Here is a 112,627-nt window from a genome sequence, read left to right on the forward strand (position 1 = left end):
GGACGCCACGCCCGACGTTCACCGCGAAATGCAGGCGGTGGTGGACGAAGCCGAGGGGCGGGCGGTGACCATCGATCGCGTCGAACGGTTCGCCTTCTACGAGGCCGCCAAGCAGGCCTATGCCGTGGTTCGCACCAGCGAGGCGCGGCCTCACGGCTGCTTCATCTTCAAGAAGGGCGTGATCTTCGACTGAGGATGCGAAGGGGAAATTTGACGACCGGTGTCATGTTTCCTACAGCACGATCACGGGGCGCATCGGGCCCCCGACATCGAGCCCGAAGCGAGCGGTGCAGCGCCTGTCGCCGCGCCGCCGCCCGGTCCATGAGGCAGACATGCTCGCGCGATTCTTCTCCTACTACGCCCCCTGGCGCGGGCTCTTCGTGCTCGACTTTTCCTGCGCCGTGCTGGCGGGCCTGCTGGAGCTCGGCTTCCCGATCGCGGTGAAGGTTTTCGTAGACGACCTCCTGCCGAGCGGGAACTGGGGCCTGATCGTCCTGGCGTCGGCGGGGCTTCTGGCCATCTACGTTCTGAACACGGGCCTGATGGCCGTGGTCACCTACTGGGGCCACATGCTCGGCATCAACATCGAGACCGAGATGCGCCGCAAGGCGTTCGAGCATCTCCAGACCCTTTCCTTCGGCTTCTTCGACAACCAGAAGACGGGCCATCTCGTGGGTCGGCTGACCAAGGATCTCGAGGAAATCGGCGAGGTCGCCCACCATGGGCCGGAGGATCTCTTCATCGCGGTGATGACGTTCCTCGGGGCCTTCCTGCTGATGCTCACCGTCCATGTGGAACTCGCGCTGATCACCGCCGTGGTCGTGCCGGTCGGCTCCTGGGTGACGACGCGCTACGGCAGCCGCATGACCGCGACCTGGCAGGCGATCTACGGCTCGATCGGCGACTTCAACGCCCGCATCGAGGAGAACGTCGGCGGCATCCGCGTGGTGAAGAGCTTCGCCAACGAGGAGCACGAGCGCGCGCTCTTCGCCCGCAACAACGTCGGCTATCGCGCCCGCAAGCTCGACGCCTACCGCATCATGGCCGTCAGCCAGTCGCTGAACTACCTGACCATGCGCTTGACGCAGGTCATCGTGATGCTGGCCGGCACCTGGTACGTGATGGCCGGCGAGCTCACCTATGGCGGCTTCGTCGGCTTCCTGCTCCTGGTCGGCGTGTTCTTCCGCCCGGTGGAGAAGATCGCGGCCGTGCTGGAAACCTATCCCAAGGGCATCGCGGGCTTCCGTCGCTACACCGAGTTCCTCGACACGGCGCCCGAGATCGCCGATGCGGCGGGTGCCGTCGAGCTCGACGGCGCCCGGGGCGCCATCGCGTTCCGCGACGTGCGCTTCGCCTACAAGGACTCGCGTCCGGTCCTCAAGGGAATCGATCTCGACATCCGTCCGGGCGAGACCGTGGCCTTCGTCGGGCCCTCGGGGGCCGGCAAGACCACGATCTGCTCGCTCGTGCCGCGCTTCTACGATGTCGACGGCGGCGCGATCCTGATCGATGCGCGCGACATCCGCACGCTGACGCTCGCTTCGCTGCGTCGCCACATCGGCATCGTGCAGCAGGACGTGTTCCTGTTCGGCGGCACCGTCCGCGAGAACGTCGCCTATGGCCGGCTCGACGCCACGGAGGCGGAGATCGTGGAGGCCGTGGAGCGCGCGCATCTCACCGAAACCGTGGCCGCGCTGCCCGAGGGGCTCGATACGGTGGTGGGCGAGCGTGGCGTAAAACTCTCGGGCGGGCAGAAGCAGCGCCTGTCGATCGCCCGTATGTTCCTGAAGAACCCCGAGATCTTGATCCTCGATGAGGCCACCTCGGCGCTGGACACGGAGACGGAGCGCGCGATCCAGGCCTCGCTCGCCGAACTCGCCAAGGGGCGCACCACGCTGGTGATCGCCCATCGCCTGTCCACGATCCGCCACGCGGACCGGATCGCCGTGGTGGTGGACGGGCGCATCGCCGAGATCGGGTCGCATGCCGAACTGATGGCGACGAGCGGCGCGTACCGCCGGCTCACGGAGGCGCAGGAGCGCCTGCATCACGGCGGCGAGGCCGGAGAGCGGCCGGCGGCGGAATAGCGCCGCCGGTCCGGGGCGTTCAGGCGGCGGGCATCGCCCGCCAGCCCCAGCGTTCCGCGAGCGCCAGGCAGTTGGCCGCGGTCTCGACGCTGCCCGTGGTGCCGACGCTGCGCAGCGAGGCGGCTGCGCTCGCATGCGCGAGCTTGAGGCAGTCGTCCACCGGCCGGCCCTCGTGGTGGCCGTAGAGGAAGCCCGCGGCGAAGGCGTCGCCCGCCCCGTTGGCGCCGCGCACCTCGGACTGCGGGACGTTCACCGACGGGTGCCGATGAAGCGCGCCGTCGCGCGCGAAGGCGATGGCCGCGCGCGGGAAGTGGATCGCCAGGACCTTGATCGCGCTGGCCTCCATGATCTGCTGCCCGGCCGCCTCGCAGGCGGCCATGTCGGTCTCGCCGTCGCGGGTCGTGCGCATGCCCGTGATGGCGCCGATCTCGTAGTCGTTGATCACCAGCGTATCGAGATGCGGCAGGCAGGGCTCCGTCAGCTCGCGCAGACGTTCGGGAGCGATCTGGAGAAGCTCGAAGTTCGTCTCAAGCCCCGCCGCGCGCGCCGCCTTCAAGGTGGCGACCCAGCCGTTCACCTCGCCCTGCCAGGCGTTGTCCATGATGTCGTGAATGCCCGGAAGACCGAGGTGGAAGATGCGCGCCGCGGTGCTCGCAAAATCGAAATGCTCGGGCGAGAGCAGGGCGCTGGTGCCCTGATGGAAGATGTGCGTGCGCTTGCCGGTGTCGCGCGCGCTGTAGGCGTCGGTGTAGTTGGTGCGCCCGCCTGCGATCACGCGCATGCCGCCGCGCTCGATGCCGTTGTCGTCGGCGTAGCGCAGGAGCACGCGGCCGTCCTCGTCGTCGCCGACGCAGCCGATGGTCGCCACCGGCATGGTCGGGTCCAGGCGGCGGATGTCGATGCCGAAGTTGCAGGCCGAGCCGCCGCCCTCGACGGTCTCCTCCAGGATCCGCGTCACCGTTTCCTCGACCGGCCAGCGGTCGAGGAGCTTGTTGTGGTCGGCGCACCAGGTGCCGCCGGTCAGAAAACCGCGCCGCTGAACCGCCGGCATGGCGTCAGGCTCCGAGCTTCAGCGACGGATCGGTGATCTCCAGGTCTTCGGCGAGCGGCTTCTTGGCTCGGATGCCGTTCTTCTGCAGATGGTCGTGATAGGCCTTGGTCGCCTCCTCGGAGGAGATCCCGTCTTCGATCACCGAGCGCATGGCGCGCACGATGGCGCGCGAATCCTCGGCGAAGAAGATCTTGCGGCCGAACAGGGCGACCCGCGCGCCGTATTTCTCGGCCTGCTTCACCATTTCCAGCGTGTCGCGGTTGGTAGACGAGGCGCCCCCGAGAATGCCGACGATGAGGTTGCCGGGATCGAACGAGGCGAGGTCCTCCGTCGCCTTCGGTCCATTGTAGACGACCTTGAGGAACTCCGGCCGGTCGTGGCGCGACACGCCGGCGAGCACCTTGGCAATGGCGTCGTTGTTGTAGGTGAAGAAGTCCGATCCCGGTGCCTTCACTTCGAACTGCGGGTTGAACACCTCGAGGAAGTGCCGCATGCCGGCCGCCGAGGCCTCGTCGCGGAACTTCGCGTAGGCTTCGATGGTGCGCAGGTCCTGGTCGAGATCGTTGAAGAAGGTGATCGCGTAGAGGCCGAGGTCGGCCACCGCCTTGACCCGGTCGAGGCGCGCGGTGCGGAAGGGCACGGTGGGCAGGTGCTTGTAGTTCGCGCCGCGCCAGTGCCAGATGTCGCTGCCGTCGTTGAGACGCACGGCGGCCGTCACGTCGGTATCGCCGTAGACGCCGCGCGCTTGCAGATGCTCCGCCGACGACAGGGACGTCAGCATGACGTCCACGAGCCCGGACCGGACCATGTCCTCCATCGCGTCGCGATAGACCTTCAGGGGGCGCGTGCGCCCCGTCGGCTTGCCGTCGGCATCGAGCTCGGGACCGGCCGTGCCGACGCCGAGGGCCATGTCGCCGTCCTTGGCGTCGGCGATGATGAAGTCCTTGGGCGTGTACTCGCCGCGCCGGATGCGGGCGAGCTTGAGATCCATGGTCTTGGCGGTGGTCATGGGTATGCGCTCCGAAACAAGGCGAAGGACGAAAGGTGAAAGGTCAGGACGAGACCTTGCGGATCCACTGGTCGAGGCCGACCGCCACGATGATCAGGATGCCCACGGCGAATTCCTGCCACAGAGCGTCGAGGCCGGAGAGGGCGAGACCGTTGCGGAACACGCCGACGATCAGCGCGCCGATCAGCGTTCCCACGATCGAGCCGCGACCGCCGAAGAGCGAGGTTCCGCCGATCACCACGGCGGTGATCGAGTCGAGGTTCGCCGTGCCCCCCGAGGTCGGGCTGATGGCGCCCACGCGGCCGATCAGCACCCAGGCGCCGAGCGCGCAGATGACGCCGGACAGCGAATAGACCGCCAAGAGGACGCGCCGCGTGTCGATGCCCGACAGGCGTGCGGCCTCGGGGTCGTCGCCCGTGGCATAGACGTGGCGGCCGAAGGCGGTGCGGTTGAGGATGTACCAGGCGACCGCCGCGACGATCAGGGTGAACACCGTGCCGAAGGTCAGCCGTGCTCCGCCGCCCTGGATGGCGGTCGCGGTGAGCTGCAGGAACGGCGCCTCGGCGGCGACCTCCTGCGCACGGATCGTCTGCGATCCGCTGTACCAGAGGAATACGGCGCCGAAGATGCTCCAGCTCCCCAGTGTCACGATGAAGGGCGGCAGCTTCACGTAGGTGATGAGCAGGCCGTTGATGAAGCCGCAGGCGAAGCCGACGCCCAGCCCGATGCAGAAGGCGAGCTCCGCCGGAACGCCCATCATCACGGCCAGCCGGCCCATGACCACGGTGGCGAGGATCATGATCGCGCCGACCGACAGGTCGATGCCCGCGGTGAGGATCACCAGCGTCTGCGCGATGCCGATCACGGCGATGATCGTCACCTGTTGCATGATGAGCGACAGGTTGAACGGGTGGAAGAAGCGCGGGCCCACGATCAGGCTGAACACGGCAAGGCCGGCGATCAGCACCACGAAGGGCACCACGGTCGGATACTGATGCAGGAGGTGCTGCAGCCGGCGCATCGGCGAACGGCGCTGCTCGGCGAAATGGGCGACTGCGTCCGCGTTGTTCGCGGCCGGTTCGACGCTGGACATGGTTCCGACCCTTTCCGTGCGGCTGTCGAGGCGACCGACGCGGGAGGGCAGCCCGCGTCGGTCGGTGCGGCGCCACGAGCGGCGCCGACGTCGTCAGGGGAGGGCGATCAGCCCCAGCACTTCTTGAGGGCTTCCTCGGACGTGATGGATTCCACTCCGTCCACCGGCTTGTCGGTCACCAGCGTCACGCCCGTGTCGAAGAAGTCGAGCCCCTGCGTCGCCGCCGGCTTCTCGCCCGTCTTCTTGAAGTTCACGACCGCCTCGACGCCCTTGGACGCCATGAGCAGCGGATACTGCATGGAGGTGGCGCCGATCACGCCGGCCTTGACGTTCTCCACGCCCGGGCAGCCGCCGTCCACCGAGGTCAGCACGACCGAGCTTTCCTTGCCGGCGGCCTTCATCGCCTCGTAGGCGCCCGCCGCGGTGGGCTCGTTGATCGTGTAGAGAACGTTGAGGTCCGGGTCCTTCTGGAGCAGGAGCTCGGCCCCGGTGCGCCCGCCTTCTTCCGAGCCGGCGCCCCACTGGTGGCCGACGATGCGCGGATCGTCCTCGTCGAGATAACGGCTCATGTCCTTCGGATCGATGCCGAAGCCCTTCATGAAGCCCTGGTCGCGCTGCACGTCGACCGTCGGCTGCGTCTCGATGGCGTCGAGGAAGCCGACCTTTGCGGTCTTCGGATCGGACACGGTCTTGGCGGCCCACTGGCCGATCAGCTCGCCTGCCTTGACGTTGTCGGTGGCGAAGGTCTGGTCGGCGGCGTCGGCCGGATCGAGCGGGGTGTCGAGCGCGATCACGAGGATGCCGGCCTGCCGCGCCTGCTCCAGCACGGGGGCGATCGCCTTCGGGTCGCTCGCGGCGATCAGAATGCCGCTCGCGCCGGCCGAGATCAGATTCTCGACCGCCGTCACCTGGCTGTCGTGGTCGCCGTCGTACTTGCCTGCGAAGCTCTGGAACTTGACGCCGAGCTCGGCGGCCTTCTGGCTGGCGCCCTCGCGCATCTTGGCGAAGAACGGGTTGGCCTCGGTCTTCACCACGAGGCCGACCAGGACGTCTTCCTGGGCCCGGGCGGGCGCGGACGCCAGCAGGCACGCGGCGATGGCCGTTCCCGCGACTAAACCGGCGAGGCGGTGGATGGTGCTGCGCGAAGTCATGCTTCCTCCCTTTTGGTTCGCGAGGCGCCGCGCTCGGCGCGCCCGTTCCGTCGCCGTGCGATTCGCTCCCGGCGTTTCCCGAAGGCGCCGGCCGTCAGCCGGTGCCGCGTTTCCTCTGCCGATGGCTGTTCGCCCCCGGCCCGGGCGCCCTTCCGTGCCGGGGCGCCTTCTGTTTCCGGAGTAAAGTCGCGATCGGCGGAAAACACAATCGCCTTGTGGACGACATCAGAGCTTTTTGCGCGTTATTGGAAGGAATGCGGGTTCAATCGATGCGGTCCTCATGCGAACCGATCCAAATCACGGCCGTCCCATCTCGCAAGTGCGCAAAACCGATCGAAAGCCGTCAACTTTCGTGACATCGGTGTTCCCTGAGGGTGCGCGGGCGCCCGACCCGGCGCCGAACATCGGTTTGCCGTGAACTTCGTCGTGGATTGCTGCGCCAAGTCGCGCTAGGGCAGGGCCGCACGCCCCGACCGACAGGTACGAAAGGTTCACCCATGACGCAGCCCAAACGCATCGCCGTCACCGGCGCGGCCGGTCAGATCTGCTACTCCCTCCTGTTCCGCATCGCCAACGGCGACGTCTACGGCAAGGACACCCCGGTCGCGCTCCAGCTCCTCGATCTGCCCCAGGCCCAGAAGGCCGTGAAGGGCGTGGTGATGGAGCTCGAGGATTGCGCCTTCCCGCTCCTGCAGGACGTCGTCATCACCGACGACCCCAAGGCGGCCTTCCGCGACATCGACGCCGGCTTCTTCGTCGGCTCGCGCCCGCGCACGCAGGGCATGGAGCGCCGAGACCTTCTCAACGCCAACGCCGAGATCTTCCGCGTCCAGGGCGAAGCCCTGAACGAGGGGGCCAAGCGCGACGCCAAGGTGATTGTGGTCGGCAACCCAGCCAACACCAACGCCATGATCCTGGCCGCCAACGCCAAGGACTTCCCGACCGAGAACATCACCGCGATGCTCCGTCTCGACCACAACCGCGCGCTCACGCAGTTCGCCCAGAAGGCCGGCGTGTCGGTCGATGCGATCGCGAAGTTCGTGGTCTGGGGCAACCACTCGCCGACCATGTTCGCCGACTGGACCAACGCCACGGCCGACGGCAAGCCGCTGGCCGAGGTGATCGGCGACGAGGCCTGGTACAAGGAGACGCTGATCCCGACCGTCGCCAAGCGCGGCACGGCGATCATCGAGGCGCGCGGCGCTTCGTCGGCGGCCTCGGCGGCCAACGCCGCGATCGATCACATGCGCGACTGGATCAAGGGCTCGGACGGCGACTGGGTCTCCATGGGCGTGTCGTCGGACGGCTCCTACGGCATCCCGGAGGGCCTGATGGCCGGCGTGCCGGTGGTGTGCGAGGGCGGCGCCTACAAGCGCGTCACCGGTCTCGAGATCGGCCCCTTCCAGCGGCAGATGCTGGACCGCACGGTGGCCGAGCTGTCCGAGGAGCGCGAGGCCGTTTCGGCGCTCCTCTGATCGTCCGGCCCATAGGGTCGGCTTCCCATGGCTGCCGCGCCGTCCGGCGCGGCAGCCCTTTCGCGTCCGAAAGGATCAACGGCTCCTTAAGCTTCCGGCGCGAAATTCGCCCGACGTTGCAAGCGGGCCGCAGGATGTCACCGAGCCGAAGCCTCACCCTGATCTTCGCCGTCGCGGCGCTGGGCCTGGCCGGCGGCTGCGCCCGCATGACGCCGCGCATGAGCGCCGAGGAGTGCCTTGCGCGGGCCATGTATTTCGAGTCCAACCGCTCGTCCGAGGCGGGCATGCTGGCGGTCGGCACGGTGGTGATGAACCGGCTGGAGTCGGGCAAGTATCCGAAATCCGTCTGCGGCGTGGTCGGGCAGAAGAACCAGTTCGCCCCCGGCGTGCTCAGCAAGCCCATGGGCAAGGGGCGCGACCTCGCGACCAAGACCGCCAAGCGCGTGCTGCGCGGTGCGCGGCATTCGGACGTGCAGAAGGCCATGTTCTTCCACACGGCCGGCTATTCCTACCCCTATTCCAACATGCACTACGTCACGATCCAGGGCGGCAACTCGTTCTACGAGAAACGCAGGAACGCGACCTCGACCCAGTCCATGGTTGCCGAGCGCATGGAAGCGGAAAAGCAGGGGCGGCTGCCGTTCACACCGCCCGAGCGCGCGCTCGCGGCCGCCGTGGCGGCCCGCGAGCCGGCACCCGCCGTGATGCGGACCCCTGTGCGCGAAAGCCGCATCGCGCGCCGGATGGCCGACCCGGCTCCCGCCGCGTCGGCCGCCCCCAAGACCATGAGCATCGAGGACCTCATCCGCGCGAACGGCGGCTGACCGGCCTCACGCGTCGGGAAAGTCGGCCGAGAGGCTTTCGTCGCGCAAGCCCTCGATCTCGGCGAGCCGCTGCCGGAGCTTGCCGGTCACACCCTCGTAGGCGACCTTGCCGAGGACGAGATGGCGCGGGGCCTCGGGCATCTGCGTCGCGCGGATCATGGCCTCGCCGGCGCGCACCGGATCGCCGGCCTGATGGCCGCTGATGTCGGAGGTCGATTTCAGCCGGGCGCCCGCCGTGTCGGCGTATTCCGCGATCCGGTTCGGCGTCTGGCGCAGCGAGCGGCCGGCCCAGTCGGTGCGGAACGGGCCGGGCGCGACGCAGGTGACCTGCACGCCGAAGGGCGCCACCTCCGCAGCGAGCGAGTCGGAGAAGCCCTCCACCGCGTGCTTCGTGGCGGCGTAGTAGCCCGACCCCGGAAAGCCGATGAAGCCCGCCTGCGAGGTGAGGTTGAGGATGTGGCCCGAGCCCTGGCGGCGCATGATCGGCAGCACGGCGCGCGTCATGGCGAAGAGGCCGAAGACGTTGGCGTCGAACTGCTCGCGGATCTCCGCGTCCTCGCCCTCCTCGATCGAGGACTGGTAGCCGTAGCCCGCGTTGTTGACGAGCACGTCGATGCGGCCGAACCGCTCCTCCGCCGCCTTGATCGCCGCGTCGATCTGCACCCGGTCGGTGACGTCGAGCGAGAGCGCGGCCACCCGGTCGGAGCCGAGATCGACGAGGCTCGACAGGCGCTCGCGGTCGCGCGCCGTCGCCACGACGCGCCAGCCGCGCTCGATCACCAGCTTGGCGAGTTCGTGGCCGAAGCCGGTGGAGCAGCCGGTGATGAACCAGACGGGCGTATCGGTGGAGGACATGGATCGGCTTCCGCTCAAGAAGGAAAGGGTCTGTCGCGAAGCCGGTATCTGGGAGCCGTCGCCGCCGTGACCAGCAGGACGCGGGCGGGGCGAACGATTCGGAAAGCCTACTGAAACGTTTGCCGTGCTACTCGATCCTTCGAGATTGGATTCAGCCGGATTTCAGCCCTTGTCGTCGCACTCCATCGGCCGCCCGTCCTCCGTCCGGCGCCTGCGCACCGTCGCGGCGGTTCTCCTGTCGCTCGCGCTGGCGTCGTGCCAGTCGATGGACCTTTCGCGCAGCGACGTGCGCGCCGGGCTCATCCCGCCCAGCAAGGCTCCCGCGCTGTCCGTGGGCGCCGAGGTCGTGGCGGAGCGAACGCCCGCCGCCATCGTGGTCGACATGGACACGGGGCGCGTGCTCTACGCGGACGACGCCGATGGCCTGCGGCATCCGGCCTCGCTCACCAAGCTGATGACGCTGTATCTCCTGTTCGAGGCGATCGAGGCCCGGCGCATCGGCCTCGACGACGCGATGCCCGTGACGGCCTTCGCCGCCGCGCGCGCGCCTTCCAAGCTCGGTCTGCGGCCCGGGGAGACGATCCGCGTGCGCGAGGCGATGTTCGGCCTGGCGGTGAAGTCGGCCAACGACGTCGCCTCCGTGGTGGCCGAGGCGCTGGGCGGTACGGACGACGCCTTCGCCCTGGCGATGACCCGCAAGGCGCGCCAGCTCGGCATGACGCGCACCAACTTCGCCAACCCGAGCGGGCTGCCGGACGAGGCGCAGATCTCCACGGCGCGCGACATGGCGATCCTCGGCCAGCAGATCCGCAAGCGGTTTCCGCAATACGCCCCGCTGTTCGCCACGGAAGGGTTCGACTACGGGGGCCGGCACTACACCGCCACCAACAAGCTGCTCGGCCGCGTGGCGGGCGTCGACGGCATGAAGACCGGCTTCGTCAACGCTTCCGGCTTCAACCTCGTCGCCAGCGCGCGCCGCAACGGGCGCGGCGTCATCGTCGTGGTGCTCGGCGGCAAGACGGGGCGCGAGCGCGACGCCAGCGTGGAGAAGCTGATCGACGCCTATCTCGGCCCCGCGTCCTGAGGGTCTCCGCTTACAAGCCCTTCTGCATGCCGCCATCGACGAAGTAGGTCGAGCCGACCGAGTAGCTCGCCTTGTCGGAGCACAGGAACACGAAGAAGTTCGCCAGCTCCTCCGGCGTGCCGAACCGCTTGATCGGCGCATGCTCGTCGGCCACGCCCTGGAGATAGCCTTCCCAGTCGCCGCCCGTGTTGGCGGTGAGCTGGCGTGCCGTCTTCTTCCAGTCGGGTGTCAGGATTAGGCCCGGATTGACGCAGTTGACGCGGATGTTGTCGCCGACGAGCTCCGTCGCGAGGCACTTGGAGAACATCATCAGCGCGGACTTGGTGACGTTGTAGATCGGCTCGTACCAGAGCGGCTGCACGGCGCAGATCGAGGCGTTGTGCAGGATCACTCCGCCGCCGCGACGGCGCATCTGCGGCACGACGCCGCGTGCCAGGCGCACTGCCGCCATCACATGCAGATCCCAGTAGGACTGCCACTTGTCGTCGGGCGCGGCCATCACCGTCTCGTTCGAGCCGGTGCCCGCGTTGTTGACCAGGATGTCGGTGCCACCGAACCGATCCTCGGCAGCGCGCACCAGTCCGTCGACGCCCTCGGCCGTCGATACGTCGGCCGCGACGCCGAGGGCCTCGACGCCGTGCGCCTTCGCGATGCGGTCCGCCTCGACCTGGGCGCGCTCGCCGCCTCGCGCCGCCAGGACGACGTTGGCGCCCTCCGCCGCCATCCCTTCGGCCACCGCCAGCCCGATGCCGACCGAGCCGCCGGTGACGATGGCGACCTTGCCCCTGAGACCCATGTCCATGCGCTTCTCCTCCCGGCCCTCCCGGCCGATTCGTGATCAGGATTGTGCGCCGGCGCGAGGGGCGGGCGCCAGCGCCGCCCGCGGTCAGTCGGCGTAGCGCTGCTCCGTCCACGGATCTCCGCGCTCGTGGTACCCGCGCACTTCCCAGTAGCCGGGCTGATCCGCCGTGCGGAACTCGATGGAGCGCAGCCACTTCGCGCTTTTCCACAGATAGAGATGCGGCACCAGGAGCCGCACGGGGCCGCCGTGTTCCTTCGTGAGCGGCCGTCCCTCCCAGGAATGCACCAGCATCGCGTCGAATGCGGTGAAATCGGCGAGGGGCAGGTTGGTGGAATAGCCGTCGTAGGAGCCGAGAACCACGAAGGCGGCGTCGGCGCGCGGGCGCACGACGGCCACGAAGTCGCGCGTGCGCACGCCTGCCCAGCGGTTGTCGTAGCGCGACCACGTGGTCACGCAGTGCATGTCGGTGGTCGCCTCGCTTTGGACCGATCCCTGGAACCGCGCCCAGTCCCATATCTGCGGCTCCTCCACAGCGCCGTTGATCTGGAGGCGCCACCGTTCGGTGGACACATCGGGATGGAGGCCGAGGTCGAGGACCGGCCAGTTCTTCATCAGGTGCTGGCCGGGCGGCAGACGCTCGCTGTCCGGCCGCTCGCGCTCGCCGGTCAGGAAGCGACCGTCGCGAGCCCATTCCTGCTTGGTGCGGGTGAGCTTGGATTCGGGCGGGGTGTCGTCCGGCGCATCGGCCATGGCAGGGCCCTTCGTTGAGGCATTCTGCAGAACATGGTGCGCCCACGCCCGAAGATCACCGACCGGTGCCGGCGATTCCGCCGACGGGACGCCTCGTCCCTCTTGAAACCGCGGCCTGCGGCGGCACCTTGCCCCTCATGATACGGCGCAGGACGATGGACGGGATCACGGGGGGCGGCCGATGGCTGCTGGCGCTCGTGATCTGCGCCTTCGCCTTCTCCGCTCCCGAAGGCCACGCGATGCCGGCGGTACCCCATCCCATCGTGATGGGCACCGGCTGCGCGCACGGCGACGACGCTTCGGCCGCCCGCGCTCCCGAACGACACGCGGCCGGGATGGCGGCCTGCTGCGTCGCCCATTGCCTCCTGGCCGTGCCGCTTTCCCCGCCGGCCATCGCTGTGGTCCCTGAGGCGCGAGGCACGGACGACGTGTCGCCGGACGAGCGCGCGGAAGGCCGCTCGGTCCCGGTGCCGCTTCCGCCCCCGCGCGGCGCCCGTCGCACCTGATTTCTCGTGGCCGATCGCCATCGGACCCGGTGCCTGGAGCGCCGCGATCCCGGTCGTGCCGACACAACCCAATTGGATCCGATCATGACCCATTCCACGAACGACATGCAGGCCTGCATCGACGCCTGCCTCGCCTGCTACCGAACCTGCCTGTCCACGGCGATGCACCATTGCCTGGAGGCGGGCGGTCCGCACACGGAGCCTGCGCATCTCCGCCTGATGGCGGCCTGCGCCGAGATTTGCCGGGCCTCGGCCCACATCATGCTGACCGGAAGCGATGCGCATCGCCATTCCTGTGCGGCCTGCGCGGAGATCTGCGCCGCCTGCTCCCGCGACTGCGAGCGCGTCGGCGGCATGGATGCATGCGTGGCCGCCTGCCGGGACTGCGAGCGCCTCTGCCGCGAGATGGGGGCCGGCCGATGAGGGCGCGCGGCGTTGCCGCCGTCCTCGCCGCGGCGTGGCTCGCCGCGGCGGGCGCCGCCCCGGCGCAGGAGATGGACCACGCGGCCCACGGGCAGGCGGCCGGCGAGGCGGCCAGTCAACGCATGATGGAGGCCATGGACGCGATGAACGCCGCCATGGCCCAGACGCCGATGACTGGGCGTCCAGGCCTCGACTTCGCCCAGATGATGATCCCGCACCACCAGAGCGCGATCGACATGGCGCAGGCCTATCTCGACAGCGGAGAGAACGACCCGGTGCTCGCCCGCATCTCGCGTGACGTGATCGCCTCGCAGCAGGCGGAGATCGCGGAACTGCGGGCCTGGATCGAGGCGAACCGCGACCGCTAGGACGGCGCATGGGGGCGGGCGGGCCGTGTTGCCCCGCCCGCCTCGCCGACGGAGCGCCGCGCCTTATGTTGCCGGCGATGGACCCGATCGATCGCACCGCCAGCCTCTCCCCGTCGCGCTTCGACATCGACCGCGTGCCGGTCCTGCGCAAGATCGAGGTGCGTGGGCTGGTCATCCTCGGCCTCGTGTCGGCGTCGCTGTTCGGCTTCCTGACGATTGCCGGCGAGGTGCGGGAAGGGGATACGCACGCCTTCGACGACGCGATCCTGCGCGCCCTGCGCAGCCCGACCGACCCGGCCGATCCGATCGGCCCGTTCTGGGTCGAGGCGATCATGCGCGACCTCACCGCCCTGGGCGGGTACACCGTGCTCGCCCTGCTGACCGTGCTCGCGGTCACCTACCTCCTGATGAAGGGCAAGCGCGCCTCGGCCCTCCTCATGGGCGTGGCCATGATGGGCGGCGTGATGCTCTCCAACGTCCTGAAGATCGGGTTCGACCGGCAAAGACCCGACGTCGTGGCCCATCTCGTGGACGTGCATAGCCTCAGCTTTCCGAGCGGCCACGCGATGCTTTCGGCCACCGCCTACCTGACGCTGGGCGCGCTCCTCGCGCGGGGCGAGCGTGGCTTCGTGATGCGCAGCTACTTCATGGGCGTCGCGATCGCTCTGACGCTGCTGATCGGGGCGAGCCGGGTCTATCTCGGCGTGCACTACCCGACCGACGTGTTGGCGGGCTGGTGCGCCGGTTCCGCCTGGGCGCTTCTGTGCTGGTGGGTCGCGCGCTGGCTCCAGCGGCGCGGCAGCGTCGAGCCGAGCACCTGATGCGCGCACGGCGCCGCTCCTTCGGAGAGCGGCGCCGTGCGCTTTTGCGGGGCGAGCTTCAGAAATCGAAGTCGTTGATGTCCACCTTGGTGAACACCTTCGGCGCGCCGAGCAGGATCTGGCTCTGGTTGACGATCTGCAGGTCGCCGAGGCGCCCGGCCTTGAAGGTCGTGTCGCCCGGCTTCAGCGTGCCGTCGGCCACCGCGCGCATGGCCATGCCGGCGGCATAGCCGAGGTCCACGGTCGACCACAGGATGGTCGACTTCACGCAGTCGTTGTTGACGTAGGGCTTCATCGCGTTGGGCAGCGCGAGGCCGACCACGGCGACCTTGCCGCACAGGTTGTTCTGCTGCACGGCCTCGGAGGCGGCGGGCGTCGCCACCGAGGTCATGCCGAGGATGCCCTTCAGCTCGTCGCCGTACTTGTTGATGAGCGTCTGCGCCTGGTTGAAGGAGAGGATATTGTCCTCCTGCGCCTCCACCGTCTCGAGGAACTTGAGCTTGGGATGGCACTTCTCGGCGTAGGCCGCCATCTCGGTGATCCAGCGCGCCTGGTTGGGCGTGGTGAAGGTCGAGGTGACGATGGCGAAGGACCCTTCCTCGCCGATCTCGGAGGCGAGCTGGTCGATCATCGACTTGGCGACGCCGTTCGGCTCGGCCTGGTTCACGAACCACTGGCGCGCGTCCGGCTCGGCGTCCGCGTCGTAGCCGACGACGTTGATGCCAGCTTCCAGCGCGCGCTTGAGCACCGGCGCGATGGCCACCGGGTCGTTGGCCGCGAACAGGATGCCGTCGACGCCGGACGTGATGTAGTTGTCGATGAAGGTGATCTGCTCGTCGATGTTCGCCCGGGTCGGCCCGTCGGTGGTGACCGTCATCGAGCCCAGCTCCTTCGCCGCCTCCTGGATGCCGGAGGCGGTGGAGTTGAAGTAGCCGACGCCCACGAGCTTGGGGATGTCCACCACGCGCAGCGGCTTGCCGTTGCGGTCGGGCGCGTCGGTCGGCTCGCCGCCGTTGTAGTCGCCCGGCGGCACGGCCGTGACCGTCGCGTCGCAGGCCAGCGGGCTGGCCGGCTGGTCGTCGCCGCCGGTCCAGGTGCTCTGCGCCAAGGCTGGCGCGGCGAGAAGGCTCGAGCCGATGAGGAATGCCAGTAGGGTACGCATGCCGTTGTCTCCTCCACGATGACGTTTGGCGGTGTCGCAGTCCCGGCCGATGGCGGCCGATGGGGATCAGTCGCCCGAATAGCGGCCGAGGAAGTTCGAGATGAGCACGGCCGCGATCAGCACGGCGCCGATGATGACGATGGTGCCGTCGCCGCGCACGCCCGACAGCGCGAGGCCGTTCTTGAGCACCTGGACGAGGCAGAGGCCGAGCAGCGTGCCCACCACGAGGCCCCGCCCGCCGAAGATCGAGGTGCCGCCGAGCACCACGGCCGTGATGACGTCGAGCTCGATGCCCGAGCCCATGTCGGAGCGCGTGGTGGAGACGCGGCTGACGAAGACCACGGCGGCCAGCGACGACACGAAGCCGGACGCGGAATAGATCCACAGCTTGGTCCGCGCGACGTCGATGCCGGAAAAGGCCGCGCCCTGTTCGTTGTTGCCGATGGCGTAGGTCGCGCGGCCGAAGGCGGTGTAGCGGAGGACGAAGAACCCGGCGAAGGCGACGGCGGCCAGCAGCCAGAGCTGCGTGGGAATGCCCAGGAAGTCACCCTGGCCGAGCACGAAGAACCATTTCGGATAGCCGCGGATCGACTGGGCCTGGCTGATGCCCTCGGCCAGCCCGCGATACAGGGCGAGGGTGGCGAGCGTCGCGATCAAGGGCGGCACGCGAAAGCGCGTGATGATGAGCCCGTTGACGAAGCCCGCCAGCGTCCCCACCGCCATGGACAGGCCGATGGCCGCCGGAAGCGGCAGGCCGAGCGTCTTCCAGAACACGCCGATCAGGATGGCGCAGAGGCCGAGGATCGAGCCGACGGACAGGTCGATGCCGCCGGTGACGATGACGAAGGTCATCGCCACCGCGATCAGCCCGACCTCGGTCATCAGCCGGCCCTGGTTGAGGAGGTTGGCGGCGGTGAAGAAGCGCTCGTTGTCGATCGCGAGCACCGCGAGGGCGAGCGCCAGGATCAGCGCCAGGATGGCTTCGTGGCGAAGGAGGGAGCGGAGGGTCATGGCGTCTCTCCCGCGTCAGCCGGTGCGGCCGCGTCGCGCCATGTCGGCGAGAACGGTCGCGAGGATGAGGATGCCCTGCACGGCGCGCAGCCAGTAGGCCGACACGTTCAGGAAGATCAGCGAGGAGCCGATGGCGGCGAACAGGATCGCGGCGAGCGTCGAGCCGACCACGGTGCCGACGCCGCCGAGGATCGACACGCCGCCGACCACCGCGGCGGTGATCACGATCAGCTCCAACCCGTTCGGTACGGTGGATTGGATGACCTGGAGCTGCGTCGCGAACAGGGTGGCCGAGACGCCCGCGATTAGGCCGTGCAGCGCGAACACCTTCACGATCGTCGCCTTGTAGGGAATGCCGGACGCCTCGGCCGCTTCCGGGTTGCCGCCCACCGCGTAGATCGCGCGGCCGAAGGCGGTGGAGCGCAGGACGAAGGCGAAGCCGACCGTCATGACGATCATGAACCAGACCGGAGAGGGCACGTCGAACAGACGGAACTGGGCAAGCTGGAAGCTCGGCGGCAGGCCGGAGATCCAGGCGCCGCCCGTCACGGTGATGAGCCCGCCGCGCAGGATCGAGAGCATGGCGAGCGTCGCGATGATCGACGGCACCTTGAGATAGGCGATCAGCACGCCGAGCCCGGCGTTCACCACGCCGCCGAGCAGCACCGGCAGCAGCCACGACAGCCACACCGGATAGCCGCCGGTCACCAGCAGGCCGGACACGGTGGCGAGCACGCCGATCAGCGCGCCCACCGACACGTCGATATGGCCGGAGATGATCACCATCGACATGCCGATCGCGGCCACCGCGATATAGGCGTTGCCGACGAAGATGGAGGTGAGGTTGTTCTGCGAGACGAAGCGCGGATTGATCCAGCCGACCACCAGGAACAGCGCTACCAGCGCCGCCAGCAGGAGGATCTCCTGCCCCGACGCCGAGAGGCGCCGCGAGAGCGTCGGGCCCCTCATGCCGCGTGCCCCGTCATCATGGCCGTGCCCACGGTGTCGGGCGTCGCCTCGGACCGGTCGAGAATGGCGGTCATGCGGCCGCCGTTCATCACCAGGATGCGGTCGCTCATGCCGAGCACCTCGGGCAGTTCGCTGGAGATCATGATGATGGCGAGCCCCTGGCGGGCGAGCTGGTTCATGAGCTTGTGGATCTCGGTCTTGGCGCCGACGTCGACACCGCGCGTCGGCTCGTCGAGGATCAGGATGCGCGGGTCGGTCGCCAGCCACTTGGCGATCACGACCTTCTGTTGGTTGCCCCCGGACAGTTGCGCGACCACCTGGCCGGGGCCCCGCGCGCGAATGGCGAAGCGCCGGATCGCGTCCTCGGCCAGCGCCGTCTCGCGGGACGTGTCGACCACCGAGCGGCGGGTGAGCCGGTCGAGGATCGCCATGGAGACGTTCTCGCGGATCGTCTGCGGGCGGACGAGACCGTGCTGGGCGCGGTCCTCCGGCACGTAGGCGATGCGCCTGTCGATCGCCTCCCGCACGCTGCCCACCGTCACCGGCCGCCCGTCGATCAGGATCTCGCCCTCCGTCGCGGGCGTGACGCCGAAGATCGTCTGGGCGAGCTCGGTGCGGCCCGAGCCGACGAGCCCCGCGATGCCGAGGATCTCGCCGGCGCGCACGGCGAAGGAGACGTCGCGCACCTTGCCGGCGTGTGCGAGGCCGCGCACCTCCAGGACCGTCTCGCCGATCGGGATGTCCTCCTTGGGGAACAGCTCGTCGATGTCGCGGCCGACCATCATCGACACGAGGGCCGCTTCCGTCACCTCGCCGACCGGGCGGGTGGCGATGGTGCCGCCGTCGCGCAGCACCGTGACGCGGTCGGCGATCTCGAAGATCTCGTTCATCCGGTGGCTGACGTAGACGATGCCGACGCCCTCGGCCCGCAGCGAGCGCACCACGTCGAGCAGGCGGCGCACGTCCGCCTCCGCGAGGGCCGCCGTCGGCTCGTCCATGACGAGGACGCGCGCGTTGCGCGAGAGGGCGCGGGCGATCTCGACGCGCTGGCGGTTGGCGACGGACAGTTTCGACACGGTCTCGTCCACGTCGAGGTCCGGGCAGTCGAGCCGGTCGAGGATCGCGCGCGCGTCGCGTCGCATTGCGCCCCAGTCCAGCGTGCCGCGCGGCGTGCGCGGCGCGTGGCCGGTGAAGATGTTCTCGGCCACCGTCAGGGCGGGAAACAGCAGGAGCTCCTGATGCACCACCGCGATGCCCCGGTCCTGCGCGTCGCGCGGGCCGTCGAGCCGGCGGGCCCGGCCGTCGATCTCCACCGTTCCCGCATTAGGTTGGTGCGCGCCCGACATGATGCGGATCAGGGTGGACTTGCCGGCGCCGTTCTCGCCCATCAGGGCGTGGACCTCGCCGGGGCGAAGGTCGAAGTCGACGCCCTTCAGCACCGACACCGGCCCGAACGACTTCTCGATCGCCCGCAACGCGACGATGGGCTCCGCCTCAGTTCGCAAGGAAGCCCCCTTCCACCGGAAGGGCGTGGCCGTGGACCATGGCCGCGGCATCCGACAGGAGAAACAGGATCGCCTCCGCCACGTCCCGCGTCTCGGCGAAGCGGCCGACGGGGGTGCGGGCGAGCATCGGGCCGCCCTTCTCCGGCGCACTCCAAGCGACGCGCGCGAGCTCGGTCATGGTCACGCCGGGGTTCACGGCGTTGACGCGGATGCGGTGGGGTCCGAGCTCGTTGGCCATGACGCGCGTCAGCCCGTCCAGCGCGCCCTTGGAGGCGCAGTAGGCGGCATGGTCGCGGAAGCCGAGGAAAGACGAGATCGACGAGACGTTGACGATCGCGCCCGGCGCGTCGCGGCGGATCAGGTCGCGGGCGAAGACCTGCGAGACGATCGCCGCCGCGCGAACGTTGATCGCCTGCACGGTGTCGAAGGACTCGTCTTTCATCTCGAGGAACGGCTCCAGGATGTTGATCCCGGCGCAGTTCACGAGAAGGTCGGCGGGCAGGGCCTCGGCGGCGGCCCTCCGCGCGGCCGCCGCGTCGGCGAGATCCACCGCGATCGCGCGGCATCCGGTCTCGACCGCCAGCGCGTCGAGGTCGTTGCGGGTCCGACCCAGCGCCACCACCCGCGCCCCGCGCTCTCCCAGAAGTGTCGCCACATGGCGGCCGATGCCCTTTCCGGCGCCGGTCACGATGGCGGTCCTGCCTTTGAAATCCATCCTCGTTCCTCCCAAAACGTGGTGGACGAGATGGAGCCTAGTCCTCCAGTCCCATCTCGATCTGCATCTTCACCTCGCCCTTGGGCGCCTTGGCCGCGAGTTCGAAGGCCTCGACGCTCTGGTCGAAGGTGAACCGGCGCGTGATGAGCGGCGACACGTCCACGGCGCCCGACGCCAGCATGGCGACGCAGCGCGGGAAGACGTGGGCGTAGCGGAAGACGTGCTCGACGCGCGCTTCCTTCAGCATGGCCCGCGACACGTCGTAGGACGGTTTGGACAGGGGAATGCCGACGAACACCACCACACCGCCTGGGCACAGCGGCTCGAAGATGGTGGCGATCGCCCGTTCCGATCCGGCGCATTCGTAGATCACGTCGGCGCCCCAGCCGTCCGTTCGCGCCTTCACCGCTTCGGCGAGGTCCTCGCGCGCCACGTTGACCGTGGAGACCGATCCGAGCTTGCGGGCGATCTCCAGCTTGGTGTCGTCGACGTCGCTGACGATCACGTGGGCGCAGCCGCCGGCCAGCGCGGCAAGCACCGTGACGAGGCCGATCGGCCCCGCACCGATCACCACCGCGACGTTGCCGGGCGCGGCCTTGGCCTTGGTCACGGCGTGGACGCCCACGGCGAGCGGCTCCACCATGGCGGCAGCGGCGAAGGAGACGTTGTCCGGCAGCTTGAACGTGAAGGCTTCCGGGTGGACGACGCTCGGGCGCAGCACGCCGTGGATCGGCGGCGTCGCCCAGAAGCGGACGGCCGGATCGAGGTTGTAGAGGCCGAGGCGCGTGGCGCGTCCGTTGGGGTCAGGGATGCCCGGCTCCATGCACACGCGGTCGCCGGGCTGGAGCGTCGTCACGGCCGAGCCGATCTCGGTGACGATGCCGGACGCCTCGTGGCCGAGGATCATCGGCTCGCGCACCACGAAGGGGCCGATGGCGCCGTGCGTGTAGTAGTGGACGTCGGAGCCGCAGATGCCGACCGTGTGGATGGCGATCCGAACGTCGTGGGCGCCGAGCGTCTCGTCCACGGGGCAGTCGCGCAGCGCCAGACTGTCCTTGCCTTCCAACACCAGCGCGCGCCGGTCGCCCTGCGTCTTCGCCTTCAGCGCTTCGATGTCCCGCATGGTCCGATCTTCTCCCGTGGTCCTCGTTCGTGCCCGCCCGACGCTAGGGGGCGGCGCGGTTCGGGGCGACGCGTCTATGGGCGCCTTTGCAAACTTTCTTGGCTTCCACGTCAGGCCGCGCGCGTCTGGTCGAGGCGGTGCGCGCGGATGCGACGCGACTCGTCGCGATAGGCGGACGGGGTCTGCTGGCATACGGCGTGGAACTGCCGATTGAAGTTGGCCGTGTTGTTGTATCCGACCTCGTAGCAGATCCTCGTGACCGGCATCTCGCTGCCCGCCAGCAGGGCACAGGCCTGCTGGACGCGCAGCCGGTTCACGTAGGACGTGAAGTTATGGCCCGTCTGGTGCTTGAAGAAACGAGAAAACGCCGTCACCTCCATGTTGCAGACGGTCGCCGCGTCGCTGAGCGAGATGTCGCTGGCGTAGCGCTCCGTGATGAACGCGATCACCCGGTCGAGGCGGCGCGAGGCGGAGGTATGCAGCCCGAGCGAGGGCGCGCATCGCGCCAGGACCCGGCGCTCCTCCGGCCGGGCAGCCAGATCCGCGAGGAGCGACAGGAAGGACACCAGTCGCCCAGCGCCGCGCTCGTGCTCCATCGCGCAAAGTTTCATGCGCGCGCGCTCGGCGGTCGCGCCGGTGAATTCCACGCCGAACGCCGCATCGCGCAGGAGGCATCGCAGGTCGGCGAACTCGGCGAAGCCGCCGACCAGCGTGTCGGTGACCGCCGCGTCGAACTGCACGAGCATGTCGCGGTTCGGAAGGCTCGCGCCGGGTTCGAGGTCGCTGATCCAGTTGTGCGGCAGGTTCGGGCCCGCCAGCACGAGGCAGCCTTCCTGGAACGGGCCGACATAGTCCCCGATCATCATGCGGCCGCGACCGGAGGTGACGAGATGGAGCTCGTATTCCGGGTGTCTATGCCACTTCGCCAGATGATGGGGATAGTCGTGCTTCGCCCAGCGGAAGGATTCGCCCGGCCCCCGCAGGATGATCTCGAGCGCGGGGTCGCTGCCGGCGGCGGGCGTGGCGGTGTCCGGGCGGCCGATCGTCATGCCGTTTCCTCCACCTTTCGGACCTCGGCCGCCGCGAGCCACATCTCGCGATAGCGGCCGAGGTCGGGCAGCGGCGTGTCGGGGATAACCCGTTCCGCGGCGGGTTCGATCGCCGCATTTGGGCCAAGCGCCAGGAGCGCCGCACCGGCGCTGGTGCCGGTTCCCTCCAGGGGAGCGGCGACGGGGCGCCCGGTCAGTTGCCGAAGGGCGCGCAGGAACGCGTCGTTGCGCGCGAACGGCCCTTCCACCACCGTCGGGCCGTCCGCGCCGATCACGCGCAGCACCTCGTTCGTGGCGAGCGCGGCGTAGAGACTGGCGGCGGCCGTGCGTTCGGCGCGAGACAGCGCGCCCGGCTCCACCGACCAGCCGCCGCGCGCCCGCGGAAACGGCCCGCTGCCGGCTGTCTGTCCCGGCAGCGCCATGATCCCGCGCTCGACCACCGAGGCGAGCACGGCCTCGTCCGGCGCTTCCGCTTCGCCGCCGGTCAGCGCATCGAACTCGCGCCCGCCCATGAAGATGCCGGACGGCACGGGCCGGCCGAACGCATCGACGTTGCTGAATGTGCCGAGGGCGGGGTCGAGCGTGTCGCGTCGGCCGCCGACGGCGAAGCACACGACCCACGTTCCCGTAGAGACCACGGCGAAGGGCGCCGGGCGGGAGAGGAGATGCGGCAGCAGCGACGCGTTGGAATCGTGGATGCCGCACAGGACGGGAATGGCGTTGCGGTCGGCCAGCCCGGCCTGCCGCGCGATCTCGGGAAGCAAGGGCCCGAGCGTGTCGAAGGCGGTGCGCAGCGGCGGCAGCAGCGCCCCCCAGCCCATTCGCGCGACGAGCGAGGAACAGGCGCCGGCGGGGGGCGACCAGAGGTCGGTGTGGCAGGCGATCGAGGTCGTCTCCACCGAGGCGACGCCGGTGAGGCGCCAGGCCCAGTACTGCGGATAGGTCAGGATGTGGCGCGTCCGCGCGAAGGCGTCGGGGAAGCGGCTCTGGAGCCAGAAGAGCTGGCGTCCGACATTGAGGCCCTGGGCCATGCGGGGGGACAGGGTCTCGGCGAAATCCGGCCGAAGGGGTTCGTAGGCGTCGCTCTCGGGCCCGGCGAGGTCGAACTCGTAGTCCAGCATCGGCAGCGACAGGCCGGTCTCGTCCACCAGCACGATCGAGGCGCCGTGGGTGGTGATGGCGATGGCGTCCGGCGCGTGCCCCGCCGCGACCTCGCCGAGCGAGGCCACGACGAAGGCGAAGAGGCGGTCGAGATCGAAATGCGGATAGGGCCCATCGCGCCGCACCTCGTTCGTGATGGAGCGGAAGGCGAGGTCGCGCCGCTCCGCCAGGTCGTGCAGCACGACCTTGGCGTTGGTCTTGCCGATATCGATCACGGCGACGTGGCGGGCGGGGCGATCCATGCGCTCAGTCCATCCTGAACATGGGTTCGAGTTGCGTGACGGCGGGCGATGCGTCCGGGTTCGTCTCCATGATGTCGGCCATCGACGCCCACCACCGTCGCATGACCTCGTGGGCGGGCAGGGCATCCATCCCGTGGTCGGACGGCCGCTTCAGCGTCGCGAACAGGTGGTGCGTCTCGGGGTCGAGGTGGATCGAATAGTCGCGGACGCCCGCTTCGCGCAGCAGGGCGACGAGCTCGGCGGGGATCGCATCGTGGCGACGCCGGTATTCCGCCGCGCCGCCGGGCCGCAGCACCATGCGGAAGGCCACGGTCTCCTCATGCGCCGTGGCCATTGACGCCTCCTCGCTCCACCGTGGCGACGATCAGACGGACGCCCGCCGCCTCCACCATCGCGGCGTCCTTGTCGGAAACGCCGTCGTCGGTGACGACGACCTGGGCACGCTCCAACGGGGCGAGAAGCAGGCTCGACCGGTTGGCGAACTTCGAACGGTCGGCGAGGATCACCAGCTCGTCGGCCTGACGCATCAGCCGCTGCTCGGATTGGATGATCAGCGGATCGGTCTCGGCCAGGCCGAGGGCCGAGACGCTCTGGACGCCCATGAACATGCGCCGCGCGCGGAAATGCGCCGTGCCGTCCGCCTCGAAGGGAGAAAGGATCAGTCCCTGGGCGCGGTATACGGCGCCCGCCGGAAGCAGCACCGAGCAGCGCGAGTGCTGGAGCAGGTGTTCGGCGATGGGAAACGAGTTGGTCATGATCTGGAGGCTGGCGTCGGTCAGGAAATGGACCATCTGGAACGTGGTCGAACCGCCGTTGACGATGGCCGCGTCGTCCTCTTCGCAGAGGCGCGCCGCCTCGCGGGCGATGGCACGCTTCTCGGCCACATGGACGGTTTGCGCCAGGGCGAAGTTCGAGCCGCCGGGCAGCACGGGTACGGCGGAGGCCAGCGCCTCGGCGCCCCCACGAACCTTGCGCAGGCGCCGGGCGAGCGACAGCGCCTGGATGTCGCGCCGGATCGTCGCCTCCGATGCTCCGGTGAGCGCGGCGAATTCCTGCACGGTGCCCACGGAGCGCCCCTTGAGGGCGCTCAGGATCATCCGCTGGCGTTCGCGCTCGTGCATCCGTCTCCTCCCGCCACGAAGGTTTGCGCGGCCCGTCGCGGCTTGTCAATCACGGGCGATCATATCCCGTCATTGTGCGCTGCATCATGATCGATCGTGAGCGTTTGTGTTGACACGGTGCCGCATCCGGCCGATGGTCCCCGCGCCGATCCCAGGCTGACGATCGATGCGCCGGGCGGCAATATCCACGAGGGGTTGGCGATGGGCGGGGCGACGAAACTGCTGGAGAACCGCTGGGACGACGCGCGTGCCGCCGCCATGAGCGAGCCGGAGCGCCTCCTCTACCGATCCAATCTCCTCGGTTCCGACAAGAGGATCACCAATTTCGGCGGGGGCAACACCTCGGCCAAGGTGCGGCAAGCCGATCCGCTCACCGGCGAGGACGTCACCGTCCTGTGGGTGAAGGGTTCGGGCGGCGACGTCGGCACGATGCGGCTCGACGGATTCGCCACCCTCTACATGGACAAGCTGGAGCGGCTGCGTTCGATCTATCGCGGCGTGGAGCAGGAGGACGAGATGGTCGGCCTCCTCAACCATTGCACGTTCGACCTCAATCCGCGCGCGGCGTCGATCGACACGTCGCTGCATGCCTATCTGCCCTATGCGCATGTCGATCACATGCATCCGGACGCGGTGATCGCCATCGCCGCGACGAGGCGCTCCCGCGAGCTGACGCGGGAGGTCTACGGCGACGAGATCGGCTGGCTCGGCTGGCGCCGTCCCGGCTTCGAACTCGGCCTCGAACTGTCGCGCTTCGCCGCCGAGCATCCGGACGCGAAGGGCGTCGTCCTCGAAAGCCACGGCCTGTTCACCTGGGGCGACACGGCGCAGGACTGCTACGAGACGACGCTGCGCATCATCAATCGCGCCATCGAATGGTTCGACGGCCGTCTCGCGGGCACCGCCGTCTTCGGCGGCGAGGCGAGGGCCGCGCTGCCGGCCGAAGAGCGCCGCCGCATCGCCGCGCGCCTGATGCCCGAGATCCGCGCCCGCATCGGCATGGACGAGCGCAAGATCGGCCATTTCGACGATACGGATGCGGTGCTCGAGTTCGTCGGATCGCGCGACCTCGAGCCTCTGGCCGCGCTCGGCACGTCCTGCCCGGACCATTTCCTGCGGACCAAGATCCGGCCGCTCGTCCTGTCGTTCGACGAGAATGTCGAGGCGACGGTGGCGGGCCTCGACGCGGCGATCGAGGCCTATCGCGACGGCTACCGCGCCTATTACGAACGGTGCCGCCACGCGGACAGCCCGGCGATCCGCGATCTTAACGCGGTGATCTACCTCGTGCCGGGCGTCGGCATGATCTCCTTCGCCAAGGACAAGGCGACCGCGCGCATCGCCGGCGAGTTCTATCGCAACGCCATCAACGTGATGCGCGGCGCATCGGGCGTCGACGTCTACCAGGGGCTCGACGAGCAGGAAGCCTTCGACATCGAGTACTGGCTTCTGGAGGAGGCCAAGCTCCAGCGCATGCGGCGGCCGAAGTCGCTGGCGGGCCGCGTCGCCTTCGTCACCGGCGGGGCGGGCGGCATCGGGCGGGCGAGCGCCGAGCGGCTTCTGCGCGAGGGCGCCTGCGTCGTGCTTGCCGACATCGACGCCGGCTCGTTAGACACCGCGAAGGCGGAACTCTCCAAGGCCTTCGGCGCCGATCAGGTGCGGGGCGTGCTGGTGAACGTTACGGAGGAGGCGGCGGTGGAGCGCGGCTTCATCGAGGCGGTCGCGGAATATGGCGGGCTCGACATTCTCGTGTCCAACGCCGGCATCGCCTCCGCCTCGCCGATCGAGGATACGACGCTGGAGGTCTGGAGCCGCAATATTGACATCCTCGCCACCGGATATTTCCTGGTGTCGCGCGAGGCCTTCCGCCTGTTCCGCCGCCAGAAGCTCGGGGGCGCGGTGGTGTTCATCGCGTCCAAGAACGGGCTGGCCGCCTCGGCCGGGGCCTCGGCCTACTGCACAGCCAAGGCCGCCGAGATCCACCTCGCGCGGTGCCTGGCGCTGGAAGGCGCGGAGGCCGGCATCCGGGTCAATACGGTGAACCCCGACGCGGTGCTGCGCGGCTCCAAGATCTGGAGCGGCGAGTGGCGCGAGCAGCGGGCCGCCTCGTCGCGGATCGGAGAGGACCAACTCGAGGAGCACTACCGCGCCCGCTCGCTTCTGAAGCGTTCGGTCTTCCCGGAGGACATCGCCGAAGCGGTCTTCTTCCTGGCGAGCGACCTGTCCGCCAAGTCGACCGGCAACATCCTCAACGTCGACGCCGGCAACCAGATCTCCTTCACGCGCTGAACGGGCTTCGTCCAGCGCCCATCCATCCGGCAGCCGGGGAGGGCACGCCATGAGAATCGGCCGCGACGTGATCGAGGCATCCAACGCGAAGCTGCGCGCGGACCATGAGGCCGACTACGCGGCGCTGGGCGAGCGGCTGGCGCGCCGCGGCGTTTCGATCGACGCCGTGACGAGGCAGGTCGCTGGCTTCTCGGTCGCCGTGCCGTCCTGGGGCGTCGGCACGGGCGGCACGCGCTTCGCGCGCTTTCCCGGGCCCGGCGAGCCGCGCGGCATCTTCGAGAAGCTGGACGACTGCGCGGCGATCCACGACCTCGGGCGCGCGACGCCTACCGTGTCGCTGCACTTTCCCTGGGACCGGGCGGACCCGGCCGACCTGCGGGCCAAGGCCGCCGAGCTCGGCCTCGGCTTCGACGCGATGAACTCCAACACGTTCCAGGACCACCCGGACGATCCGCGCCAGCCGCTGTCCTACAGGTTCGGCTCCCTGTCGCACGCCGACGCCGCGGTCCGGGCGCAGGCCGTGGCGCACAACATCGAAACGATGGAACTCGGCGAAGCCATCGGCTCCAAGGCGCTGACGGTCTGGATCGGCGACGGCTCGAACTTTCCCGGCCAGAGCGACCTCGGCCGCGCCTTCGACCGCTATCTCGGCGCGATGAAGGAAGTGGTCGCCGGACTGCCGGACGGTTGGCGCGTGTTCTGCGAACACAAGATGTACGAGCCGGCCTTCTACTCCACCGTGATGGCCGACTGGGGCACCAACTACATGACGGCCGTGGAGCTCGGAGACCGTGCGTTCTGTCTCGTGGATCTCGGTCACCATGCACCGAACGTCAACATCGAGCAGATCGTCTCGCGCCTGATCCATGCTCGCAAACTCGGCGGGTTCCACTTCAACGATTCGAAATACGGAGACGACGATCTCGACGCCGGCTCCATCGATCCGTTCCGGCTGTTTCTGGTTTTCAACGAACTGGTGGAGGCCGGCGGACGGCTCGACGCGCTCGGGCCGTCCTACATGATCGACCAGTCGCACAACGTGACCGACCCGATCGAGAGCCTGATCCGATCGGCCGACGAAATCCGTCGCGCCTATGCGCAGGCGCTGCTGGTGGATCGCGAGGCGCTTCGCGGCCATCAGGACGCGAACGACGCCCTGATGGCTTCCGAGACGCTCAAGGCCGGCTTCCGAAGCGACGTGGGACCGATCTTGGCGAGAGCTCGGCTCGATGCGGGCGGGGCTATCGACCCCGTCGCGGCCTACAGGGCCAGCGGCTACCGTGCCCGCGTCGCCGCCGAGCGTCCCGCCGCGCGGGCGACGGGCGGCGGCATCGTATGACAAGGGAGGAACCTGTCTTGACCAACCTCTACCGGACCGCGATCGAGGAACTCGCCACGGTCGCCAACGCGATCGACGACGTGGCAGTGGACGAGGCGTGCCGACGCGTCGCTTCGGCCCGCCATGTCTGCGTCTATGCCGGCGGGCGTGAGGGGCTGCAGGTCAAGGGCTTCGCCATGCGCTTGTTCCACCTCGGTCGCGCCGTCTCGGTGGTCGGCGACATGACCGTGCCGGCATTGGGGCCGGGCGATCTCTTCTTCGTGGTGTGCGGACCGGGCGAAATCTCCACCGCCGTGGCGCTGGTCGGCGTCGCCCGGACCGCCGGTGCGCAAGTGGTCGTGGTGACGGCGCAGCCCGAGGGCCGCGTGCCGCGGATGGCCGATTTCGTGCTCACCGTGCCCGCGCAGACCATGGCCGACGACCAGGGCGATGCCGCGACCTCGGTTCTGCCGATGGGCTCGCTCTTCGAGGGCGCGCTGTTCGTGCTGTTCGAGGTGATGGTGCTGAAGTTGAAGACGCTGCTCGACGTCAGCCCGGAGGCGATGCGCGCCAACCACACGAACATGGAGTAGCGGCCCGGAACTCGCGGGGCGGACGGCCGGTTTTTGCGTCGTATCCGTCTTGGGGAGGTTCCGATGCCGAGAGGCGACAAGTCGAAATATACCGACAAGCAGCAACGCAAGGCGAGCCATATCGCCGAAAGCTACGAGTCACGCGGCGTGCCGGAAGCCGAGGCGGAAAGCCGCGCTTGGGCAACGGTCAACAAGGACAGCGGCGGCGGCAACAAGAGCGGATCGGGGCGAGGGCATCCCGAGTCTCACGCCTCGGCGCGCAAGGGCGGGGAGAAGGGCGGCAAGGTGTCCGCTTCGCGCACGGCGGCCGAGCGATCCGCGTCGACCAGGAAGGCGGCTGCAACCCGCAAGCGCAACGCAGAGGCGAGGCAGCCTCAAGCGTGACCGTCGGTCGACCGGGCAAGACGAAGGCGCCGGCCCTACGGACCGGCGCCTCCATCAATTAGGTGAAATCAGTTGGTCTTGACGGTCGTGTCGTCGCCCGCGCTGGTTCCCGGAACCGGCACGGAGGTGTCGGCGGGAACCGGCGTCGCGTCGGTCGGCACCACCACGGTGCTCGCAGCCTCCGCCGGCATGGTGGACCCGATGCCGCTGTCGTTGCCCGGCACGGGAACCGTGCTGGTGTTGGCGGCGGTCGAGGCGGCGGGTGCGTCGCCGGGCACGATCACTGTGCTGGCGGCATCGGCCGGCATTGCGGATTCTTCGCCCGCGCTCGTGGCAGGCACCGGATTGGACGTCTCGGACGTTTGGGCGAGGGCGCCCGTGGACAGGAGGGCCGAAGCGGCGAGGGCGATCATCAGGCGGTTCATGGATACTCCCCAAAGTGACTGTTGAACCAACCGCAAGCAACGTTTCCGAAGTCGCAGATAACGGACTGAGGACGAAATGCGCTCGGCGCGGCTTTTGTTCCGCCGCCCGTGCCCTCTTCTCCTCGGCGCGAGCTTTCCAACGCGTCGTCGCCCTTGGCCCGGCCGCCCGCCGCGCGCTATCGTCCGGTGAGAATCGCCGAAGGCCGACGAAGATGCGACCGGGCGGGAGGAACGAATGAACGCTTTCGCGCTTGGCGCGGACCAGGAGGCCATCCGTGCGATGGCCCTCGAGTTCGCGGCGGACAGGATGGCTCCCTTCGCCGGGGAGTGGGACCGCGAGCGTCGCCTGCCGGTGGAGACGCTGCGCGAGGCCGCCGCGCTCGGCATGGGCGCGATCTATGTGGACGAGGCGGCTGGCGGCTCGGGTCTCGGTCGGCTCGACGCCGCGCTGATCTTCGAGGCGCTGGCCACCGGTTGTCCGAGCGTGGCGGCGTTCCTCTCGATCCACAACATGGCGACCGGGATGATCGCCCGCCACGGCGAGGTTGCCCTTCGCGAGCATTGGATCCCGAAGCTCGCCAGCATGGAGGCGATCGCCGCCTATGCGCTGACCGAACCCGACGCCGGTTCCGACGCCGCCGCTCTGCGAACCCGCGCGACGCTGGAGGGCGACACCTATCGGCTGGACGGAGCGAAGCAGTTCATCTCGGGCGGCGGGCTGGCCGATCTCTACGTCGTGATGGCGCGCACGGGCGGCGAGGGGCCCTCCGGCATCTCGGCGCTGGTGGTGCCGGGCGACACACCCGGCCTCAGCTTCGGCGCCGACGAGCGCAAGATGGGCTGGAACGCTCAGCCGACGCGCGCCCTGATCTTCGAGAACTGCCGCGTGCCCGTCGCCCATCGGCTCGGCGCGGAAGGGCAGGGCTTCGCCATCGCCATGGCCGGGCTGGACGGCGGCCGGCTCAACATCGCCGCCTGCTCGCTCGGCGGCGCCTGGGCCGCGCTGGACAGGGCCGTCGCCCACATGAACGAACGCCGGACTTTCGGAAAGCGGCTGGCGGAGCACCAGGCGCTGCGCTTCCGAATGGCGGATGCGGCCACCGACCTCGAGGTCGGGCGCAGCATTCTCTGGCGCGCCGCCGCGGCGCTCGACGCCAGCGACCCGGCCGCGACCACGCTCTGCGCCATGGCCAAGCGCGTGTGCACCGACAAGGGCTTCGCCGTCGCCAACGAGGCGCTGCAGATGCTGGGCGGCTACGGCTACCTGGCAGACTACGGACTGGAGAAGATCGTCAGGGATCTTCGGGTCCATCAGATCCTCGAAGGAACCAACGAGATCATGCGGGTGATCGTGGCGCGGCAGGTGATGGGCCGCTGAGGCCACTCGACCGTTCCGCTCGATCATCGGAGGAGGGCCTTGATGACAGCCAATCCCACCATCGCCTTCGTGGGCCTCGGCAACATGGGGAGGCCGATGGTGTCGCGTCTTCTCAGCGCCGGGACGCACGTGCGCGCCTTCGACGCCTCGCCGACGGCCGTCGAGGCCTCGCGGGCGGCCGGCATCGAGGTGTCGGCGACGCTCGTCGAGGCGGTAACCGACGCCGATGTGCTCGTCACCATGCTGCCTGCCGGGCGGCACGTCGCCGCCGTGTGCGAGGAGGCCTACCCGCTTCTTGCGACGGGTGCCCTGCACATCGACTGCTCGTCCATCGACATCGCGAGCGCGCAGGCGATCCACGCATCGGCGGCCGCGCGCGACCTCCAATCCGTCGACGCGCCCGTTTCGGGCGGCACGGGCGGCGCAACGGCCGGCACGCTGACCTTCATGCTGGGCGGCGACGCGGCGGCGGTGGAGCGGGCGCGGCCGATCCTGGAGCCGATGGCCGGCCGAATGGTCCATTGCGGCGCGGCCGCAGCCGGACAGGCGGCGAAGATCTGCAACAACATGATTCTCGGCATCTCCATGGTCGGTGTCTGCGAGGCGTTCGCCCTGGCCGAGAAGCTCGGCCTGTCGCATCAGGCGCTGTTCGACGTGGCGTCGAAGTCCTCCGGCCAGTGCTGGTCGCTCACGAGCTATTGCCCCGTGCCGGGGCCGGTGCCGGCCTCGCCCGCCAACAATGGCTACCGGCCGGGCTTCGCGGCGGCGCTGATGTCGAAGGACCTCGGCCTCTCGCAGGCCGCGGCGGGGGACGCGGGTCTGGAGACGCCGATGGGCGCCCTGGCCCGCTCGCTGTTCGACCGCTTCGTGGAAGAGGGCGGCGGCGAGCGCGACTTTTCCGCGATGATCGAATTCCTGCGCGGGCCGGCGCCCGCCGATGCGGAGGGCGGACGATGACCACGCTTCGAGAGGCCCGCGACTTCCTGCTCGCCCATCGCGACGACCTGTACGCCGCGCGGGCGGGCTTCCGCTGGCCCGAGCCCGCGACGTTCAATTGGGCGCTGGAGTGGTTCGACGCGGTGCTGGCTGCCGACCCCGCGACGCGGCACCGCCCTGCGCTGCGGATCGTGGATTGCGCCGAGGGGCGCGAGACAAGCTTGAGCTTCGTCGAACTGTCGCAGCGCTCGAACCGGCTCGCCAACCTCCTGCGCGCGCAAGGGCTGGCGCGCGGCGACCGTCTGCTGCTGCTCATGGGCAACGAGCCGCTGCTCTGGGAGGTGATGCTCGCGGCCTTCAAGCTCGGCATTGTGGTGATTCCCGCAACGCTCCTCCTGACGGCGAGCGAGCTGGAGGACCGGATCGAACGGGGCGGCGTCAAGGCGGTGGTCACCGACCTGGGCCAGTGCGCCAAGGTGGACGAGGCGGGCTTCCGTGGCCTGCGTCTCGTGGCCGGGGCGAGCGTTCCGCCCGGCTGGACCTCGCTCGACGCACGGATGGACGCGTCGGCCGACTTCCGACCGGAGGGAGAGACGCGTTCGGACGATCCGCTGCTCCTCTACTTCACGTCCGGCACGACGGCCAAGCCCAAGCTCGTGCTGCACACCCACCGGTCCTATCCGGTCGGCGCGTTGACGACCATGTACTGGCTCGGCCTGCGCCCGGGCGACGTGCATCTCAACGTGTCGTCTCCCGGCTGGGCTAAGCATGCCTGGAGCTCGTTCTTCGCCCCGTGGAACGCGGGAGCCTGCGTGCTCGTGGTGAACCAGACCCGCTTCGACGCCAAGGTCCTGCTGGACGCCATCGGGAAGGCAGGCGCGACGACGCTTTGCGCCCCGCCCACCGTATGGCGGCATCTGGTGCAGGAGAACCTGGCCGCCGTGCCGCACAGCCTGCGCGAGCTCTGCGCCGCGGGGGAGCCGCTGAACCCGGACGTGATCGAACGGGTCTCGGCCGCCTGGGGCCTGAGGATTCGCGACGGCTACGGACAGACCGAGACAACGGCGATGGTCGCCAACGCGCCCGGCCTCGCCGCGGCGCCCGGTTCCATGGGCCGCCCGCTGCCGGGCTACGAGATCGAGATCCTCGATGCCGACGACAACCCGGCCGACGAGGGCGAGGTGTGCCTTCGGCTCGGGTCGTCCCGGCCGGCCGGCCTGATGACGGGCTACCTGCGCGACGACGGCACGCTGACGGGCGCCGACGGCGCGCTCTACCGGACGGGCGACGTCGCCTTCCGCGACCAAGGCGGCGGGCTGACCTTCGTCGGCCGTTCCGACGACGTCTTCAAGTCGTCGGACTACCGCATCAGCCCGTTCGAGCTGGAAAGCGTCCTGATCGAGCACGCGAGCGTGCGGGAGGCGGCCGTCGTACCGTTGGCGGATTCGCTTCGGCTGGCCGTCCCCCGAGCCTTCGTGGCCCTCGCCGACGGGGCGCGGGCCGACCTCGAGACGGCGCGCTCGATCCACGCCCATGCGTCCCGACGGCTTGCGCCGTTCAAGCGGATCCGCGAGCTGGTGATCGTGTCGGAGCTGCCGAAGACGGTGTCGGGCAAGATTCGCCGCGTCGAGCTTCGGCGCCTCGACGGGGGCGAAATCCGCGACGACGCGGTTCTGGCGCAGTTCTCCGAGCGCGAGCTCGCGGGCTGATCGGCGCGGGCCGGACCGTTCAGGCGGTCTCGTCGCCGGCGATGACCCGGCCGAGGATCGAGACGAGTGCCGTTCCGTCGCAGGGCTTGTTGCAGACCTCGACGCCGGGATAGCGTTCGGCCAGCGTGCGCTTCTCGCCCTGACCGGTGTGGAACACGAACGGTATCTGGTTCTGCCGGAGGTAATCGGCCACCGGGTAGGACGTCTTGCCGTGGAGATTCACGTCGAGGATGGCGGCGTCGAACTGCTCGCGCTTGGCGCAGGCCTCGGCGATCGGCAGCGTGCCGGCACAGGTCACCCGCGCGCCGCGTTCGTGCAACTCCGCCTCGATGTCGATCGCGACCAGAAACTCGTCTTCGACCACGAGAACGTGCTTGCCCGCCAACGCGGCCTTCGTCGCTGCCACCGAACCCTCGTTTTCCAGTCCGCGCCGCCCCACCGGTCCATGGAAGGCGATCCTGCTCAAACCCTATACTCTGCAATGACGGTTAAGGCGGGGTTTGAGCCAAAAGTTCCTCGCGAAAGAAAAGACGGCGGGCGAACCGTTTCGGTCCGCCCGCCGTCCCTCGGAGGCGTTGCGCTCAACCGCGCCGGCGGCGGAGCTGATCGAAATAGACGATCACGATGATCAGGACGCCGGTGATGATCCGCTGCCAGAACGAATTGACGTTCAGGAGGTTGGCGCCGTTGTTGATCGTGGCGAGGATGAAGGCGCCGATCAGCGGTCCGTGCACCGAGCCCACCGCGCCGAAGAGGCTGGTGCCGCCGATCACGGAAGAGGCGATGGCCTGGAGCTCCCACCCCTCGGCCTGCGTCGCGTTGCCGACGCCGATGCGGGTCGCCAGGAGCACGCCCACGAATGCCGCGCAGAGCGCCGAGAGCGAATAGGCCATGTAGATGGTGCGCGAGACGCTGACGCCGGACAGACGCGCGGCCTCCGGGTTGGAGCCGACCGCGTAGAGATAGCGGCCGAAGCGCGAGCGGTGCAGGAAGACGAAGGCGGGCACCGCGACCAGGATCACCATCCAGAACAGGTTGGGGATGCCGAGGAAGCTGTTGCGCGAGAACTCGTTGAAGGACCGGTCGGCGATCGAGATGGTCGAGCCGTTGGTGATCACGAGGCCGATGCCGCGCAGCGCCGTCAGCGTCGCAAGCGTGATGATGAAGGGCGGCAGGCCCATCTTCACGATGCCGAACCCGTGGAACATGCCGATGGCAAGGCCCATCAGAAGGGTCAGGATCACGGCCAGCCAGACCGGCACGCCGGCCTGAAGCAGCCAGGCGATCACCGTGGTCGAGAAGCCGACCACCGCGCCCACCGAGAGGTCGATGCCGGCGGTGATGATGACGAAGGTCTGCCCGATCGCCAGGATCGCGATCATCGACCCCTGCCGCAGCAGGTTGGAGATGTTGTTCGTGGTGGCGAAGGTCGGCGTCGCGAAGGCCAGGAAGACCCAGAGGGCGACCAGGAGACCCAGAAGGGTCAGTGCGAACAGGAAGCCGAAGTTGCGGCGGGGCTTCTTCATGGAAGCCACGGCGTCGGCGTTGGAGCTTTGAATGGTCATGTTCGCCTCGTTCAGACGCCGATGGCCTGGGTGAGAATGTCCTCGTGCGTGGACTGGTGAAAGCCGGAAGTGCCGACCAGGCGCCCGCCGCGGAAGACGTGCAGCGTGTCGGCGAGCTCGTAGACCTCCGGCAGGTAGGACGAGATCAGGAGGATGCCTGCGCCGTTCCGAAGGAGCTGGCCGAACAGCCGGTAGATCTCGGCCTTGGTGCCGACGTCGACGCCGACGGTCGGCTCGTCGAAGATGAAGACCTCGGCGCCGTGGTTCAGCCACTTGCCGATGACGATCTTCTGCTGGTTGCCGCCCGACATGGAGGATGCGAGCGAGCGGCGGCTCGGCGTCTTGATCGCGAGGTTCTTGATCTGGCGCTCGGCGTGCTCGGCTTCCATGCGCGACGAGATGGTGATCCCGCGCGTCAGCCGGTCGTAGATCGGCAAATTGAGGTTGAAGCCGATGGGAAGGTTCAGCGCCAGCCCCTGGTCGCGCCGGCTCTCGGGCGCCAGCGCGATGCCGAGATCGATCGCCTTGCGCTCGTTGGAGATCTGGACCGGCTCGCCCTTCCACAGGATCTGACCGGCGGTCTTCGGGTTGCGACCGAACAGGCTGAGCGCGAACTCGCTGCGCCCGGCACCGATCAGCCCGTAGAGGCCGACGATCTCGCCCGCACGCACCGTCAGCGAGACGTCCGAGAAACCGGCGCCCGACAGCTCTCGCGCCTCGATCAGAGGGGCGCCGAGCGGTACCTCCTCCTTGTGATAGATCTGGTCGAGCGAGCGGTTGATCATCATCGCGACCAGCTCGGCGTCGTTGGTCTCGCCGATCAGCCGCGTGCCCACCATGGTGCCGTCGCGCAGCACCGACACGCGGTCGGCCAACTCGAAGATCTCCTCCATGCGATGGCTGATGTAGACGATGGTCACGCCTTCCGACTTGAGGCGGCGGATCAGCGTGAAGAGCTGCGCGGCTTCCTGCCGGGTGAGGTAGGCGGTCGGCTCGTCGAAGATCAGGAAGCGGGTGCCGCGCAGCGAGGCGCGAGCCGTGGCAACGAGCTGCTGCTGGCCGATCGTCAGCGTGCCCAGTTCGGCCTCGGCGGGCAGTTGGAAGCCGAGATCGTCGAGGATCGCCTGGGCGGCCTCGTTCATCTTCCGCTTCTGCAGCATGCCGTAGCGCACGCTCTCGTCGCCCAGGAAGATGTTGGCGGCCACCGACAGGTGGCGGCACAGCACGACCTCCTGGTGAACGGCGTTGATGCCGTGGTCGATCGCCTCCTGCGGGGTGGCGAGATCCACCGGCTCGCCCTGCCAGACGATCTCGCCGCCGGAGCGCCGGATGACGCCCGTCAGCAGCTTGATGAGGGTCGACTTGCCCGCGCCGTTCTCCCCGACGATGGCGTGGACCTCGCCGGCCCGGAAGGCGAGGGAGGCGGGCTTGAGCGCGAGCACGGGGCCGTAGCGCTTCTCCAGCTCCTTGAGCTCCAGAATGGTGGCGCCCGCGGCGGGGATGGGGTCGGACGTCGGATGGATGTCGACGGGCAGGGGATCGTTCGGCGTTGGGGACATGGAACCCTCGGGATCGCGGCGTCGAGGCGCCCCGGCCGCCGCGGCGGAGGGCGCGCCCGAGCGGGCGTCGGAAGCGTCGGCGGAACCCGGCGCGCCCCGCAGTCTCCGATCGCCGGGTCGCGAAGCCGCTGCGACCCATGCGGCGCATGGGGCAGGCGGCGACCGGCTCGGGATCGAAGCGGCTGCGGGGCCGGACCGGCGAGGTCTTGACCGACGCGAAGAGGCGGAGGGCGGCTGGCGCCGCCCTCCGGTCGATGATCGTCAGTTGACCTTGGGGTTCAGCAGTTCCTGCGACCGGGCGTCGTTCATGTTCTCGGTCGTGATGAGGTTCGCGCCCGTATCCACGGTCTTCTCGACGCTCTCCTTCTTGGAGGCGGCGAGCGCCGTCTTGATGCCGTCGTAGCCCATGCGATACGGATCCTGCACCACGAGGCCGGAGATCACGCCGTCCTGAAGGAAGCTGACCAGGCGCTCGTCGCTGTCGAAGCCGATCAGCGCCAGCTTGTCCTTCACGCCGTTCTCCGCAACCGCCTGCCCGGCGCCCTGCGCCATGATCAGGTTGGAAGCGAAGATGCCGACGAGGTTCGGGTTGGCGGTCAGAAGGTCGGTGGTGATGTTGAGACCCGTGGCGGCCTGGCCGTCGGCGTAGCGGTCGGCGACCAGCTTCAGGCCCGGATGCTTGGCGAGCTGCTCGATGAAGCCTTTCTTGCGCTCCTCCAGCGAGCCGGCGTTCGGCGTGTTGGTGATCAGCGCGACCTCGCCCTCTTCCTTGCCGGTCTTGGCCTTAATGGCCGCCGCAAGGCCGTCGGCGGCGATGCGGCCGCCCTGGACGTTGTCGGTGGTGAGGAACGAGGTGAAGGCGTCCGAATCGGCGCCCGAGTCGATGCCGATGATCGGAACGGACTGAGCCGCCTCGGTGATCGGGGGGCCGAGAGCGGTGCGCTCGGTCGGCGCGATCACGATCGCGGCGGGGCTACCCGCCACGGCGTTCTCCAGGATGGAGATCTGGCCGTTGATGTCGGTTTCGGCCTGCGCGCCGAGCTCGGGAACGTTGACGCCGAGATCCTTGCCGGCCTGACGCGCCCCGGCCAGCACGATCTGCCAGTAGAAGGAGGTCGTGTCCTTCACGATGATCGGGATGGTGGGCTGCTGGGCCATGGCGGCGCCGCCCGGCAGGGCGAGGGCCATCGTGGCCGCGGCGATTCCGGCGAGCGCGAGCCGGCGAGTGATGTTCAGTCTGGTCACAGAGATTTCCTCCACCAAATAGACCGTTCTTTACGGTTCTTATTGATAACAGTATAGTTGAACCGTATCCATGGTCCGGTTGATTGGCAAGTGCTTTTCAACCGGAAACATTAAGTATACGGCGGTTTACAGCACGCCTGTCTTCAGGATGAGGTTACCGTAATGGCGTGTCTCCCCGGTCGCGACGATCAGGCATGCGGTCTTGGCTCGCTCGTAGAACGCGAAGCGTTCCAGCGAGCGGATCGGGAAGTCGCCCGCACGGCGGCGCACGACCTCGGCGAACTCTTCGGCGATCGGCGGCACCGCGGCAGGGTCGCCGACGACCTCCATGCGGAATGCCGCGGCGTCCACGAACGTATCGAGCGGCAGATGGGTCAGGATCGCGTCCGCCGCCGCCACCGCGTCGACGCCGTCGAGGCGCACCACGCGCGGTCCCAACGAATGCGAGGGAAAGTTCGCGTCGGAGATCACCAGTTCGTCGCCGTGGCCGAGGGAGCGCAGGGCGTGCAGCAGGTCCGGGCCGAGCAGGGGATGGATGTCGCGGAGCATGCCGTCCTTCCTCAGATGTTGGTCCAGCCGCCGTCGATCGAGACGGCCTGGCCGGTGACGAAGCCGGACTCGGGCGCCGCCAGGTAGACGGCGAGCGCCGCGATCTCCTCCGGCCGGCCGAGACGGCCCATGGGCTGGCGCGCGGCGAAGGCGAGGCGGGCGGCGTCGAGATCGCCCGTGGCGCGCATCCGGTCTTCCAACGAGGGGCTTTCCACCGTGCCCGGGCAGATCGCGTTGGCGCGGATGCCCTGGCCCACGAAGTCGGCGGCGACGGACTTGGTGAGCCCGATCACCGCGGCCTTGGACGCGCCGTAGACGAAGCGGTTGGGCGCGGCGATCACGGAGGAGGCGACCGACGCGATGTTGACGATGGAGCCGCCGCCGCCGTCGATCATCGCCGGCAGGAATGCGCGAACCATGCGGTACATCGACTTCACGTTGAGCTCGAAGGCGAAGTCGAACTCCTCTTCCGTGCAGTCCATGATCGTGCCGGAATGCACGAAGCCGGCGCAGTTGAAGAGGATGTCCGCGCGCCCGGTCTCCTGCGCGAAGGCGGCGATCGCCGCGCCGTCGCGCACGTCGAGGCGACGGGTCGTGATGCCCGGTTCGGACTCGAGCTCGGCGAGGCGCTCGGCGTTGATGTCGGTGGCGATCACCTCGGCGCCCTCGCGGGCGAAGGCGAGGGCGGTGGCGCGGCCGATGCCCTGGGCGGCGGCGGTCACCACGGCACGCTGGCCTTTCAGACGTTCGGTCAAATGCGCTCTCCCCTGGGCATTGCGGCGCGCGGCGGCGCCGGATCGATGGTGTCCGACGGTGCCGCGATCGGCGCGGCCAGCGCGGCGCTGATGCGCCCTGCCGCGCGCGCGACCTCGTCGGCCAGTTCCTCCGGCTCCACCGGATTGTGCAGGATGCGCAGATGGGGGCAGGTCAGCGCGGCCACCGCGCCCGTGTCCTCAGGGTCGAAGATCGGTAGCGACACGTCCGTCACCCCGTCGGTGATGCCCGAGGCGCGCACGATGCGCCCGGCGCGGCGGAACCGGTCGAGCCGGGCGTCGAGATCGCCGAAGTCGAAGCCGGGCTCCTCCTCGGCGATCGCGGAGAGCGTGCGCTCGCGCCGCCGCTCGCTCATGAAGGCGAGAAGGCAGTGGCCCGAACCCGTGCGCACCAAGGGCTGGCGGTAGCCGATGCGAACCGAGAAGCCGATATGCGACACGCTTTCCGTCCGCGCGATCACCACCATCTGCGTGCCGCTGGGCACCGCGAGATGGCAGGAATAACCCGTCGTCTCGGCGAAGTCGCGCATGACGGGCAGGGCCGCCTCGGTCAACGAGCGGTGCAGCGGACGATTGAGCCCGAGCCGGAACAGCTTGTCGGCCACCACGAACCGGTCCGTCCCGGCGCGGTCGAGATAGCCCCGCGCCTCCAGCACCGCGACCATGCGGAAGATCTCGCTGCGCGTGCGTCCCAGCGCGTCGGCCAACTCGCCGAGATTGAGCGCCGCCCGCGTGCTCGACAGGTGCTCCAGGATGTCGAGACCCTTCTCCAGCGCCGGGGCGCTGTAGCGGGCTCCATCCTCGGAAAGCGTTTCCTGTCGGTCGATTGACATGCGGTTCCGCTGGTGATTTCAGTTTTCATATATGAACAGGAACCGAACGGCATGTCCACCACAATTATCAGCCACGAAACCTTCGACATCCGCTTCGCCACGTCCATGAAGCTGGACGGGTCGGACGCGATGAATCCCGACCCGGACTACTCCGCAGCCTATGTGGTGCTGCGCACCGAAGGGGCTCTGGAAGGGCATGGCCTCGCCTTCACCATCGGGCGGGGAAACGATCTCGTGACGCTGGCGATCCGCGCGGCGGCCGACCGCGTGGTGGGTATGTCGATCGAGGAGGTCGCCGCCGACATGGGGGCGTTCTGGCGGCGAATCACCGGCGACAGCCAGTTGCGCTGGCTGGGGCCCGACAAGGGCGTGATGCACATGGCGATCGGCGCCGTGGTGAACGCGGTCTGGGACCTCTGGGCGAAGAGCGTGGGCAAGCCGGTCTGGCAGCTCCTCGCCGACATGACGCCGGACGAGGTGCTCGGGCTCGTGGACTTCCGCTATCTCGGCAACGCGCTGACGCGCGAGGAGGCCCGCGCGATCCTCGAGCGCGCGGCCGAGGGCAAGGCGGAGCGGCTGCGGGTTCTGGCCGAGCGTGGCTATCCGACCTACACGACGTCGGCCGGCTGGCTCGGCTACGACGACGACAAGATGCGCCGGCTCTGCCGCGAGGGCATGACCGAGGGTTGGACCCACTTCAAGCTCAAGGTCGGGCGGGACTTAGAGGACGACATCCGGCGCTGCCGGATCGTGCGCGAGGAGATCGGGCCGGATCGGACGCTGATGATCGACGCCAACCAGGTCTGGGAGGTCGGCGAGGCCATCGACTGGGTCAACCGGCTGGCCGAGTTCCGCCCGTGGTTCATCGAGGAGCCGACCTCGCCCGACGACGTGCTCGGCCACGGCCAGATCAAGGCGGGCGTCGCGCCGATCAAGGTGGCGACCGGCGAGATGTGCCAGAACCGCATCATGTTCAAGCAGTTCCTCCAGGCGGACGCGATCGACGTGGTGCAGATCGACGCCGCGCGCGTCGGCGGGCTGAACGAGAACCTCGCGATCATGCTGATGGCCGCCAAGTTCGGAAAGCCGGTCTGCCCGCATGCCGGCGGCGTCGGCCTGTGCGAATACGTTCAGCATCTCTCGATGATCGACTACCTCGTGGTGTCGGGCACGATGGAGGGGCGTGTCGCGGAGTATGTCGACCACCTGCACGAGCACTTCGTGCATCCCTGCGACGTGCGCGGCGGCCGCTACATGCCGCCGCAGGCGCCCGGCTTCTCGATCGAGATGAAGCGCGCCTCGATCGAGGCGCACCTGTTCAGGGGCTGAGCTGGGCCGGCGCGGCGACGAGAAGGCCGCCGCGCTCGCGCTGGAGATAGCGCGCGGTCATCGACACCGCCGCCACCAGGAGGCCGGACGCGAGGCCCCACCACACGCCGACGCCGCCCCAGCCGACCGGGAAGGCCAGCGTGTAGGCCACCGGCATGCCGACGGCCCAGTAGCTCGCGACGGCGATCAGCATCGGCGTGCGCGTGTCCTTCAAGCCGCGCAACACGCCGTTCGCGGTGACCTGCGCGGCGTCGATGAGCTGGAAGGCGGCGGCCACGGCCAGAAGCGGCACCGCCGTCGCCAGCACGACGGCCGCTTCCGGCTGGCCGAGGTCGAGATACAGGCCGATCAGGCGCTCGGGCATCAGCCAGAACAGGAGGGCCGCGAAGAAGGCGATGCCGATCGCGACCATCATCGCCACGCGAGCGGCGCGCGCGACGTCGCCGGCGCTGCCCCGCCCGTAGGCGGAGCCGACGCGCACGGTCGCCGCGCTGGAAAGGCCGAGCGGGATCATGAACGAGGTGGAGGCGAGCTGCAGCGCGATACCATGGGCCGCGAGTTCCACCGTGCCGATCCAGCCCATCATCACCGACGCGGCGGTGAACAGGCCGACCTCGGCCACGATGGTCGCCCCGATCGGCCAGCCGAGGCGCGCCACCTCGCGAAGCGCCTCCCAGTCCGGCAGGTGGAAGCGGCGCCAGAGGTCGTAGGGCGCGAAGGCCGGAACGGCGCGCGTGTAGGCGATCAGGCTGAGAAGGACGAAGGCGGAGGTCGTGACCGAGGCGATGCCCGATCCGGTGAGTCCGAGCGCCGGCAGGCCGAAATGGCCGAAGATCAGCGCGTAGTTGGCGAAGGCGTTGACGATCGCCCCGGCCACCGTGGCCACCAGCACCGCGCGCGGACGCTCCAGCGCGCTCAGGTACGAACGCAGCACGAAGGTCGCCAGATAGGGCAGCATCGACCACTGCAGGATGCGCATGTATCGGCCGCCGAGTTCGGCGACGCGCGGGTCCTGGCCGAGGGCCAGGAAGATGTCGCGGGTGAACCACAGAGGCACCATCGCGATCGCGCTGAAGATGCCGACCGCCCACAGTCCCATACGCACCGACCGGCGCACGGCGCGCGTGTCGCCCCGCCCGTTCGCGGCCGCCGCCATGGGCATCACGGCGTAGGCGAGGCCGGAGCCGAACATCCAGAACACGTAGAAGGTCTGCGACGTAAGCACGGCGGCGGCGAGTTCCACCGGGCCGAGCCAGCCGATCAGCACCGTGTTCGTCACGTTGATCGACATCTGCGCGAGCTGCGCGCCGATCAGCGGGATGCCGAGCACGAGCATGGCGCGCAGGTGCGCCCGCCACGAGGCGGTCGCGGCCGCGATGGGTGTATCGTCCCGTTCGAGCGCGACCATGGTCCCGTCTCCTCCGCCGCCCAGCCGGCGGTAGCGGGTGGGTAGCTCCGGGTCGCCGCGCTGTCCAGCGCGCCGCCGAAGCGGCCCGACGAGCCGGATGCTGCGGCGCAGCGACGAATTCCTGCGGACATGCGCGCGCGCTCGGCCTACTTGATTGACAAGGCTGGAGCCGTTCGAAATAACGCAGACAATTGGCGTGCCGGTTGTCCGGCCCGATGGCGCGTCCCGATCCGTGGGGCGTTCCGATTGTTGACCTCAAGTTGCGTGGAACGGCGATGGCTCTGCGAATTCTCCAGGTGAAAGACGCGAACGGCGCGGTGCTCGTGGTCGCGGCCGGCGACGAGGGCGCGGGCCATGTCGTGCCGGGCTTCGCATCGTCCTACGACCTGGCGCAGGCTGCCGTGGCGAGCGGCTCCACGCTGGCGGAGGAGGTCGAGCGCGCCGGCCGGGGCGAGGCCGTGGACCTCGACGCGGCCCTGGCCGAAGGCCGCATGCTGATGCCGATCCACCATCCCGATCCGGCCCATTTCATCGTGGCCGGGACCGGCCTGACGCATCTCGGCTCGGCCGACGGTCGCGACAAGATGCACAAGGCGCAGGCCGGCGAGCAGCTCACCGATTCCATGCGTATGTTCCGCATGGGCCTCGAGGGCGGAAAGCCGGCGGCGGGCGGGATCGGCGTGCAGCCGGAATGGTTCTACAAGGGCGACGGCTCGTGCCTCGTGGGTCCCGGCGAGCCGCTGACCTCGCCGGTCTTCGCGCAGGACGGAGGCGAGGAGCCGGAACTGGCCGGCATCTACCTGATCGGCGCGGACGGAACGCCCTTCCGCCTCGGCTTCTGCCTGTCCAACGAGTTTTCCGACCACGTGGTCGAGCGTGGCAACTACCTCTGGCTCGCCCATTCCAAGCTGCGGCAGGCCTCGCTCGGCCCGGAGCTCCTGGTCGGCGCGCTGCCCGATCATGTGGAAGGCACCTCGCGCATCCGCCGCGACGGCGAGCTCGTGTTCGACAAGCCCTTCCTGTCGGGCGAGGCGAACATGTCGCACACGATCGCCAATCTCGAACACCACCATTTCAAGTACGACCTGTTCCGCCGGCCCGGCGATCTGCACGTCCACTTCTTCGGAACGGCAACGCTGTCGGTCACGCACGGCGTGAAGACGCAGGCCGGCGACCGGTTCGAGATCGAGGCGCGGCCGTTCCGCCTGCCGCTGGTCAACCCCCTGGCCGAGACTCCGGGGACGGAAGCCCCGGTCGCGGTTCGGGCGCTCTGAGTCGCGCCATGACCCTGCGCGTCGCCATCGTCGGTCTCGGCAAGATTGCCCGCGACCAGCACGTGCCCTCGATCGCCGCCGTGGACGGCGTCGAGCTGACCGCCGTCGCCAGCCGCAACGCCTCGCTCCCGGGTGTCGCCTGCTTCGCCACGCTGGACGAGATGCTGGAGCGCGCCGATCTGTTCGACGCCGTCGCCCTGTGCACGCCGCCCCAGGTGCGGCACGGGCAGGCGCTGGCGGCGCTTTCGGCCGGCAAGCACGTTCTTCTCGAGAAGCCGCCGGGCGCGACGGTGAGCGAGGTCGCACCGCTCGTTGCGCTGGCGCGGCGCAACGGCGTGGTGCTTTTCGCCACCTGGCATTCGCGCTTCGCCCCCGCGGTGGAGCCGGCCCGCACCTTTCTCGCATCCACCACCGTCCGCTCGGTGCGGATCGAGTGGAAGGAGGACGTGCGCAAGTGGCACCCCGGTCAGGAATGGATCTGGGAGCCGGGCGGTCTCGGCGTGTTCGACCCCGGCATCAACGCCCTGTCGATCATGACGGCGATCCTGCCGCGTCCCGTGTTCCTGACGCAGTCGGACCTGTTCTTTCCGGCCAACCGCGCGGCACCGATCGCCGCCTCGCTCGCCTTCGCCGACGGTCACGGCGTGCCCGTGGCGGCGGAGTTCGATTGGCGCGAGACCAGCGGCGAGATCTGGAACATCGTGGTGGAGACCGACGCCGGCACGTTGACCGTGGCGGACGGCGGCAAGCGGATGCGGGTGGACGGCGCGCTGCGCGTGGACGAGCCGGACCGTGAATACGCCGCGATCTATCGTCGCTTCGCCGGGCTTGCCGCCGACGGCGCGGTGGACGTCGACCTGTCGCCGCTCCAGCATGTGGCCGACGCGTTCCTTCTCGGCCGCCGCCGGGTCGTGGACGAATTCGTGGAGAGCTGAGGTGAGCGAGGCGTCCGGGATCGAACGGCAAGACTTCGGCCGCCTGCCCGACGGGCGAGCGGTGGAGATGGTGCGCCTGCGCGCCGCCGGCATCGAGGCCTGCATCCTGACATACGGCGCCACGCTCCAGACCCTCCGGGTGCCCGATCGCGACGGGCGGATGGACGACGTGGTGCTCGGCCACGACGCGCTCGACGGTTATGTCGCGACGCGCGACTTCTTCGGCGCCACGATCGGGCGCTTCGCCAACCGCATCGCGGACGGTCGCTTCGCGCTCGACGGCGAGCGGTTCCAGATCCCGCCCAACGACGGGCCGAACGCGCTGCACGGCGGCGGCCCCGAAGGCTTCGACCGCCACCTGTGGACGATCGAGGAGACGGGCGGCGGCGATGCACCTTTCGTCGGTCTCTCGCGCGTCAGCCCGGATGGCGAATGCGGCTTTCCGGGACGGCTGGAGGTTCGCGTCACCTATCGGCTGCGCGCGGGCGAGATGGAGATCGCCTTCGAGGCGAGCACCGATCGTCCGACGGTGGTGAACCTCACCAACCATGCCTTCTTCAATCTCGGCGGCACGGAGAGGGTGACCGGCGTTCTCGCCCACGAGATCGCGATCGAGGCGGACCGCTTCCTTCCGGTGGGCGAGGGGGCCATTCCGCGCGGCGAACCGGCACCGGTCGAAGGAACGGCCTTCGATTTCCGCGTCCCGCGTGCGATCGGCGAGCGCATCCGCGCGGAGGAAGAGCAGATCCGCCAGGGGCGAGGCTACGACCACAACTGGTGTCTGCGCGGCGCCTCGGGCACCGAGCCGAGGCTGGCTGCGACGCTGCGCGACCCCGCCAGCGGTCGGGTCATGGAGCTTCTGACCGACCAGCCGGGCGTCCAGTTCTATTCCGGCAACTTCCTGGACGGCACGGCGGTCGGCAAGCATGGCCTGTCGTATCGCATGGGCGATGCCGTGTGCCTGGAGCCGCAAGGCTTCCCCGACGCGCCCAACCGGCCGGACTTTCCCACCGCGCGGCTCGACCCGGGCGAGACCTACCGCCACCGGTCCATCTACCGCTTCACGCATGCCTGACGTTTCAGGCCTCGGCCCGAGGGCGCTGAGGCCGAAGGAGAAAGACCCATGTCGAACGACCTGACGACCAAGATCGAGGGAACCGACGAGTTGACCACGGCGGGCGGCAGCCGAGGTCACGGCCGTGCCGGCACGACGCTGCGCTCGCGCGCCTGGTTCGACAATCCCGACAACGCCGACATGACCGCGCTCTACCTCGAGCGGTACATGAACTTCGGCCTCAGCCAGGAGGAGCTCCAGTCGGGCCGCCCGATCATCGGCATCGCGCAGACCGGCTCCGACCTATCGCCCTGCAACCGCCATCACCTCGAACTCGCCAACCGCCTGCGCGAGGGCATCCGCGAAGCGGGCGGCATCGCCATCGAGTTTCCGGTCCATCCGATCCAGGAGACCGGCAAGCGGCCGACCGCCGGCCTCGACCGCAACCTCGCCTATCTCGGCCTCGTCGAGATCCTCTACGGCTATCCGCTGGACGGCGTGGTTCTGACGGTCGGCTGCGACAAGACGACGCCGGCCTGCCTCATGGCGGCGGCCACGGTGAACATCCCCGCGATCGCCCTGTCGGTCGGCCCGATGCTGAACGGCTGGTTCCGCGGACAGCGCACGGGCTCGGGCACCATCGTCTGGAAGGCCCGCGAGCTGATGGCCAAGGGCGAGATCGACTACGCCGGCTTCGTGAAGCTCGTGGCGTCGTCCGCTCCGTCCACCGGCTACTGCAACACGATGGGCACGGCCACCACGATGAACTCGCTGGCCGAGGCGCTGGGCATGCAGCTTCCCGGCTCGGCCGCCATCCCCGCGCCCTACCGCGATCGGCAGGAGGTGGCCTACCGCACCGGCCTTCGCATCGTGGATATGGTGCGCGAGGACCTGAAGCCCTCCGACATCCTGACCAAGGACGCCTTCGTCAACGCCATCCGCGTCAACTCCGCGATCGGCGGCTCCACCAACGCGCCGATTCACCTCAACGCGCTGGCCCGGCACATCGGCGTCGAGCTGACGGTGGACGACTGGCAGACCTACGGCGAGGAGATCCCGCTGCTCGTCAATCTCCAGCCGGCGGGCGAGTATCTGGGCGAGGACTACTACCATGCCGGGGGCGTCCCGGCCGTAGTGAACCAGCTCATGGGGCAGGGGCTGATCCGCGAGGACGCGCTGACCGTCAACGGCCGCACCATCGGCGACAACTGCCGGGACGCGGCGATCGAGGACGAGAACGTCATCAAGCCGTTCGACAAGCCGCTCAAGGCGAAGGCCGGCTTCCTGGTGCTGAAGGGGAACCTGTTCTCCTCGGCGATCATGAAGACCAGCGTCATCAGCCAGGAGTTCCGCGAGCGCTATCTCGACAATCCGGCCGATCCCAACGCCTTCGAGGGCAAGGCCGTGGTGTTCGACGGACCGGAGGACTACCACCACCGGATCGACGATCCCGCGCTCGGCATCGACGAGCACACGATCCTCTTCATGCGAGGAGCGGGCCCGGTCGGCTATCCCGGCGCGGCCGAGGTGGTGAACATGCGCGCACCCGACTACCTCATCAAGCAGGGCGTCACCTCGCTCGCCTGCATCGGCGACGGGCGGCAGTCGGGCACGTCGGGCAGCCCCTCCATCCTCAACGCCTCGCCCGAGGCGGCGGCCGGCGGCAACCTCGCCGTGCTGCGGACGGGCGACCGCGTGCGCATCGACCTCGGTCGGGGCACGGCCGACATCCTGATCGCGGACGACGAGCTGGCCGAGCGCCGCGCGGCCCTGAAGGCCGAGGGCGGCTACAAGTATCCCGATCACCAGACGCCGTGGCAAGAGATCCAGCGGACGCTGGTCGGCCAGATGGAGACGGGCGCGGTTCTCGAGAACGCCGTCCAGTACCAGCGCATCGCCCAGACCAGGGGCGTGCCCCGCGACAACCACTGATGTCGCCGATGCAGGACGAGGCGAACGGCACCAAGGGGGCGGGCGACGCCGCCCCCCTCCACATCCTGGAGGCTCCCGCCTGCCATCTCGGCGAGGGGCCGACCTACGATCCCGCGAGCGACACCGCCTGGTGGTTCGACATTCTCGGCAAGCGGCTCTTCGAGAAGCCGTCCGCGAGCCCGGAGGTGCGCGTCCACGACCTGCCGCTGATGGCGAGCCAGCTCTGCACGGTGGACGACCGCACGCAGCTCCTCGCCACGGAAAAGGGCCTCCATGTCCGCGACGTGGCCTCCGGCCGCCTGACGCCGCATACGGCGCTGGAAGCCGACGAGAGCGACACGCGCTCCAACGACGGCCGCGTCCATCCGTCGGGCGCGCTCTGGATCGGCACGATGGGTCGCAAGGCCGAGATGGGACGGGGCTCCATCTACTGGTTCCGTGGCGGCGAGCTGCGCCGCCTCTACGCCAGCGTCTCCATTCCCAACGCCATCTGCTTCTCGCCGGACGGGACGGTCGGATACTTCGCCGATACCGCTCGCGGCGATATTCACCGCGTGCCGCTCGACCCGGAGACCGGGCTGCCCAGCGGTGAGCCGGCCGTTTTCGTTCCGGCCGGCGCCTTCGGGGGCGGTCCGGACGGCGCGGTGACGGACGCGGAGGGCAATGTCTGGAACGCCCGTTGGGGCGCGGGGCGCATCGAGGTGTTCTCGCCGGACGGGCGTCACCTGCGCTCCCTCGCCGTGCCGGCGCGCCAGCCGAGCTGCCCCGCCTTCATTGGCCGTCACCTCGACCAGCTTCTGGTCACCACGGCCTACGAAGGCATGGACGATGCCGAGCGGGCGGCCGATCCCCATGCGGGCCGCACGCTGATCGTCCAGGCGGGTGCCAAGGGCGTCGCCGAGCCGCGCGTGCGTCTCGCCCTATGAGTGCCGCCGCCTTCGCCCTCGTGGATTGGGGCACCACGTCGTTCCGCGCCTGGGCCTGTGCGGCGGACGGCACGGTGCTCACCGAACGCCGGGCGCCCGACGGGTTGACCGCCGTCACGGACGGGGACTTTGCTGGCGTCCTCGAGCGGCATCTCGCGGCGATGGGCGTCGGCGCCGGCGTGCCCGCCGTGCTGTGCGGCATGGTCGGCTCGCGCACGGGCTGGACCGAGGCCGCCTATCTGCCCGTACCGACGGTGCTGGAAGGCCTGGCGAACCGTGCCACCGCCGTCTCCTGCGCCGGCCGTCCGGTCCACGTTCTTCCCGGCCTCGCCCAGCACGGCGAGGCGCCGGACGTCATGCGCGGCGAAGAGACGCAGCTTCTCGGCGTCGTCGCGGAGGGGTTCGACGACGGCCTCGTCTGCATGCCCGGAACCCATTCCAAATGGGTTCGGCTGGAAGGTGGCACCGTGTCGGGTTTTGCGACCTTCATGACCGGCGAGCTGTTCCAGCTCCTGCGCAGTCACTCGATCCTGAAGCAGGCGGTGGAAACCGACGCGCGCCTCCAGCCCGACGATCCGGGTTTCGCCGAAGGTCTCGCGCTCGGTCTCGGGCGACCCTCCGAGGTCACCAACGCACTGTTCGCCCTGCGCGCAGGCTGGCTGCTCGAAGGGATCCCGCCAGCCCGTCAGTCCGCCCGCCTGTCCGGGCTCCTGATCGGGCTGGAATTTGCCGGCGCGATGGCGCGGCTGGGCCGGCCGACCCGTGTCGCGCTTCTCGCGTCGGGCCCGATCGCCTCGCTCTACGAGGCGGCCTTCGAGGCGGCCGGGCTGCGGCTGGACCGGCGGCTCGACGCGGACCTCTGCGTGCGGCACGGCCTCCTGTCCGCCGCCCGAAGCCTCCACCCCGATCGGAGTTCCCCATGAGCCATGTCCCTTCCCGCGTGGCCTGGCCCTCGCTGCGGCGGTCGCTGGTCGCCATTCTGCGGGGCATCCGGCCCGACGAGGCCGAGCCCGTTGTCGCCACGCTGATCGAGGCCGGCTTCGAGGCGATCGAGATCCCGCTCAACTCGCCGGACGCCTTCCGCTCGATCGCCTCGGCCGTGCGTCTCGGCGGCGCCGGCCACTACATCGGCGCCGGTACGGTGCTGACGCCAGATGACGTGGACCGGCTCGCCGAGGTGGGCGGTCGCCTCCTGGTCTCGCCCAATGTCGATGCGTCGGTGCTCGGGCGGGCGGCGTCGCACGGCATGGTGACGATGCCCGGCGTGTTCACGCCGACCGAGGCGTTCCAGGCGATCGCGGCTGGCGCTTCGGCACTGAAGTTCTTCCCCGCCAGCGTGCTCGGGCCGTCCGGCGTTTCCGCGATCCGCGCCGTGTTGCCGAAGGATCGCGAGATAGGCGTGGTGGGAGGGGTGTCCGAAGCGGACTTCGAGGGCTACGCGGCCGTCGGCGTGCGCACCTTCGGCCTCGGCTCTTCGCTCTACAAACCGGGGATGACGGTTGGGGAGATCCGCGAGCGAGCCGACAAGGCCGTCTTGCTCTACGACCGCGTTTGCGGTTTACGATAAATCAGAGTGCAGAAAAAATTCATTGGCGAGCTGTTCGCCGATGCGTTAATTCATCAGACAATTGGTCGTTGCTGCCTCGACTGGGTGGTGGAGGCGGAGACACCGAGAAGCGCGGGCCCGGCCCGCGGCGGTTCGAAGAACTCGGCGCGAGGGGTTCGCGCTTTCGGACGCAGGCTGCGGCGGCGTCGCGATGGGAGGAAGAGCATGATTCGAATGAAGACCCTGCTGGCGGCGGTGGCCCTTGGCGCGATGACCCTTTCCGGTGCCGCGTTCGCACAGGAGAAGGGCACCGTCGGCGTGCTGATGCCGACCAAGGCCTCGGCCCGCTGGATCGCCGACGGCGACAACATGGTGAAGCAGCTGCAGGAGCGTGGCTACAAGACCGATCTGCAGTATGCCGAGGACGACATTCCGACGCAGATCAGCCAGCTCGAGAACATGGTCGCCGCCGGCGTCCAGTCGCTAGTGATCGCCTCGATCGACGGAACCACTCTGACCGATGCGCTCCAGCAGGCGCACGACAAGGGCATCAAGGTCATCGCCTACGATCGCCTGATCCGCAACTCGCCCAACGTCGACTACTACACGACCTTCGACAACTTCCAGGTCGGCGTGCTCCAGGCGCAGTCGATCGTGCAGGGTCTCAAGCTCGAAAGCGCGGAAGGGCCGTTCAACATCGAGCTGTTCGGCGGCTCGCCGGACGACAACAACGCCTTCTTCTTCTACAACGGCGCGATGAGCGTGCTGCAGCCCTATCTCGACAGCGGCAAGCTCGTGATCCCGTCGGGCGAGACCGGCATGGACCGCGTCGGCACGCTGCGCTGGGACCCGGCCGTGGCGCAGGCTCGCATGGACAACCTCCTGTCGTCCTACTACGGCGACAAGAGCGTCAACGCGGTGCTCTCGCCCTATGACGGCCTGTCCATCGGCATCATCTCGGCCCTCACCGCCGTGGGCTATGGCTCGGGCGACAAGGCGATGCCGATCGTCTCCGGCCAGGATGCGGAGGTGCCTTCGGTCAAGTCGATCGAGAACGGCCAGCAGTACTCGACCATCTTCAAGGACACCCGCGAACTGGCCAAGGTGACCGTCGACATGATCGACGCGATCGGCCAGGGCAAGGAGCCCGAGGTCAACGACACCAAGACCTACGAGAACGGCGTGAAGGTGGTTCCGGCCTACCTGCTGAAGCCGGTCCTGGTGACCAAGGAGAACATCAAGCCGGTGCTGGTCGACAGCGGCTATTACACCGCGGACCAGATCAAGCCCTGATCCGATCCGACGGGGTGGGGCGCCCGTAGCACCCCGCCTTCCGCATCGCGGGGGGCTTCGGCCCCCCGTTCCGTCGTTCCGAAACGCTGGGATCGAACGCTTTGGCACCGATACTCGAGATGCGCGGCATCACCAAGACGTTCCCGGGCGTGAAGGCGCTCGACAACGTCAACCTCGTCGTCCAGACGGGGGAGATCCATGCGATCTGCGGCGAGAACGGCGCCGGCAAGTCGACGCTGATGAAGGTGCTCTCCGGCGTCTATCCGCACGGCACCTACGAGGGCGACATCCTCTACGACGGGAAGGTCCGGTCCTTTCGCGGCATCCGTGATTCCGAGCATGTCGGCATCATCATCATCCACCAGGAGCTGGCTCTGGTGCCGCTCCTGTCGATCGCCGAGAACATCTTCCTCGGCAACGAGATCTCGCGCGGCGGCGTCATCGATTGGGACGAGGCGTTCCGCCGCTCGGACGAACTCCTGGCGCAGGTCGGGCTTTCCGAACCGCCCACCACGCTCATCAAGGACATGGGCGTCGGCAAGCAGCAGCTCGTGGAGATCGCCAAGGCGCTGTCCAAGAAGGTGCGCCTCCTAATCCTGGACGAGCCCACGGCGAGCCTCAACGAGCGCGACAGCCAGGCGCTTCTGGATCTTCTCCTGGAGTTCAAGAAGCAGGGGCTGACCTCGATCATGATCAGCCACAAGCTGAACGAGATCTCCCGCGTCGCCGACTCCATCACCGTGATCCGCGACGGCTCCACCGTCTCGACCCTCGATTGCAAGGCCGGGGTCAGCGAGGACCAGATCATCCGCGACATGGTGGGCCGCCAGCTCGACGACCGCTATCCGCCGCGCCATCCCAAGATCGGCGAGGTCCTGTTCGAGGTGAAGGGCTGGAACGCCTATCACCATCTCAACACCCAGCGGCACATCGTCCGCGACGTCTCCCTCAGCGTGCGCCGGGGCGAGATCGTCGGCATCGCGGGCCTGATGGGCGCCGGCCGCACCGAGCTCGCCATGAGCATCTTCGGGCGATCCTACGGTCGCAACGTCTCGGGCGAAGCCTTCATGCACGGCAAGGCGGTGGACGTGTCCACCATTCCGAAGGCGATCGGGGCCGGGCTCGCCTACGTCACCGAGGACCGCAAGCAGTACGGCCTGCTCCTCGAGGACGACATCCGCCAGAACATCTCGCTCGCCAACCTGCCCGGCATCGCCAAGAACGGCGTCGTCGACGAGGACCGCGAGCGCAAGGTGGCGGAGGACTACCGCTCCAGCCTGCGCATCCGCTCCTCCGACATCTTCCACAAGACGCTGAACCTGTCGGGCGGCAACCAGCAGAAGGTCGTCCTGTCGAAGTGGCTGTTCTCGAACCCAGAGCTCCTGATCCTCGACGAGCCGACGCGCGGCATCGACGTCGGCGCGAAGTTCGAGATCTATTCCATCATCGAGCGGCTCGCGGGCGAGGGTAAGGGCATTTTGATGATCTCGTCGGAGATGCCCGAGCTTCTCGGCATGTGCGACCGGATCTACGTCATGAACGAAGGACGCTTCGTGGCCGAGATGCCGCGCGGCGAGGCGACACAGGAAAGCATCATGCGCGCCATTATTCGGACCGCAGGGAGGAACGCGGCATGAGCATCAAAACCGTGGAGGCCCCCGGCGGACAGGGGAGCGGAGCGAGCCTCGACTACTTCAAGAGCCATCTTCGCGAATACGGCATGCTGGTCGCGCTTGTCGCGATCATCCTCTTCTTCGCCGCCTATTCCGCGGCGACTGGGCGCCCGACCTTCGTGTCGGCCTCCAACCTCACCAACCTGTTCCTCCAGAACAGCTACGTCATCATCATGGCGATCGGCATGCTGCTGATCATCATCACAGGCAACATCGACCTGTCGGTCGGCTCGCTGGTCGGCTTCGTCGGCGCGGTGGGCGCCGTCCTGATGGTGCTTTATAACGTGCCGGTGCCGCTGGCGGTGCTGATGTGCCTCGTCGTCGGCGCGGTGATCGGCGCGATCCAAGGGTATTTCGTCGCCTTCCTGCGCATCCCGTCCTTCATCGTGACGCTGGCCGGCATGCTGGTCTTCCGCGGCCTCACCTTCATGACGCTCGGATCCTCGTCCTCGATCTCGCCGATCCCGCCGTCGCTGCGCGCGATCTCGACCGGCACGATCCCGGACGTCCTGCCGGTGTTCGGGCTCGCAAACTCGACCACCCTGATCCTCGCCATCGTGCTGGCCGTCGGCTTCGCCCTGTTCGCGATCTCGAAGCGGTCCGCCAAGGGGCGCGTCGGCCCGGTGGCCGAACCCGTGTCCTTCTTCTACGGGCGCGTGGCGCTGGTCACCGTCGCGATCCTGTTCATGGGCTACCTGCTGGCCACCAATCGCGGCCTGCCGAACGTCCTGATCCTGATGGCGGTGCTGATCGCGATCTACGCCTTCGTCACCTCCCGCACCACGATCGGCCGCCGCGTCTATGCGGTCGGCGGCAACGAGAAGGCCGCCAAGCTCTCGGGCGTGAAGACCGAGCGGATCGTGTTCCTGGCCTTCGTCAACATGGGCGTCATGGCCGCCATCGCGGGCCTCGTGTTCTTCGCGCGCGTCGGTTCGGCCACCGCCAAGAACGGCACGGGTCTCGAGCTCGACGTGATCGCGGCCTGCTTCATCGGCGGCGCTTCGGCCTATGGCGGCGTCGGCAAGGTGACCGGAGCTGTGATCGGCGCCTTCATCATGGGCGCGCTCAACATGGGCATGCAGACGTCCATGCAGCTCTCGATCGACTACCAGCAGCTCGTGAAGGGTCTGGTGCTGCTCGCGGCGGTCTGCTTCGACGTGTACAACCGCAACAAGGCCTGATCCGGCGGATCGGATCATGGGCGGGCGCCGGGAAGCCGGCGCCCGCCCATTTGCATTGCCGGCGGGGCCGCTGGCGGTTGCGGGCCGGCGTGTCGGCGGAGTAGGGGACATCGGTAGCCGTTTCGGAGATCGTCATGCCCAACAGCCGCGCCGACGTCACGACCCAGCACGCAAGTCGCTATCTCCAGCAGCTTTGCAAGCATTGGGCTCACAAGTTTTCCGTCGAGTTCGATCCCCATCGGGGCACGATCGAGATGCCCGCCGCGCGGATCGCGCTGGAGGCGCGGAACGACCGCTTGCTGGTGGACGTGAATGCCGAGGATGCCGCCGCGCTGGAGCGGATGGAGGGCGTCGTCGCCGAACACATCGTGCGCTTCGCCTTCCGCGAGGACCTCGTCTTCGACTGGACGCGCGAAGGCTGACACGGTCCTGATCGCGCCTGTGCGAGGGACTTTGGCTCCTCGTGCAGCACGCCGCTTCACGAAATATGCTGCAACGCCGACATCCGCGTTCGAGCATCCGGACCATGGATAGCACCGGAGCATCACGCATACGCGCCGAGATCGGGTAGACCTGCATCCAAACAGTGGGTTGCGAGCATTCGTTGAATGCTCCTGTGAGGTCTCTCCGGCGGAGGCGGTCGGTACATTCTCGGCGCCGTGCCGGAGTGTCTCGCGACGATCGGCGGGCCCACCGCGTGCTGTCCGCGCCGGGCCGCGACCCGTCGGATCGCGTTCACTCACCCAAGCAGGATTGCTCACGCGTTCAGGCGTGCGACCCTTGCGACCTGGGCTCCACTGCCGACGCCCGTGGACGAACCGCGGGCCGGGCGGCACCCCGCCTCGCCACGGAGCCGTTGCCATTCCAGAGCTATGCGTCCGGCTGTCGACATGCGCGGCGAGGAAAAACGTCGCGATGCGGCCCGGTGCACGCGTTTTGTGCTGCAAGGCACGCCGCCTTACCCTATCCGGGTAGGGACCAAACACTGGAGAGATTCGAAGCCGGAGGCCGCGCCGATGCTGCACGACATGCCGTTGATCGAGACGATCGTGGCCGGCCTTGGCCTCGCCTTCGTCTTCGGCACCCTGGCGAACCGCTTCGGCATCTCGCCCATCGTCGGCTACCTGCTGGCGGGCGTCAGCGTCGGCCCCTTCACGCCGGGCTTCGTGGCGGACCAGAGCCTGGCGACCGAGCTCGCCGAGCTCGGCGTCATCCTGCTGATGTTCGGCGTCGGCCTGCATTTCTCGCTGAACGATCTGATGTCCGTGCGCGCGATCGCGCTGCCGGGCGCGATGGTGCAGATCGCCTGCGCCACGCTGCTCGGCATGGGACTTGCCTGGCTGCTCGGCTGGTCCGTTGGCGCGGGCCTGGTGTTCGGTCTCGCCCTCTCGGTCGCCTCCACCGTGGTGCTGCTGCGCGCCATGCAGGAGCGGCGGCTGATCGAGACGGGCAAGGGGCGCATCGCGGTCGGCTGGCTGATCGTGGAAGACCTTGCCATGGTGCTGGCGCTGGTCCTGCTGCCGGCCTTCGCGACGACGCTGGGCGGCACGGCGCCGTCGGGCGGCGCGGGATTGCTGCACGATCTCGGGCTCGGTGTCTCCGGCGTCATCCTGATGACGATCTTCAAGCTCTGCGTCTTCGTGATGCTGATGCTCCTGGTCGGCCGACGGATCATCCCCTGGGCGCTCCAGATGACCGCGCGCTCCGGCTCGCGCGAACTGTTCCGCCTCGCGGTCCTCGCCATCACGCTGGCCGTCGCCTTCGGCGCCGCGTCCTTGTTCGGCGTGTCGCTGGCGCTCGGCGCGTTCTTCGCCGGTATGATCATGGCCGAATCCGACCTCAGCCACCGCGCCGCCGAAGATACGCTGCCGCTGCGCGACGCCTTCGCCGTCCTCTTCTTCGTGTCGGTCGGCATGCTGTTCGATCCGCGCAGCCTGATCCAGGACCCGCTTCCGATCCTGGCGACGGTGCTCATCATCGTCCTCGGCAAGTCGATCGCCGCCTTCGTGATCGTGCGCGCCTTCCGCCACCCGGTGTCCACCGCGCTCACGATCTCCGTCTCGCTGGCGCAGATCGGCGAGTTCTCCTTCATCCTGGCCGAGCTCGGCGGTCGCCTGCAGATCCTTCCGCCCGAAGCGCGGGACCTGATCCTGGCGGGCGCCATCCTGTCGATCATGCTGAACCCGATCCTGTTCTCCTCGATCGACCGGCTGCGCCAGCGCCTGGACCGCGTCTCGCCGGAGGACGGCGCGGCCGCGACGGCCGCCAAGCCGCTCCAGTCCGCGGATGGGCGCGAGTTGCAGATCCAGCCCGGCGGGGTCGTGCCCTCGCACATCCCGGCGGGAAGCGTCGCCATCGAAGCCGACGACCTTCGCCCGACGGCGCTGGCCGACCATCTCGTGCTGGTCGGCTACGGCCGTGTCGGATCCAAGATCGCCCAGCGCCTCGCCGAAGCGGGCCGCGCCTTCGTGGTGGTCGAGGATGCGGACAAGCGCGTCGCGCGCATCCGCGCGGCCGGGATCGAGGCGATCGTCGGCAACGCCGTGAAGGCGGAGGTGTTGGAAGCGGCCAATATCGCCGCCGCGCGCGACATCGTGCTCGCGTTCCCGAACAGCTTCGAGGCGGTCGCGATCATCAACGCGGCTCGCGCGGCGAACCCCGCCATCCGCATCACGGCGCGCGTGCATTCCGGCGAGCAGCGCGAGCGGCTGATCCAGGCCGGCGCCGACGCCGTCATCAACGGCGACGAGGTCACCGCCGAGGCGATCGCCGACCACATCCTCGACGCGCCCGCCGACGTGCCGTTGGCGGACGGTCCGATCCTGCCGGCTGAGGGGCCGATGCGCGAGGCGGCATTGACAGACGGTGCCGATCGCTTACCCTGATCCCTTTCCAGGGGGAGTTCCGGCAGGGAACTGAGAGGCCGGCGCAAGCGCCCGGCGACCCCACGAACCTGATCCAGTTCGCACTGGCGTAGGGATGGAGTGTTCCGCTCCGACGAAGGACCGCGAGACGCCTTCTCTCGAAGGCTTCCGCGCTTCGCACGCGCGGACGTTTCCCGGTCCGGCGGCAGGTGCGGCAATGCGCGGCGCGGGAGCGGCGATGACCATTCATATCCTGGGCGCGGGGGTCGCGGGCCTGACCACCGGGCTTCGCCTGGCGGAAGCCGGCGAGAGCGTCGTGGTCCACGAGCGCGGCCCGGACCTTGCGTCCTCCGCGTCCTGGCTCGCGGGCGGCATGCTGGCCCCGTTCTGCGAGGCGAGCGTCGCCGATCCGAGCATCGTCGCGCCGGGCCTCGAAGGAATCGCGTTCTGGTCGCGCGTCACGGAGGTGGAGCGCCACGGCACGCTGGTCGTCGCGGCCGGTCGCGACGCCGGCGACCTGCGCCAGTTCGCCGCCCGCACCCGATCCAATCGCATGCTCGACGCGGAGGGCCTCGCGGCGCTGGAACCCGACCTCGGCGGCCGCTTCGCCAAGGCGCTGTTCTTCGAGAGCGAGGCTCACCTCGATCCGCGCCGGACGCTCGCCGCCCTTGCGGGACGCATCGAGGCCCTGGGCGGAACGATCCGGTTTTCCGACCCGCGCGAGCCCTTGGGGCTGCGAGGCGAGCGCGTCGTCGACTGCCGGGGCCTAGCGGCGGACCTGCCTCGCCTGCGCTCGGTGCGCGGCGAGATGGCGATCGTGCGCTGCCCCGACGTCTCGCTGCGCCGGCCGGTGCGCCTCCTGCACCCGCGCTGGCCGATCTACGTCGTGCCCCGCGCCGACCACGTCTTCATGATCGGCGCGACCATGGTAGAAAGCGAGGCGGCCGGCCCCGTGACCTTGCGCTCGGCAGTGGAGCTTCTGACCGCCGCCTTCGCGCTCCATCCGGCCTTCGCCGAGGCCGAGATCCTCGAGATCGGCAGCGGCCGGCGGCCGGCCTTGCCCGACAACCTTCCAAGCGTCGCGCGCACCGACCGGGGCGTCGCCTTTTCCGGCCTCTATCGGCACGGATTCCTGCTCTCGCCCGCCTTCTCGAAGATCGCCGCCGACCTCGCCGTCGGCGCCAAGGAGCCTGCATGAAGATCACCCTGAACGGAGAGGCGAAGGACGTCGCCGCGCGCGACATCGAAACCCTGCTCCGCGAGCTCGACTATCGACCGGAGATCGTGGCGACCGCGCTGAACCGCGAGTTCGTGCCGCGCGGCGCGCGAGGCACCGCGACCCTCGCCGAGGGCGACGCGGTGGAGATCCTCTCTCCCATGAAGGGCGGCTGAGATGCGCCTCTACGATCGGACGTTCGCCTCGCGACTGATGCTCGGCACGGCGCTCTATCCTTCTCCCGCGGTCATGCGCGCGGCCATCGCGGCTTCGGGGGCGGAGATCGTCACCGTGTCGCTGCGCCGCGAAAGCGCCGGGATGCGGCAGGACGGTCCGGGCTTCTGGGACGAGATCCGCGACCTCGGCGTCTCCTTCCTCCCCAATACGGCCGGCTGCCACACGGTGAAGGAAGCCGTGACCACCGCGCAGATGGCGCGCGAACTTCTCGGCACCGATTGGGTCAAGCTCGAGGTGATCGGCCATCCCGATACGCTCCAGCCGGACGTGTTCGGGCTGGTCGAGGCGGCGCGCATCCTGTCGGGCGAGGGGTTCAAGGTTCTGCCCTACACGACGGAGGACCTCGTGGTGGCCGAGCGCCTGCTGGCGGCGGGCTGCGAGGTGCTGATGCCCTGGGGCTCGCCGATCGGCTCGGGGCTGGGGCTCAACAATCGCTACGGCCTGCGCTCGCTCCGAGCCCGGTTCCCGGACGTGACGCTGATCGTGGACGCGGGGCTCGGCCGCCCGTCCCACGCCGCCGACGCGATGGAGCTCGGCTACGACGGCGTGCTCCTCAACACGGCGGTGGCGAGCGCCGCCGATCCGGCGGCGATGGCGGGCGCCTTCCGCCTCGCGGTGGAAGCGGGGCGCACGGCCTACGAGGCGGGCGGTATGGAGCCTCGCGACATGGCCGCGCCCTCGACGCCGGTGTTCGGAATGGCGGTGCTGGCATGAGCGCGCTCGATCCGTTCTACCCGGTTCTTCCCGATGCGGACTGGATCGAGCGCCTCGTCCCGCTCGGTATCCGGCTGGTGCAGCTTCGAGCCAAGGACATGGCACCGGACGCGCTACGCCGCCAGATCCGCCGCTCGCGCGAGGCCTGCGCGGCGCATGGATGCGTCCTGGTGGTCAACGACCATTGGCGTTTGGCGATCGAGGAGGGGGCGGCGTTCGTCCACCTCGGGCAGGAGGACCTTGCCGAGGCCGATCTCGGCGCCATTCGCGGCGCCGGCCTGCGGCTGGGCCTATCCACCCACGACGGGGCCGAACTCGAGGCGGCGCTCGCCGCCGAACCGGACTACGTCGCGCTCGGGCCCGTCTGGCCGACGGTGCTGAAACAGATGAAGTGGGCACCCCAGACGCCGGCGCGGCTGCGGGACTGGCGCCGGAGGATCGGCTCGCTTCCGCTCGTCGCCATCGGTGGCATCACGGTGGAACGCCTGCCGGCGGTGTGGGAGGGCGGAGCGGACAGCGCGGCCGTTGTGACCGACATCATTCGGCACGAGCGGCCGGAGGCGCGCGTGCGCGAATGGATCGAGGCGACACGCGCGCGACGCACGGCCTCCGTCACCTCCGACTAATCACGCCGACGGAGGGAAATATCGCCAAAGCAATGCGCGCATAGGTTGCATTCTCGCCTGGGTTGCAATTACAATGGGCCGTCATCCGAAGGATAGTGGACAGGAAACGACCCGTGTCGCTCGCAAAGCCTTTCAACACGCGCCCGCTCTATCAGCAGGTCGCAGACGAGTTCATCGCGCGGATCGTGTCGAAGGCCTGGGCGCCGGGGCAGGCGATCGAGAACGAGGCCGAGATCGCGCGCTCGTTCGGCATCAGCCTGGGCACCGTGCGAAAGGCGTTCGACATCCTCACCGCGCACAACCTTCTTGAGCGCCACCAGGGCAAGGGCACGGTGGTGGCCGACTTCGAGGGCGGCAAGATGCGGAGCCGGTTCTCCAACATCTTCGACCGCTCGGGCAACCGGGTCTCGGGCGAGGTGTCCGTGTCCAAGGTCGTGCTCGGCACCGCGCCGCCCGAGGCGGCCGAGACGCTCGGCGTCAACGGGCGGACGCCGGTCCTTCAGTTCGAGCGGCGCCGGACCCATCTCGGGCGCCTGTTCATGACGGAGGAGGTGTTCCTGCGCGTCGGCGCCACCGCCAAGACCATGTCGCAAGAGGCGTTGGAAGGCGTGGCGACCGCCCGCTGGACCGGGCAGGACCTCGCCACCCACAAGCGCGAGCGGGCCACTGCCGAGCCCGCGACGGCGGCCGACAAGCGCAACTTCAAGTTGACGGGCGACGCGGCCGTTCTGCGGTTGCAGCGGATCATCTCGTCCTACCAGGACCGGCCGCTGGAACTGCGCATCGGCCGCTGCCATCTCGGCGGCGATCTCGTCTACGCCACGAGCTGAGCCAAAGGGACGCGGAACCCGCAAGGCTCGCCAGCGCCTTAATTTTCCCTTAACGGTCGAGGCGCGGCAGTCCGGTCCGCGCGTCGATCGTCGGGGAACCGCATGGCCGCCTCTCATTCCTACACGCTGCGCGGCCAGGTCGCCCGGCTGGAGCTGACCACCCGCATGACGCTGGCGATCCTGGCGACCGCGAGCGGCATCTTCACCTATCTCGGCGTCCGCGAACTCCTGGACGGCGACGCCACCACCGTCTTCTTCGGCGCCGTCATCTATTCCGTCTCCGTCTCGGTCGGCATCTACGCCTTCTGGTCCTACCTGATCCGCATCATGCCGCATGTGCGCCGCCCGTCCGGCCGCCGCATGCTCTATCTCGCGATGGCGATCGGCTGCTGCATGATCATGGCCATGTCGGCCTGGCTCAACGCCTCGGCGCTGGCGGGCGCGGCCGCGCTCGAGCAGCACATGTCGATCACCACGGAGGAGTACCAGAGCAAGCTGAACGAAGCGCACGAGAACGCGCTGGCCGCGCAGAGCCTGCTGCCCGACATCCAGCTCGCCGCCCAGCGGTTCGCCCGCCTGTCGGACGAAGAGCGTTCGTCCGGCGCGCTCACCGGCACGTCGGGTTCCGGCACCGTGGTCCAGCTCCTCAGCCAGATGTCGACGCAGCTCGTCAACCTCGCCCAGGAGATCGAGGCCTCGCGCGACGACGTGAGCGCCCTGTTCCGGGAAGGCGGTGAGCGTCTCGGCGAGATGCGACGGCTGGTGGCCGCCGACGGCAGCGTGAAGGAGCGCGGGACCGACTACGCCACGCAGGCGACGGAACTCGCCGGCGTGATCGGCTCGCTCCAGCAGACCTCGGTCGCACCGGCGGTGAAGCGCGCGGCCGAAGACCTCGGGCGCACCTTCATCGCGCCGGCCGCGGACGGCAGCACAGCAGGGCTTCAGGACCGGCAGACCGCCGTGGTCGGGCAGGTGGAGACGGCCGTGCGCCAGCAGAGCGTCGCGCTGGCCGGCGCGGCCGACGCGATCCTTGAGAGGCCGCGCGTCGAGACCGTCCGCTTCACGCCGCTTTCGGCCCCCGACGCAGTGGTCAAGTACGCCCGCGACTTCCTGCCGTCCTGGGCCGGGGCGATCGCGATCGATCTCCTGCCGGCGGTCCTCGTGTTCATCCTGTGCATCGTGCAGGACCAGATCCGCCGCGAGGAAGGGGAGGAGGATGCCGAGATCGGCGACATGAGCGCGGTGGACATGATGCGCGCGATGCGCATCCAGCGCCGTCTGATGGCCGAGGTCGGGTCGGGCGCGGTGGAGGCGCCCCCCGTGGACCCAGCGGACGACATCGTGCAGCAGAACGCGCCGGGGGGATTCCCCAAGGCGGCGAGGCTCTAGGCCGCCGTGAGCGATTTTCAGGCCTCGCCCGGTTGGCTGGAGCGGCGGCTTCTGTCGCTCCCGGACGGCGCCGTGCTGCGCATGGTGTTCCTCGGCGTGCTCGCCATGGGCGCTTCCATGCTGGCGCAGGACGTGCTCGATGTCGCCGGCGAAGCCGGAGACCGCGAGCGGGTCACGCGCACCGAGCCCCTGCGTCTGCCCCAGCCGCAGCCGGGCGACCAGATTCGGCCCTACCTCCCGCGCGCCGCGCCCGTCGGTCCCGACCGCGGTGAGCCCGTCCTGCCGGGCTATCCCGAAGTGGCGCCGAGCGAGGGAATGGCGCGTGCCATGTCCTTCCATCTCGGCGAAGGCGGCGTCGCCTCCGCGGTCGGACGCATCGACGCCGGCACGGCGGAGGCCTTTCGGCATTTCCTGGAAGACGACGGCGAGGACGTGCGGCGGATCGTGCTCCATTCGCCTGGCGGATCGGTGCGCGACGCGATCGCCATGTCGCGCCTGATCCGCGAGCGGGCGCTGGAAACCGAGGTTCCGGCGGACGGATATTGCGCCTCGGCCTGTCCGCTGGTTCTGGCGGGCGGCGTGCGCCGCTCGGCCGGCGAGGCCTCGTGGGTCGGCGTCCATCAGGTCTACGCCCTGCCGGGGGCAGAGCGGAAGGGCACCCGCGATCTCGACAGTTCGGTGGCGCAGATCCAGACGACCATCGCCGAATGCCAGAGCCTCCTCGTCGACATGGGGGTCGATCCCCGTCTCTGGATCCATGCGATGCAGACGCCGGCGAACGAACTCTACGTCCTCACGCCCGACGAGCTCCGCGATCTCCGTCTGGTCGGCGAAGCCGAGGGCGAGCCTGCGGCCTGACCCGCGTCAGTCGGGTTCCACGGCGGGGGCGGCGGCCGGCACGCGGTCGAGATGCCGCCGCAGGAAGCTTTCCAGCGCGCGCATGGCTTGGCCGCGATAGGGCTCGATCTCGTTCAGCGTCTCGTGCCGGGCCCCTTGCACGATCTCGCACTCCACCTCCCGCGATCCCGCTTCCCGAAGTCGCTCCGCCAGGCGGACGACCTCGGCACCGCATTGGGTGGCCAGGTCCTGCGAGCCGCCGAAGCAATGGATGGGCAGGTCGTGCGGGATCTGGGAAAGCGCCTCGTGGTTGGCGTTCTCGCGGGCGAGCTGCACGATGTCCTGCGCGAGCGACACGGTGGGCGTCCAGCCGCAGAGCGGATCGGCGATGTAGGCGTCCACCACGTCCGGGTCGTGGCTGAGCCAGTCTACGTCGGTGCGCCGGTTCGCGATCCGCTTCGCCCAGGCATCCGTCGTGGCCCTGGCGAAAGCCTGGCTCGCGACGTCCGACCCCTTGAGCATCTTCTCCACCCGCAGCGAAGCGACGCCGAGCCGCTCCTGCCAGCCGAAGCGGAGTCCGGCGTTCCAGACGAGGCAGCCGGAAAGGCCGCCGGCGAAGCGCCGTGCGTAGTGCAGGGCGATCGCGCCGCCCATCGAATGGCCGAGCACGAAGAGCGGCAGGCCGGGGTGTTCCCGCTGGGCGAGCTCGCGCACGGCCTGGCAGTCGCGCACCACCTTGCGAAGGCCGTTCCGCGAGCCGAAACGACGCAGCGGAGCATCCTGCGCCGTGGTGGAGCCATGGCCCCTGTGATCGTGCGCGTAGGTGGCGAAGCCGAGGGTGCCGAGTTCGCCCATCAGCCGATCGTAACGCGCGCTGTGCTCGGCCAGTCCGTGGAACACCAGCACCACGGCCTCGGGCGCCGTGTCGGGATTGCGGGCGCGCACGGTCAGCGCGGCGCCGGTCGGGCTGTCGAGCACGAAACGGCGACGGGGTTCCAGGGAAGGCGGCATGGGAGGGATTGCTCAGGCCAGAACGGTATGGGACAGGGCGTAGCTCATGAAGGGAGCACGGGATATGTCTCGCGCAACAGCCTTAGCCTCGATCGCGCTCGCGATCACGTTACTCGCGCTCGCACCTGTGGCCGCGAGGGCACAGGTTCCGATGGTGGGCGTGTTCGTGGCGGAGGCGAGCTGCTTCGCGACGCCGGCGATCCGCCTGGAGGACAACCCCGGCCGAATCGTCACCGAACCCGGCCGCTCCTATGACCTCGTGGGCCGCAACGCATCGCCCGGCAGCCATTATCTGATCCTCGTTCCGGGCGCCGAGCCCGAGCGGCGCTGGGTCGCCTTCGGTTGCGGCCGTATCGAGGACGACAGCCAGTCCGCCGACGTCGGGTCGAGACCGACGCCCGGAGGCTCGCAGGTTCGGGAGGCGCGAGACAGCTACGTTCTGGCGGCGAGTTGGCAGCCGGCCTTCTGCGAGACGCGGCCTTCTGTGCGCGAATGCCGCGACGGCGGCGCGGCGGGCAAGGGCTTCTCGCTGCACGGCCTGTGGCCGCAGCCGCGCGGCCGCGAATATTGCGGGGTGCCGGAGGCCGTGCGCCGCATCGACGAGCGCGGGGACTGGCGCGACCTGCCCGATCACGGAGCGTCCCCCGCGACGCGGCGCGCGCTCGCCGAGGTGATGCCCGGGGTCCAGTCGGGGCTCGACCGGCACGAATGGTGGGTTCACGGCACCTGCTTCCGTGGCGATGCGGAGGCCTATTTCGCGCAGTCCATCCGCCTCCTGTCCGAACTCAACCGCTCGTCGGTGCGTCGGCTGTTCGACGCGTCGATCGGCGAGGTCGTGACGGCCGACGCCGTGCGCGCGAGCTTCGAGGCGGCGTTCGGCCGGGGGGCGGGCCGCCGGGTGGCGGTGGAATGCGCGGCCGATGCGCAAGGCGAGCCGATGATCCGCGAGTTGCGCATCGCGCTGGCCGGCGATCTGGCGGCGAACACGTCGCTGGCCGAGCTCGTGCGCGCGGGCGAGCCGGGCGGCCGGGGTTGCCCTCGCGGCCGGGTGGACGCACCGGGCTTCGACTGAGCGGTGCCTCAGGCGCGGTCGGGCACCTCGTAGTCCGCCGAATAGCGGATTTCCCGCAGAGGCCGAACACGGCTCGTGGAGGCGTCGTAGATCGGATCCGCCTTGTAGGCCGCGAGCGCCGCGCGGTCGCGGAACTCGGCGTAGACGACAAGATCCACGTCGTTGCCCATCGGATCCACGCGCGCATTCTCGACCACCTCGAAATGATCGTGGTGCGCGATGGCGGAGAGGGTCTGAAGCCCTTCCTTGATGGCCGGCAGGTCGGCCTTGTCCCGGGCGCTGAAGAAGACGATGTGGCGGATCATGGGTCGGTCCCCTGCTGGCTCGGCCACCGCGTCTTCCGCCGCACGGGTCGGGAGGTCAAGCCGGCGCGGGCCGGCGCGAAATTCTCGGGGCTTTGTTGCTCATCGTCGGCGCATGCCTTACCTGTGCGCCAACTCATCCTGCATCGACCAACCCGGAGACGCGCGCGCGATGGCTCGCCAGTTCATCTACCATATGGCCGGACTCACCAAGGCCTACGGCACCAAGAAGGTTCTGGAGAACATCCACCTGTCCTTCTACCCGGATGCCAAGATCGGCATCCTCGGCCCGAACGGCGCCGGCAAGTCGACCCTGCTCAAGATCATGGCCGGCACCGACAAGGAGTTCACCGGCGAGGCCTGGGCTGCCGAGGGTGCGACGGTCGGCTATCTGCCGCAGGAGCCGCGGCTCGACGAATCGAAGACCGTGTTCGAGAACGTGATGGAGGGCGTGGCCGACAAGCAGGCCATCCTCGACCGCTACAACGAACTGATGATGAACTACTCGGACGAGACGGCCGAGGAGGGCGCCAAGCTCCAGGACCAGATCGACAGCCAGAACCTCTGGGACCTGGAGAGCCAGGTCGAGATGGCGATGGACGCGCTGCGCTGCCCGCCGGGCGACGCGCAGGTCGGGCCGCTCTCGGGCGGCGAGAAGCGCCGCGTGGCGCTGTGCAAGCTGCTCCTGTCCAAGCCGGACATCCTGCTCCTGGACGAGCCCACCAACCATCTCGACGCCGAGACGATCTCCTGGCTCGAGAAGCACTTGCGCGAATACGAGGGCGCGGTGCTGATGATCACGCACGATCGCTACTTCCTCGACAACGTCACTGGCTGGATCCTGGAGCTCGATCGCGGCCGCGGCGTGCCCTACGAGGGCAACTACTCGACCTACCTGGAGAAGAAGTCCAAGCGCATGGCGCAGGAGGGCCGCGAGGAGGACGCGCGCATGCGTGCCCTTTCGCGCGAGCGCGAATGGATGGGGCAGGGCGCCAAGGCCCGCCAGACCAAGTCCAAGGCGCGCATCAAGGCCTACCACGAACTGGTCGAGCTCGCGGAGAACCGCAAGCCTGCCGACGGCAAGATCGTCATCCCCACCGGCGAGCGCCTCGGCAACCGGGTGATCGAGGTCGAGGGCATCACCAAGAGCTACGGCGACCGGGTGCTGATCGAGAACCTGTCGTTCAAGCTGCCGCCGGGCGGCATCGTGGGTGTCATCGGGCCGAACGGCGCCGGCAAGTCCACCCTGTTCAAGATGCTGACGGGCCAGGAACAGCCCGATGCCGGCGACATCAAGATCGGCGAGACCGTCGATCTCGGCTATGTCGACCAGAGCCGCGACCACCTGGATCCCGACAAGAACGTCTGGGAGGAGGTGACCGGCGCCGTCGACATCATGAAGCTCGGCAAGTACGAGATGAACAGCCGGGCCTATGTCGGCAACTTCAACTTCAAGGGACCGGACCAGCAGCAGAAGGTCGGCACCCTTTCGGGCGGCCAGCGCAACCGCGTCCACCTCGCCAAGATGCTGAAGACCGGCTCGAACGTCATCCTCCTCGACGAGCCGACCAACGACCTCGACACCGAGACGCTGGCCGCGCTGGAGGACGCGCTGGAGGAATACGCCGGCTGCGCCGTGGTCATCAGCCACGATCGCATGTTCCTCGACCGGCTCGCGACGCACATCCTGGCCTTCGAGGGCGACAGCCACGTCGAATGGTTCGAGGGCAACTTCGAGGACTACGAGCAGGACAAGATCCGTCGTCTCGGACCCGAAAGCGTCAACCCCAAGCGGCCGACCTACAAGCGACTGACGCGCTGAGGCGCGCGCGGCGCGCGGGCATCTTCCCGCGCGTCGCCCCCTCCCTATCTGGGGAGGTGCTTCGGATCCCGATCCGCGACGTCGCGGCGGGATGGGGTTGGCAACGGCGCCGCTGCGAGACGCTTCACATGAACAGACTGAGTTTCCATCAACTGTTCGACGCGCTTCCCAGCCCCCACATGATCGTCGACCGCGACTTGGCGTTCGTGGCCGTTAACCCCGCCTATGAAGGCGTTACCGGACGGACCCGGGACGAACTCGTGGGCCGTCGCATGTTCGATTGCTTTCCGAGCGAGGGACCCGAGCGCGCTCGCCTCGAGAGTTCGATCCGGCGCGTCTTCGAGAGCGGGCGCGCCGACACTCTCGCCTTCATCGAATATGCGATCCCGCTTTCGGCCGACCCGGCGGACGGCTTCGAGAAGCGGTACTGGTCGGCCGTCCATTCCCCGCTCTGCGACGAGCAGGGGCAGGTGATCTTCGCCCTTCAGAACACGGTGGACATCACCGAGCTTGTCCGGTTGCGCACCGCGGCGGGCAGTTCGGCCTCCGTACCCTTGGAGGAGATGGCGCTGCTCCAGCGGACGCGCGAGATCGAGGCCGCCTATCGCACCTCGCGCGGCCAGCTCGACCGTTTTCGGCACCTTTTCGAGCAGGCGCCGGGCCTCGTCGCGCTTCTGCGTGGGCCCGACCACGTCTTCACCTTCGCCAACCGAGCCTATCGCGCGCTGGCGGGCGACCGTGAGCTTCGCGGCCTGCCGACGCGGGAGGTCTTCCCCGATGCGGAAGCGAAGGGCCTCCTGGAGATGCTGGATCGCGTCTATGCCAGCGGCGAAGCGTTCGAGGGCAGCGGATTGCGGGTTCTAGCCAGCTGCCCGGACGGCGGCCTTCGCGAGCTCTTCCTGGACGTATCGTTCCACCCCGTGCGCGACGACGCCGGGCAGGTGGAGGGGGTCTTCGTGCAGGGCTACGACCGGACCGACAGCGTGCGCGCGCATCATCGCCAGCGGCTGCTGATCGACGAGCTGAACCACCGGGTGAAGAACACGCTGTCCACGATCCAGTCGCTGGCCCGGCCGAGCTTCCGTGCCGACCGGGACAGGGAGGAGGCCCGGCGCACCTTCGAGGCCCGGATCGTCGCCCTGTCCAACGCGCACAACCTCCTGAGCGAACGGCACTGGGAGTCGGCGGATCTCGAAACCGTCCTCCTCGCCGAGCTTCGCGCGCTCGACCTCGACCGGGTCGCCGTGTCGGGCATGCCGGTGCGGCTGAACTCCAAGGCGGCGATCGCCATGGCGATGATCTTCCACGAACTGGCGTCGAACACGCTGAAATACGGCGCTCTGAGCGCCGAGGGCGGCCGTCTCGCGGTGGAGTGGCGGCGCCGCGCGGACGCCGTGGTCCTTGAATGGCGCGAGGCGTGGACGAGCCCCGAGCCGGTCTCCATCCAGGCCGGGTTCGGCATGCGCATGCTCGAGCGGATCGTCACCGGGGAGCTGGAAGGGCGCCTCCAGGCCGATGCCGGCGAGACGGGGCTGGTCTGGACCATCGAGCTGCCCGCCATCGAGATCGAGGAAATACCGCACCTTGCCCTTGCCTGATCGCAGTCTTCCCGCCGGCCTGCGCGTCTTCGCGGTGGAGGACGAAAGCCTGGTCGCCATGCAGCTCGAGGACATGCTCGAGGAACTCGGCTGCGTCCTCGTCGGCCTCGCCATGCGCGTGCGGCGCGCGATGGAGATGCTGGATCGGGGCGAGGCGATCGACGTCGCGATCCTCGACGTCAACATTGCCGGCGAGAAGGTCTTTCCGGTCGCAGAGCGTCTGCACGAGGCGGGCGTGCCGTTCCTGTTCGCGACGGGATACGGGCGTGCGGGGCTCGAAGGGCAATGGCTCGACCGTCCGGTGGTCCAGAAGCCCTACACTCCTGACCAGATCGCCGCCGCCATCCTGGAGGCGCGCGCCGGGACGATGGCCGGCTAGCACTCCGCCGACCGCGACGCGTTCCGTCGGCTTGCGCGCCGTGCTACCGCATCGCCGAACCCTTTCGCCGTCCGCTCGCAGAAGGCCGAATCGCCGATGGATACGTTCGTTCAGACCCTGATGCAGGACTACGGCGTCGCCGGCATCGCCTTCCTGATGTTCCTGGAGAATATCTTCCCGCCGATCCCGTCCGAGATCATCATGCCGCTCGCGGGCTACCAGGCGGCGGCGGGCGATCACTCGTTCCTGGCCGTCGTGATCGCCGGAACGATCGGCTCCATCCTCGGCATCCTTCCCTGGTACTATCTCGGCCTCTGGTTCGGCGAGGAGCGCATCATCCGCCTCGCGGATCGCTTCGGCCGCTGGATGACCATGACGGCCGAGGACGTGGAATCGGCCGACCGTTGGTTTCGCAAGTACGGCCTGCTCGCGGTGCTGTTCGGGCGCCTGATCCCGACCGTGCGCACGCTGATCTCCGTGCCGGCCGGGCTCGCGCGCATGCCTATGCCGACGTTTCTCCTGTTCTCGGCGATCGGCACCCTGATCTGGACCACGGGTCTGGCGCTCGCGGGATACCTGCTGGCCCAGCAGTACGAGTTGGTGGACCAGTATGTCGGCCCCGTGTCCAACGCGGTGATCGTCATCGTCGTGCTCGTCTATCTCTACCGTGTCGTCACCTTCAAACCGTCCCATCGGCGCCGTCCGATCGACCTGAAGGCCGGCGACGACACCGGCCGCTGATGGACGGCGAGGCGCCGGAGCGGGTCCCCGCACGCACGCTGGAGGCGCGGGTCGACGGCCTGTTCGCCGGGGCGGGCTCGGACTTCGAGACCCGCGCCGTCGAGGCCCTGGACCTCACCTTCGACGGGCTCGAGGGGGACCGCCACGGCGGGCCGACGCGGCGCACGGGCGGGCGCGAACCCTGGTATCCGCGCGGCACGCGCATCCGCAACGAGCGGCAGATCTCCATCCTGTCGCGCGACGAGCTCGCCGCCCTCGCGCGCGACCTCGCCATTCCGCGCTTGGAGCCGGAATGGATCGGCGCCAACATGACGCTTTGCGGCGTCGATCGGCTGAGCTGGCTCCCACCACGCACGCTTCTGTTCTTCGAGGGCGGGGCGACGCTGAAGCTGGACGGCGACAACGCTCCCTGCCGCGCCTCCGGAAGGGCGATCGCGCGCCACGTCCCGGAGCGTCCGGACGTCGAGCGCGCCTTCGTGCGCCATGCCACGCACCGCAGGGGCCTCGTCGCCTGGGTCGAGAAGCCCGGTCGGGTCGTCGCGGGCGAGCGGGTCGAATTGCGCCTGCCGGAACAATGGATCTTCGCCTGACGGCGCCTCAGTCAGCGTCGGGCCGGGGGCGCCGCGCGGGCGAAAGGCGCGCTTCCGGCAGCTCGCGCTCGTCGTCCGCGTCCGGCTCCGAGGTCAGCCGCCGGGTCGCGCCCCAGCCGTCCAGCACCGCGTTGATCTCGTCCAGCACGAAGAACAGGGCCTCGTCGCGCTCGTAGCCCTCGTCGCGCAGTGCGTCGTATTCGGTGTGCTGGTGGCGCACATGCGCCAGCGTCGCGAGCCACAGGGCGCTGGCAGTCGGCAGGTCTCGCATGTGCCGCGCGCCCGCCGCGGCGCGGATCGCCTCGGCGTCGATGAAGGGCGCGCGCGGGATCAGCAACGTCAGTTGCCGCGCGATGGATTTCTGGCGCTCGGTGGGCAATCAGGTCTCCGGCGGCCGGTCGACGCTCGGCAGATAGGGTTTGATGTCGAGAAGCGGGGTCCCGTCCAGCGCGTCGATCGCATCGATCCGCAGGACGCCGGATGCCGTGTCGATCGCCAGGATGCGCACGAGATGGAGGCCGATCGGGTTGGGGCGCACCGGCGAACGGAGCGCGAAGGTGCCGGTCGGCCGATCGGCGTGGCGCGGCATCTGCAGCGCCAGGTCTCGGCGGCTGCCTTGCAGCCACGACAGGAGGTGCGCGAAGCCACCCGGCGCTAGGCCCGACAGGGCGGGGCGATACGGCTCGCCGATCTCGACGGCCGCCTCGCGTCCGCGCTCGCGCGCTTCCCGCATGTTGCGGGGGCAGTCGCCGCGATCGGTCCAGGGCGAGAGGATCCGCCCCACGAAGGCGAGCGTGGCGTCGTGGATCGACGCGGGGTCCGTCGCGAGCCGCACTTCGCCCGGCCGCGCGCCGTCAGCCACGCTCATCGACCCCGCCGCGTTGCGGACGCCCTTGCGACCCGTCCAAAACACATATAAACATATCTTTATGTCGTTCGCGCTTCGGGAAGGGGCATCGTATGCAAGCCTCGTTCGACGCGGCCGTGGAAATGCTGAAGGCCCTGGCTGAACCGACGAGGTTCCGGCTGGTTCTGCTCGTTTCGGATCAGGACCTCACGGTTTCGGATTTGACCGCGATCCTCGGCCAGTCGCAACCCCGCATCTCCCGGCATCTGAAGCTCCTGGTCGAGGGCGGCATCGTGGAGCGGCACCAGGAGGGGGCGTGGGCGTATTTCCGTCTGTCCGCCGAGCCGTTGGCGGGGCGTCTCGTTCAGGCCCTGAAGGCCAGCCTCGGCGACGGGGACGGCGCGCTGGCGCGCGACGCGGAACGCCTCGCGCAAGTGCGCCGGGAGCGGGCCAAGCGCGCCGCAAGCTACTTCGCCCGTAACGCCGCGCAGTGGGATCGCCTCCGCTCGCTTCATGTCCCCGATGCGGAGGTCGAGCGCGCGCTCCTCGCCGCATTGGCGCCGGCCGGCCGCTTCGACGCGCATCTGGACGTGGGAACCGGCACGGGCCGGATGCTGGAACTGCTGGCGCCCGTCTGCGATCGCGCGATCGGCATCGACGCCTCGCGCGAGATGCTGGCGATCGCGCGCGCCAAGCTGGACGCGGCGGGCATCACGCGGTCCACCGTGCGCCAGGGCGACGTCTACCGTCTGCCGACCCCGCGCGGGGGCTTCGACCTCGTGACGCTGCATCAGGTCCTCCACTATCTGGACGACCCGGCCGCGGCGGTGCGCGAATGCGCCGACGCGCTGCGGCCCGGCGGCCGTCTGGCGGTGGTCGACTTCGCGCCCCATTCGCTGGAGTTCCTGCGGGCCGAACACGCGCATCTGCGCCTCGGCTTCAGCGAGGCCTCGCTGCGCCAGCTGATGCGCGGGGCCGGCCTCGATGTGGAGAGCCTCGACATCCTGCCGCCGCTCGACGGCGAGGCGAACGGGCTCACGGTTACGGTGATCGTCGGCCGCCGCCCGCCCGCCGCCCCGATAGATTCCGCGGATGCCGCATCCGCCCCGCTCGTCTCCTGAAGGAGGACCCCATGATCCAACGCCGCGACACGCGCCCTCGCATCGAGGTGTCGTTCGAGTTCTTTCCGCCGAAGACCCCTGCCATGGAGGATTCGCTCTGGGCGGCGATCCAGCGTCTCGCGCCGCTGCGTCCGTCCTTCGTGTCCGTCACCTACGGGGCCGGCGGCTCGACGCGCGAGCGCACGCATCACACGGTGGAGCGCATCCTCCAGGAGACCGATCTCGACCCGGCGGCACACCTGACCTGCGTCGACGCCAGCCGCGCCGAGGTGGACGACGTGGTGCGCCAGTATCGGGCGACGGGTGTCAGGCACTTCGTGGCGCTGCGGGGCGACGGGCAGGGCGGGGCGGGCAGCGCCTACGTGCCTCACGCCGAGGGCTACCGGAACGGAGCCGAGCTGACGGCCGGCATCAAGGCGATCGATCCGGAGATCGAGATCTCCGTCTCTGCCTACCCCGAGAAGCATCCGGAAAGCCCGGATTTCGCAACGGACATCGACCTTCTGAAGCGCAAGGTCGACAATGGCGCGACCCGCGCGATCACCCAGTTCTTCTTCGACAACGACCTCTACGAGCGCTATGTCGAGCGCGCGCGGCGCGCCGGCATCTACGTGCCCATCGTACCGGGCATCGTGCCGATCCACGATTTCTCCAAGGTCGCCCGCTTCTCCGCCGCGACCGGCACGTCCATCCCGCTGTGGCTCGCAGAGCGGTTCGAGGGGCTGGAGAACGACGCCCAGACCCGCAGCCACGTGGCGGCGGCGGTCTGCGCCGAGCAGGTGCTGGATCTCGTGGACCGGGGCGTGTCGGATTTCCACTTCTACACGATGAACCGCGCGGACCTCGTCTATTCGATCTGTCACATCCTCGGGCTGCGCGAGAACGCGCCGGTTCGCGAAGAGGCGGCGGCCTGACGGACGGGAACGAAAAAGGCCAGGTCGCGAGACCCGGCCTTTTCTCTGTCGCGATGGGGCCGCGATGCTTCGGTCAGGAGATCAGGCCCGTCACCATGGCGGCGATGAAGACGAAGGCCGCGCAGATCATGAGGAAGTTCACCGACCGTGTGATACCCAAATCCAGCCTCCCGCTCACGTGTTGTTACGGATGTTAATCAAACCTTCAACTTCGTGAAAGCCGTTTCGTTGCCCGGTGCGGAGGGCCGCGTAGCAAAATTGTCTCCCGCCCGTCATACGGCTTGGAAAAAACGAGGGCTTGTCGGGGTGCCGACGGTCTTCCTCCTGACATGCAGGCGGCCTATCTCCCGCAGCCTACGGCTACGGAGATCCCATTGCAGCGATTCGAAACCGCCAAGGATGCCGCGCTGGCCCTGCGCCCCGACGTTCCGGTCTATTGCTTCCGGCCGGAGGTGCTCAAGGCGGATGCGCGCCAGTTCATGGAGGCCTTCCCGGGGGAGACGGCCTACGCGGTGAAGACCAACGGCGAGCCGCTCGTCCTGGAGACGCTGAGCCGGGCCGGCGTGAAGACCTTCGACGTGGCCTCGCCTGGCGAGTTCGAGGCGGTGCGCGCCGTCGCGCCGGACGCCGAGATGCTCTACATGCACCCGATCAAGGCGCAGTCCGATATCCGCCTTGCGCTGGAGCGCTACGGCATCCGCGTCCTGGCGCTCGACCACGAGGACGAGATCGCCAAGATCCTGCGCATCGTGCGCGCGCTGGACCTCGATCCCGGCGGCATCACGCTCTTCATCCGGCTCCAGACCAAGGGGCATGCGGCCTACGAGCTTTCCAAGAAGTTCGGCGCGGCACCGGCCCATGCGGTGGAACTCCTCCAGCGGTGTCATCGGATCGGCTTCAAGGTCGGCCTCTGCTTCCATGTCGGCTCGCAGATCGAGGATCCCGAGACCTACGAGCGCGCCCTGGCTTCGGCAGACTGGGTGCGCAACCGCGCGGACGTGCCGCTCGCGGGGCTCGACGTCGGCGGTGGCTTCCCCGCCGAATACGGCCACGACCCGCGCCGCAGGAAGCGCGAGATGCCGGGGCTCGGCGAGATCATGACGCGGCTGCGCGCCGACATCGCCGAATGGGGCTTCTCGGACATGCCGCTCGTGGCGGAGCCGGGGCGGGTCGTGGTGGCCCGGGCCTTTTCGCTGATCGTGCGCGTGCTCCTGCGCAAGGGCCGGCGGCTCTACATCAACGACGGCATCTGGGCGTCGCTCTCCGACTCCTGGACCGGCAAGATCACGCTGCCCGCCCGCTTCATTCCCGACCCCGCCCGGACCGCCCGTACCGGCAACGCCGAGACCATCAGCGCCTTCCGCGTCTGTGGCGCGACCTGCGATTCGGTGGATATCCTCTCGCGCCCCTTCTGGTTGCCCGAGACCGTGGACACGGGCGACTGGATCGAGATCGGCCATATCGGCGCCTACTCGCTGTCGCTGCGCACGCGCTTCAACGGGTTCTATCCCGACACGTTCGTGGAGGTGACGACGCCCTTCGACGCGGGCGAGCGCGCCGAGGGCTTCGCCAGCCTGGAGACGATGGCGGATTGAACCCTCAGCGCCGCTTCGGCGTCACGTCCTTGAGGTCCGACGGCTCCATGTCGAAATGGTCGAGGATCACCTGGATGTTGCGCTTGTGCGCCTTGAAGTAGACGTCGAACAGGTCTCCCGCGAGCGGCACGGCGCCGACCATGGCGTCGACGCCGAGATTGCCGATCATGCGCGCGAGCTTGCGCTTGGGCAGGCCGAGGCGTCGCGCCTCGTTGACGATGAACAGCCCGATCAGCGCGCCTCCGGCGTCGCCGATGCCCGGCACGAGCCCGATCAGCGCATCCGCGCCGAAGCGGATGTCGGTGCCGGGCACCCGGATCGCCGTGTCCATCAGGCGCGCCAGCGCATTCAAGCGCGCGATGCGGCGCTCGCGGTCCTCGATCCAGATCGTACCGGTGTCGGCAAAGGCAGGCATGGCGTTTCGACCTCCCGTCGCGGCGTCGTGCGACGTTTCCCCTTGCATGTGGTGCGCGGTGCACCCCGTTGCGAGCACGCTTTCGTTATTCCCCTGCGCGGGCCCCCTCCTATGTTCCGCCACAAGGGACAACGGGCAGGAGAGCGGCCATGGAATGGCGCGGTCGGCGGGAAAGCAGCAACATCGAGGACCGGCGGGGCAGCGGCGGCGGTTTCGGTGGCGGCGGGATGCGTATTCCGATCCGCGCGGGCGGTGGCGGCGGCATCGGCCTCCTCGTGATCCTGGCGATCCTCTGGATCGGCTTCGGCATCAATCCGCTGTCGGTGATCGGAATGGACGACGGCTCGGGCACCACGCAGACCGCGTCGCGCCAGGGGCCGGGCGTCTCCGGCACCGCCGACGAGACCGACAACTTCGTCGCCGTAGTGCTCGCGGACACCGAGGACGTCTGGAACGCACGCTTCTCGCAGATGGGCAGCACCTACCGCGAGCCGACCCTGGTCCTGTTCGACCGGCAGGTGAGTTCCGCCTGCGGCAACGCCACGTCCGCCTCGGGGCCGTTCTACTGCCCGAACGACCAGAAGCTCTACCTCGACCTGACCTTCTTCCGGCAGCTCCAGGGCCAGCTCAACGCGCCCGGCGACTTCGCGCAGGCCTACGTGGTCGCCCACGAGGTCGGGCACCATGTCCAGAACCTCCTCGGCACGCTGGGCAAGACCACGCAGCTTCGCCAGCAGTCCTCGGAGGCCGACGCCAACGCCATCTCCGTTCGCGTCGAACTCCAGGCCGACTGCTATGCCGGCATCTGGGCGCACGACACCCAGCAGGCGGGCTTCGTGGAGGACGGCGACGTGGAGGAGGCGCTCAACGCCGCCAGCCAGATCGGCGACGACACGCTGCAGGAGCGCAGCCAGGGAACGGTGGTGCCAGACAGCTTCACCCACGGCACCTCGGCCCAGCGCGTCGAGTGGTTCCGCAGGGGCCTCACGTCGGGCAGCATGGAGCAGTGCGACACGTTCCAGGGACGGCTCTGAGCCGGGACGGAAAGGCCGGCCGGCGCTTGCAATCCGGCCGGCGGCATGGTGTGTCCCGCGCGACTGCATCCAGCCGCGACGTGTGACAGCCCATGCCCGACCTTCTTCTCGAGCTTCGTTCCGAAGAGATTCCCGCGCGCATGCAGCGCAAGGCGGCGGGCGACCTGAAGAAGGCGGTGACGGACGCGCTGGTCGCGGCGGGCCTGACCTACGAGGGCGCGCGCGAATACTGGACGCCGCGCCGCATCGCGCTCGACATCCGCGGTCTCGACGCACGCTCCAAGGACACGCGCGAGGAGCGCAAGGGCCCGCGAACGGACGCGCCAGAACGGGCGATCGAGGGCTTCCTCAAGGGGGCGGGGCTCGCCTCGATCGATCAGGCGGAGCGGCGCAGCGACGGCAAGAAGGGCGAGTTCTTCGTCGCGGTGATCGAGCGGCCAGGCCGGCCGGCCGAGGAGATCGTGGCCGAGGCCATGCCCGGCATCATCCGCGACTTTCCGTGGCCCAAGTCCATGCGCTGGGGTGCCGCGTCGCGCGAGCCGGGCTCGCTGCGCTGGGTTCGCCCGCTCCAATCGATCCTGTGCGTGTTCGGCCCGGAAAACGGCGAGACCGCGGTGATCGACTTCGAGGTGGCCGGCATCCGCTCGGGCGACCGCACAGCCGGCCATCGCTTCCATGCCCCGGAGGAGTTCAAGGTCCGCCGCTTCGAAGACTACGCGCGCCAGCTCGAGAAGGCGTTCGTGGTGCTGGACGCCGAGCGGCGCAAGGAGATCATCCGCACCGATGCCGACAATCTCGCCTTCGCCCAAGGGCTGGAGGTCGTCGCCGACGAGGGGCTGCTGGAGGAGGTGTCGGGCCTCGTGGAATGGCCGGTCGTGCTGGTCGGGGAGTTCGAGGAGGCGTTTCTCGAAATCCCGCCGGAGATGATCCAGCTCACCATCCGCACCAACCAAAAGTGCTTCGTCACGCGGCGGCGGGGGGCGGACGGCCTGTCGAACCGCTTCCTGATGATCGCCAACATCGAAGCGGCCGACCACGGCGCCGAGATCGCTCGCGGCAACGGCAAGGTGGTGCGCGCCCGCCTGTCGGACGCGCTCTACTTCTGGAACACGGACCAGGCCGCGCTGCCCGATCTCGACGCGCTGCAGGCGCCTGCCGGGCGCTTCGGCCTCGATCTGTCGAAGCCGCTCGATCAGCGTATGGCCAAGCTCGATGCCCTGGGCGTGACCTTCCACGCCAAGCTCGGCACGCAAGGGGAGCGCGTCCGCCGCATCGCCGACCTCGCCGAGGTGCTGGCACCCATGGTCGGCGCCGAGCCGGCCGCTGCCCGGCGCGCGGCTGTGCTGGCCAAGGCGGACCTCACCACCGAGGCGGTAGGCGAGTTTCCCGAGCTCCAGGGCCTGATGGGCCAGAAATACGCAGCCCTTCAGGGCGAGCCCGATGCCGTGCAGCGCGCGCTGGCGGATCACTACAAGCCGCAGGGGCCGGGCGACACGGTGCCCGCCGAGCCGGTGGCCATCGCGGTTGCGCTCGCCGACAAGCTCGACACGCTGGTGGGCTTCTGGGCGATCGACGAGAAGCCGACGGGCTCCAAGGACCCCTATGCGCTGCGCCGCGCCGCGCTGGGCGTGATCCGCATCGTGCTCGACAACGAGTTGCGGCTGCGCCTCGGATCGCTGCTGACCTCGGGCGATCTCCTGTCGTTCTTCCACGACCGGTTGAAGGTGCAGCTTCGCGAGCAGGGCGCGCGTCACGACTTGGTGGACGCGGTGCTGGGCGGCGCGGGCGAGGGGAAGGACGACCTTCTCGACGTGTCCCGGCGCGTGGCCGAGCTCGGCCGCCTCCTGGAGACCGATGACGGCGTCAATCTCCTGGCCGCCTATCGGCGCGCCGCCAACATCCTCGCGGCAGAGGAGAAGAAGGGGACGCCGGTGGCGGCTTCGGTCGACCCCGCACTGTTCCGCGAAGAGGAAGAGCGGGCCCTTCTGGCCGCGATCGGCCAGGCCGAAACCGATCTCGACGCGGCCATGCGCGCGGAGGATTATACGCGCGCCACCGCGGCGCTCGCCCGTCTGAGGCAGCCGGCCGACGCCTTCTTCGAGAAGGTGCTGGTCAATGCCGAGGACGAGGCCGTCCGTGCCAACCGCCTCGCCCTGCTGTCGCGCATCCGTTCCGCCGCCGGCCGACTGGCCGATCTGTCCCGCGTCGCCGGGTGAAGGTTGGGCGACTTCCAATTCGGCTGATTCGCGCACAGGCCAGCACAAGCCTTGCGCGGCAGGATCATCGGGCGGCGACCCGATCCGATGCCGGGTTTGTGAAATAATTTGTGATCGCGTCGCCTGCAACCCGCCGAAAAGGCGGACGATAGATCGCCGCGATCGAGCTTGCCCGAGGGTGCTCGGTCTTCTCACGGAGGGGTGGGGCCTGCCGCATCGGCTTGGCTTCGTTTCGACTGACCTGATCTCGCCCGCGCGTCCCTCGTCGACGCGCGCGCCCGACGAGGGGACGCCCGAATGCCGAGAATGCGCGCCGCCTGTGCGGTTGCCATGCGCTGGGTTTGCGCCATTGCAGCAGGATCGATGATCGCGGGCCTCGGCCCTGCGATGGCCGACTGGGACCGTCCCTGGCGCGACGAGACCCGGGCTCTCGTGATCGACGCGTACGAATTCAACCCGATCAACTGGAAGCAGTTGACGAGCGACAAGCGCATCGGCGCCTTCATCAACAAGGCGTCGGACGGGCTTCCTCCCGCCTGGAGCTGCAGCGGCCTGTCGGGCGACGACGAGAAGCTCTGCAAGAACCGGTGGTGGAAGTATTCCGTCACGCAGGAACTCTACATGACCCGCCGCGAGATGGCGAAGACGCTCGGCCTCAAGTGGGGCGCCTACCATCTCGGCCGTCCCGGCAACCCGCGCGAGCAGGCCGACCACTTCATCGACTTCGCCAAGCCCGAGCCGGACGAGCTGATTGCCCTCGACATCGAGGACAACGACCCGACGCAGTGGATGTCGCTGGCCGAGGCCGAGGAGTTCGCGCGCCAGATCAAGATCCGCCTGGACCGCTATCCGGTTCTCTACACCAACGGCTCGACGGCCGCCTACATCGCACAGAACCGGGAAACCTATCCGCTCCTGTCGCGCCTCCAGCTCTGGTACGCGCGCTACCGCGACGACCTGACCGGCGTCTTCCCGGAGGGCTATTGGGACAAGTACGCCCTCTGGCAGTTCTCCTCCATGCACAACTGCAACAAGCGCACCTGCCCCTACCGCGTGGCGGGCGCGAAGGACGACATCGACGTCAACGTCGCCTCGATGAACGTCGAGGACCTCCATAAGGCCTGGCCGTTCGACGGCCTCGTGGCGCCGGAGCCGCAGCCGGTGCCCGACGCGGGCGCGCTGATCGCCAAGCTCGGCAACGAAGCGCGCGAAGCCGTGGCCGAGATCGGCAAGGACGTGGCGGCGCTGGTCAAGCCCGGCCAGGCCGAGGCGAAGGGCGAGGCCGTTCCGGGAACGCTCGCGGCTGCCTACGGGCCCGCGGCGCACGCCGGCATCGATCCGCTCAAACTGTTGACCGAGACCGCGCTCGAGGAAAAGCGTGTGTCCGCCCATCCGGCGCCGGTCCTCTCGGCCATCACGCAGGGACCGAAGACCGACCCCCTGCCGCCCGCCGACCGGCCGGCCGCTTCGGCCCCTGCCGGACAGCTGATCGGCACGATCGGACAGCTCCGCCAGGAGATGCAGGCGGTGCGCGAGATCCTCAGCGACGAGACGCAGGGCGGCGACCCTGCCGCCGCAGCGCCGGCCGCGCCGGGCTCTCCGGTCAAGGGTACGGAACTCAAGTCCCGCATCCTGGAGATGATGAAGGCGGCCGAGGCGGCGATGGACGGCGTGCCGGGCGACAAGCCCGTCGAGAGCGAGGCGCCGGAAGAGCGCGCCGACCTGATGGCGCCGCGCGGCGGCTGGACGCTCCTGTCCAGCTTCTCGGCGTCCGAGCGTCGCGTCGCGGCCGCGTTTCGCACCACGCGCTGACGCCTGCCACCCTTGGTGATCTCGCACCCTGATTCTTCGCCTGCCACCTTGCGCGAAGATGGTGCGGGTGCGCTTCCCGCCCGGCGGTCCAGCCTCTAGACAGGCGGCATGATCGAGACGCAGACCATCAGGCTCGCCGACGAGGCGGCCGAACGCGATGTGGCCGAGCGGTTGGCGCGCGGCGAACTCGTCGCCGTGCCGACGGAGACGGTCTACGGCCTCGCGGGGGATGCCGCCGACGGCAAGGCCGTCGCCCGAATCTTCGAGGCCAAGGGCCGGCCACGCTTCAATCCGCTGATCGCGCACGTCACCGGCCGCGCCATGGCCGAGCGATATGCCGAGGTCGACCCGCTCGCGGCGCGGCTGATCGAGCGGTTCTGGCCGGGGCCGCTCACACTGGTTCTGCCGCTGCGCCCCGACGCGCCGCTCCATCCGCTGGTCACCGCCGGTCTGCCGACCGTGGCGCTGCGTTCGCCGCAAGGGGGCATGGCGCGCGTGCTCGCCCATCTCGGCCGCCCCGTGGCCGCGCCGAGCGCCAACCGTTCGGGCCGCGTCAGCCCGACCACGGCCGCGCACGTCCTGCGCACACTGGGCGGCCGCATCGAAGCGGTGGCCGACGGCGGCGCGGCGACGCACGGCATCGAATCCACCATCGTCCAGCCGTGCGCCGACCATGTCCTGCTGCTTCGTCCGGGCTCGGTCACGGCGGCGGAGATCGAAGCCGCGACGGGCCTTGCGGTTCGCCGCCACGACGGCGCCGCCATCGTGGCACCGGGCCAGATGCGTTCGCACTACGCGCCGCACGGCCGCGTGCGCCTCGCCGTCGCCGAGCCCGAGCCGGACGAGCACTACATCGCTTTCGGTCCGCTGGCCGACGAAACGCGGGCGCGGGCGGTGTATCAACTCAGTGAAACGGGCGACCTGCGCGAAGCGGCGAGCCGGCTGTTCGCGGCGCTCAGCGCCTTCGACGCGCCCGACATAGACCGCATCGCGGTGGCGCCGATCCCGGCCGAGGGGCTGGGCGAGGCGATCAACGACCGACTGGCTCGCGCGGCGGCCGACCGCTGATCTCGACGGCGCGCTGGCAGGGGCCTACACCTCGCCCATGACCCAGCCGATCGACACCGCCCTTTCCGATGCCCTCCGCGACCGGTTCGCCGCTCTCGTCACGCCTGGCCAGGCCCTGACGGAACCCGGCGACCTCGCGCCCTTCCTACGGGAAACCCGCGACCTGTTTCCCGGCCGCTCGCGTCTGGTGCTGCGGCCCGGCAGCGTGGACGAGGTTTCGGCCATCCTCCGGCTGGCGTCCGAGACGCGCACGCCCGTCGTGCCGCAGGGCGGCAACACCGGCCATGTCGGCGGACAGATGCCCCGCTCGGAGGCCGAGATCGTGCTGTCGCTCTCGCGTCTCGACCGGATCCGCGAGATCGATCCGGCAGGGCAGACGATCACGGTGGACGCGGGTGTCGTACTGCAGCGGGTGCAGGAGGCGGCCGACGAGGCGGGGCTTCTGTTCCCCCTGTCGCTCGGCTCGGAAGGTTCCTGCCAGATCGGCGGCAACCTCGCCTCCAACGCCGGCGGCACGGGCGTGATCGCCTACGGCAACAGCCGCGAGCTCTGCCTCGGGATCGAGGCGGTGCTGGCGTCGGGCGAACTCTTCCACGGCCTTCGCCGCTTGAAGAAGGACAATCGAGGCTACGACCTGCGCCAGCTCCTGATCGGGTCCGAGGGCACGCTCGGCGTCATCACCGGCGCGGTACTGCGCCTGTTTCCCAAGCCCCGCGGGCGCGAGGTCGCCTATGCCGGGCTCTCTACGCCGGAGGCGATGCTCCAGCTCCTGGCGCGCGCGCAGGGAGCGGCCGGAAACCAGCTCACGGCCTTCGAGATCATGCCGCGCCTCGCCATGGAGTTCACGCTGAAGCACACGCGCGGCGCACGCGACCCGCTCGCCTCGCCGCATGCCTGGTACGTGCTCGTCGAAGTGTCCTCGAACCGGTCGTCGGAGGATGCGGCGGCGGCGATGGAAACCGTTCTCGCGGGCGCCCTGGAGGCGGGCGAGATCGAGGATGCGACCGTGGCCCGCTCGGGCGCCGACGCCGCGTTGTTCTGGCGCATGCGCGAGGAGATGAGCTGGGCGCAGAAGCCGGAGGGCGGCTCGATCAAGCACGACGTCTCCGTGCCGGTGGCGCTGGTACCCGAGTTCCTCCGTCGCGCCGACGCGGCGGTGCGCGCGGCCATACCCGGCGTGCGCGTCGTCTCCTTCGGGCACCTGGGCGACGGCAACATCCACTACAATCTGTCGCAGCCCGTCGGCGCCGACCGGGACGCCTTCCTGGCGCGCTGGGGCGAGATCAACGCACTGGTGCACGGCATCGTCGCCGAGCTCGGCGGCAGTTTCGCGGCCGAGCACGGGATCGGTCAGCTCAAGCGCGACGAGCTGGCGCGCACCAAGCCCGCGGTCGAGATGGAGCTGATGCGCGGCATCAAGAACCTCTTCGATCCTTTCGGGATTCTGAATCCCGGAAAAGTCGTTTAAAGATCTCTTCAAAATCACGATTTGGATACCCTGATCTTGGTCAGGTTCACTTAACTCAACTTCTTAGCGGGAGGGCAACGCGCGCCCGGTAGTCTGCAAGCATCAAAGGTCGGGATACATCGACCGAGCATGGAAGAACTCTCCGAGCCTTCCGATCGACAGACGAGGACGCGACATGAGCGTTGTTCACCATCAGAACCCGGCCAAGCCCGAGTGGGCGACCATGCCGATCCGGCTCGATCCCTCGCTTGCCGACCGCAAGCAGAGCTTCGAGCTGGTCCAGGACGGCGAGGTCGTCTCCTACCGGATCGACCGTCGGGGCGCCGTCATCCGCCGGACGCTCGAGAAGAGTGGCCTTCCGGTCTCCATCGCGCTCGCGGCCCGCTCCTTCCGGGGCGTCGCAGCCCGCGCCATGGAGAACGGCGAAGGCGAGATCACGGTGACCCTGGAGCTGCACCACGAGGACCCGACCATGTCGGTGCCGCTGCTGGTGGCCTCCGACCTCTACGACGTGGCGGCCGACTGGCGCGGCTGGTCGGAACTCTACCGGCTGCCCATGCTGATGGTCGAGGCCGACGGCAGCGTCACCGCGCTCGAGGATACGCTCGGGCAGGTCCGCCGCAACGATCCGATCGAGCGTCGTGCCAGCGCCCATCGCGGTCGCCGCCCGCGCTTCCTCGCCCGCCGCAAGCCGGGCGGTCTCGGCCTGCGCCTGATGGTGCAGGGCCAGGAGATCATCGCCCGCGACTGAGGATCAGTAGAGGCGCGGGAAGGACAGCATCCAAAGGCTGGAGAAGACCAGCCCGAGGAAGATGATCCAGCCGAACAGGGCGTTCGACTTGAACAGCTTGAGGCAGTCGTCGGCGTCGTCGATGTCGAGGCTGCGGATCTGCCAGGACATCTGCACCGCGCCGAGCAGCAGGCCGGCATAGGCCGGCCACGACGGGCCGGCGCTCCCGCTGCCGGCCACGCGATAGGCGAGCGCGAAGAGCACGATGGCGCCGCCGTAGAGCAGCACCAGCGCAGTCTTGGTGCGCCGGCCGAACAGGCGCGCGGTGGAACGCACACCGACCAGGGCGTCGTCCTCGCGGTCCTGGTGCGCGTAGATCGTGTCGTAGCCGACCGTCCAGAGCACCGCGCCGGCGTAGAGAAGCAGCGGGCTCACCGTCAGCGTGCCCCAGAAGGCCGCCCATCCCATCAGGGCGCCCCACGAGAAGGCGAAGCCGAGGCCGAGCTGCGGCCAGTCCGTCACCCGCTTCAGGAACGGATAGATGGCCACCACGGCCAGCGAGCCGATCCCCAGGAGGATCGCGAACGGGTTGAACTGGACGAGCACCAGCAGCCCGACCAACGCCTGCGCCACGAGGAAGCCCTTGGCCCGCGCGGGCGAGACCCGGCCGGAGGGCAGGGGGCGCGAACGCGTGCGGGCGATCTTGGCGTCGATGTCCTGGTCCACGAGGTCGTTGTAGGTGCAGCCCGCGCCGCGCATCGCGATGGAGCCGATCAGGAACAGGATCAGGTCCCAGAGGTCCGGCAGTCCGGTATGCACGGCGGACGGGGCGGCCCATTGCGGCGCCAGCGCCGCCGACCACCAGCACGGCCACAGGAGAAGCTGCCAGCCGATCGGCCGGTCCCAGCGCGCGAGCTGCGCATAGGGCCACAGCGCCCGTGGCAGGGCACGATAGACCCAGTTGTCGGACGGGGCGTCCGCCACCCGGTCGGCCGGCAGGCCCCTTGAATCATCCTGCGATCGCATTTCGATGGAAAAGCCCTTCGCCGCCCGCCGCGTCAAGCCCCGAAGGCACTCGGGCAAATGACTTGCCCCCCGCAGCCGGAGCCTCTATCGCCGCCCCATCGCCCACACCTGCGCACGGGACCCGGCATCCAGATGGCTATCGACGTTCTTTTGATCGGCTCCGGCGGACGCGAGCACGCCCTGGCCTGGAAGCTTCGCCAGTCGCCCGAGCTCGGCCGCCTGTTCGCCGCTCCCGGCAACCCGGGCATCGCCGAGGTCGCGGATCTGGTGGACCTCGATCCGGCCGATCATGCGGCGGTGGTCCGTTTCTGCCGCGATCGCGCGATCGCCCTGGTGGTGGTCGGCGCCGAGGTTCCGCTCGTGGCGGGGCTGGCCGACGCGCTGCGCGAGGCGGGCTTGGCCGTGTTCGGACCGAGCGCGGCCGCCGCGCGGCTCGAAGGCTCCAAGGGATTCACCAAGGATCTGTGCGCCCGCATGGGCATTCCCACGGCCCGCTACCGGCGCTTCTCCGATGCCGGCGAGGCCAAGGCCCATGTGGCCGCCGAGGGCGCGCCCATCGTGGTCAAGGCCGACGGGCTCGCGGCCGGCAAGGGGGTGACCGTTGCGGCGAGCGTCGAGGAAGCCCAGCGCGCGGTGGACGATTGCTTCTCGGGCGGGGAGACCGGCGTCGAGGTGGTGATCGAGGAGTGCATGACCGGGCCCGAGGCGTCGCTGTTCTGCCTGTGCGACGGCGACACGGCGCTGGCGTTCGGCACGGCGGAGGACCACAAGCGCGCCTACGATGGCGACCGGGGCCCGAACACCGGCGGCATGGGCGCCTACTCGCCGTCCGGCCTGATGACGCCCGAGGTCACCGAGCGCGCCATGCGCGAGATCGTCCGCCCGACCCTCGCCGGCATGCGCGAGCTCGGCGCGCCGTTTCGCGGCGTGCTCTATGCCGGCCTCATGCTGACCGCGGAAGGGCCCAAGCTCATCGAGTACAACGTCCGGTTCGGCGACCCGGAAGCGCAGGTGCTGATGATGCGCCTGGAGAGCGACCTCCTGCCCATCCTGCTGACGGCGGCCACGGGCTCGCTCGTGGGCGTCGAGCCCCGCTGGTCGGACGATCCGGCCGTGACCGTCGTGCTGGCGGCGCAAGGTTATCCGGGCACGGTGACCAAGGGCACCCGGATCGGCACGCTGCCCGAGGGCGGCGAGGGCGAGATCGTGTTCCATGCCGGCACGGCGATGCGGGACGGCGTGCTGGTCGCCAACGGCGGCCGGGTGCTCAACGCCACCGCTCGCGACGCCGACGTGAAGGGCGCCATCGCCCGCGCCTATGGGCTGGTGGACCGGATCGACTGGCCCGAGGGCTTCTGCCGGCGCGACATCGCGCACCGCGCGGCGGGCTGAGCGCACCGACACTTGCGTGAGCGGCGTGGCAAAGCGCCGCCGCGGCCATATCTGACCACACTGCGCCTCGAGCGCGCGACCGACGAACCCATGGGAGGAGAGCCATGTCGTTTCGCAAGGACAGGTTGACCCGCCCCATCTTCCGGTGGGCCAAGACGGCGATGCCGCCGATCTCGGACACGGAGAGCAAGGCGATCGACGCGGGCACCGTGTGGTGGGACGGCGAGCTGTTCGGCGGCGCGCCCGACTGGGACCGCCTGCTCGCCATGCCTCCGGCCAAGCTGACGGACGAGGAGCAGGCCTTCCTGGACGGCCCGGTGGTCGAGCTCTGCTCGATGATCGACGAATGGAAGATCGTCTGGGAGGACCGCGACCTTCCGCCGGAGATGTGGGACTTCCTGAAGCGCGAGAAGTTCTTCGGGATGATCATCCCGAAGGAATACGGCGGCCTCGGCTTTTCCAACACCGCCCATTCCGAGGTGGTGCGCAAGGTTTCCTCCGCCAGCGTCGCGGTGGGCGTCACGGTGATGGTGCCCAATTCGCTGGGGCCGGGCGAGCTGATGCTGCATTTCGGCACGCAGGCCCAGCGCGACCACTGGCTGCCGCGGCTCGCCGACGGGCGCGAGATCCCCTGCTTCGGCCTGACGTCCGAACGCGCCGGCTCGGACGCCGCGGCCATGACCGATCGTGGCGTGGTGGAATACGGCGAGTTCGAGGGGGAGCGTGTGCTCGGCATCCGCCTCGACTTCGCCAAGCGGTACATCACCCTGGCGCCGGTCGCGACGGTGATGGGCCTCGCGTTCAAGCTCTTCGATCCCGAGAACCACCTCGGCCGGGGCGAGGAACTCGGCATCACCGTGGCGCTGATCCCGACCGCGACGCCCGGCGTTCGGCACGGCGACCGCCATATCCCGCAGTTCACCTTCTTCCAGAACGGCCCGCTGTTCGGCGAGGGCGTGTTCATCCCCATGGACTGGATCCTCGGCGGCGAGGCCCAGATCGGCGAGGGCTGGACCATGCTGATGAAGGCGCTGGCCACCGGGCGCGGCATCTCGCTGCCCTCGCAGGCCGCCGCCGCCGCCGCGATGACCGCGCGCATGACCGGCGCCTATGCCCGCGTGCGCAGCCAGTTCGGTCTTCCGATCGGCATGTTCGAGGGCATCCAGGAGCCTTTGGCGGAACTGGCTGCCAATGCCTACCAGGTGGACGCCGCGCGCCGCCTCACCGTCGCGGCGCTGGACGAGGGGCACCGCCCGTCGGTCGTGTCCGCCATCATGAAGTCCAACGCCACCGAGCTCATGCGAAAGTCCGTGGCGCATGCGATGGACGTCATGGGCGGCAAGGCGATCATCGACGGACCGGCCAATCCGATCGGGCCCTCGCACCGTTCGGTCCCCATCGGCATCACGGTCGAGGGCGCCAACATCCTGACGCGCAACCTGATGATCTTCGGCCAGGGCGCCATCCGCGCCCATCCGCACATGCTGGACGAGATGCGGGCGCTGTCGAACCCGGACCGAGAGGAAGGGCTGGCGGAGTTCGACCGGCACTTCTGGAAGCATGTCGGGCATTCCACCACCAATCTCCTGCGCACCTTCCTTTTCGGCTGGACCGGCGGCCTTGCCGCACCGGCGCCGCGCGGGGCGGCCTTCACCAGCCATTGGCGCCAGCTCTCGCGCTATGCCGCGACCTTCTCGACCCTGGCGGACCTCGCGCTGCTGACGCTCGGCGGCAGTCTGAAGCGGCGGGAGATGATCTCGGCGCGCCTCGGCGACATCCTGTCGGAACTCTATCTCCTCGGCGCGACCTTGAAGCGTTTCGAGACCGAGGGACGGCCCGAGATGGACAGGCCGATCGTGGAGTTCGTGATGCAGCGCGGGCTCAACCGTATGGGCCTGGCCTTCTCCGGCGTGTTCGCCAACCTGCCGTCGCGCTGGGCGGCGATGGGCGCGCGCATCGTCGCCTTCCCGCTCGGCGTGCCGCTGCGCCCGCCGGCCGACGAACTGGTGACGGAGGTGGCCGAGATCCTGATGCGGCCGTCCTCGCAGCGCGACCGGCTGACGCCGGACCTCTATCTCGGCGAAGGCCGGCCCGACCATCCGATCGCCGTCCTGGAGCGGGCGCTCGCGAAGGTCACCGAGGTGGCCCCCATCGCCAAGCGGATGCGCGAGGCGAAGCTCCGCGACCCGCAGGCGGCGCTGGAACGCGGCGTCGTGACCGCGGCCGAGGTGGAACAGCTTGCCGAGGCCGAGGCCGCGGTTCAACGCGCCATCGCGGTGGACAGTTTTCCGATGGAGATGGTCTCGCCGATCGCGAGCCAGCATCGCCGGACCGCCGCGAACGGCGGCGATGGCGACGCCCGCGCGGAGGCCGCCGAATGAGCCGTTCCGTCTACCTCGTCGACGGTGCTCGTACGCCCTTCATCAAGGCTCGCGGCAAGCCGGGACCGTTCACGCCGGTGGACCTCGCCGTCCAGTGCGGGCGCCCGCTCCTGATGCGTCAGGGCTTCGACCCGGCCCTGATCGATCTCGTGGTGCTCGGCTGCGTCAACGTGATCGCCGACGAGATGAACCCGGCGCGTGTCGCCGCGCTGCGTCTCGGTCTGCCGGACACGGTGCCGGCCCACACGGTCCAGATCAACTGCGGCTCGGGGATGCTGGCGATCGACGACGCGATGCGCGCCGTCGCGGACGGGCGCTCCGAGATCGCGCTGGCCGGCGGGGCGGAGGCGCTGAGCCATTCGCCACTGGTGCTGAGCGACGCCGCCGTGCAGTGGTTCGCCCGGCTCAACAGCGCCCGCTCGACGGGCGCGAGGCTTCGGGCTCTGTCCGGCCTCAAGCCCGGTTTCCTGAAGCCGGTGATCGGCCTGGCACGCGGGCTGACCGACCCCATCACCGAGCTCAACATGGGCCAGACCGCCGAGAAGGTCGGACATCTCTTCGGCGTCACCCGGCGCGAGGCGGACGAATACGCCGCCGAGAGCCATCGCCGGCTCGCGGCCGCGCAGGCGGAGGGACGGCTGACAGGCGAGCTGGTGCCCGCCTTCGCGCGCGACGGCACGGTGTTCGAGCGCGACGACGGCGTGCGCCCCGACTCCACCGCCCGCTCGCTCGGCGGCCTGAAGCCCGTGTTCGAGCGGCCCTATGGCAACGTCACGGCGGGCAACTCCTCGCAGATCACCGACGGCGCGAGCTGGACGATCCTTGCCTCGGCCGAGGCCGTGAAGCGCCACAGGCTCGAGCCGCTGGCCCGGATCGTGGACTGCCGCTGGGCGGCGCTGGATCCCTCCATCATGGGACTTGGTCCGGTGGTGTCGATCGCGGCCCTTCTCAAGCGCAACAAGCTCGCCTTGGGCGATATCGGCCTGTTCGAGATCAACGAGGCCTTCGCCGCGCAGGTTCTCGCCTGCGTCCGGGCGCTCGGCGACGAGCGGGTCGGCCGCGAGGTGCTGGGCCTGGACGGGGCGGCGGGCGACATCGCGCCCGACCGCCTCAACGTCGACGGCGGGGCGATCGCGCTCGGCCATCCGGTCGGAACCTCCGGCAACCGAATCACGCTGCATCTCGCCAACGCCATGAAAGGGCGGGGCGTCCGCTACGGCATCGCCAGCCAGTGCGTCGGCGGCGGCCAGGGCGGCGCCCTGCTTCTGGAGGCCGCATGAAAGCCGCCCGCACCAAGAAGACCGCAGCGTCCGGCGCCATGGCCGAAACACGCGCGGCCGCCGGCATGCTGGACGCCCTGGCCGACCGCGCGCTCGAACTGTCCGCTGCCGCCACGGCCGAACGGCAGGGCAACTGGCGCAGCGCGACCGACGAGGACGGTATCGCCTGGTGGGTGCTCGACCGTCCGGGCAAGTCCGTCAACACGATCGATCGCGGCGTGCTGGAGGAGCTGAACCTGCTTCTCGAAGCGGCGGAAGCCGCTCCGCCGCGCGGCGTCGTGATCCGATCGGCCAAGCCGTCCGGCTTCGCGGCGGGCGCCGACATCGCGCAGTTCCTCGATGCTTCCACGGCCGAGATCGCCGCGATGCTGAGCGAGGGGCACCGCGTCCTCGACCGGCTGGCGGCGCTGCCGATGCCGACCATCGCGGTGGTCCACGGCCACTGCCTGGGCGCCGGGCTGGAGCTCGCGCTCGCCTGCCGGTTCCGCATCGCGGTGTCCGACGCTACGCTCGGCTTTCCCGAGGTGATGCTCGGCCTCCATCCGGGCCTCGGCGGCACGTTCCGCTCGCTCGCCGTCGCCGATCCGCTGGAGGCGATGACGTTGATGCTCACCGGCAAGGCCGCGCCCGCCCGGCGAGCCCGCCGGATCGGGCTGGTGGACGTTGTGGTGGAGGAACGACACGTGCTCAACGCCGTGCGCGCGGCGGTCGGGGGCGAGCTCCACCCCCCGCGCGGCGGCTGGAAGTCGACGGCCTTCGCCCTGCGGCCGGCGCGCAGCCTCGCCGCGCGCCGCATGCGGGCCGAAGCGGCCAAGGCGGCGCGGCCGGAAAACTACCCGGCGCCCTTCCGACTCATCGACCTGTGGGAGCGTGATGGCGGCGACGCGGCGCGGATGCGCGCCGCCGAACTGGAAAGCTTCGCGGAGCTGATCGAGACGCCCACCTCGCGCAACCTCGTGCGCGTGTTCTTCCTGCGCGAGGCCATGCGGGGCCTCAAGGACGGGCCATCCGAGATCCGGCACGTGCATGTGATCGGCGCGGGCGCCATGGGCGGCGACATCGCGGCCTGGGCGGCGCGCGAGGGCTTCCGCGTCTCGCTCTCCGACATCAATGCCAAGCCGATCGGCCAGGCCATGCGAAAGGCGGCGGCCATGCTGGATAAGGTGCTGAAGAGCAGGATCGCGGTGCGCGACGCGCTGGATCGGCTGGTGCCCGATCCGGGCGGCACCGGCATCGCAGGCGCCGACCTCGTGATCGAGGCGGCGCCGGAAAGGTTGGAACTCAAGCGGTCGATTCTTCGCGAGGCGGAAGCGCGGATGAAGCCGGGCGCGATCCTCGCCACCAACACCTCGGCGCTTCCGCTGCCGGACCTCGCCTCCGCGCTCGCGGATCCGTCGCGGTTCGTCGGGGTGCACTTCTTCAATCCCGTGTCCCGCATGCAGCTCGTGGAAGTCGTGAGGCACGACGCGCTGGCGCCCGAGACCTTGCGGCGAGCCATCGGCTTCGTCGCGGAGCTTTCGCGACTACCGGCCCCCGTGCGGCCCACCGCCGGGTTCCTGGTGAACCGCGCGCTGACCCCCTACATCGCCGAAGCCATCCTCCTGATGGGCGAGGGCGTGCCCAAGGAGCGGATCGACGCGCGGGCGGAAACCTTCGGCATGCCGATGGGCCCCGTGGAACTTGCCGACCGCGTCGGGCTCGATATCGCGGTCGAGGTGGCGCAGACCCTGGCCGAGCGGCTCGCGATGCCCCTGCCGGAGATGCCGGGCTGGCTCCACCAGATGGTTCGCGAGGGGAAGCTCGGGCAGAAGAGCGGCGCCGGCCTCTACGAATACGACGCGGACGGCAAGCCGAAGAAGATCCATATCGACGCGCTCCCGGACGGCTCGGGCGACGACCCCGACCTCCTGGACCGGCTGATCCTGCCGATGGTCAACACCGTGGTCGCCTGCCTGCGCGAGGGCGTGGTGGAGAGCGAGGAGATCGCGGACGGCGCCATGGTGTTCGGTACCGGCTTCGCGCCGTTCCGGGGCGGCCCGATCCGCTACGCGCGCGAACGCGGTGTGGAAGCGGTGATCGCGCGACTGCGCGAGCTCGAAATGGCGCACGGTGCAAGGTTCCGTCCCGATCCGGGATGGGACCGCCTCTGATCCTCGCGATCGGAAACTTTGACGTTCACGTCAAAGTTCGATAGCCATGGCCCGGACGGTTTCCTTGGGAGGACGAGGCATGTATCGGGCACCTGTGAGCGAGATCGGCTTCACGCTTCGGCATGTGGCGGGGCTGGACGAAGCGATGCGCCAGGGAACGGCGGGCGATCTGACGCCCGATCTCCTGGATGCGATCCTCGAAGAGGCTGGGCGCTTCGCCGAGAGCGAGGTCGCACCGCTCGCCGCCGCCGGCGACCAGATCGGCGCCGTCTGGCGCGACGGCGCCGTCACCATGCCTCCCGGCTGGCGCGACCTCTACGGCCGATGGATCGAGGGCGGCTGGAACGGCCTCACCGGTCCCGTCGACCACGGGGGCCAGGGCCTGCCCACTTCGCTGTCGGCCGCGGTCTACGAGATGTGGAACGGCGCCTCCATGGCCTTCGGTATCGGGCCGACGCTGACGCTCGGCGCCGTCGAGACGCTGGAGGCGCACGGCACCGAGTCGCTGCGCGCCACTTATCTCGACAAGCTCGTGTCGGGCGAATGGATGGGCACGATGAACCTGACCGAGCCGCAGGCCGGCTCGGACCTCTCCGCGCTGCGGACGCGGGCGGAACGGCGCGACGACGGCACCTACCGCATCTTCGGCTCCAAGATCTTCATCACCTTCGGCGACCACGACCTGACCGACAACATCGTGCACCTCGTGCTCGCGCGCCTGCCGGACGCGCCGGCGGGCGTGAAGGGCATTTCGCTGTTCCTGGTGCCCAAGCGACTGGTGAACGAGGACGGCTCGCTCGGCGCGCGGAACGACGTGTTCTGTCAGTCGATCGAGCACAAGCTTGGCATCCACGCCTCGCCGACCTGCACCATGATCTACGGCGACGGCGCGGGCGAGACGGGGGAGGCGGGCGCCGTGGGCTGGCTGGTCGGCCAGGAGAACCAGGGGCTCGCCTGCATGTTCACGATGATGAACTCGGCCCGCCTCTATGTCGGCATCCAGGGGCTCGGCGTCGCCCAGGCGGCGTTCCAGAAGGCGCTCGACTTCGCGCGCGAGCGGCGGCAGGGTCGCTCCGCCGTCAAGGGTGCGACCGACATGGCGCCCATCATCGAGCATGCCGATGTGGCGCGCATGCTCCTCACCATGAAGGCGCTGGTCGCCTCCGCGCGCGCCATCGCCTATTGCTGCGGCCACGCGATCGACCGCGGCACGGGGAGCGACGAGGACCGGCGCTTCTGGTCGGAGCGGGCGAGCCTGCTGACCCCGATGGCCAAGAGCTTCCCCACCGACGTCGGTGTGGAGGTCGCGTCGCTCGGCATTCAGGTCCATGGCGGGATGGGCTTCGTTGAGGAAACGGGCGCAGCGCGCCTCCTTCGCGACGCGCGCATCGCGCCGATCTACGAGGGGACCAACGGCATCCAGGCGATCGACCTCGTGACGCGCAAGCTGCCGCTTTCGGGCGGCGAGACGGTGCGCGCGTTCCTCGCGGAACTGGAGGAGATCGTGGATGGGGTCGAACGCAGCAACCGGCCCGACTTCGGCGGCACCGCCGAGCGTCTGCGCGCGGCGATCGGCAGCCTGCGCGAGACCACCGACCGGCTGCTCGGCTGGGTCGCGGCCGGCGAGACCGGCTCGGCGCTCGCCGGCGCCACGGCTTACCAGCGCCTGTTCTCGCTGACGGCCGGCAACTGCCTCCTGGCCAAGGGGGCGCTCGCCGACCCGGACGACGCTTCGCGCGCGGCCCTCGCGCGGTTCATGGCCGAGACGATGCTGCCGGACGTCCATGCCCTTGCAGCCCAGGTCCTCGACGGCGGCGACAGCCTCCGCTCGGCGACCGCGGCGTTGGCCTGAGGGGTATCGCATGAGCCAGCACGTCGCCACGGACGTCGCGGACGGCGTCTTCCGCATCCGCCTCGATCGCCCGGACAAGAAGAACGCCCTCGACCGCGCCATGTACGGCGCCCTGGCCGGGGCGCTGCGGGCGGCGGAGGCGGACGATGCCGTCGGCTGCATCCTGTTCCTCGGCGCGCCGGGCGCGTTTTCGGCCGGCAACGACATCGCGGACTTCGCCGCGTCCGCCGGTGCCGCTCGTCCGCTGGACGAACTCGTCGACTTCCTCGATACGCTGGCCGGTGCCGCCAAGCCGATGATCGCGGCGGTGGACGGGTTGGCGATCGGCATCGGCACGACGCTGCTTCTCCATTGCGACCTCGTCTACGCGACTCCGCGTTCGCTGTTCCGCACGCCCTTCTCCGATCTCGGTGTGGTGCCCGAAGCGGCGTCCAGCCTGCTCGGACCGCTGGCCCTCGGGCACCAGCGCGCCTTCGCGCTGCTCGTGATGGGCGAGACCTGGAGCGCCGAGGCGGCCCGGGAGGCCGGCCTCGTTCTGGCCGTCGGCGAGGATGCCGAAGCGGAGGCGGAAACGGCGGCGCGCCGGCTGGCCGCCAAGCCGCGGGAGGCGGTGCGCATCGGCCGCGAGCTCCTGCGCACGGCGCCGGACGCGGTGCGCGAGCGCATCGCCGTCGAGGCCGACCTTTTCGCGGATCGCCTCCGCTCGACCGAGGCGCAGGCCGCCTTCGCCGCCTTCCTGAAACGGGGCTAGGGCGCCTTCTTCGCGTCGCCCTCGGCCGCTCGCTGCGCCCGCAGCTTGCGGCGGAACTGGAGGACGGTCCCGCCGCTGAGTAGGAGGAACACCGCACCGATGGCAGCGTAGGCCCAGGGACTGCCGTGGAGATAGGTGTCGATCCGGTCGCCGAGCACGTAGGAGCCGAAGCCGTAGGCACCCGACCAAAGGGCAGCGCCCACGGCGTTGTAGAAGAGGAAGGACCACCAGGGAAAACGCAGCGTGCCGGCCGCGAATCCGCAGACCTGCCTCAGCAGGAGGATGAAGCGCGCGATCAGCACGATCGGGGGCCCGACCTGCCGGAACCGCTCCTCGACATAGCGATACTTCTCGTCGGTCAGACCGATCCGATGCCCGTAGCGGACCACGAAGCGCCGCCCGTATCGATGCCCGAGCCAGTAGCCGAGATTGTCGCCCAGCGTCCCACCGATCCAGGACGCTGCGAACACGCCCCAGATATCGAGCTGGCCGTGGCCGGCCATGATGCCGGCCGCGATCAGGATGCTTTCGCCGGGAAACGGCAGCCCGGTCGATTCGAGGAAGATCGATAGGAACAGGATGCCGTAGCCGTAGTCCTGCAGAAAACCGGTGATCGTATCCAGCATCGCCGTTCGCCTCAGCGCTCGAACAGCGCCACCGCCTCGACATGGTGCGACCAGAGGAACTGGTCGATCGGCGTGACCCGCAGGAGGCGGTATCCGCCCGCGACCAGGATAGCCGCGTCTCGCGCCAGCGTGACCGGGTTGCACGAGACCGCCGCGACGCGACGCACACCCGATGCGGCAATCTCGCGCGCCTGTGCCTCGGCGCCGGCACGCGGCGGATCGAACAGGACGCCGTCGAACCGCGCCAGTTCCTTGGCCGTGAGCGGTCGCCGGAAGAGGTCGCGCCGCTCCACGGTGACGGGCTTGAGGCCCGAGGCCGCACGCCGCGCCTTTTCCAGCGACGCGAGGGCCGGTGCGTCGAACTCGGCGGCATGGACGGCATGGTGCCGCGCGAGGCGAAGCGTGAAGGCGCCGAACCCGCAGAACAGGTCCGCCACCGCCTTGGACGGGGCGAGATGGGCGAGCGCGATCTCGGCCATTCGGTTCTCGGCGCCCGCGACCGCCTGGAGGAAGGCGCCCGCCGGAAACGGCACCGCGACGCCCGCCACGTCGATCGTCGGCACGCGGTTCTCGATCAGCGTCTCGCCATCCACCGAAAGACGGGCGACCGCCTGATCCTCGGCGCCCCAGGCGATGGCGGACTGTCGGAGTTCGGCGCTCAGCTTCGCCGTCTGCTCGATCGCCACGTCGAGGCCGGTCTGGGTGCGCGTGACCGTCATCCGCAGCTCGCGCTTGCGGTCGATCAGAAGCGTCGCCAGCCGCTCGAAACGCTTCAAGCGCGCGACGATCTCGGGCACGGCGACGAGGCAGGTTTCGATCGGCGCGATGCGGTGGCTCAGCGCCTCGTGGAAGCCGAAGAGCACGCGAGGTCCGGCGCGCACGGCCGTGAACACCGCGCGGCGGCGCGAGCCGGGGGCGCAGGGCTCCAGCGGCGCGACCTCCGGCGACAGTCCCTCGCGCGCCAGCGCGTCCACCACGAGATCGCGCTTGAAGTGCGCGTAGAGCCTGTCGCCGAGATGCTGGAGGTCGCATCCGCCGCAGCGGCCGAAATGCGGGCAGGGGGCGTCGCGGCGCTCCGGCGAAGCGTGGTCCACCGACAGGAGCTGACCCCGGCCGCCCTGCCGCTCGATCGTCACCGTCTCGCCAGGCAGCGCGAAGGGTACGAACACGGTGGACGGCTCGCGCGCGATGCCGTCGCCACGCGTGCCCAACGCGTCGATCGCCACCTGTTCGCTCACGCCTTCGCTCCACCCAAAAGGAATTCCACGTTGCCGTCGCCGCCCGCGATGGGAGAGGGACTGATGCCCAGCGACCGCCAGCCGGGCAGCGCGTCCAGCCAGGCCGACAGTTCGTCGGCGATCGCCGGAGCGCGTGCGAGATCCTTGAGCATCCCGCCCTTGCCGATCGCCTCGCGGCCGGCCTCGAACTGCGGCTTCACCAGAAGCACCGCATGCGCACCGGGCGCGGCGAGCATGAGGGCCGGCGGCAGAGCCAGCCGCAGCGAGATGAAGCTGACGTCCGAGACCACAAGACCGATGCGTCGCTCGCCGAGGCACCCGGCGTCGAGGTCGCGTGCGTTCAGCCCCTCGAGATTGGTGACGCGCGCGTCGTCTCGCAGGGACGCATGCAACTGATCGTGCCCGACATCGACGGCGACGACATGGGCCGCGCCCCGTTCCAGGAGAACCTGCGTGAAGCCGCCGGTGGAGGCGCCGATGTCCAGCGCGTCGCGGCCCTCGACCGGGATGCCGAAGGCGTCGAGGCCAACCTGTAGCTTCAGCGCGGCACGCGAGACGTAGGCCGCCGCCGGATCGTCCAGTTCGACATGCGCGTCCTCGTCCACCGTCTGGCCGGGCTTGGACACCACGACGCCCTCGACGCGCACGCGGCCGCGCAGGATCGCGTCCCGCGCGCGGGCGCGCGAATCGAGCATCCGCCGTTCGGCGAGAAGGAGATCGAGGCGGATGCGCGAGGCGTTCATCGAGGGTCGGCTCAGGCCCGCATCACGCGCTGCGCCGCATCGCCGAGGGCGCGGAACACGGTTTCCACGATCGCGGCGCGGTCGAGGCCGGAGGCGCGGATCATCGCGTCCGGCGCGGCGTGGTCGACGAAGCGGTCCGGCATGGTCATCGGGCGGACCTTGAGGCCGCGATCCATCAGCCCGTGGCGCGCCATGTGCTCCAGCACCTGAGCCGCGAAGCCGCCGGACGCCCCTTCCTCGATCAGCACCAGCACCTCGTGCTCGCGCGCCAGCCGGCCGATCAGGTCGGTATCGAGCGGCTTGGCGAAGCGCGCGTCGGCCACGGTGGTGGAGAGGCCGAAGCCCTCGAGCTCTTCCGCCGCCGCGACGGCCTCGGCCAGCCGCGAGCCGAACGACAGGATCGCGACCTTGCTCCCCTCGCGCACGATGCGGCCCCGGCCGATCTCGAGAGCCTTGCCGCGTTCGGGCATCTCGACGCCGGTTCCGTTGCCGCGCGGATAGCGGAAGGAGATCGGGCCGCCGTCGTGCTCCACCGCCGTTCGCACCATGTGCCGAAGCTCGGCCTCGTCCGCGGCGGCCATCACCACCATGCCCGGCAGCGGGCACAGGAAACCGGTGTCGAACGAGCCGGCATGGGTCGGGCCGTCGGCGCCGACGAAGCCCGCGCGGTCGATCGCGAAGCGCACCGGAAGATGCTGGATCGCCACGTCGTGGACGATCTGGTCGTAGGCGCGCTGCAGGAAGGTCGAGTAGATGGCGACGAAGGGCTTGAAGCCCTCCGTGGCGAGCCCCGCCGCGAAGGTCACCGCGTGCTGCTCCGCGATGCCCACGTCGAAGGTGCGCTTCGGGAAGGCCTGCCCGAACAGGTCGAGGCCGGTGCCGTCCGGCATCGCGGCGTTGATCGCGACGATCCGCTCGTCCTCGTGGGCTTCCTGGATCAGCGTCTCGGCGAAGACCTTGGTGTAGCTCGGTGCGTTGGACTTGGGCTTCGCCTGGGCGCCCGTCACCACGTCGAATTTCGACACGCCGTGATACTTGTCCGCGCTCGCCTCGGCCGGCGGATAGCCCTTGCCCTTGCGGGTGACCACGTGGATCAGCACGGGGCCGTCGCCCGTGTCGCGGACGTTCTTGAGGACGGGCAGGAGGTGGTCGACGTCGTGGCCGTCGATCGGGCCGACGTAGTAGAAGCCGAGCTCCTCGAACATCGTGCCACCGGTGAAGAAGCCGCGCGTGTACTCCTCGGTCTTGCGGGCCCCCTCGCGCACGAACTCGGGCAGGCGGCGCGTCACGGTCTTGGCGCGGTCGCGCAGCGAGCGATAGGTCCGGCCCGAGACGAGCCGCGCCAGATAGGCGCTCAGCGCCCCGGTAGGCGGGGCGATCGACATGTCGTTGTCGTTGAGGATGACGATCAGCCGGGCGTCGAGCGCGCCGGCGTTGTTCATCGCCTCGTAGGCCATGCCGGCGCTCATCGCGCCGTCGCCGATCACGGCCACCACGTGGTTGCGCCGCCCGTCCAGCTCGCTCGCGACCGCCATGCCGAGGCCGGCCGAGATGGACGTGGAGGAATGGCCGGCGCCGAACGGATCGAATTCGCTCTCGGTGCGCTTGGCGAAGCCCGACAGGCCGCCTTCCTGGCGCACCGTGCGCATCGCCTCGCGGCGTCCGGTCAGGATCTTGTGCGGATAGGCCTGGTGGCCGACGTCCCAGATCAGGCGGTCGGCGGGCGTGTCGAACACGGCGTGGATCGCCACGGTCAGCTCGACCACGCCGAGCCCGGCGCCGAGGTGCCCGCCCGTCCGGGACACGGCGTCGATCAGGTCCTGGCGCAGCTCGTCCGCGACCTGCCGGAGCGACGCCTCGGGCAGACGGCGCAGGTCGGCCGGCGAGGCGATGCGGTCGAGGAGCGGCGTGGAAGGACGCTGGGACAAGGGCATCTCCTGAAGCGGGAGCCGGAAGGCGTGCAGGCGCCCTGAAGCTTGGGTTTCTTAGACCGGTTTCAAGCCGGCTTGTCCACCGGCCGGGGCCCTGGGCTCAGGCCGGGTCCAGCGGCTCCGTGTCGACGGCCTTGCCGCCGCGCGAGAGCTTGATCTTCTCGACCTTGTCCTCGGCCGCCGACAGGAGCCGGTCGCAGTGCGACTTGAGCTTCTCGCCGCGCTCGTAGATGCGGATCGAATGCTCCAGCGCGACATCGCCGCGCTCCAGGTCCGACACGATGCGCTCCAGCGCCGACAGCGCCTCCTCGAAGCTCATGCGGCGGATGTCGGAATCGTCGGCGGGAAGGGGGGCGGTCGTATCGGACATGGAAACCTTCGTTGCGCTCCGTCGGGAGCCGTTCAGCCGATCATCAGCCGTTGGACATGGGCGGCGACCGATCGTTCCAGGCCGACGAGATCGTAGCCGCCTTCGAGAACGCTGACGAGCCGTTCGCGGCTGTAGCGGGAGGCCACTTCGAGAAGCTTGCCGGTGGCCCAGTCGAAGTCGGCCTCCACCAGGTTGAGCCCGGCCAGGGGATCTCGATGATGGGCGTCGAATCCGGCGGAAATGATGACGAGGTCCGGAGCGAAGCGGTTCAGCGCCGGCAGCACGCCCGCTGCGAAGGCCGCGCGGAACTCGTCGGTCCCGTCGCCTTCGGAGAGCGGTACGTTGACGATATTGCCCGCGCCCGTCTCCGTCTCGGCGCCCGTGCCGGGGTAGAGCGGCGCCTGATGCGTCGAGACGTAGAGAACGGACGGGTCGGACCAGAAGATGTCCTGCGTGCCGTTGCCGTGGTGGACGTCCCAGTCGACGATGGCCACGCGCTCCAAGCCGTGAACCGCCTGCGCGTGACGCGCTGCGACGGCCGCCTGGTTGAACAGGCAGAAGCCCATGGCCGTCTCGCGCTCGGCGTGGTGGCCGGGGGGGCGGGCCGCGACGAAGACGTTGCGGACCTCGCCCGACACGACGTCATCGACCGCCGCGCAGGCGGCACCGACCGCATGGAGCGCCGCCGAGAAACTCCGGGGGCTCATCACGGTGTCGCCGTCGATGCGCGTCAGGCCCTCGGTCGGCGTCGCGCGGGCGATCTTGCGCACGTGCTCCACCGAGTGGCAGCGGTAGACCGCCTCCACGGCGCCCTCGGGTGCCAGAACGCGGTCGAGGTTCTGGAAGGGCTCGGCCTCGAGCGCGGCAGCGACAGCCTTCATCCGCTCCGGGCGCTCGGGGTGACCGGGGCCGGTCAGGTGCTCGGCGAAGATCGGGTGGTGGTAGAGACGCGTCATCATCGGCAAACGTCTCCTGGCGGAAAACAGGACGGATCGGCGCGCGGCACTGGGCTCAACGGCCCGTCTGCGCGCGATGGCGCAGATAATGGTCCGCGATGGCGCAAGCCACCATGGCCTCGCCGATCGGCACCGCGCGGATGCCGACGCACGGATCGTGGCGCCCCTTGGTCATCACCTCGACCTCCTGCCCGTCGGCGTCCACCGAGCGGCGCGGGGTGAGGATCGATGAGGTCGGCTTCACGGCGAAGCGGGCGACAACCGGCTGCCCGGTGGCGATGCCGCCAAGAATGCCGCCGGCGTGATTGGACAGGAACCGCGGCTTGCCGTCGTTGCCCATGCGGATCTCGTCGGCGTTCTCCTCGCCCGAAAGGGTGGCGCTGGCGAAGCCGTCGCCGATCTCCACGCCCTTCACGGCGTTGATCGACATCAGGCCGGCGGCGATGTCGGCATCCAACTTGCCGTAAAGCGGCGCACCGAGCCCGGCCGGCACGCCCTCGGCCACGACCTCCACCACGGCGCCCACCGACGAACCGCTCTTGCGCACGCCGTCCAGAAGCTCCGCCCAGCGCTCGGCCGTCGCGGCGTCCGGGCAGAAGAACGGGTTGCGACGCGTTTCCTCCCAGTCGAAGCGCACGCGGTCGATCGCGACGTCGCCGATCTGCACCAGGGCGCCGCGCACCACGAGCCCCGGCACCACGAGACGGGCGATCGCGCCCGCAGCCACGCGCGTTGCGGTCTCGCGGGCCGAGGACCGCCCGCCGCCGCGATAGTCGCGCACGCCGTACTTCATGTCGTAGGTGATGTCGGCGTGGCCCGGCCGGTAGCGCCGTGCGATCTCGGAATAGTCCTTGGACCGCTGGTCGACATTGTCGATGTGGAGCGCGATCGGCGTTCCGGTGGAGACGAGCTCGCCCTCGCGCTCGCCCGGCAGAACGCCGGACAGGACGCGCACCTGGTCCGGCTCCTGGCGCTGGGTCGTGTAACGAGACTGGCCGGGGCGGCGCTCGTCGAGATAGCGCTGGATGTCGGCTTCGGAAAAGCGCAGGCCCGGCGGCGTGCCGTCGACCACGCAGCCGATGGCGGGCCCGTGGCTTTCGCCCCAGGTGGTCACGCGGAAGAGGTGGCCGAAGCTGTTGTGCGACATGAGGGTCCGCCGATCCGGTTGGCATGCACACCCGTCGGGCGGCTGCCGGCATGGCTCGGGTGATGCAGTGAAAATCCCGCTTGGGCAACCCGCACGGCGCCCGAAAAAACCATAATCGTCGCCGAACCTCCACGCCGTTGAATCGCGCCGCGTGCCGTCCGGCCTGCCGCGCCAGTCGGAGCCTCCCGATGACGAGACGGGTCGTCGCCTTCTTCGCCTGCTCCTTCCTCAGCGTCTCGGCGACCTATCCGGCCGCCGCCGTGGAAACGGGCGGGACGATCGAGGCGATCGACCGCGACGAGGCGTCGCTGACGCTTTCCGACGGCGCGACCTACCGGTTGCCGGACGCATTCGACTACGCCGTCGTGCGGCCGGGCATGGAAGTCGTCGTGGTCTACGACGCCGCCCCGCTCTAGACCCAGTCCGTCCGCCCGTCGCGCACCCGCAGGATGCGGTCCTGCGGAATGTCGGTGTGCGAAGCCTCGACCGGCGACATTCCGGCGAACACGGTGAGGAAGGCGCGCGTCACGCCGCCATGCGCCACCACCACGCTGGGACGGTCGAGCGACCGGAAGGCGGGGGCGATGCGCTCTGCGAGCCCGGCATAGGTCTCGGCGCCTTCTCCCGGCGGGAGGAAATTCCACTTGTCGGCGTCGCGCCGTGCGGACTGCTCCGGGAACAGCCGGTTCAGCTCAGGCACGGTGTAGCCCTGCCATTCACCGAAATGGATCTCCTTCAGCCGCTCGTCCGTGCCGAAGGCTTCGGGATCGAGGCCCATCTCGCGACGGATCCCGCGCATCGTGTCGGCCGCGCGCGACATGGGGCTGGAGACGAAGGCGAAATCCTCGCCGCCCGCGCCGAGGACGTTGGCGAGATAGCGCCCGTTGCGCCGCGCCTGGACGAGACCGACGCGGTTCAACGGGATGTCGCTCTGGCCCTGGAGGCGCGCGTCGGCGTTCCAATCCGTCTGCCCGTGACGGCAGAGGTAGATAAGCGGGAGGCTGGTCACGTGGAGGAGATCCGTCAGTCCTTGACCACGGAGATGTCGGGCGCGTCCACGGCCTTCATGCCGACCACGTGGTAGCCCGAATCCGCATGATGGACCTCGCCCGTGACCGACCGGGACAGGTCGGACAGGAGATAGAGCCCGACGTCGCCGACCTCCTCGATCGTCACCGTGCGGCGCAGCGGGGCGTTGTACTCGTTCCACTTGAGGATGTAGCGGAAGTCGCCGATGCCGGAGGCCGCAAGCGTCTTGATCGGCCCCGCCGAGATCGCGTTGACGCGAATGTTCTTGGGGCCAAGGTCGACCGCCAGGTACTTCACGCTCGCCTCGAGCGCCGCTTTGGCGACGCCCATGACGTTGTAGTTCGGCATGACCTTCTCGGCACCGTAGTAGGTGAGGGTCAGCATCGACCCACCGTCGGTCATCAGCTTCTCGGCCCGCTGCGCAACCGCTGTGAACGAATAGACCGAGATGTTCATGGTCTTGTTGAAGTTGGCCTCCGTCGTGTCGACGTAGCGGCCGGTCAACTCGTCCTTGTCGGAGAAGCCGATGGCATGGACCAGGAAGTCGAGCTTGCCCCACTTCTCCTCGATCGCCTGAAAACAGGCATCGATGGTGGCCGGATCGCCCACGTCGCAATGCCCGCAGACGAAGGCACCAAGCTCGGCGGCCAGCGGCTCGACCCGCTTGCGCAGCGCGTCGCCCTGGTAGGTGAAGGCGATCTCCGCACCCTGCGCCGCGAGGGCCTTGGCGATTCCGAAGGCGATGGAGCGGTTGTTGGCGACGCCGAGAATCAGGCCCCGCTTTCCCTTCATCAGGCCCAACGAATCCACCATGGCCCGAACTCCCTCGTCTTGTTTTGCAACTTCCTGTCGGGCCGGCGGTATGGCATAGCCTCCCGCCACCAGCAAGCAGGCCGGTGCTACAGGCGTCGGTGCTAGCGATCAGGCGTTGCCGTCGCGGCGCTTCTCGAACAGGGCGGCGAGCTCGGCGTCCGGCTGGGCGGGAAGCGCGATCGCCAGCGTCGCCAGGATGTCGCCGCGTCCGCCGTCCTTGCGCGTGAGGCCCTTGCCCTTGAGCCGCAGGGTGCGACCCGATGTCGTCCAGGGCTGGATCTTGGTCGCCACGCGCCCTTCCAGCGTCTCGATCGTCACTCGGCCGCCGAGCACGGCGGTTTCCAGATCGACGTCCTGCTCCAGGAGGAGGTCGCGCCCGGACACGGCGAAGCGTGCGTGGTCGGCGAAGGAGATCGTCACCAGCGCGTCGCCCGGCGGGCCTCCGTTGAAGACGGCCGGCTGTCCCTGACCGCGCAGGCGGATCACCTGTCCGTCCTCGACGCCTTCGGGCAGGCGAATCGCCAGCCGCTTTCCGTTCGGAAACACCGCCTCGACCTTCTCGTCCGAAACGACGTCCTCCAGCCGCACCTTCAGAACCGCGTTGATGTCGTCGCCCTTGGACGGCGTGTTGCGGGCGGCGGTGAAGCCGGAGCGCGCGCCGCGCTTGGCGCCGAAGGCCTGCTCGAAGAAATCGCCGAAGATGTTCTCGGCGCCCGGAAAGTCGGCGCCACCGCCGCCGCGGAAGTCGAACGAGCCGCCGTTCGAGCCCGCACCGAAGGGCGCGCCGCCGGCGGCCCCGCCACCGCCGAAACCGGAGAAGCCCTGGAACTTGGCCTTGCCCTCGGCGTCGATCTCTCCGCGGTCGAACTGCCCGCGCTTCTCCTTGTCGCCCAGGATCTCGTAGGCCTGGTTGGCCTCGTTGAAGCGCGCGCTGGCGCCGGCGTCGTCGCCGTTGGCGTCGGGATGATACTTCTTGGCCAGCTTGCGGAAGGCGGACTTGATCTCCGCCTCGCTGGCAGTGCGGGCCACGCCGAGAACGGTGTAAGGGTCGCGCATTCGGGATCGGGTTCCTGGTGGCCGGAGCTGGGTCTCCCGCGGGCATCATCGGGAATCGCCCGGTGGGCCGGGCGACGGTCGTTTATATGGCTAGCTCTCGCGCGAAATTGAAGTGGGACGCGCCGATCGGCGCCCCGGCGCCCTACTGGTCTTCGGAGAAGCGCGTCAGCGTCCACTCGCCCTGGCCGGTGGTGCAGGCCTCGCCGTCGTAGAGGGCCACGCCGTCGAATCGCTGGCGCGACGTCTTGAACTGGCGGCACACGGCGTCGCCGGCCCGCGTTTCCCGAATCGCCGTGATGGTGCCGCTGGCACCGGTGTCGGCGTTCGACCAGGCGAGGGGGGCGGTATCCATCTTGGCGATGTCGGCCGCCGAGACGGCGTTGCGCACCGTGCGGCTGTCCGAGAGCGTGTCGGCCGCCGCCGCCGGATCCACCGGGGGAATCGATGCTGTGGTGATGCTCCGATCGACGGCGACCTCTTCCAGCGCCTTGCCGCTGATCACCGTGCAGCCCGACAGGCTCGCCACGACGAGACAGGCGAGGGCGAGGCGCGTTCCTTCCATCATCGAAACTCGGCCTTTGCCGCCGGAAGGACCTGACGTAGGAACCGGCGGATCATCATTCGGAAAATCGGACCCAAGAATGAACAAGTCGACCTTAATGTTCGGTGAAGGCGGTTTGCCGCTGGACCCTTACGAAGCCCTGGCGATCTGGCTCCGGGACGCGGAGGAGACGGAGATCAACGACCCGACGGCGATGGCGCTGGCCAGCGTCGACGCCGATGGTCTGCCCGATGTGCGGATGGTGCTCCTGAAGGGGTTCGACGCGCGGGGACTCGTGTTCTACACCAATTTCGAAAGCCGCAAAGGGGAACAGATCCTGGCCAGCCGCAAGGCCGCCCTCTGCATGCATTGGAAGAGCCGGCGGCGGCAGTTCCGCGCTCGCGGGCCGGTGGAGATCGTCACGCAGGACGAGGCGAACGCCTATTTCGAGGGACGTCCCCACGGCAGCCGCATCGGTGCCTGGGCCTCGCAGCAGAGCCGGCCGCTGGCGAGCCGCGCCGTGCTGGAAGCGCAGGTCGCCGAGGTCGAGGCCACCTACGGAGAGGACGTGCCGCGCCCCCCGCACTGGTCGGGTTTCCGCATCATGCCGACCGAGATCGAGTTCTGGCAGGACGGCGAGTTCCGCCTGCACGACCGGTTCCGCTTCGAGCGGGCCGCCGGCACGCGCGAATGGGCGATCGAGCGGCTCTATCCCTGAGCCGACAGGCCGCCGGATGGACGCAGGGCGTCACGCCTCCGTGCCGCCCACGGTCATCTGATCCATGCGCAGGTGAGGCTGGCCGACGCCGACCGGCACCCATTGGCCGGACTTGCCGCAATTGCCGATCCCGAGATCGAGCGCGGCGTCGTTGCCCACCATCGAGACGCGATGCATCGCGTCCGGCCCGTTGCCGATCAGCATGGCGCCCTTCAAGGGCTCGCACACCTTGCCGTCACGGATGCGGTAGGCCTCGGTGCAGTTGAACACGAACTTGCCGGAGGTGATGTCCACCTGTCCGCCGTTGAAAGACACGGCATAGACGCCGTCCTTGACGGAGGCCAGGATCTCCTCGGGCGCGTGCGGCCCGTTCAGCATCATCGTGTTGGTCATGCGCGGCATCGGCGCGTGCGCGAAGGACTGGCGGCGTCCGTTGCCGGTCGCCTCCATGCCCATCAGCCGGGCGTTCTGCCGGTCCTGCATGTAGTTCACGAGCTTGCCGTCCTCGATCAGCACCGTCCGGTTGGTGGGCGTGCCCTCGTCGTCGACCGACAGCGACCCGCGCCGTTCGGCGATCGTGCCGTCGTCCACGACGGTCACACCGCGCGCGGCGACCTGCTGCCCGAGCAGGCCGGAGAAGGCCGAGGTCTTCTTGCGGTTGTAGTCGCCTTCCAGGCCGTGGCCCACCGCCTCGTGCAGCATGACGCCCGGCCAGCCCGCGGCCAGCACGGTGTCGAACGTGCCGGCCGGAGCCGGGACGGCCTCGAGGTTGAGCCGCGCCTGACGCAGCGCCTCGTCGGCAATGGCGCGCCAGCCGCCGCCATCCAGCAGGCGGAGGAACCCGTGCCGTCCGCCAGCGCCGCCCGAGCCGCTCTCCTGCCGGTCGCCCCGCCCGGCGACCACGGAGACGTTGAGCCGGACGAGCGGGCGAACGTCCCGCACGAGGCGCCCGTCCGATCGGAGGATCTCCACGACCTGCCACTGCGAGGCGAGCGACACGCTGACCTGCCGTACGGCTTCGTCCGTTCCGCGAAGATAGGCGTCGATCTCGGCGAGAAGCTTCACCTTTTCAGCGAAGGACGGCTCGGGAATCGGGTTTTCGGCGCCGTAGAGATGACGGTTCGTGCCCTTGGGGGATTCGGCGGCGACGCCCGAATGGCCGGCGCGCACCGCGCCCACCGCCGAGGCGGCGCGCCCGAGCGCGGCGGCCGACAGGTCGCCGGAATGGGCGAAGCCGATCGCCTCGCCCGCGACGCAGCGCAGGCCGAATCCCTGCTCGGTCGAGAAGTCGCCGGCCTTCAGCCGCCCGTTGTCGAACAGGAGAGATTCCTGCTCGCGATATTCCATGAAGAGTTCGCCGTCGTCCGCGCCGTGCAGCGTCCGGGAGACGACGCCTTCCACTTCCGCGCGCGACAGGTCGAAGAGGTCGATCAGGGAAGAAGCCATCATCCGCTCCGCTGGCCTTCGATGTGTCCGGCACAGATAGGCGGGCGGGCCGGCGATGTCACGCCGCGGGGGCGGGCGGGGCCGGCGTCAGGGCAGCGCGTCGAACCCCTCGCGGAAACCGTTCAGGTCCACCGGGATGCCGATTCCCTCCTCGGGAGTCTGGAACACGATGAAGGTGGCGGACTTGCCGGTCGACAACGTGTCGCGCAGCGTGTCCTCCAGGATCACCTCGGCATAGCAGCCGTCCTCGAAGCAGCGCACGAACTGGGCGCGGCCGATGTCCTTGCCGTCCACGTAGAGGCCGAGGCCGTTGGGCAGGAGGATGCCGAGGGGGGCGAGCACGCGCAGGATGCGCGCCTTGCCGTCCGCCGTCTTCAGCGCGAGGACCGAAAGCCCGACCTCGGGCCGGTCCTCCGCGACGACGTTCTGCAGGAGGGCGCACTGCTCGCCCGCCGCGCCGGCCGGCTGGTCGCACACCACAGCCCAGGCCCCGTGCTGCGACTTGACCGTGCCGGTCTGCGCCTGCGCTGCGGCGGTCAAGAGGAAGGGGAGGGCGGCCAGCGCCGTGGCGATCTTGAGCTTCATCGTTTCCTTCCAGGCACGGGCCGGCGGGCTGCAGGCGGCTCCGCTTCCGTGCGCGAAATTAACCAACGCCTCCCGCCGCGTCGAGCCTGCGCCGCCAGCTTCGGGCAACGCTCCGCCCGCCGCGCGGATCGGCTGCAACATTCGCACTATGTCGCAAGGAGTCGTGTCGCCCGCTTGTTGCGAAAGGGGCGGTTTCATGGTTGAAGCGCACGAGGTACCTGCACATTAGCGGCATTCGATTTTGCGGCCCATGCGCCCCGATCCGATCCCGTGATAGGGTCGCGGACCGTGGGAAGAAAAGCCTGCCACGAGGGAGAGCATTCGTGAAGAGACCAGCCCTAGCAGCCGCCGTGCTGGCCGGCTCGACCCTGGTGGCCCGCGCGCAGGAAGGCGCGCTGCATCCCGGCCAGCCGCATCCCTGGCAGATCAATCTGCAGGAGGCCCTGTCCCCGATCGAGGCGCAGATCCACTGGTTTAGCGCCTACACCCTCTGGTTCCTGATTCCGGTCGTCATCCTCGTCGCCGCCCTGCTGGCCTGGGTCGCGTTCCGCTACAGCGAGAAGCGCAACCCGACGCCCTCGCGCACCAGCCACAACACGGTCATCGAGGTCATCTGGACCCTCGCGCCGGTGCTCATCCTCCTGTGCCTCGCCATCCCCTCGTTCCAGCTCCTGACCGCGCAGTACAATCCGCCGCGCGAGCCCGAGCTGACGGTGAAGGCGACGGGTTATCAATGGTACTGGGGCTACGAGTACCAGCCGGCCGAGACGGTGGCCGCCGCGAGCTCGGCCGCCGCAGGTACCGAGGCGAACCCGGCCCCGCCGGCCGCAGAACCCGTGTCGTTCCTGTCGTATCCGTTGACGGAAGAGGCGCGCACCGCCGCCGGCAAGGAAGACCGCGCGGCCTATCCGCGGCTCCTCGCCGTGGACAACGAGATGGTGGTGCCCGTCAACACGGTGGTCCGCCTCCTCGCGACGGGCGGCGACGTGATCCATTCCTTCGCCATGCCGTCGATGGGCGTGAAGGTGGACGCCGTGCCCGGCCGCATCAACGAATACTGGTTCGAGGCGGACCGCGAGGGCCTCTTCTACGGCCAGTGCTCCGAGCTGTGCGGCCGCGACCACTACAACATGCCGATCGCCATGCGCGTGGTGAGCCAGGAGCAGTTCGCGACCTGGCTCGCGGCCGCCCGCGAGAACCTTGAAAACGCCAACGCTCAGCTGACCGCCGAAATCGCTTCCGCGAACTCGGTCGTGGCGCAGCGCTGAACCCCCTTCCAGGGAACATCCCCATGGCTCATGCAGCTTCCCACGACGCGCATCCCCACCATCCGACCGGGTGGGTGCGCTGGGTCAACTCCACCAACCACAAAGACATCGGCATCCTCTACCTGATCTTCGCGATCGTCGCGGGTCTGATCGGCGGCAGCCTTTCGGTGGCGATCCGCGCCGAGCTCCAGGAGCCGGGCCTTCAGATCTTCGGCAACCCGCAGATCTTCAACGTCTTCACCACGGCCCACGGCCTGGTGATGGTGTTCTTCATGGTCATGCCCGCGCTGATCGGCGGCTTCGGCAACTACTTCGTGCCGATCATGATCGGCGCGCCGGACACCGCATTTCCGCGCGTCAACAACATCGCCTTCTGGCTGCTGCCGCCCTCGCTGCTGCTGCTGATCCTGTCGATGTTTGTGGAGGGCGCGCCGGGCGCCAACGGCGCGGGCACCGGCTGGACGCTGTATCCGCCGCTGTCGACGGTCGGCCATCCCGGCCCCGCGGTGGATCTCGCGATCTTCGCGCTGCACCTGTCGGGCGCCTCGTCGATCCTGGGTGCGATCAACATGATCACCACCATCCTCAACATGCGCGCGCCGGGCATGACGCTGCACAAGATGCCGCTGTTCGCCTGGTCGCAGCTCGTGACCGCGTTCCTGCTGCTCCTGTCGCTGCCCGTGCTCGCCGGCGCCATCACGATGGTGCTGACCGACCGCAACTTCGGCACCACCTTCTTCGCCCCCGAGGGCGGCGGCGACCCGATCCTTTACCAGCACCTGTTCTGGTTCTTCGGTCACCCCGAAGTCTACATCATGATCCTGCCGGCCTTCGGCATCGTGTCGCACATCATCTCGACCTTTTCGCGCAAGCCGGTCTTCGGCTATCTCGGCATGGCCTACGCCATGGTCGCGATCGGCGTGGTCGGCTTCGTGGTGTGGGCGCACCACATGTACACCACGGGCATCTCGCTCAACACGCAGCGCTACTTCGTGTTCGCCACGATGGTGATCGCGGTGCCGACCGGCATCAAGATCTTCTCCTGGATCGCGACGATGTGGGGCGGCTCGCTTCGCTTCACGACGCCGATGCTCTGGTCGATCGGCTTCATCTTCCTGTTCACCGTGGGCGGCGTCACCGGCGTGAAGCTCGCCAACGCCGGCATGGACCGCGTGCTGCACGACACCTACTATGTCGTGGCGCACTTCCACTACGTGCTGTCGCTCGGCGCCGTGTTCGCGATCTTCGCGGGCTGGTACTACTGGTTCCCGAAGATGAGCGGCTACATGTACAACGAGACGCTCGGCAAGGTGCACTTCTGGGTCATGTTCGTGGGCGTGAACCTCGTGTTCTTCCCGCAGCACTTCCTGGGTGCCGCCGGCATGCCGCGCCGCTACGCCGACTATCCGGACGCCTTCGCCGGCTGGAACTTCGTGTCCTCGATGGGCTCCTACATCTCGGGCCTGTCGGTGATCCTGTTCCTCTACATCGTCTACGAGGCCTTTGCCCGGAAGCGTATCGCCGGGGCCAATCCCTGGGGCGTGGGCGCCACGACGCTGGAATGGCACCTGTCGTCGCCGCCGCCGTTCCACCAGTGGGAAGAGCTGCCGCGCATCCGCTGACCGGCGGCCGAGAAGATCGATCCCGGCTCCGGCCGGGATCACCCGTCTGAACCATCGGCCACGGTTCGTGGCGCCCTCGTCGGCGCCCCGCGCCCGCCGATCGGATCCGCGAGAGGCATGACGTTGAGCGCCATCGATTTTTCCGCTGCGAGCGAAGCGCGTCCCGGCATCAGCCTGGCCGAGCCGGGCGACTACTTCGCCCTTCTCAAGCCGCGCGTGATGTCGCTCGTGGTTCTCACCGCCGCGACCGGTCTCCTCGCGGCGCCTGCCGGCATGAACCCGGTGCTCGCCTTTGTGTCGCTTCTTGCCATCGCGCTGGGCGCCGGGGGCTCTGGCGCTCTGAACATGTGGTACGACCGCGACATCGACCGCGTCATGACCCGCACCGCCGGGCGCCCGGTTCCCTCCGGCCGCGTCGCGCCGGAGAACGCGCTCGCCTTCGGTCTCGCGCTGTCGGTCTTCTCCGTGATGCTGCTGGGCTTGGCCGCCAACTGGTTCGCGGCCGCCTTCCTCGCCTTCACCATCGCCTTCTACGCCGTGTTCTACACGATGTGGCTGAAGCGGAGCACCGCGCAGAACATCGTCATCGGCGGCGCCGCCGGCTCGTTCCCGCCGATGGTCGCCTGGGCGGCCGCGACGGGCGGCGTATCCTGGGAAGGCTTCGTGCTTTTCCTCGTCATCTTCCTCTGGACGCCGCCGCACTTCTGGGCGCTTGCGCTCTTCAAGATGAAGGACTATGGCGCCGCCGGCATCCCGATGCTGCCGAACGTCGCGGGCGAACGCTCGACGCGGCGCCACATCTTCGCCTATTCGCTCGTCCTCGCGCCGGTGGGCGTCCTGCCCGCCGTGCTCGGCTTCGCCAGCCCCGTCTATGGCGTCGTCGCCGCGCTGCTGGGACTGAACTTCGTCCGCCTCGCGCACCGCGTGCTGCGCATGCCGGACGGCGACGTCGCGATGGTGCCGGCCAAGCGTCTCTTCGCCTTCTCGATCCTCTATCTCTTCGCGCTGTTCGCATGGCTTCTGGCGGAGGGCGTGCTGAGCCATGTCTGGGGGCTGCATGTCGCCTGATGTCCGCGACGAGACCGTCCGCCTGACGGACGCCGAGGCGCGCGCCCGCCGCCGCCGGTCGCTGGCGATCGGCCTGGTGCTGGCTGTGCTCGTCGTCCTGTTCTACGTCGTCAGCCTGTTCCGCATCGCAGGAGGGGGCGCGTGAGCGCCGGTCCTCGCCGCACGCCCGCGGAAGCGGCGCGCCACGCCCGTACGATCGCGCTCGGCTGCGGGCTGTTCGTCTTCGGCATGGTCGGCGCCGCCTATGCTTCCGTCCCGCTCTACAAGCTGTTCTGTCAGGTGACCGGCTACGGCGGCACCACGCAGCGCGCCGAGACGGCCTCCACCACGGTGGTGGACCAGCCCGTCACCGTTCGCTTCGACGCCAACGCGTCGGCGCAGGTGCCCTGGACCTTCCAGCCGCTGGAGCGCCAGATCACGCTGAAGCTCGGCGAGACGCGCCAGACCGCCTATCGGGTGCGCAACCGTTCGGACAGGGCGGTGACCGCCCAGGCCACGTTCAACGTGACCCCGCTGACGGCGGGCATCTACTTCAACAAGGTGCAGTGCTTCTGCTTCACCGAGCAGACGCTGAAGCCGGGCGAGGAGGTCGACATGCCGGTCGTGTTCTTCGTCGATCCGGCGATCCGCGACGATCCGGACCTCGAGGAGGTGCCGACCATCACCCTGTCCTATACGTTCTTCCCGGTGGCGGATCCGAAGACGCCGGTCGCATCGGCGACGAAG

General features: G+C 69.2%; 109 protein-coding genes and 1 riboswitch (2 of these 110 running past the window's edge). Of the genes, 64 read left to right on the forward strand and 45 right to left on the reverse strand.

Features of this window, described 5'->3' with window-relative positions:
* A protein-coding gene (locus tag D3218_RS00570) for an RbsD/FucU family protein (RefSeq protein ID WP_119537959.1) crosses the window boundary here: on the forward strand, positions 1-193 show its end. The gene continues 254 nt to the left of window position 1, outside the view; only the last 193 of its 447 coding nucleotides appear in the window; the start codon falls outside the window, past its left edge; its stop codon occupies positions 191-193.
* 139 nt (positions 194-332) lie between these two features.
* On the forward strand, positions 333-2,087 hold the full coding sequence (locus D3218_RS00575) for an ABC transporter ATP-binding protein (protein WP_119538444.1): 1,755 nt from the start codon (positions 333-335) through the stop codon (positions 2,085-2,087).
* A gap of 19 nt (positions 2,088-2,106) precedes the next feature.
* Here D3218_RS00575 and D3218_RS00580 read toward each other — a convergent pair whose 3' ends face one another.
* The 4 genes from D3218_RS00580 to D3218_RS00595 form a co-directional block, all read right to left on the reverse strand.
* Positions 2,107-3,138 carry a carbohydrate kinase family protein gene (locus D3218_RS00580; RefSeq protein ID WP_119537960.1) on the reverse strand — a complete coding sequence of 344 codons (1,032 nt, stop codon included), beginning with the start codon at positions 3,136-3,138 and terminating at the stop codon, positions 2,107-2,109.
* 4 nt (positions 3,139-3,142) lie between these two features.
* A complete protein-coding gene (locus D3218_RS00585; RefSeq protein ID WP_210209616.1) occupies positions 3,143-4,147 on the reverse strand; it encodes a beta/alpha barrel domain-containing protein in 1,005 nt (334 codons plus the stop codon).
* A gap of 43 nt (positions 4,148-4,190) precedes the next feature.
* On the reverse strand, positions 4,191-5,240 hold the full coding sequence (locus tag D3218_RS00590) for an ABC transporter permease (protein ID WP_119537961.1): 1,050 nt from the start codon (positions 5,238-5,240) through the stop codon (positions 4,191-4,193).
* A gap of 107 nt (positions 5,241-5,347) precedes the next feature.
* On the reverse strand, positions 5,348-6,391 hold the full coding sequence (locus D3218_RS00595; RefSeq protein ID WP_119537962.1) for a substrate-binding domain-containing protein: 1,044 nt from the start codon (positions 6,389-6,391) through the stop codon (positions 5,348-5,350).
* 497 nt (positions 6,392-6,888) lie between these two features.
* Here D3218_RS00595 and D3218_RS00600 point away from each other — a divergent pair, with 497 nt between their 5' ends.
* Entirely contained in the window at positions 6,889-7,866 is a 978-nt protein-coding gene (locus D3218_RS00600) for a malate dehydrogenase (RefSeq protein WP_119537963.1), read from the forward strand.
* 134 nt (positions 7,867-8,000) lie between these two features.
* Positions 8,001-8,690 (forward strand): cell wall hydrolase, encoded by a 690-nt coding sequence (locus tag D3218_RS20340; RefSeq protein ID WP_425359274.1) that lies wholly within the window; start codon positions 8,001-8,003, stop codon positions 8,688-8,690.
* A gap of 6 nt (positions 8,691-8,696) precedes the next feature.
* Here D3218_RS20340 and D3218_RS00610 read toward each other — a convergent pair whose 3' ends face one another.
* Positions 8,697-9,545, reverse strand: coding sequence for an oxidoreductase (locus D3218_RS00610; protein ID WP_119537964.1), 849 nt, complete (start codon positions 9,543-9,545; stop codon positions 8,697-8,699).
* 169 nt (positions 9,546-9,714) lie between these two features.
* Between D3218_RS00610 and D3218_RS00615 the strand changes: the two genes are divergently transcribed.
* On the forward strand, positions 9,715-10,629 hold the full coding sequence (locus D3218_RS00615; RefSeq protein ID WP_245414862.1) for a D-alanyl-D-alanine carboxypeptidase family protein: 915 nt from the start codon (positions 9,715-9,717) through the stop codon (positions 10,627-10,629).
* 10 nt (positions 10,630-10,639) lie between these two features.
* Here D3218_RS00615 and D3218_RS00620 read toward each other — a convergent pair whose 3' ends face one another.
* Together D3218_RS00620 and D3218_RS00625 are read right to left on the reverse strand one after the other, a co-directional pair.
* Positions 10,640-11,431 (reverse strand): SDR family NAD(P)-dependent oxidoreductase, encoded by a 792-nt coding sequence (locus tag D3218_RS00620; protein ID WP_119537965.1) that lies wholly within the window; start codon positions 11,429-11,431, stop codon positions 10,640-10,642.
* Between the two features lie 84 nt (positions 11,432-11,515).
* Positions 11,516-12,181 (reverse strand): sulfite oxidase-like oxidoreductase, encoded by a 666-nt coding sequence (locus tag D3218_RS00625; RefSeq protein ID WP_119537966.1) that lies wholly within the window; start codon positions 12,179-12,181, stop codon positions 11,516-11,518.
* 155 nt (positions 12,182-12,336) lie between these two features.
* Between D3218_RS00625 and D3218_RS00630 the strand changes: the two genes are divergently transcribed.
* From D3218_RS00630 to D3218_RS00645, 4 genes are all read left to right on the forward strand, one after another.
* Complete coding sequence (locus D3218_RS00630; protein WP_119537967.1) at positions 12,337-12,687, forward strand: hypothetical protein; 351 nt, start codon at positions 12,337-12,339, stop codon at positions 12,685-12,687.
* Positions 12,688-12,771: 84 nt separating this feature from the next.
* Positions 12,772-13,110 carry a four-helix bundle copper-binding protein gene (locus D3218_RS00635; protein ID WP_119538448.1) on the forward strand — a complete coding sequence of 113 codons (339 nt, stop codon included), beginning with the start codon at positions 12,772-12,774 and terminating at the stop codon, positions 13,108-13,110.
* Positions 13,107-13,478, forward strand: a complete 372-nt coding sequence (locus D3218_RS00640) for a DUF305 domain-containing protein (RefSeq protein ID WP_168990372.1) — start codon at positions 13,107-13,109, stop codon at positions 13,476-13,478. Before D3218_RS00635 ends, D3218_RS00640 begins: the two co-directional genes overlap by 4 nt.
* 77 nt (positions 13,479-13,555) lie before the next feature.
* Complete coding sequence (locus tag D3218_RS00645) at positions 13,556-14,299, forward strand: phosphatase PAP2 family protein (RefSeq protein ID WP_119538449.1); 744 nt, start codon at positions 13,556-13,558, stop codon at positions 14,297-14,299.
* A 58-nt stretch (positions 14,300-14,357) separates the two neighbouring features.
* On the opposite strand, the gene D3218_RS00650 is transcribed toward D3218_RS00645, so the two are convergent.
* The 10 genes from D3218_RS00650 to D3218_RS00695 form a co-directional block, all read right to left on the reverse strand.
* Positions 14,358-15,461 carry an autoinducer 2 ABC transporter substrate-binding protein gene (locus D3218_RS00650; RefSeq protein ID WP_119537969.1) on the reverse strand — a complete coding sequence of 368 codons (1,104 nt, stop codon included), beginning with the start codon at positions 15,459-15,461 and terminating at the stop codon, positions 14,358-14,360.
* A gap of 66 nt (positions 15,462-15,527) precedes the next feature.
* Positions 15,528-16,472, reverse strand: a complete 945-nt coding sequence (locus tag D3218_RS00655) for an ABC transporter permease (protein WP_119537970.1) — start codon at positions 16,470-16,472, stop codon at positions 15,528-15,530.
* Between the two features lie 15 nt (positions 16,473-16,487).
* On the reverse strand, positions 16,488-17,441 hold the full coding sequence (locus tag D3218_RS00660; RefSeq protein WP_119537971.1) for an ABC transporter permease: 954 nt from the start codon (positions 17,439-17,441) through the stop codon (positions 16,488-16,490).
* Positions 17,438-18,997 carry a sugar ABC transporter ATP-binding protein gene (locus tag D3218_RS00665; protein ID WP_119537972.1) on the reverse strand — a complete coding sequence of 520 codons (1,560 nt, stop codon included), beginning with the start codon at positions 18,995-18,997 and terminating at the stop codon, positions 17,438-17,440. Before D3218_RS00665 ends, D3218_RS00660 begins: the two co-directional genes overlap by 4 nt.
* Complete coding sequence (locus tag D3218_RS00670) at positions 18,936-19,661, reverse strand: SDR family oxidoreductase (RefSeq protein ID WP_119537973.1); 726 nt, start codon at positions 19,659-19,661, stop codon at positions 18,936-18,938. Before D3218_RS00670 ends, D3218_RS00665 begins: the two co-directional genes overlap by 62 nt.
* Positions 19,662-19,698: 37 nt before the next feature.
* Positions 19,699-20,784 (reverse strand): NAD(P)-dependent alcohol dehydrogenase, encoded by a 1,086-nt coding sequence (locus tag D3218_RS00675; RefSeq protein WP_119537974.1) that lies wholly within the window; start codon positions 20,782-20,784, stop codon positions 19,699-19,701.
* Between the two features lie 110 nt (positions 20,785-20,894).
* Positions 20,895-21,833: an AraC family transcriptional regulator gene (locus D3218_RS00680; RefSeq protein WP_119537975.1), complete on the reverse strand. Its 939-nt coding sequence runs from the start codon at positions 21,831-21,833 to the stop codon at positions 20,895-20,897.
* Positions 21,830-23,236 (reverse strand): FGGY-family carbohydrate kinase, encoded by a 1,407-nt coding sequence (locus D3218_RS00685; RefSeq protein ID WP_168990373.1) that lies wholly within the window; start codon positions 23,234-23,236, stop codon positions 21,830-21,832. The genes D3218_RS00680 and D3218_RS00685 overlap by 4 nt, the downstream gene beginning before the upstream one ends.
* Before the next feature lie 4 nt (positions 23,237-23,240).
* On the reverse strand, positions 23,241-23,570 hold the full coding sequence (locus D3218_RS00690; protein ID WP_119537977.1) for an L-rhamnose mutarotase: 330 nt from the start codon (positions 23,568-23,570) through the stop codon (positions 23,241-23,243).
* Positions 23,554-24,357, reverse strand: a complete 804-nt coding sequence (locus D3218_RS00695) for a DeoR/GlpR family DNA-binding transcription regulator (protein ID WP_119537978.1) — start codon at positions 24,355-24,357, stop codon at positions 23,554-23,556. Before D3218_RS00695 ends, D3218_RS00690 begins: the two co-directional genes overlap by 17 nt.
* A 201-nt stretch (positions 24,358-24,558) precedes the next feature.
* Between D3218_RS00695 and D3218_RS00700 the strand changes: the two genes are divergently transcribed.
* From D3218_RS00700 to D3218_RS00715, 4 genes are all read left to right on the forward strand, one after another.
* Complete coding sequence (locus D3218_RS00700) at positions 24,559-26,646, forward strand: bifunctional rhamnulose-1-phosphate aldolase/short-chain dehydrogenase (protein ID WP_119537979.1); 2,088 nt, start codon at positions 24,559-24,561, stop codon at positions 26,644-26,646.
* Between the two features lie 49 nt (positions 26,647-26,695).
* Positions 26,696-27,985 carry an L-rhamnose catabolism isomerase gene (rhaI, locus tag D3218_RS00705; protein ID WP_119537980.1) on the forward strand — a complete coding sequence of 430 codons (1,290 nt, stop codon included), beginning with the start codon at positions 26,696-26,698 and terminating at the stop codon, positions 27,983-27,985.
* A 17-nt stretch (positions 27,986-28,002) separates the two neighbouring features.
* Positions 28,003-28,557 (forward strand): SIS domain-containing protein, encoded by a 555-nt coding sequence (locus tag D3218_RS00710; RefSeq protein ID WP_425359275.1) that lies wholly within the window; start codon positions 28,003-28,005, stop codon positions 28,555-28,557.
* A 63-nt stretch (positions 28,558-28,620) separates the two neighbouring features.
* Entirely contained in the window at positions 28,621-28,941 is a 321-nt protein-coding gene (locus D3218_RS00715) for a plasmid stabilization protein (protein WP_119537982.1), read from the forward strand.
* 68 nt (positions 28,942-29,009) lie between these two features.
* Here D3218_RS00715 and D3218_RS00720 read toward each other — a convergent pair whose 3' ends face one another.
* Positions 29,010-29,366 carry a hypothetical protein gene (locus tag D3218_RS00720; RefSeq protein WP_119537983.1) on the reverse strand — a complete coding sequence of 119 codons (357 nt, stop codon included), beginning with the start codon at positions 29,364-29,366 and terminating at the stop codon, positions 29,010-29,012.
* A 235-nt stretch (positions 29,367-29,601) separates the two neighbouring features.
* Here D3218_RS00720 and D3218_RS00725 point away from each other — a divergent pair, with 235 nt between their 5' ends.
* Genes D3218_RS00725 through D3218_RS00735 form a run of 3 tightly spaced genes read left to right on the forward strand, consistent with a single transcriptional unit; the run spans position 29,602 to position 33,389 of the window.
* Complete coding sequence (locus tag D3218_RS00725) at positions 29,602-30,744, forward strand: acyl-CoA dehydrogenase family protein (RefSeq protein ID WP_119537984.1); 1,143 nt, start codon at positions 29,602-29,604, stop codon at positions 30,742-30,744.
* Positions 30,745-30,786: 42 nt separating this feature from the next.
* A complete protein-coding gene (gene mmsB, locus D3218_RS00730; protein ID WP_119537985.1) occupies positions 30,787-31,701 on the forward strand; it encodes a 3-hydroxyisobutyrate dehydrogenase in 915 nt (304 codons plus the stop codon).
* Positions 31,698-33,389: an AMP-binding protein gene (locus D3218_RS00735; protein WP_119537986.1), complete on the forward strand. Its 1,692-nt coding sequence runs from the start codon at positions 31,698-31,700 to the stop codon at positions 33,387-33,389. The genes mmsB (D3218_RS00730) and D3218_RS00735 overlap by 4 nt, the downstream gene beginning before the upstream one ends.
* A gap of 19 nt (positions 33,390-33,408) precedes the next feature.
* On the opposite strand, the gene D3218_RS00740 is transcribed toward D3218_RS00735, so the two are convergent.
* From D3218_RS00740 to D3218_RS00770, 7 genes are all read right to left on the reverse strand, one after another.
* The gene (locus D3218_RS00740; protein WP_168990374.1) at positions 33,409-33,795 is read right to left on the reverse strand and encodes a response regulator; all 387 of its coding nucleotides are present in this window, start codon (positions 33,793-33,795) and stop codon (positions 33,409-33,411) included.
* A gap of 175 nt (positions 33,796-33,970) precedes the next feature.
* Entirely contained in the window at positions 33,971-34,915 is a 945-nt protein-coding gene (locus tag D3218_RS00745) for an ABC transporter permease (RefSeq protein ID WP_245414896.1), read from the reverse strand.
* Positions 34,916-34,965: 50 nt separating this feature from the next.
* A complete protein-coding gene (locus D3218_RS00750; RefSeq protein WP_119537989.1) occupies positions 34,966-36,513 on the reverse strand; it encodes a sugar ABC transporter ATP-binding protein in 1,548 nt (515 codons plus the stop codon).
* 261 nt (positions 36,514-36,774) lie between these two features.
* Complete coding sequence (locus D3218_RS00755) at positions 36,775-37,701, reverse strand: ABC transporter substrate-binding protein (protein ID WP_119538450.1); 927 nt, start codon at positions 37,699-37,701, stop codon at positions 36,775-36,777.
* Positions 37,702-37,884: 183 nt separating this feature from the next.
* Positions 37,885-38,307, reverse strand: a complete 423-nt coding sequence (locus tag D3218_RS00760) for an RbsD/FucU family protein (protein WP_119537990.1) — start codon at positions 38,305-38,307, stop codon at positions 37,885-37,887.
* An 11-nt stretch (positions 38,308-38,318) separates the two neighbouring features.
* Entirely contained in the window at positions 38,319-39,062 is a 744-nt protein-coding gene (locus D3218_RS00765; protein ID WP_119537991.1) for an SDR family oxidoreductase, read from the reverse strand.
* Positions 39,059-39,913: an IclR family transcriptional regulator gene (locus D3218_RS00770; protein WP_119537992.1), complete on the reverse strand. Its 855-nt coding sequence runs from the start codon at positions 39,911-39,913 to the stop codon at positions 39,059-39,061. The genes D3218_RS00765 and D3218_RS00770 overlap by 4 nt, the downstream gene beginning before the upstream one ends.
* Before the next feature lie 51 nt (positions 39,914-39,964).
* On the opposite strand from D3218_RS00770, the gene D3218_RS00775 reads away from it, so the two are divergent.
* A complete protein-coding gene (locus D3218_RS00775; protein ID WP_119537993.1) occupies positions 39,965-41,242 on the forward strand; it encodes an L-fuconate dehydratase in 1,278 nt (425 codons plus the stop codon).
* Here the strand turns inward: D3218_RS00775 and D3218_RS00780 are convergent.
* Positions 41,232-42,650 carry an MATE family efflux transporter gene (locus D3218_RS00780; protein ID WP_119537994.1) on the reverse strand — a complete coding sequence of 473 codons (1,419 nt, stop codon included), beginning with the start codon at positions 42,648-42,650 and terminating at the stop codon, positions 41,232-41,234. The genes D3218_RS00775 and D3218_RS00780 overlap by 11 nt on opposite strands.
* A gap of 275 nt (positions 42,651-42,925) precedes the next feature.
* On the opposite strand from D3218_RS00780, the gene araD1 reads away from it, so the two are divergent.
* The 19 genes from araD1 to D3218_RS00875 all read left to right on the forward strand — a co-directional run bounded on the left by araD1 (position 42,926) and on the right by D3218_RS00875 (position 63,198).
* Positions 42,926-43,924, forward strand: coding sequence for an AraD1 family protein (gene araD1, locus D3218_RS00785; protein WP_119537995.1), 999 nt, complete (start codon positions 42,926-42,928; stop codon positions 43,922-43,924).
* Between the two features lie 8 nt (positions 43,925-43,932).
* On the forward strand, positions 43,933-44,859 hold the full coding sequence (locus D3218_RS00790) for a Gfo/Idh/MocA family protein (RefSeq protein ID WP_119537996.1): 927 nt from the start codon (positions 43,933-43,935) through the stop codon (positions 44,857-44,859).
* A 1-nt stretch (position 44,860) separates the two neighbouring features.
* Positions 44,861-45,934 (forward strand): aldose epimerase family protein, encoded by a 1,074-nt coding sequence (locus D3218_RS00795; protein WP_119537997.1) that lies wholly within the window; start codon positions 44,861-44,863, stop codon positions 45,932-45,934.
* Positions 45,935-45,982: 48 nt separating this feature from the next.
* Positions 45,983-47,845 carry an IlvD/Edd family dehydratase gene (locus D3218_RS00800; RefSeq protein WP_245414865.1) on the forward strand — a complete coding sequence of 621 codons (1,863 nt, stop codon included), beginning with the start codon at positions 45,983-45,985 and terminating at the stop codon, positions 47,843-47,845.
* Positions 47,845-48,771 (forward strand): SMP-30/gluconolactonase/LRE family protein, encoded by a 927-nt coding sequence (locus tag D3218_RS00805; RefSeq protein WP_425359276.1) that lies wholly within the window; start codon positions 47,845-47,847, stop codon positions 48,769-48,771. Before D3218_RS00800 ends, D3218_RS00805 begins: the two co-directional genes overlap by 1 nt.
* Positions 48,768-49,694, forward strand: a complete 927-nt coding sequence (locus tag D3218_RS00810) for a 2-dehydro-3-deoxygalactonokinase (protein WP_119537998.1) — start codon at positions 48,768-48,770, stop codon at positions 49,692-49,694. The genes D3218_RS00805 and D3218_RS00810 overlap by 4 nt, the downstream gene beginning before the upstream one ends.
* Positions 49,691-50,338 carry a 2-dehydro-3-deoxy-6-phosphogalactonate aldolase gene (locus D3218_RS00815; RefSeq protein ID WP_119537999.1) on the forward strand — a complete coding sequence of 216 codons (648 nt, stop codon included), beginning with the start codon at positions 49,691-49,693 and terminating at the stop codon, positions 50,336-50,338. Before D3218_RS00810 ends, D3218_RS00815 begins: the two co-directional genes overlap by 4 nt.
* 204 nt (positions 50,339-50,542) lie before the next feature.
* Complete coding sequence (gene chvE, locus D3218_RS00820) at positions 50,543-51,610, forward strand: multiple monosaccharide ABC transporter substrate-binding protein (RefSeq protein WP_119538000.1); 1,068 nt, start codon at positions 50,543-50,545, stop codon at positions 51,608-51,610.
* Between the two features lie 119 nt (positions 51,611-51,729).
* Positions 51,730-53,247, forward strand: coding sequence for a multiple monosaccharide ABC transporter ATP-binding protein (gene mmsA / locus D3218_RS00825; RefSeq protein WP_119538001.1), 1,518 nt, complete (start codon positions 51,730-51,732; stop codon positions 53,245-53,247).
* The gene (gene mmsB / locus D3218_RS00830; protein ID WP_119538002.1) at positions 53,244-54,464 is read left to right on the forward strand and encodes a multiple monosaccharide ABC transporter permease; all 1,221 of its coding nucleotides are present in this window, start codon (positions 53,244-53,246) and stop codon (positions 54,462-54,464) included. Before mmsA ends, mmsB (D3218_RS00830) begins: the two co-directional genes overlap by 4 nt.
* Before the next feature lie 134 nt (positions 54,465-54,598).
* Positions 54,599-54,886, forward strand: coding sequence for a DUF2218 domain-containing protein (locus tag D3218_RS00835; RefSeq protein WP_119538003.1), 288 nt, complete (start codon positions 54,599-54,601; stop codon positions 54,884-54,886).
* A 594-nt stretch (positions 54,887-55,480) separates the two neighbouring features.
* Positions 55,481-57,349 (forward strand): cation:proton antiporter domain-containing protein, encoded by a 1,869-nt coding sequence (locus D3218_RS00840; RefSeq protein ID WP_119538004.1) that lies wholly within the window; start codon positions 55,481-55,483, stop codon positions 57,347-57,349.
* Positions 57,350-57,461: riboswitch (TPP riboswitch) on the forward strand.
* Positions 57,462-57,566: 105 nt separating this feature from the next.
* Positions 57,567-58,526: an FAD-dependent oxidoreductase gene (locus D3218_RS00845; protein WP_119538005.1), complete on the forward strand. Its 960-nt coding sequence runs from the start codon at positions 57,567-57,569 to the stop codon at positions 58,524-58,526.
* Entirely contained in the window at positions 58,523-58,720 is a 198-nt protein-coding gene (thiS, locus tag D3218_RS00850; RefSeq protein ID WP_119538006.1) for a sulfur carrier protein ThiS, read from the forward strand. The genes D3218_RS00845 and thiS overlap by 4 nt, the downstream gene beginning before the upstream one ends.
* Position 58,721: 1 nt before the next feature.
* Entirely contained in the window at positions 58,722-59,495 is a 774-nt protein-coding gene (locus D3218_RS00855) for a thiazole synthase (protein WP_119538007.1), read from the forward strand.
* On the forward strand, positions 59,492-60,121 hold the full coding sequence (locus tag D3218_RS00860; RefSeq protein ID WP_119538008.1) for a thiamine phosphate synthase: 630 nt from the start codon (positions 59,492-59,494) through the stop codon (positions 60,119-60,121). Before D3218_RS00855 ends, D3218_RS00860 begins: the two co-directional genes overlap by 4 nt.
* Positions 60,122-60,234: 113 nt before the next feature.
* Entirely contained in the window at positions 60,235-60,951 is a 717-nt protein-coding gene (locus D3218_RS00865) for a GntR family transcriptional regulator (protein WP_168990375.1), read from the forward strand.
* A 102-nt stretch (positions 60,952-61,053) separates the two neighbouring features.
* Positions 61,054-62,340 (forward strand): hypothetical protein, encoded by a 1,287-nt coding sequence (locus D3218_RS00870; RefSeq protein WP_119538010.1) that lies wholly within the window; start codon positions 61,054-61,056, stop codon positions 62,338-62,340.
* Positions 62,341-62,346: 6 nt separating this feature from the next.
* Positions 62,347-63,198: a COG3904 family protein gene (locus tag D3218_RS00875; protein WP_119538011.1), complete on the forward strand. Its 852-nt coding sequence runs from the start codon at positions 62,347-62,349 to the stop codon at positions 63,196-63,198.
* A gap of 6 nt (positions 63,199-63,204) precedes the next feature.
* On the opposite strand, the gene D3218_RS00880 is transcribed toward D3218_RS00875, so the two are convergent.
* Entirely contained in the window at positions 63,205-64,188 is a 984-nt protein-coding gene (locus tag D3218_RS00880) for an alpha/beta fold hydrolase (protein WP_119538012.1), read from the reverse strand.
* Between the two features lie 64 nt (positions 64,189-64,252).
* Between D3218_RS00880 and D3218_RS00885 the strand changes: the two genes are divergently transcribed.
* Positions 64,253-65,260: a ribonuclease T2 family protein gene (locus tag D3218_RS00885; protein ID WP_168990376.1), complete on the forward strand. Its 1,008-nt coding sequence runs from the start codon at positions 64,253-64,255 to the stop codon at positions 65,258-65,260.
* A gap of 8 nt (positions 65,261-65,268) precedes the next feature.
* Here the strand turns inward: D3218_RS00885 and D3218_RS00890 are convergent, their stop codons facing one another.
* Complete coding sequence (locus tag D3218_RS00890; RefSeq protein WP_119538014.1) at positions 65,269-65,565, reverse strand: Dabb family protein; 297 nt, start codon at positions 65,563-65,565, stop codon at positions 65,269-65,271.
* A gap of 169 nt (positions 65,566-65,734) precedes the next feature.
* On the opposite strand from D3218_RS00890, the gene ettA reads away from it, so the two are divergent.
* The 5 genes from ettA (at position 65,735) to D3218_RS00915 (ending at position 70,692) form a co-directional block, all read left to right on the forward strand.
* Positions 65,735-67,384 carry an energy-dependent translational throttle protein EttA gene (gene ettA, locus D3218_RS00895; protein WP_119538015.1) on the forward strand — a complete coding sequence of 550 codons (1,650 nt, stop codon included), beginning with the start codon at positions 65,735-65,737 and terminating at the stop codon, positions 67,382-67,384.
* A gap of 128 nt (positions 67,385-67,512) precedes the next feature.
* Positions 67,513-68,982: a PAS domain-containing protein gene (locus tag D3218_RS20210; protein WP_168990377.1), complete on the forward strand. Its 1,470-nt coding sequence runs from the start codon at positions 67,513-67,515 to the stop codon at positions 68,980-68,982.
* Complete coding sequence (locus tag D3218_RS00905) at positions 68,969-69,361, forward strand: response regulator (RefSeq protein ID WP_245414866.1); 393 nt, start codon at positions 68,969-68,971, stop codon at positions 69,359-69,361. Before D3218_RS20210 ends, D3218_RS00905 begins: the two co-directional genes overlap by 14 nt.
* 96 nt (positions 69,362-69,457) lie before the next feature.
* Complete coding sequence (locus D3218_RS00910; RefSeq protein ID WP_119538018.1) at positions 69,458-70,102, forward strand: DedA family protein; 645 nt, start codon at positions 69,458-69,460, stop codon at positions 70,100-70,102.
* Positions 70,102-70,692, forward strand: a complete 591-nt coding sequence (locus tag D3218_RS00915; protein WP_119538019.1) for an MOSC domain-containing protein — start codon at positions 70,102-70,104, stop codon at positions 70,690-70,692. The genes D3218_RS00910 and D3218_RS00915 overlap by 1 nt, the downstream gene beginning before the upstream one ends.
* Before the next feature lie 7 nt (positions 70,693-70,699).
* Here the strand turns inward: D3218_RS00915 and D3218_RS00920 are convergent, their stop codons facing one another.
* Complete coding sequence (locus tag D3218_RS00920) at positions 70,700-71,071, reverse strand: DUF2293 domain-containing protein (protein ID WP_119538020.1); 372 nt, start codon at positions 71,069-71,071, stop codon at positions 70,700-70,702.
* Entirely contained in the window at positions 71,072-71,560 is a 489-nt protein-coding gene (locus D3218_RS00925; protein WP_119538453.1) for an SAM-dependent methyltransferase, read from the reverse strand. It abuts the gene before it with no gap.
* Between the two features lie 92 nt (positions 71,561-71,652).
* Between D3218_RS00925 and D3218_RS00930 the strand changes: the two genes are divergently transcribed.
* The 3 genes from D3218_RS00930 (at position 71,653) to D3218_RS00940 (ending at position 75,169) form a co-directional block, all read left to right on the forward strand.
* Entirely contained in the window at positions 71,653-72,660 is a 1,008-nt protein-coding gene (locus D3218_RS00930) for an ArsR/SmtB family transcription factor (RefSeq protein ID WP_119538021.1), read from the forward strand.
* 11 nt (positions 72,661-72,671) lie between these two features.
* Positions 72,672-73,574 (forward strand): methylenetetrahydrofolate reductase [NAD(P)H], encoded by a 903-nt coding sequence (gene metF / locus D3218_RS00935; RefSeq protein ID WP_119538022.1) that lies wholly within the window; start codon positions 72,672-72,674, stop codon positions 73,572-73,574.
* Between the two features lie 374 nt (positions 73,575-73,948).
* Positions 73,949-75,169 carry an alanine racemase gene (locus D3218_RS00940; RefSeq protein ID WP_119538023.1) on the forward strand — a complete coding sequence of 407 codons (1,221 nt, stop codon included), beginning with the start codon at positions 73,949-73,951 and terminating at the stop codon, positions 75,167-75,169.
* A gap of 4 nt (positions 75,170-75,173) precedes the next feature.
* Here D3218_RS00940 and D3218_RS00945 read toward each other — a convergent pair whose 3' ends face one another.
* Positions 75,174-75,584, reverse strand: coding sequence for a DUF4112 domain-containing protein (locus D3218_RS00945; protein ID WP_119538024.1), 411 nt, complete (start codon positions 75,582-75,584; stop codon positions 75,174-75,176).
* Positions 75,585-75,733: 149 nt separating this feature from the next.
* Between D3218_RS00945 and ypfJ the strand changes: the two genes are divergently transcribed.
* The 6 genes from ypfJ (at position 75,734) to D3218_RS00975 (ending at position 83,933) form a co-directional block, all read left to right on the forward strand.
* Entirely contained in the window at positions 75,734-76,618 is an 885-nt protein-coding gene (gene ypfJ / locus D3218_RS00950) for a KPN_02809 family neutral zinc metallopeptidase (RefSeq protein ID WP_119538025.1), read from the forward strand.
* 92 nt (positions 76,619-76,710) lie between these two features.
* Entirely contained in the window at positions 76,711-78,834 is a 2,124-nt protein-coding gene (gene glyS / locus D3218_RS00955) for a glycine--tRNA ligase subunit beta (protein WP_119538026.1), read from the forward strand.
* Positions 78,835-79,197: 363 nt separating this feature from the next.
* Positions 79,198-80,646 (forward strand): glycoside hydrolase family 25 protein, encoded by a 1,449-nt coding sequence (locus D3218_RS20295; protein WP_119538027.1) that lies wholly within the window; start codon positions 79,198-79,200, stop codon positions 80,644-80,646.
* 108 nt (positions 80,647-80,754) lie between these two features.
* Entirely contained in the window at positions 80,755-81,714 is a 960-nt protein-coding gene (locus D3218_RS00965) for an L-threonylcarbamoyladenylate synthase (RefSeq protein WP_119538028.1), read from the forward strand.
* Positions 81,715-81,751: 37 nt separating this feature from the next.
* Positions 81,752-83,182, forward strand: a complete 1,431-nt coding sequence (locus tag D3218_RS00970) for an FAD-binding oxidoreductase (protein ID WP_119538029.1) — start codon at positions 81,752-81,754, stop codon at positions 83,180-83,182.
* 175 nt (positions 83,183-83,357) lie between these two features.
* Positions 83,358-83,933, forward strand: a complete 576-nt coding sequence (locus D3218_RS00975) for a DUF6101 family protein (protein ID WP_119538030.1) — start codon at positions 83,358-83,360, stop codon at positions 83,931-83,933.
* A 3-nt stretch (positions 83,934-83,936) separates the two neighbouring features.
* On the opposite strand, the gene ubiA is transcribed toward D3218_RS00975, so the two are convergent.
* Positions 83,937-84,938 (reverse strand): 4-hydroxybenzoate octaprenyltransferase, encoded by a 1,002-nt coding sequence (ubiA, locus tag D3218_RS00980; protein ID WP_119538031.1) that lies wholly within the window; start codon positions 84,936-84,938, stop codon positions 83,937-83,939.
* Between the two features lie 138 nt (positions 84,939-85,076).
* On the opposite strand from ubiA, the gene purD reads away from it, so the two are divergent.
* From purD to D3218_RS01010, 6 genes are all read left to right on the forward strand, one after another.
* Positions 85,077-86,330 carry a phosphoribosylamine--glycine ligase gene (purD, locus tag D3218_RS00985; RefSeq protein ID WP_119538454.1) on the forward strand — a complete coding sequence of 418 codons (1,254 nt, stop codon included), beginning with the start codon at positions 85,077-85,079 and terminating at the stop codon, positions 86,328-86,330.
* 104 nt (positions 86,331-86,434) lie between these two features.
* Positions 86,435-88,711: an acyl-CoA dehydrogenase gene (locus D3218_RS00990; RefSeq protein WP_119538032.1), complete on the forward strand. Its 2,277-nt coding sequence runs from the start codon at positions 86,435-86,437 to the stop codon at positions 88,709-88,711.
* Positions 88,708-89,991, forward strand: a complete 1,284-nt coding sequence (locus D3218_RS00995) for an acetyl-CoA C-acetyltransferase (RefSeq protein ID WP_119538033.1) — start codon at positions 88,708-88,710, stop codon at positions 89,989-89,991. The genes D3218_RS00990 and D3218_RS00995 overlap by 4 nt, the downstream gene beginning before the upstream one ends.
* Before the next feature lie 38 nt (positions 89,992-90,029).
* A complete protein-coding gene (locus D3218_RS01000) occupies positions 90,030-92,141 on the forward strand; it encodes a 3-hydroxyacyl-CoA dehydrogenase NAD-binding domain-containing protein (protein WP_425359281.1) in 2,112 nt (703 codons plus the stop codon).
* 79 nt (positions 92,142-92,220) lie between these two features.
* Positions 92,221-93,993 carry an acyl-CoA dehydrogenase family protein gene (locus D3218_RS01005; RefSeq protein WP_119538034.1) on the forward strand — a complete coding sequence of 591 codons (1,773 nt, stop codon included), beginning with the start codon at positions 92,221-92,223 and terminating at the stop codon, positions 93,991-93,993.
* Between the two features lie 10 nt (positions 93,994-94,003).
* Positions 94,004-94,744 carry a crotonase/enoyl-CoA hydratase family protein gene (locus D3218_RS01010; RefSeq protein WP_119538035.1) on the forward strand — a complete coding sequence of 247 codons (741 nt, stop codon included), beginning with the start codon at positions 94,004-94,006 and terminating at the stop codon, positions 94,742-94,744.
* Here D3218_RS01010 and D3218_RS01015 read toward each other — a convergent pair.
* The 7 genes from D3218_RS01015 to aroC form a co-directional block, all read right to left on the reverse strand.
* On the reverse strand, positions 94,741-95,370 hold the full coding sequence (locus tag D3218_RS01015) for a DedA family protein (RefSeq protein WP_119538036.1): 630 nt from the start codon (positions 95,368-95,370) through the stop codon (positions 94,741-94,743). The genes D3218_RS01010 and D3218_RS01015 overlap by 4 nt on opposite strands.
* Before the next feature lie 11 nt (positions 95,371-95,381).
* On the reverse strand, positions 95,382-96,608 hold the full coding sequence (locus D3218_RS01020) for a class I SAM-dependent RNA methyltransferase (RefSeq protein WP_119538037.1): 1,227 nt from the start codon (positions 96,606-96,608) through the stop codon (positions 95,382-95,384).
* Positions 96,605-97,351, reverse strand: a complete 747-nt coding sequence (locus D3218_RS01025; RefSeq protein ID WP_119538038.1) for a TlyA family RNA methyltransferase — start codon at positions 97,349-97,351, stop codon at positions 96,605-96,607. Before D3218_RS01025 ends, D3218_RS01020 begins: the two co-directional genes overlap by 4 nt.
* An 11-nt stretch (positions 97,352-97,362) precedes the next feature.
* A complete protein-coding gene (dxs, locus tag D3218_RS01030) occupies positions 97,363-99,279 on the reverse strand; it encodes a 1-deoxy-D-xylulose-5-phosphate synthase (RefSeq protein WP_245414867.1) in 1,917 nt (638 codons plus the stop codon).
* Between the two features lie 103 nt (positions 99,280-99,382).
* Positions 99,383-99,652, reverse strand: coding sequence for an exodeoxyribonuclease VII small subunit (locus tag D3218_RS01035; protein WP_119538040.1), 270 nt, complete (start codon positions 99,650-99,652; stop codon positions 99,383-99,385).
* 32 nt (positions 99,653-99,684) lie between these two features.
* Complete coding sequence (locus tag D3218_RS01040; protein WP_119538041.1) at positions 99,685-100,611, reverse strand: histone deacetylase family protein; 927 nt, start codon at positions 100,609-100,611, stop codon at positions 99,685-99,687.
* Between the two features lie 52 nt (positions 100,612-100,663).
* Positions 100,664-101,755 (reverse strand): chorismate synthase, encoded by a 1,092-nt coding sequence (aroC, locus tag D3218_RS01045; protein WP_119538042.1) that lies wholly within the window; start codon positions 101,753-101,755, stop codon positions 100,664-100,666.
* A gap of 188 nt (positions 101,756-101,943) precedes the next feature.
* On the opposite strand from aroC, the gene D3218_RS01050 reads away from it, so the two are divergent.
* On the forward strand, positions 101,944-102,171 hold the full coding sequence (locus tag D3218_RS01050) for a DUF1344 domain-containing protein (protein ID WP_119538043.1): 228 nt from the start codon (positions 101,944-101,946) through the stop codon (positions 102,169-102,171).
* Here the strand turns inward: D3218_RS01050 and D3218_RS01055 are convergent.
* The 4 genes from D3218_RS01055 to D3218_RS01070 all read right to left on the reverse strand — a co-directional run bounded on the left by D3218_RS01055 (position 102,168) and on the right by D3218_RS01070 (position 105,218).
* Complete coding sequence (locus tag D3218_RS01055) at positions 102,168-102,764, reverse strand: histidine phosphatase family protein (protein WP_119538044.1); 597 nt, start codon at positions 102,762-102,764, stop codon at positions 102,168-102,170. The genes D3218_RS01050 and D3218_RS01055 overlap by 4 nt on opposite strands.
* 14 nt (positions 102,765-102,778) lie before the next feature.
* A complete protein-coding gene (gene fabI, locus D3218_RS01060; protein ID WP_119538045.1) occupies positions 102,779-103,597 on the reverse strand; it encodes an enoyl-ACP reductase FabI in 819 nt (272 codons plus the stop codon).
* A gap of 108 nt (positions 103,598-103,705) precedes the next feature.
* Complete coding sequence (locus D3218_RS01065; RefSeq protein WP_119538046.1) at positions 103,706-104,653, reverse strand: DnaJ C-terminal domain-containing protein; 948 nt, start codon at positions 104,651-104,653, stop codon at positions 103,706-103,708.
* Between the two features lie 142 nt (positions 104,654-104,795).
* On the reverse strand, positions 104,796-105,218 hold the full coding sequence (locus D3218_RS01070; RefSeq protein WP_245414868.1) for an RT0821/Lpp0805 family surface protein: 423 nt from the start codon (positions 105,216-105,218) through the stop codon (positions 104,796-104,798).
* A 76-nt stretch (positions 105,219-105,294) separates the two neighbouring features.
* Between D3218_RS01070 and pdxH the strand changes: the two genes are divergently transcribed.
* Positions 105,295-105,912 (forward strand): pyridoxamine 5'-phosphate oxidase, encoded by a 618-nt coding sequence (pdxH, locus tag D3218_RS01075; RefSeq protein ID WP_119538047.1) that lies wholly within the window; start codon positions 105,295-105,297, stop codon positions 105,910-105,912.
* Between the two features lie 30 nt (positions 105,913-105,942).
* Here pdxH and D3218_RS01080 read toward each other — a convergent pair whose 3' ends face one another.
* Entirely contained in the window at positions 105,943-107,358 is a 1,416-nt protein-coding gene (locus tag D3218_RS01080; protein ID WP_119538457.1) for a TldD/PmbA family protein, read from the reverse strand.
* An 87-nt stretch (positions 107,359-107,445) separates the two neighbouring features.
* Positions 107,446-108,084, reverse strand: coding sequence for an invasion associated locus B family protein (locus D3218_RS01085; protein ID WP_425359277.1), 639 nt, complete (start codon positions 108,082-108,084; stop codon positions 107,446-107,448).
* 182 nt (positions 108,085-108,266) lie between these two features.
* Here D3218_RS01085 and coxB point away from each other — a divergent pair, with 182 nt between their 5' ends.
* From coxB to D3218_RS01110, 5 genes are all read left to right on the forward strand, one after another.
* Positions 108,267-109,211 (forward strand): cytochrome c oxidase subunit II, encoded by a 945-nt coding sequence (coxB, locus tag D3218_RS01090; protein WP_119538049.1) that lies wholly within the window; start codon positions 108,267-108,269, stop codon positions 109,209-109,211.
* 23 nt (positions 109,212-109,234) lie between these two features.
* The gene (gene ctaD, locus D3218_RS01095; protein ID WP_119538050.1) at positions 109,235-110,833 is read left to right on the forward strand and encodes a cytochrome c oxidase subunit I; all 1,599 of its coding nucleotides are present in this window, start codon (positions 109,235-109,237) and stop codon (positions 110,831-110,833) included.
* Between the two features lie 117 nt (positions 110,834-110,950).
* The gene (locus D3218_RS01100; protein ID WP_119538051.1) at positions 110,951-111,901 is read left to right on the forward strand and encodes a heme o synthase; all 951 of its coding nucleotides are present in this window, start codon (positions 110,951-110,953) and stop codon (positions 111,899-111,901) included.
* Positions 111,891-112,046: a protoheme IX farnesyltransferase gene (locus tag D3218_RS01105; protein ID WP_119538052.1), complete on the forward strand. Its 156-nt coding sequence runs from the start codon at positions 111,891-111,893 to the stop codon at positions 112,044-112,046. The genes D3218_RS01100 and D3218_RS01105 overlap by 11 nt, the downstream gene beginning before the upstream one ends.
* Positions 112,043-112,627 carry the 5' portion of a cytochrome c oxidase assembly protein gene (locus D3218_RS01110; RefSeq protein ID WP_119538053.1) on the forward strand. 27 nt of this gene lie beyond the right edge of the window, so the window shows 585 of its 612 coding nt (coding positions 1-585); the start codon lies at positions 112,043-112,045; its stop codon lies beyond the right edge, outside the window. Before D3218_RS01105 ends, D3218_RS01110 begins: the two co-directional genes overlap by 4 nt.

The sequence above is a fragment of the Aureimonas flava genome (assembly GCF_003583935.1).
Lineage (GTDB): Bacteria > Pseudomonadota > Alphaproteobacteria > Rhizobiales > Rhizobiaceae > Aureimonas > Aureimonas flava.

Coding starts and splice junctions, on each gene's coding strand:
- D3218_RS00575 (WP_119538444.1), top strand. CDS start 333: ATGCTCGCGCGATTCTTCTCCTACTACGCCCCCTGGCGCGGGCTCTTC.
- D3218_RS00580 (WP_119537960.1), bottom strand. CDS start 3,138: ATGCCGGCGGTTCAGCGGCGCGGTTTTCTGACCGGCGGCACCTGGTGC.
- D3218_RS00585 (WP_210209616.1), bottom strand. CDS start 4,147: ATGACCACCGCCAAGACCATGGATCTCAAGCTCGCCCGCATCCGGCGC.
- D3218_RS00590 (WP_119537961.1), bottom strand. CDS start 5,240: ATGTCCAGCGTCGAACCGGCCGCGAACAACGCGGACGCAGTCGCCCAT.
- D3218_RS00595 (WP_119537962.1), bottom strand. CDS start 6,391: ATGACTTCGCGCAGCACCATCCACCGCCTCGCCGGTTTAGTCGCGGGA.
- D3218_RS00600 (WP_119537963.1), top strand. CDS start 6,889: ATGACGCAGCCCAAACGCATCGCCGTCACCGGCGCGGCCGGTCAGATC.
- D3218_RS20340 (WP_425359274.1), top strand. CDS start 8,001: ATGTCACCGAGCCGAAGCCTCACCCTGATCTTCGCCGTCGCGGCGCTG.
- D3218_RS00610 (WP_119537964.1), bottom strand. CDS start 9,545: ATGTCCTCCACCGATACGCCCGTCTGGTTCATCACCGGCTGCTCCACC.
- D3218_RS00620 (WP_119537965.1), bottom strand. CDS start 11,431: ATGGACATGGGTCTCAGGGGCAAGGTCGCCATCGTCACCGGCGGCTCG.
- D3218_RS00625 (WP_119537966.1), bottom strand. CDS start 12,181: ATGGCCGATGCGCCGGACGACACCCCGCCCGAATCCAAGCTCACCCGC.
- D3218_RS00630 (WP_119537967.1), top strand. CDS start 12,337: ATGGACGGGATCACGGGGGGCGGCCGATGGCTGCTGGCGCTCGTGATC.
- D3218_RS00635 (WP_119538448.1), top strand. CDS start 12,772: ATGACCCATTCCACGAACGACATGCAGGCCTGCATCGACGCCTGCCTC.
- D3218_RS00640 (WP_168990372.1), top strand. CDS start 13,107: ATGAGGGCGCGCGGCGTTGCCGCCGTCCTCGCCGCGGCGTGGCTCGCC.
- D3218_RS00645 (WP_119538449.1), top strand. CDS start 13,556: ATGGACCCGATCGATCGCACCGCCAGCCTCTCCCCGTCGCGCTTCGAC.
- D3218_RS00650 (WP_119537969.1), bottom strand. CDS start 15,461: ATGCGTACCCTACTGGCATTCCTCATCGGCTCGAGCCTTCTCGCCGCG.
- D3218_RS00655 (WP_119537970.1), bottom strand. CDS start 16,472: ATGACCCTCCGCTCCCTCCTTCGCCACGAAGCCATCCTGGCGCTGATC.
- D3218_RS00660 (WP_119537971.1), bottom strand. CDS start 17,441: ATGAGGGGCCCGACGCTCTCGCGGCGCCTCTCGGCGTCGGGGCAGGAG.
- D3218_RS00665 (WP_119537972.1), bottom strand. CDS start 18,997: ATGCCGCGGCCATGGTCCACGGCCACGCCCTTCCGGTGGAAGGGGGCT.
- D3218_RS00670 (WP_119537973.1), bottom strand. CDS start 19,661: ATGGATTTCAAAGGCAGGACCGCCATCGTGACCGGCGCCGGAAAGGGC.
- D3218_RS00675 (WP_119537974.1), bottom strand. CDS start 20,784: ATGCGGGACATCGAAGCGCTGAAGGCGAAGACGCAGGGCGACCGGCGC.
- D3218_RS00680 (WP_119537975.1), bottom strand. CDS start 21,833: ATGACGATCGGCCGCCCGGACACCGCCACGCCCGCCGCCGGCAGCGAC.
- D3218_RS00685 (WP_168990373.1), bottom strand. CDS start 23,236: ATGGATCGCCCCGCCCGCCACGTCGCCGTGATCGATATCGGCAAGACC.
- D3218_RS00690 (WP_119537977.1), bottom strand. CDS start 23,570: ATGGCCACGGCGCATGAGGAGACCGTGGCCTTCCGCATGGTGCTGCGG.
- D3218_RS00695 (WP_119537978.1), bottom strand. CDS start 24,357: ATGCACGAGCGCGAACGCCAGCGGATGATCCTGAGCGCCCTCAAGGGG.
- D3218_RS00700 (WP_119537979.1), top strand. CDS start 24,559: ATGGGCGGGGCGACGAAACTGCTGGAGAACCGCTGGGACGACGCGCGT.
- rhaI (WP_119537980.1), top strand. CDS start 26,696: ATGAGAATCGGCCGCGACGTGATCGAGGCATCCAACGCGAAGCTGCGC.
- D3218_RS00715 (WP_119537982.1), top strand. CDS start 28,621: ATGCCGAGAGGCGACAAGTCGAAATATACCGACAAGCAGCAACGCAAG.
- D3218_RS00720 (WP_119537983.1), bottom strand. CDS start 29,366: ATGAACCGCCTGATGATCGCCCTCGCCGCTTCGGCCCTCCTGTCCACG.
- D3218_RS00725 (WP_119537984.1), top strand. CDS start 29,602: ATGAACGCTTTCGCGCTTGGCGCGGACCAGGAGGCCATCCGTGCGATG.
- mmsB (WP_119537985.1), top strand. CDS start 30,787: ATGACAGCCAATCCCACCATCGCCTTCGTGGGCCTCGGCAACATGGGG.
- D3218_RS00735 (WP_119537986.1), top strand. CDS start 31,698: ATGACCACGCTTCGAGAGGCCCGCGACTTCCTGCTCGCCCATCGCGAC.
- D3218_RS00745 (WP_245414896.1), bottom strand. CDS start 34,915: ATGAAGAAGCCCCGCCGCAACTTCGGCTTCCTGTTCGCACTGACCCTT.
- D3218_RS00750 (WP_119537989.1), bottom strand. CDS start 36,513: ATGTCCCCAACGCCGAACGATCCCCTGCCCGTCGACATCCATCCGACG.
- D3218_RS00755 (WP_119538450.1), bottom strand. CDS start 37,701: ATGGCCCTCGCCCTGCCGGGCGGCGCCGCCATGGCCCAGCAGCCCACC.
- D3218_RS00760 (WP_119537990.1), bottom strand. CDS start 38,307: ATGCTCCGCGACATCCATCCCCTGCTCGGCCCGGACCTGCTGCACGCC.
- D3218_RS00770 (WP_119537992.1), bottom strand. CDS start 39,913: ATGTCAATCGACCGACAGGAAACGCTTTCCGAGGATGGAGCCCGCTAC.
- D3218_RS00775 (WP_119537993.1), top strand. CDS start 39,965: ATGTCCACCACAATTATCAGCCACGAAACCTTCGACATCCGCTTCGCC.
- D3218_RS00780 (WP_119537994.1), bottom strand. CDS start 42,650: ATGGTCGCGCTCGAACGGGACGATACACCCATCGCGGCCGCGACCGCC.
- araD1 (WP_119537995.1), top strand. CDS start 42,926: ATGGCTCTGCGAATTCTCCAGGTGAAAGACGCGAACGGCGCGGTGCTC.
- D3218_RS00790 (WP_119537996.1), top strand. CDS start 43,933: ATGACCCTGCGCGTCGCCATCGTCGGTCTCGGCAAGATTGCCCGCGAC.
- D3218_RS00800 (WP_245414865.1), top strand. CDS start 45,983: ATGTCGAACGACCTGACGACCAAGATCGAGGGAACCGACGAGTTGACC.
- D3218_RS00805 (WP_425359276.1), top strand. CDS start 47,845: ATGTCGCCGATGCAGGACGAGGCGAACGGCACCAAGGGGGCGGGCGAC.
- D3218_RS00810 (WP_119537998.1), top strand. CDS start 48,768: ATGAGTGCCGCCGCCTTCGCCCTCGTGGATTGGGGCACCACGTCGTTC.
- D3218_RS00815 (WP_119537999.1), top strand. CDS start 49,691: ATGAGCCATGTCCCTTCCCGCGTGGCCTGGCCCTCGCTGCGGCGGTCG.
- chvE (WP_119538000.1), top strand. CDS start 50,543: ATGATTCGAATGAAGACCCTGCTGGCGGCGGTGGCCCTTGGCGCGATG.
- mmsA (WP_119538001.1), top strand. CDS start 51,730: ATGCGCGGCATCACCAAGACGTTCCCGGGCGTGAAGGCGCTCGACAAC.
- mmsB (WP_119538002.1), top strand. CDS start 53,244: ATGAGCATCAAAACCGTGGAGGCCCCCGGCGGACAGGGGAGCGGAGCG.
- D3218_RS00835 (WP_119538003.1), top strand. CDS start 54,599: ATGCCCAACAGCCGCGCCGACGTCACGACCCAGCACGCAAGTCGCTAT.
- D3218_RS00840 (WP_119538004.1), top strand. CDS start 55,481: ATGCTGCACGACATGCCGTTGATCGAGACGATCGTGGCCGGCCTTGGC.
- D3218_RS00845 (WP_119538005.1), top strand. CDS start 57,567: ATGACCATTCATATCCTGGGCGCGGGGGTCGCGGGCCTGACCACCGGG.
- thiS (WP_119538006.1), top strand. CDS start 58,523: ATGAAGATCACCCTGAACGGAGAGGCGAAGGACGTCGCCGCGCGCGAC.
- D3218_RS00855 (WP_119538007.1), top strand. CDS start 58,722: ATGCGCCTCTACGATCGGACGTTCGCCTCGCGACTGATGCTCGGCACG.
- D3218_RS00860 (WP_119538008.1), top strand. CDS start 59,492: ATGAGCGCGCTCGATCCGTTCTACCCGGTTCTTCCCGATGCGGACTGG.
- D3218_RS00870 (WP_119538010.1), top strand. CDS start 61,054: ATGGCCGCCTCTCATTCCTACACGCTGCGCGGCCAGGTCGCCCGGCTG.
- D3218_RS00880 (WP_119538012.1), bottom strand. CDS start 64,188: ATGCCGCCTTCCCTGGAACCCCGTCGCCGTTTCGTGCTCGACAGCCCG.
- D3218_RS00885 (WP_168990376.1), top strand. CDS start 64,253: ATGTCTCGCGCAACAGCCTTAGCCTCGATCGCGCTCGCGATCACGTTA.
- D3218_RS00890 (WP_119538014.1), bottom strand. CDS start 65,565: ATGATCCGCCACATCGTCTTCTTCAGCGCCCGGGACAAGGCCGACCTG.
- ettA (WP_119538015.1), top strand. CDS start 65,735: ATGGCTCGCCAGTTCATCTACCATATGGCCGGACTCACCAAGGCCTAC.
- D3218_RS20210 (WP_168990377.1), top strand. CDS start 67,513: ATGAACAGACTGAGTTTCCATCAACTGTTCGACGCGCTTCCCAGCCCC.
- D3218_RS00910 (WP_119538018.1), top strand. CDS start 69,458: ATGGATACGTTCGTTCAGACCCTGATGCAGGACTACGGCGTCGCCGGC.
- D3218_RS00915 (WP_119538019.1), top strand. CDS start 70,102: ATGGACGGCGAGGCGCCGGAGCGGGTCCCCGCACGCACGCTGGAGGCG.
- D3218_RS00925 (WP_119538453.1), bottom strand. CDS start 71,560: ATGAGCGTGGCTGACGGCGCGCGGCCGGGCGAAGTGCGGCTCGCGACG.
- D3218_RS00930 (WP_119538021.1), top strand. CDS start 71,653: ATGCAAGCCTCGTTCGACGCGGCCGTGGAAATGCTGAAGGCCCTGGCT.
- metF (WP_119538022.1), top strand. CDS start 72,672: ATGATCCAACGCCGCGACACGCGCCCTCGCATCGAGGTGTCGTTCGAG.
- D3218_RS00945 (WP_119538024.1), bottom strand. CDS start 75,584: ATGCCTGCCTTTGCCGACACCGGTACGATCTGGATCGAGGACCGCGAG.
- ypfJ (WP_119538025.1), top strand. CDS start 75,734: ATGGAATGGCGCGGTCGGCGGGAAAGCAGCAACATCGAGGACCGGCGG.
- glyS (WP_119538026.1), top strand. CDS start 76,711: ATGCCCGACCTTCTTCTCGAGCTTCGTTCCGAAGAGATTCCCGCGCGC.
- D3218_RS20295 (WP_119538027.1), top strand. CDS start 79,198: ATGATCGCGGGCCTCGGCCCTGCGATGGCCGACTGGGACCGTCCCTGG.
- D3218_RS00965 (WP_119538028.1), top strand. CDS start 80,755: ATGATCGAGACGCAGACCATCAGGCTCGCCGACGAGGCGGCCGAACGC.
- D3218_RS00970 (WP_119538029.1), top strand. CDS start 81,752: ATGACCCAGCCGATCGACACCGCCCTTTCCGATGCCCTCCGCGACCGG.
- D3218_RS00975 (WP_119538030.1), top strand. CDS start 83,358: ATGAGCGTTGTTCACCATCAGAACCCGGCCAAGCCCGAGTGGGCGACC.
- ubiA (WP_119538031.1), bottom strand. CDS start 84,938: ATGCGATCGCAGGATGATTCAAGGGGCCTGCCGGCCGACCGGGTGGCG.
- D3218_RS00990 (WP_119538032.1), top strand. CDS start 86,435: ATGTCGTTTCGCAAGGACAGGTTGACCCGCCCCATCTTCCGGTGGGCC.
- D3218_RS00995 (WP_119538033.1), top strand. CDS start 88,708: ATGAGCCGTTCCGTCTACCTCGTCGACGGTGCTCGTACGCCCTTCATC.
- D3218_RS01000 (WP_425359281.1), top strand. CDS start 90,030: ATGGCCGAAACACGCGCGGCCGCCGGCATGCTGGACGCCCTGGCCGAC.
- D3218_RS01005 (WP_119538034.1), top strand. CDS start 92,221: ATGTATCGGGCACCTGTGAGCGAGATCGGCTTCACGCTTCGGCATGTG.
- D3218_RS01010 (WP_119538035.1), top strand. CDS start 94,004: ATGAGCCAGCACGTCGCCACGGACGTCGCGGACGGCGTCTTCCGCATC.
- D3218_RS01015 (WP_119538036.1), bottom strand. CDS start 95,370: ATGCTGGATACGATCACCGGTTTTCTGCAGGACTACGGCTACGGCATC.
- D3218_RS01025 (WP_119538038.1), bottom strand. CDS start 97,351: ATGAACGCCTCGCGCATCCGCCTCGATCTCCTTCTCGCCGAACGGCGG.
- D3218_RS01035 (WP_119538040.1), bottom strand. CDS start 99,652: ATGTCCGATACGACCGCCCCCCTTCCCGCCGACGATTCCGACATCCGC.
- D3218_RS01040 (WP_119538041.1), bottom strand. CDS start 100,611: ATGATGACGCGTCTCTACCACCACCCGATCTTCGCCGAGCACCTGACC.
- aroC (WP_119538042.1), bottom strand. CDS start 101,755: ATGTCGCACAACAGCTTCGGCCACCTCTTCCGCGTGACCACCTGGGGC.
- D3218_RS01050 (WP_119538043.1), top strand. CDS start 101,944: ATGACGAGACGGGTCGTCGCCTTCTTCGCCTGCTCCTTCCTCAGCGTC.
- fabI (WP_119538045.1), bottom strand. CDS start 103,597: ATGGTGGATTCGTTGGGCCTGATGAAGGGAAAGCGGGGCCTGATTCTC.
- D3218_RS01065 (WP_119538046.1), bottom strand. CDS start 104,653: ATGCGCGACCCTTACACCGTTCTCGGCGTGGCCCGCACTGCCAGCGAG.
- D3218_RS01070 (WP_245414868.1), bottom strand. CDS start 105,218: ATGATGGAAGGAACGCGCCTCGCCCTCGCCTGTCTCGTCGTGGCGAGC.
- pdxH (WP_119538047.1), top strand. CDS start 105,295: ATGAACAAGTCGACCTTAATGTTCGGTGAAGGCGGTTTGCCGCTGGAC.
- D3218_RS01080 (WP_119538457.1), bottom strand. CDS start 107,358: ATGGCTTCTTCCCTGATCGACCTCTTCGACCTGTCGCGCGCGGAAGTG.
- D3218_RS01085 (WP_425359277.1), bottom strand. CDS start 108,084: ATGTTGCAGCCGATCCGCGCGGCGGGCGGAGCGTTGCCCGAAGCTGGC.
- ctaD (WP_119538050.1), top strand. CDS start 109,235: ATGGCTCATGCAGCTTCCCACGACGCGCATCCCCACCATCCGACCGGG.
- D3218_RS01100 (WP_119538051.1), top strand. CDS start 110,951: ATGACGTTGAGCGCCATCGATTTTTCCGCTGCGAGCGAAGCGCGTCCC.
- D3218_RS01105 (WP_119538052.1), top strand. CDS start 111,891: ATGTCGCCTGATGTCCGCGACGAGACCGTCCGCCTGACGGACGCCGAG.